The organism is Clostridium sp. JS66 (genome assembly GCF_033561535.1).
Classification (GTDB): domain Bacteria; phylum Bacillota; class Clostridia; order Clostridiales; family Clostridiaceae; genus Clostridium_AM; species Clostridium_AM carboxidivorans.
Genome location: NZ_CP131467.1, coordinates 5824823 through 5940165, shown reverse-complemented (window position 1 = coordinate 5940165; position 115343 = coordinate 5824823). Strand labels below are relative to the sequence as shown.

The 115343-nt window shown below is 31.0% G+C and carries 92 protein-coding genes and 1 tRNA gene (2 of these 93 running past the window's edge); 77 read left to right on the top strand and 16 right to left on the bottom strand.

Going from position 1 to position 115343, the window contains the following annotated elements; genetic code table 11:
• The 6 genes from Q6H37_RS27535 to eutM form a co-directional block, all read left to right on the top strand.
• Positions 1-51 carry the end of a BMC domain-containing protein gene (locus Q6H37_RS27535; RefSeq protein WP_318738108.1) on the top strand. It extends 498 nt beyond the left edge of the window, so the window shows 51 of its 549 coding nt (coding positions 499-549); the start codon falls outside the window, past its left edge; its stop codon occupies positions 49-51.
• Positions 52-109: 58 nt separating this feature from the next.
• Positions 110-802 (top strand): cupin domain-containing protein, encoded by a 693-nt coding sequence (locus Q6H37_RS27530; protein ID WP_318738107.1) that lies wholly within the window; start codon positions 110-112, stop codon positions 800-802.
• A 69-nt stretch (positions 803-871) separates the two neighbouring features.
• The gene (locus Q6H37_RS27525) at positions 872-1564 is read left to right on the top strand and encodes a BMC domain-containing protein (RefSeq protein WP_318738105.1); all 693 of its coding nucleotides are present in this window, start codon (positions 872-874) and stop codon (positions 1562-1564) included.
• A 34-nt stretch (positions 1565-1598) separates the two neighbouring features.
• Positions 1599-3203 carry an acetaldehyde dehydrogenase (acetylating) gene (locus Q6H37_RS27520; protein ID WP_318738103.1) on the top strand — a complete coding sequence of 535 codons (1605 nt, stop codon included), beginning with the start codon at positions 1599-1601 and terminating at the stop codon, positions 3201-3203.
• Positions 3203-3853: a phosphate propanoyltransferase gene (locus Q6H37_RS27515; protein WP_318738101.1), complete on the top strand. Its 651-nt coding sequence runs from the start codon at positions 3203-3205 to the stop codon at positions 3851-3853. Before Q6H37_RS27520 ends, Q6H37_RS27515 begins: the two co-directional genes overlap by 1 nt.
• Before the next feature lie 76 nt (positions 3854-3929).
• The gene (gene eutM / locus Q6H37_RS27510; protein ID WP_007059313.1) at positions 3930-4223 is read left to right on the top strand and encodes an ethanolamine utilization microcompartment protein EutM; all 294 of its coding nucleotides are present in this window, start codon (positions 3930-3932) and stop codon (positions 4221-4223) included.
• Positions 4224-4323: 100 nt separating this feature from the next.
• On the opposite strand, the gene Q6H37_RS27505 is transcribed toward eutM, so the two are convergent.
• Positions 4324-4743 carry a transposase gene (locus Q6H37_RS27505; RefSeq protein ID WP_412523952.1) on the bottom strand — a complete coding sequence of 140 codons (420 nt, stop codon included), beginning with the start codon at positions 4741-4743 and terminating at the stop codon, positions 4324-4326.
• A 247-nt stretch (positions 4744-4990) separates the two neighbouring features.
• Entirely contained in the window at positions 4991-5299 is a 309-nt protein-coding gene (locus Q6H37_RS27500) for a helix-turn-helix domain-containing protein (protein ID WP_318738095.1), read from the bottom strand.
• Positions 5300-5890: 591 nt separating this feature from the next.
• Between Q6H37_RS27500 and Q6H37_RS27495 the strand changes: the two genes are divergently transcribed.
• The 8 genes from Q6H37_RS27495 (at position 5891) to Q6H37_RS27460 (ending at position 17268) form a co-directional block, all read left to right on the top strand.
• Positions 5891-6931, top strand: coding sequence for a LacI family DNA-binding transcriptional regulator (locus tag Q6H37_RS27495; RefSeq protein WP_318738094.1), 1041 nt, complete (start codon positions 5891-5893; stop codon positions 6929-6931).
• On the top strand, positions 6924-8024 hold the full coding sequence (locus Q6H37_RS27490) for a sn-glycerol-3-phosphate ABC transporter ATP-binding protein UgpC (protein WP_318738092.1): 1101 nt from the start codon (positions 6924-6926) through the stop codon (positions 8022-8024). Before Q6H37_RS27495 ends, Q6H37_RS27490 begins: the two co-directional genes overlap by 8 nt.
• 74 nt (positions 8025-8098) lie before the next feature.
• Positions 8099-9439, top strand: a complete 1341-nt coding sequence (locus Q6H37_RS27485) for an ABC transporter substrate-binding protein (RefSeq protein ID WP_318738090.1) — start codon at positions 8099-8101, stop codon at positions 9437-9439.
• Positions 9440-9502: 63 nt separating this feature from the next.
• Positions 9503-10369 carry a sugar ABC transporter permease gene (locus Q6H37_RS27480; protein WP_318738089.1) on the top strand — a complete coding sequence of 289 codons (867 nt, stop codon included), beginning with the start codon at positions 9503-9505 and terminating at the stop codon, positions 10367-10369.
• Positions 10369-11196: a carbohydrate ABC transporter permease gene (locus Q6H37_RS27475; protein ID WP_318738087.1), complete on the top strand. Its 828-nt coding sequence runs from the start codon at positions 10369-10371 to the stop codon at positions 11194-11196. The genes Q6H37_RS27480 and Q6H37_RS27475 overlap by 1 nt, the downstream gene beginning before the upstream one ends.
• 38 nt (positions 11197-11234) lie before the next feature.
• The gene (locus Q6H37_RS27470; protein ID WP_318738085.1) at positions 11235-13391 is read left to right on the top strand and encodes a TIM-barrel domain-containing protein; all 2157 of its coding nucleotides are present in this window, start codon (positions 11235-11237) and stop codon (positions 13389-13391) included.
• A gap of 12 nt (positions 13392-13403) precedes the next feature.
• Positions 13404-14882 carry a 4-alpha-glucanotransferase gene (malQ, locus tag Q6H37_RS27465; RefSeq protein ID WP_318738083.1) on the top strand — a complete coding sequence of 493 codons (1479 nt, stop codon included), beginning with the start codon at positions 13404-13406 and terminating at the stop codon, positions 14880-14882.
• A 7-nt stretch (positions 14883-14889) separates the two neighbouring features.
• Positions 14890-17268, top strand: coding sequence for a glycogen/starch/alpha-glucan phosphorylase (locus Q6H37_RS27460; protein WP_318738081.1), 2379 nt, complete (start codon positions 14890-14892; stop codon positions 17266-17268).
• 46 nt (positions 17269-17314) lie between these two features.
• Here Q6H37_RS27460 and Q6H37_RS27455 read toward each other — a convergent pair whose 3' ends face one another.
• A complete protein-coding gene (locus Q6H37_RS27455) occupies positions 17315-18388 on the bottom strand; it encodes a PRK06851 family protein (RefSeq protein ID WP_318738080.1) in 1074 nt (357 codons plus the stop codon).
• Positions 18389-18597: 209 nt separating this feature from the next.
• Between Q6H37_RS27455 and Q6H37_RS27450 the strand changes: the two genes are divergently transcribed.
• The 6 genes from Q6H37_RS27450 to clcA all read left to right on the top strand — a co-directional run bounded on the left by Q6H37_RS27450 (position 18598) and on the right by clcA (position 33792).
• Positions 18598-19899 (top strand): M18 family aminopeptidase, encoded by a 1302-nt coding sequence (locus Q6H37_RS27450; protein WP_318738078.1) that lies wholly within the window; start codon positions 18598-18600, stop codon positions 19897-19899.
• A 109-nt stretch (positions 19900-20008) separates the two neighbouring features.
• A complete protein-coding gene (lysA, locus tag Q6H37_RS27445; RefSeq protein WP_318738076.1) occupies positions 20009-21307 on the top strand; it encodes a diaminopimelate decarboxylase in 1299 nt (432 codons plus the stop codon).
• A 126-nt stretch (positions 21308-21433) separates the two neighbouring features.
• Positions 21434-30079 (top strand): GH36-type glycosyl hydrolase domain-containing protein, encoded by an 8646-nt coding sequence (locus Q6H37_RS27440; protein WP_318738074.1) that lies wholly within the window; start codon positions 21434-21436, stop codon positions 30077-30079.
• Between the two features lie 326 nt (positions 30080-30405).
• Positions 30406-30780, top strand: coding sequence for a desulfoferrodoxin (locus Q6H37_RS27435; RefSeq protein ID WP_318738072.1), 375 nt, complete (start codon positions 30406-30408; stop codon positions 30778-30780).
• 356 nt (positions 30781-31136) lie between these two features.
• Positions 31137-32144: a tryptophan--tRNA ligase gene (trpS, locus tag Q6H37_RS27430; RefSeq protein WP_318738069.1), complete on the top strand. Its 1008-nt coding sequence runs from the start codon at positions 31137-31139 to the stop codon at positions 32142-32144.
• A gap of 85 nt (positions 32145-32229) precedes the next feature.
• Positions 32230-33792 carry a H(+)/Cl(-) exchange transporter ClcA gene (gene clcA, locus Q6H37_RS27425; protein ID WP_318738068.1) on the top strand — a complete coding sequence of 521 codons (1563 nt, stop codon included), beginning with the start codon at positions 32230-32232 and terminating at the stop codon, positions 33790-33792.
• Positions 33793-33862: 70 nt separating this feature from the next.
• Here clcA and yidA read toward each other — a convergent pair whose 3' ends face one another.
• On the bottom strand, positions 33863-34678 hold the full coding sequence (yidA, locus tag Q6H37_RS27420) for a sugar-phosphatase (RefSeq protein WP_318738066.1): 816 nt from the start codon (positions 34676-34678) through the stop codon (positions 33863-33865).
• A 269-nt stretch (positions 34679-34947) separates the two neighbouring features.
• On the opposite strand from yidA, the gene Q6H37_RS27415 reads away from it, so the two are divergent.
• The gene (locus tag Q6H37_RS27415) at positions 34948-36540 is read left to right on the top strand and encodes a peptide chain release factor 3 (protein ID WP_318738064.1); all 1593 of its coding nucleotides are present in this window, start codon (positions 34948-34950) and stop codon (positions 36538-36540) included.
• A 72-nt stretch (positions 36541-36612) separates the two neighbouring features.
• Here the strand turns inward: Q6H37_RS27415 and Q6H37_RS27410 are convergent, their stop codons facing one another.
• Together Q6H37_RS27410 and Q6H37_RS27405 are read right to left on the bottom strand one after the other, a co-directional pair.
• Positions 36613-37593 (bottom strand): phosphatase PAP2 family protein, encoded by a 981-nt coding sequence (locus Q6H37_RS27410; RefSeq protein ID WP_318738063.1) that lies wholly within the window; start codon positions 37591-37593, stop codon positions 36613-36615.
• A gap of 126 nt (positions 37594-37719) precedes the next feature.
• Positions 37720-37875, bottom strand: coding sequence for a DUF5670 family protein (locus tag Q6H37_RS27405; protein ID WP_007061815.1), 156 nt, complete (start codon positions 37873-37875; stop codon positions 37720-37722).
• Between the two features lie 236 nt (positions 37876-38111).
• Between Q6H37_RS27405 and Q6H37_RS27400 the strand changes: the two genes are divergently transcribed.
• Positions 38112-38675, top strand: a complete 564-nt coding sequence (locus Q6H37_RS27400) for an ECF transporter S component (RefSeq protein ID WP_318738061.1) — start codon at positions 38112-38114, stop codon at positions 38673-38675.
• 44 nt (positions 38676-38719) lie between these two features.
• Here the strand turns inward: Q6H37_RS27400 and Q6H37_RS27395 are convergent, their stop codons facing one another.
• On the bottom strand, positions 38720-38884 hold the full coding sequence (locus Q6H37_RS27395) for a zinc-ribbon domain-containing protein (protein ID WP_318738059.1): 165 nt from the start codon (positions 38882-38884) through the stop codon (positions 38720-38722).
• Between the two features lie 432 nt (positions 38885-39316).
• Between Q6H37_RS27395 and Q6H37_RS27390 the strand changes: the two genes are divergently transcribed.
• The 3 genes from Q6H37_RS27390 (at position 39317) to tyrS (ending at position 42489) form a co-directional block, all read left to right on the top strand.
• A complete protein-coding gene (locus tag Q6H37_RS27390; RefSeq protein WP_318738057.1) occupies positions 39317-40462 on the top strand; it encodes a helix-turn-helix domain-containing protein in 1146 nt (381 codons plus the stop codon).
• Positions 40463-40617: 155 nt separating this feature from the next.
• Positions 40618-41025, top strand: a complete 408-nt coding sequence (locus Q6H37_RS27385) for a hypothetical protein (RefSeq protein ID WP_007061819.1) — start codon at positions 40618-40620, stop codon at positions 41023-41025.
• 243 nt (positions 41026-41268) lie between these two features.
• Positions 41269-42489 carry a tyrosine--tRNA ligase gene (gene tyrS / locus Q6H37_RS27380; protein ID WP_318738054.1) on the top strand — a complete coding sequence of 407 codons (1221 nt, stop codon included), beginning with the start codon at positions 41269-41271 and terminating at the stop codon, positions 42487-42489.
• Positions 42490-42568: 79 nt separating this feature from the next.
• Here the strand turns inward: tyrS and Q6H37_RS27375 are convergent, their stop codons facing one another.
• From Q6H37_RS27375 to Q6H37_RS27355, 5 genes are read right to left on the bottom strand one after another with little or no spacing between them, the layout of a single operon-like run.
• Positions 42569-42835 carry a metal-sensing transcriptional repressor gene (locus Q6H37_RS27375; RefSeq protein ID WP_007061821.1) on the bottom strand — a complete coding sequence of 89 codons (267 nt, stop codon included), beginning with the start codon at positions 42833-42835 and terminating at the stop codon, positions 42569-42571.
• Between the two features lie 40 nt (positions 42836-42875).
• Complete coding sequence (gene rimI, locus Q6H37_RS27370; protein WP_318738052.1) at positions 42876-43325, bottom strand: ribosomal protein S18-alanine N-acetyltransferase; 450 nt, start codon at positions 43323-43325, stop codon at positions 42876-42878.
• Complete coding sequence (tsaB, locus tag Q6H37_RS27365; RefSeq protein WP_007061823.1) at positions 43318-44031, bottom strand: tRNA (adenosine(37)-N6)-threonylcarbamoyltransferase complex dimerization subunit type 1 TsaB; 714 nt, start codon at positions 44029-44031, stop codon at positions 43318-43320. The genes rimI and tsaB overlap by 8 nt, the downstream gene beginning before the upstream one ends.
• Positions 44032-44034: 3 nt before the next feature.
• Complete coding sequence (tsaE, locus tag Q6H37_RS27360; protein WP_007061824.1) at positions 44035-44490, bottom strand: tRNA (adenosine(37)-N6)-threonylcarbamoyltransferase complex ATPase subunit type 1 TsaE; 456 nt, start codon at positions 44488-44490, stop codon at positions 44035-44037.
• Positions 44491-44549: 59 nt separating this feature from the next.
• Positions 44550-45800 carry an HD-GYP domain-containing protein gene (locus tag Q6H37_RS27355; protein ID WP_318738048.1) on the bottom strand — a complete coding sequence of 417 codons (1251 nt, stop codon included), beginning with the start codon at positions 45798-45800 and terminating at the stop codon, positions 44550-44552.
• Between the two features lie 181 nt (positions 45801-45981).
• On the opposite strand from Q6H37_RS27355, the gene Q6H37_RS27350 reads away from it, so the two are divergent.
• From Q6H37_RS27350 to Q6H37_RS27200, 31 genes are all read left to right on the top strand, one after another.
• The gene (locus Q6H37_RS27350) at positions 45982-46803 is read left to right on the top strand and encodes a class I SAM-dependent methyltransferase (RefSeq protein ID WP_318738046.1); all 822 of its coding nucleotides are present in this window, start codon (positions 45982-45984) and stop codon (positions 46801-46803) included.
• 126 nt (positions 46804-46929) lie between these two features.
• Positions 46930-48327, top strand: coding sequence for a sigma 54-interacting transcriptional regulator (locus tag Q6H37_RS27345; RefSeq protein WP_318738044.1), 1398 nt, complete (start codon positions 46930-46932; stop codon positions 48325-48327).
• Positions 48328-48446: 119 nt separating this feature from the next.
• A complete protein-coding gene (locus Q6H37_RS27340) occupies positions 48447-49379 on the top strand; it encodes a metal ABC transporter substrate-binding protein (protein ID WP_318738042.1) in 933 nt (310 codons plus the stop codon).
• 108 nt (positions 49380-49487) lie between these two features.
• Positions 49488-49562: transfer RNA gene (locus Q6H37_RS27335), tRNA-Trp, on the top strand.
• Positions 49563-50192: 630 nt separating this feature from the next.
• Positions 50193-51488, top strand: a complete 1296-nt coding sequence (gene prdC / locus Q6H37_RS27330) for a proline reductase-associated electron transfer protein PrdC (protein WP_318738040.1) — start codon at positions 50193-50195, stop codon at positions 51486-51488.
• Positions 51489-51610: 122 nt separating this feature from the next.
• Entirely contained in the window at positions 51611-53377 is a 1767-nt protein-coding gene (gene prdA, locus Q6H37_RS27325) for a D-proline reductase (dithiol) proprotein PrdA (RefSeq protein WP_318738038.1), read from the top strand.
• Positions 53377-53817, top strand: coding sequence for a CBO2463/CBO2479 domain-containing protein (locus Q6H37_RS27320; protein ID WP_318738037.1), 441 nt, complete (start codon positions 53377-53379; stop codon positions 53815-53817). Before prdA ends, Q6H37_RS27320 begins: the two co-directional genes overlap by 1 nt.
• Positions 53818-53829: 12 nt before the next feature.
• Complete coding sequence (gene prdB / locus Q6H37_RS27315; protein ID WP_318738035.1) at positions 53830-54555, top strand: D-proline reductase (dithiol) protein PrdB; 726 nt, start codon at positions 53830-53832, stop codon at positions 54553-54555.
• Between the two features lie 107 nt (positions 54556-54662).
• A complete protein-coding gene (locus tag Q6H37_RS27310; RefSeq protein WP_318738033.1) occupies positions 54663-55910 on the top strand; it encodes a glycine/sarcosine/betaine reductase component B subunit in 1248 nt (415 codons plus the stop codon).
• A gap of 1384 nt (positions 55911-57294) precedes the next feature.
• Positions 57295-59187 (top strand): anaerobic carbon-monoxide dehydrogenase catalytic subunit, encoded by a 1893-nt coding sequence (gene cooS / locus Q6H37_RS27305; RefSeq protein WP_318738032.1) that lies wholly within the window; start codon positions 57295-57297, stop codon positions 59185-59187.
• 246 nt (positions 59188-59433) lie between these two features.
• Positions 59434-60210 (top strand): AAA family ATPase, encoded by a 777-nt coding sequence (locus Q6H37_RS27300; RefSeq protein WP_318743182.1) that lies wholly within the window; start codon positions 59434-59436, stop codon positions 60208-60210.
• A 106-nt stretch (positions 60211-60316) separates the two neighbouring features.
• Positions 60317-61993, top strand: a complete 1677-nt coding sequence (locus Q6H37_RS27295; RefSeq protein ID WP_318738030.1) for a formate--tetrahydrofolate ligase — start codon at positions 60317-60319, stop codon at positions 61991-61993.
• Between the two features lie 20 nt (positions 61994-62013).
• A complete protein-coding gene (locus tag Q6H37_RS27290) occupies positions 62014-62646 on the top strand; it encodes a cyclodeaminase/cyclohydrolase family protein (RefSeq protein WP_318738028.1) in 633 nt (210 codons plus the stop codon).
• A 119-nt stretch (positions 62647-62765) separates the two neighbouring features.
• A complete protein-coding gene (locus tag Q6H37_RS27285; RefSeq protein WP_318738026.1) occupies positions 62766-63623 on the top strand; it encodes a bifunctional 5,10-methylenetetrahydrofolate dehydrogenase/5,10-methenyltetrahydrofolate cyclohydrolase in 858 nt (285 codons plus the stop codon).
• Between the two features lie 26 nt (positions 63624-63649).
• Positions 63650-64303, top strand: coding sequence for a methylenetetrahydrofolate reductase C-terminal domain-containing protein (locus Q6H37_RS27280; protein WP_318738025.1), 654 nt, complete (start codon positions 63650-63652; stop codon positions 64301-64303).
• A gap of 18 nt (positions 64304-64321) precedes the next feature.
• Positions 64322-65197 (top strand): methylenetetrahydrofolate reductase, encoded by an 876-nt coding sequence (locus Q6H37_RS27275; RefSeq protein WP_318738023.1) that lies wholly within the window; start codon positions 64322-64324, stop codon positions 65195-65197.
• Between the two features lie 20 nt (positions 65198-65217).
• A complete protein-coding gene (gene lpdA / locus Q6H37_RS27270) occupies positions 65218-66597 on the top strand; it encodes a dihydrolipoyl dehydrogenase (protein WP_318738021.1) in 1380 nt (459 codons plus the stop codon).
• Positions 66598-66646: 49 nt separating this feature from the next.
• Complete coding sequence (locus Q6H37_RS27265) at positions 66647-67420, top strand: AAA family ATPase (RefSeq protein ID WP_318738019.1); 774 nt, start codon at positions 66647-66649, stop codon at positions 67418-67420.
• Between the two features lie 19 nt (positions 67421-67439).
• Positions 67440-68369 (top strand): acetyl-CoA decarbonylase/synthase complex subunit delta, encoded by a 930-nt coding sequence (acsD, locus tag Q6H37_RS27260; protein WP_007061838.1) that lies wholly within the window; start codon positions 67440-67442, stop codon positions 68367-68369.
• Positions 68370-68415: 46 nt separating this feature from the next.
• Positions 68416-69768 carry an acetyl-CoA decarbonylase/synthase complex subunit gamma gene (acsC, locus tag Q6H37_RS27255; protein WP_318738016.1) on the top strand — a complete coding sequence of 451 codons (1353 nt, stop codon included), beginning with the start codon at positions 68416-68418 and terminating at the stop codon, positions 69766-69768.
• Positions 69769-69884: 116 nt separating this feature from the next.
• Entirely contained in the window at positions 69885-70670 is a 786-nt protein-coding gene (gene acsE / locus Q6H37_RS27250) for a carbon monoxide dehydrogenase/acetyl-CoA synthase methytransferase subunit (protein WP_318738015.1), read from the top strand.
• A gap of 37 nt (positions 70671-70707) precedes the next feature.
• Complete coding sequence (acsB, locus tag Q6H37_RS27245; protein WP_318738013.1) at positions 70708-72834, top strand: acetyl-CoA decarbonylase/synthase complex subunit alpha/beta; 2127 nt, start codon at positions 70708-70710, stop codon at positions 72832-72834.
• A 112-nt stretch (positions 72835-72946) separates the two neighbouring features.
• Positions 72947-73321: a glycine cleavage system protein GcvH gene (gene gcvH / locus Q6H37_RS27240; protein WP_318738011.1), complete on the top strand. Its 375-nt coding sequence runs from the start codon at positions 72947-72949 to the stop codon at positions 73319-73321.
• Between the two features lie 58 nt (positions 73322-73379).
• A complete protein-coding gene (acsV, locus tag Q6H37_RS27235) occupies positions 73380-75311 on the top strand; it encodes a corrinoid activation/regeneration protein AcsV (RefSeq protein ID WP_318738008.1) in 1932 nt (643 codons plus the stop codon).
• A gap of 58 nt (positions 75312-75369) precedes the next feature.
• Positions 75370-75564, top strand: a complete 195-nt coding sequence (locus tag Q6H37_RS27230; protein ID WP_007061844.1) for a CooT family nickel-binding protein — start codon at positions 75370-75372, stop codon at positions 75562-75564.
• 32 nt (positions 75565-75596) lie between these two features.
• On the top strand, positions 75597-75980 hold the full coding sequence (locus Q6H37_RS27225; protein ID WP_318738007.1) for a zinc transporter: 384 nt from the start codon (positions 75597-75599) through the stop codon (positions 75978-75980).
• Positions 75981-76052: 72 nt separating this feature from the next.
• Positions 76053-76688, top strand: coding sequence for a DUF3786 domain-containing protein (locus Q6H37_RS27220; RefSeq protein ID WP_318738005.1), 636 nt, complete (start codon positions 76053-76055; stop codon positions 76686-76688).
• Between the two features lie 217 nt (positions 76689-76905).
• Entirely contained in the window at positions 76906-78342 is a 1437-nt protein-coding gene (locus Q6H37_RS27215; protein WP_318738004.1) for an NAD(P)/FAD-dependent oxidoreductase, read from the top strand.
• A gap of 55 nt (positions 78343-78397) precedes the next feature.
• Positions 78398-79657, top strand: coding sequence for an NAD(P)/FAD-dependent oxidoreductase (locus Q6H37_RS27210; RefSeq protein ID WP_318738003.1), 1260 nt, complete (start codon positions 78398-78400; stop codon positions 79655-79657).
• Between the two features lie 4 nt (positions 79658-79661).
• Positions 79662-80030 carry a DUF1667 domain-containing protein gene (locus tag Q6H37_RS27205; RefSeq protein ID WP_318738001.1) on the top strand — a complete coding sequence of 123 codons (369 nt, stop codon included), beginning with the start codon at positions 79662-79664 and terminating at the stop codon, positions 80028-80030.
• 175 nt (positions 80031-80205) lie between these two features.
• A complete protein-coding gene (locus tag Q6H37_RS27200; RefSeq protein WP_318743179.1) occupies positions 80206-80790 on the top strand; it encodes a DUF1836 domain-containing protein in 585 nt (194 codons plus the stop codon).
• A gap of 16 nt (positions 80791-80806) precedes the next feature.
• On the opposite strand, the gene Q6H37_RS27195 is transcribed toward Q6H37_RS27200, so the two are convergent.
• On the bottom strand, positions 80807-81439 hold the full coding sequence (locus tag Q6H37_RS27195) for a RusA family crossover junction endodeoxyribonuclease (RefSeq protein WP_318737999.1): 633 nt from the start codon (positions 81437-81439) through the stop codon (positions 80807-80809).
• 551 nt (positions 81440-81990) lie between these two features.
• Here Q6H37_RS27195 and Q6H37_RS29625 point away from each other — a divergent pair.
• Entirely contained in the window at positions 81991-82221 is a 231-nt protein-coding gene (locus Q6H37_RS29625; protein WP_412523892.1) for an integrase core domain-containing protein, read from the top strand.
• A gap of 346 nt (positions 82222-82567) precedes the next feature.
• Here Q6H37_RS29625 and Q6H37_RS27190 read toward each other — a convergent pair whose 3' ends face one another.
• Entirely contained in the window at positions 82568-83908 is a 1341-nt protein-coding gene (locus Q6H37_RS27190; protein WP_318737997.1) for a DNRLRE domain-containing protein, read from the bottom strand.
• A 764-nt stretch (positions 83909-84672) separates the two neighbouring features.
• Here Q6H37_RS27190 and tsaD point away from each other — a divergent pair.
• The 10 genes from tsaD to Q6H37_RS27140 all read left to right on the top strand — a co-directional run bounded on the left by tsaD (position 84673) and on the right by Q6H37_RS27140 (position 100871).
• The gene (gene tsaD / locus Q6H37_RS27185; protein WP_318737995.1) at positions 84673-85698 is read left to right on the top strand and encodes a tRNA (adenosine(37)-N6)-threonylcarbamoyltransferase complex transferase subunit TsaD; all 1026 of its coding nucleotides are present in this window, start codon (positions 84673-84675) and stop codon (positions 85696-85698) included.
• 625 nt (positions 85699-86323) lie between these two features.
• The gene (locus Q6H37_RS27180; protein WP_318737994.1) at positions 86324-89764 is read left to right on the top strand and encodes a pyruvate carboxylase; all 3441 of its coding nucleotides are present in this window, start codon (positions 86324-86326) and stop codon (positions 89762-89764) included.
• Between the two features lie 61 nt (positions 89765-89825).
• Complete coding sequence (locus tag Q6H37_RS27175) at positions 89826-90935, top strand: M20 metallopeptidase family protein (protein WP_007061505.1); 1110 nt, start codon at positions 89826-89828, stop codon at positions 90933-90935.
• Between the two features lie 150 nt (positions 90936-91085).
• On the top strand, positions 91086-91940 hold the full coding sequence (locus tag Q6H37_RS27170) for a patatin family protein (RefSeq protein WP_007061506.1): 855 nt from the start codon (positions 91086-91088) through the stop codon (positions 91938-91940).
• A gap of 22 nt (positions 91941-91962) precedes the next feature.
• Positions 91963-94890 (top strand): insulinase family protein, encoded by a 2928-nt coding sequence (locus tag Q6H37_RS27165; RefSeq protein WP_318737992.1) that lies wholly within the window; start codon positions 91963-91965, stop codon positions 94888-94890.
• A 309-nt stretch (positions 94891-95199) separates the two neighbouring features.
• Positions 95200-96222, top strand: coding sequence for a LacI family DNA-binding transcriptional regulator (locus Q6H37_RS27160; protein ID WP_318737990.1), 1023 nt, complete (start codon positions 95200-95202; stop codon positions 96220-96222).
• A gap of 189 nt (positions 96223-96411) precedes the next feature.
• Positions 96412-97230, top strand: coding sequence for a purine-nucleoside phosphorylase (locus tag Q6H37_RS27155; RefSeq protein WP_318737989.1), 819 nt, complete (start codon positions 96412-96414; stop codon positions 97228-97230).
• Positions 97231-97320: 90 nt separating this feature from the next.
• Entirely contained in the window at positions 97321-98859 is a 1539-nt protein-coding gene (locus Q6H37_RS27150; protein WP_318737988.1) for an ABC transporter ATP-binding protein, read from the top strand.
• Positions 98849-99946, top strand: a complete 1098-nt coding sequence (locus tag Q6H37_RS27145) for an ABC transporter permease (RefSeq protein ID WP_318743178.1) — start codon at positions 98849-98851, stop codon at positions 99944-99946. Before Q6H37_RS27150 ends, Q6H37_RS27145 begins: the two co-directional genes overlap by 11 nt.
• On the top strand, positions 99939-100871 hold the full coding sequence (locus tag Q6H37_RS27140; protein WP_007061513.1) for an ABC transporter permease: 933 nt from the start codon (positions 99939-99941) through the stop codon (positions 100869-100871). The genes Q6H37_RS27145 and Q6H37_RS27140 overlap by 8 nt, the downstream gene beginning before the upstream one ends.
• Positions 100872-100934: 63 nt before the next feature.
• On the opposite strand, the gene Q6H37_RS27135 is transcribed toward Q6H37_RS27140, so the two are convergent.
• Complete coding sequence (locus Q6H37_RS27135) at positions 100935-102716, bottom strand: carbon starvation protein A (RefSeq protein ID WP_318737986.1); 1782 nt, start codon at positions 102714-102716, stop codon at positions 100935-100937.
• Positions 102717-103003: 287 nt separating this feature from the next.
• Here Q6H37_RS27135 and Q6H37_RS27130 point away from each other — a divergent pair, with 287 nt between their 5' ends.
• The 7 genes from Q6H37_RS27130 (at position 103004) to Q6H37_RS27100 (ending at position 110915) form a co-directional block, all read left to right on the top strand.
• Positions 103004-104650: a LytS/YhcK type 5TM receptor domain-containing protein gene (locus Q6H37_RS27130; RefSeq protein WP_318737984.1), complete on the top strand. Its 1647-nt coding sequence runs from the start codon at positions 103004-103006 to the stop codon at positions 104648-104650.
• Positions 104643-105413: a LytTR family DNA-binding domain-containing protein gene (locus Q6H37_RS27125; protein WP_318737982.1), complete on the top strand. Its 771-nt coding sequence runs from the start codon at positions 104643-104645 to the stop codon at positions 105411-105413. The genes Q6H37_RS27130 and Q6H37_RS27125 overlap by 8 nt, the downstream gene beginning before the upstream one ends.
• Positions 105414-105446: 33 nt before the next feature.
• Positions 105447-107087 (top strand): ATP-binding protein, encoded by a 1641-nt coding sequence (locus Q6H37_RS27120; protein ID WP_318737981.1) that lies wholly within the window; start codon positions 105447-105449, stop codon positions 107085-107087.
• 23 nt (positions 107088-107110) lie between these two features.
• Positions 107111-108439, top strand: a complete 1329-nt coding sequence (locus Q6H37_RS27115; protein ID WP_318737979.1) for a sigma-54 dependent transcriptional regulator — start codon at positions 107111-107113, stop codon at positions 108437-108439.
• 218 nt (positions 108440-108657) lie between these two features.
• Positions 108658-109887 carry an ammonium transporter gene (locus Q6H37_RS27110; RefSeq protein WP_318737978.1) on the top strand — a complete coding sequence of 410 codons (1230 nt, stop codon included), beginning with the start codon at positions 108658-108660 and terminating at the stop codon, positions 109885-109887.
• Between the two features lie 106 nt (positions 109888-109993).
• Entirely contained in the window at positions 109994-110284 is a 291-nt protein-coding gene (locus Q6H37_RS27105) for a thiamine-binding protein (protein ID WP_318737977.1), read from the top strand.
• A gap of 151 nt (positions 110285-110435) precedes the next feature.
• A complete protein-coding gene (locus tag Q6H37_RS27100; RefSeq protein ID WP_318737976.1) occupies positions 110436-110915 on the top strand; it encodes a response regulator in 480 nt (159 codons plus the stop codon).
• A gap of 24 nt (positions 110916-110939) precedes the next feature.
• Here Q6H37_RS27100 and abc-f read toward each other — a convergent pair whose 3' ends face one another.
• Complete coding sequence (gene abc-f, locus Q6H37_RS27095) at positions 110940-112853, bottom strand: ribosomal protection-like ABC-F family protein (RefSeq protein ID WP_318737974.1); 1914 nt, start codon at positions 112851-112853, stop codon at positions 110940-110942.
• A 327-nt stretch (positions 112854-113180) separates the two neighbouring features.
• Between abc-f and Q6H37_RS27090 the strand changes: the two genes are divergently transcribed.
• The 3 genes from Q6H37_RS27090 to gltA form a co-directional block, all read left to right on the top strand.
• Complete coding sequence (locus Q6H37_RS27090; RefSeq protein WP_318737973.1) at positions 113181-113825, top strand: redox-sensing transcriptional repressor Rex; 645 nt, start codon at positions 113181-113183, stop codon at positions 113823-113825.
• 387 nt (positions 113826-114212) lie between these two features.
• On the top strand, positions 114213-115103 hold the full coding sequence (locus Q6H37_RS27085) for a sulfide/dihydroorotate dehydrogenase-like FAD/NAD-binding protein (RefSeq protein ID WP_318737971.1): 891 nt from the start codon (positions 114213-114215) through the stop codon (positions 115101-115103).
• Positions 115103-115343, top strand: the start of a protein-coding gene (gltA, locus tag Q6H37_RS27080; protein ID WP_318737969.1) for an NADPH-dependent glutamate synthase. The gene runs 1148 nt beyond the window's last position; only the first 241 of its 1389 coding nucleotides appear in the window; the start codon lies at positions 115103-115105; its stop codon lies beyond the right edge, outside the window. Before Q6H37_RS27085 ends, gltA begins: the two co-directional genes overlap by 1 nt.

Sequence of the window (115343 nt, the reverse complement as noted above, 5' to 3'; positions counted from 1 at the left end):
GCTGAAGTTATACCTTCAGTTTCTAACAGATTAGTGGAATCTTTATTCTAATAGGTTAAGAACTAGGTATATTATAATGACTTCGTAATAAATAAAAGGATGTGATAAAGTGAAAAAATTAATATCTGTAAAAGATATTGAAGCATTAATACTAAAGGGAGAAAAGGTATTTTGTATAGATGGCAGTGAAATAATCACACCATCAGCTCAAGATCTTGCAAAAAATAATGGAATAATATTTTCAACAGAAGCTCCTGAAGTTAAAAAGCAGCAGCCAGAAGTTAAAATACAACAACAAGAAGTTAAAAAGCCACTAAATGTAGAGGATATGGACTGCGAACAAATGCTTAACTTCTTTAGAGCAATGATGGACAAAGGTCTCCTTCAACAAATGCTTGAATGCTTAAAGGGCAAAAGCCTTCCATTTGAAGCTGATACTGACGCTAGTGGACTTAAGGTGGTTAGAGGAAGTTCAGTAAAAATGGATGTATTTGATACTGGAAATCCAGATAACAAAGTTTATTTCCAGGAGTTAGTAAGCAAAGATGAATCAAAGATGAGTGCTGGATTCTTAATCATTGAAAACTCAAAATTTGATTGGGAATTGACTTATGAAGAAATTGACTATGTTATTGAAGGAACTTTAACAGTAGAAATCAATGGAAAGACATATACAGCTCACGCTGGTGATGTATTATTTGTACCATCAAATACCAAAGTAGTTTGGGGTTCACCAGATAAAGCTAGGGTATTCTATACAACATACCCAGCAAATTGGGCGGATCTTTTATCCGATGGCTAAGAATTAGATGAGGTTGAAACCCCACCTGATTCAAGTCTTAACTTCATAGAAGACTAGGAGGATAAACTTATGCAATCGCTTGGTTTAATAGAAACAAAAGGATTACTTGCAGCTATTGAGGCAGCTGATACTATGGTGAAATCAGCAGATGTAAGTATTATTGAAAAAACTTATGTAGGTGGCGGTCTTGTTACGATTTCAATTACAGGTGATGTAGGTGCAGTAAAAGCAGCTATAGAAGCTGGAGCAGCAGCTGTTAAAAAACTCCATGAACAAGCTTTAGTTTCAGAGCATGTAATTCCACGTCCTCATGAGGAATTGAAAAATATAATTGGGCCTAATGATTCTGAAAAGGACTTAACTAATGTAGAGGGTACACACAAAGCAGAAGTTATAGAAGCAGAATTTATAGAGAAATTAAAAGTTGCAGAAGAAGTAGAATCTACAGAAGAAGTAAAAATTGTGGAAGAAACAAATGGTCTAGAAAAAGCTGAAGAGAATGCTGAGAAAAATGAAGATGCTTTAGACTTAGGTAAAATGCATAAGGTAAACCTAGAGAACTTGCACAAAGATGATATAGATAAGTCAGTAAGCCAAAATGGTATAGAAAAAGCCATTTCTATACTATCTAAATTAACGGTTGTTAAACTCAGGAATCTAGCTCGTGAATACAAAGATTTTGTAATCGCAGGAAGAGCAATTTCAAAGGCTAATAAAAATCTATTAATTAGCAAATTTAAGCTATATTATGAGAAAAAATAGCTATTGTTAAAGCTAAGAGAGGAAGTATGAAATAATGGAAAACTTTGATAAAGATTTACGCTCAATTCAAGAAGCTAGAAATCTTGCTAGACTTGGAAAAGTAGCAGCTGATAAAATTGCTGACTATACTGAAGAGCAAATCGATAAAATTTTACTCAATATGGTTAAAGTTGCAGAAGAACATGCTGTTTGTTTAGCACAGATGGCGGTTGAAGAAACTGGTTTTGGTAAAGCTGAAGATAAAACTTTCAAAAATCATTTAGCATCTACTATACTATACAATTCAATAAAAGATATGAAGACTATAGGTATAGTTAAAGAAGATACGATAAGCAAGCTTATAGAGATTGCTGAGCCAGTTGGTTTAGTTATGGGTATAGTACCTTCAACAAATCCAACATCTACAGCTATTTTCAAAGCTATGATCTCAATTAAATCTCGTAATGCTATAGTATTTTCACCACATCCATCTGCTGCAAAATGTACAACTAAAGCAGTTCAATTAATGCATGATGCAGCTGTTGCAGCTGGTGCTCCAGAAAATATTATAAGCGCAGTAAGTATTCCAACAATTGGAGCCACAAATGAATTAATGAAGTGTAAAGAAGTTTCTATAATAATAGCTACAGGTGGTCCAGGAATGGTTAAAGCTGCTTATAGCTCAGGAAAGCCAGCTCTTGGTGTTGGTGCAGGAAACTCTCCAGCATACATTGAAAGAACTGCTGATGTAGAAAAAGCTGTTAAAAACATTATGGCAAGTAAAACTTTTGATAATGGTACAATTTGTGCTTCAGAACAATCAATAATCTGTGAAGAATGTAATCACGACAGAGTTGTTGAAGAGTTCAAGAAACAAGGTGGATACTTCATGACAAAAGATGAAACTGATAAAGTTTGTCAATTGTTATTCAAAAATGGACATGCTATGAATGCTAAGTTCGTTGGAAGAAGTCCACAAGTTATTGCTGATGCTGCAGGAATTGTAATTCCAGAAGGAACAAGAGTACTTATAGGAAGACAAAATGGAGTAGGAGAAGGTAACCCATTATCCTTCGAAAAACTTACAACAGTTCTTGGCTTCTATACAGTAAAAGATTGGCATGAAGCATGTGAATTAAGTATTGAATTACTTCAAAATGGAATTGGTCATACAATGAGTATTCATACTGAAGATAGAGATATAGTTATGAAGTTTGCTAAAAAGCCAGCTTCCCGTATTCTTGTTAATACCGGTGGAACCCAAGGTGGAACTGGTGCAAGCACAGGTCTTAAACCTTCCTTCACTTTAGGCTGTGGTACTTGGGGTGGAAGCTCAGTATCTGAGAACGTTACTCCAGAGCACCTTGTAAACATTAAGAGAGTTGCTTATGGTATAAAGGATTGTACAACATTAGCAGTTGACGATAAAACTTCCAGCTATTGTGCAAAAACTACTGAAAGCTGTAATGAAATTGAAAACGCATTTATGAACATGAGTCCAGCTCAAATTGCAGCGGCTGCAGCAGCTTTAAATAAAGTTAATGAATGTGCTGAAACTGCTAGCACTAATAACACTTGCACTAACGATGAAAGTACAAAAAATGAAGGACTTTTAGATTTAGTTAACCAAATAGTTGCTGCTATTAAGGAGGCAAACTAATGGATGATTTTGAATCAGTATTAAAGCTTTTATTAGAAGCAGTTAAAGCTAATGAAAAAAAAGCTGTGGTTCAAGGAAATTTATCTGAAATTCCAGTAGGTATTTCCAATAGACATTTACATCTTTCACAAAAAGATTTAGAGTGTTTATTTGGCAAAGACTATCAACTTGTGAAGCTTAAAGATCTATCTCAACCTGGACAATATGCTTGCAAGGAAGTTGTAACGCTTTGCGGAGCAAAAGGTGCTATTGAGAAAGTTAGAATCCTTGGACCTGTAAGAAGCAAGACACAAGTTGAAGTATTAGCTGGAGACTGTGTTAAGCTTGGAGCAGTGCCACATGTAAGATTATCCGGAGATTTAAGCAGAACACCAGGAGTCACACTAGTTGGACCAAAAGGTTCTGTTCAAATTGAAGAGGGATTAGTAGTTGCACAAAGACACATTCACATGACACCTAAAGATGCTAAAAATTTAGGAGTTTGCGATGGAGATGTAGTATCAATAAAATTTGATGATTTAAGAGGTGGAGTATATAGCAATGTAGCTATTAGAGCTAATGATGCTTCAAGTCTTGAATGTCATCTTGATATCGAAGAGGCCAATGCAATGGGCATTAACTCAAACTCAAAAATAACAATAGTAAAATAAGAAAATTAATAAAAATAAAAAGTTATAATTAAAAATTAAAATATAAAAATAAAAGATATTTTAGGAGGATTTTAAAATGGTAAAATATGATGCATTAGGAATGATAGAAACTAAAGGATTAGTAGGAGCAGTAGAAGCAGCTGACGCTATGGTTAAGGCAGCAAACGTATATTTAATAGGTAAAGAATATGTTGGAGGCGGACTTGTAACTGTTATGGTTAGAGGAGATGTTGGAGCTGTTAAAGCTGCTACAGATGCTGGTGCTGCTGCTGCACAACGTGTTGGAGAATTAATATCAGTTCACGTTATTCCACGTCCACATTCAGAAGTTGAAGTGATTCTTCCATCAAATAAAGAAATTACAAAATAAGATTTTAATTAAAGAATGAAGTGCCCCCTGTCAAGTAGACAGATAAAAAAATAAAAAAACTTTTATATCTCCAACTACGATTATTGGGTTGGAGATATTTTTATGCTGCTTTATTTTGTAAATATTCTCTATACTCTAGTGGTGTCATAAATTTGAGTCGCTTTTGATATCGACCATTATTATAGTATTCTATGTAATCAATGACTGCTTGTTTCAATTCTTCGTAGGAATTAAATTTGTTTAAGTAGTACATTCCTGATTTAAGCATACCCCAAAAGGCTTCCATAGGTCCATTATCTATACACCTTGATACTCTTGACATACTTTGTGTCATTCCTGCATCATCAATTTTCTTCTTAAAAATCTTTGAAGTATATTGAAAACCTCGGTCGCTGTGAAAAATAGGTTTTGCATCTGGATACTGTTCGTGTGCCAAATCAAATGTTTCAAATACAAGCGTATTATTGTTCGAATGACTAATGACAAATGAAACAATGCTCTTATCACCTAAATCTAAGATGGCACTTATAGTAGGATGAACGTGCTATGTTTGCATATCTGCATAATTCTGAAACTGAACATCCTTTTTCATCATGTATATCTTGGATCGCTAGATAGATTGTTTTATTCTGTACCTGGCTTAGAACCGCCTCCTTTCGATTTCGTCGAGTTTTTTTAAGAATTCCATCTCCATTTCATTTCGTTTGTTTTCTGCTTTTAACAAACGATTTTCAGCACGAAGCTTTTCTAGTTCTGACAGTTCGTTTTCAGGTTTTGTACGTCCTCTTTGATCTATTTTTCTCATATTTCCTCAACCAGAGATAGACCTGCTGTGATACCTTATATTTTTTAGCAGTTTCATTATAGTTATTCTCATGTTCAATGCAATATTTAACTATTTCAATTCTTTCATCATAAGTGGTTTTACGTCCTTTAGTCATGATTAATGTTCCTCCAGTTCTAGAGATTTTAAATTCTTCATGACTATTATACTGCTTAATCCATTCTTGTAACTTACCTTTTGAACGAATTTTGTATTTTGCACAAATATCATCTTGTGAACCTATTCCTGCCAAGTAATCATGTACTGCTGAAAGTTTTAACTCTGCTGAGTATTTTTTGTTTCCTATTATAGAAAATGCTCCCTTCTAAGTGACAAGTTTTTATTATTTCGCTTGTCTACCTAGAAGGGAGCATATCAGTAAGGGACAGCTTCTTTCTATATAAAAAGTAAACTTTAAATGTTTTCTATTTTGCTAAATGAAGATTTTAGTATTAACAAATGAGATGTACATTAGGATAGAGAAATTATATTTTAAGAAAAAAATATAAAAGTATCAATTGACATATTTATAATTAATTTTTTAAGGTGGTAAATTATAAAATGCAATAATTTTAATAAGAGCTAATAATTTTTGCAAGCACTATTACATAAAATACGATAAAATAAAAAACTTAACATAAATGTTAAAATATGTTATTATATAAATGTAGCTGGTACCGATACCGGAAACGGTGTCATTATAATATAAGGCAATAAATTCAGTTTTATTAAAGTAGAATTTATTTATAATCAGTGAATGGTAAAAAATGTGAATTAGGGTATTTCTAAGACACTTATAAAAACGTTATGGAACATAACAATTTTTAGAGAAGAGGTCTTGTCAATGAAAGATTTTACTATAAAAGATATATCACGAATTTCAGGAGTTGGAGTAAGTACAGTATCAAGAGTTTTAAACAATCACCCTGATGTTAAGGAAGAAACAAGAAAAAGAGTATTAAAGATAATACAGAATGTTAATTATATACCAAATAATAGTGCAAGAAACCTTAAAAGAAATACTTCAAAAAACATTGGGGTCTTAATTAAAGGTATTGATAATCCGTTTTTTTCAAAAATGATGAAATCTATAGAAAAAAAAATAGCAGATAAAGAATACGCTATGATACTACATTACAATGAAACTAATGATAATGATTTTGAAGTTGCTGTAGAGCTTATTAAAGAAAAAAAATTAAAAGGATTGATATGTCTTGGAGGTAATTTTGATAATTTAAATAGACGCAAACTAGAAAATTTAAAAATTCCTTTAGTGCTTACATCAACAAATATTATAGAAAATACAGATAAAAACTTTTTTTCAAGTGTAATTATAGAAAATAAAAAGTCAGCTTTTAAGGCAGTAGATTATATATGCAAGTTAGGTCATAAAAATATTGCAATTATAACCACAGGCGAAGAGGATATAAGTGTAGGAAAGCTTAGATTTGAAGGGTATAAAAGGGCACTTTTGGAAAATGGTATTAAATTTAATCCCGAACTTGTGGAAATAGGAAAATATACTTTCAAATCTGGATTTGACTCTATGAAGAGGTTACTAAATAAAAATTTGAATATAACAGCGGTATTTGCTACTACAGATATTATGGCTATTGGTGCATCAAAGGCAATGTTAAATGAAGGATTAAGGATACCTGAAGATATCTCTGTAATAGGTTTTGATGGAATAGAGTATTCTCAGTATTTCCATCCTTCTTTAACTACTATAAAGCAACCTGTGGAAGAAATGGGACAAAAGAGCGTAGAGATTATATTTGATTTAATTAAAAACAAGAAAAAAAATTGTCATGTTATTTTTGAAACAGAGTTAGTAGAAAAGGAATCTTGCAAAAAATATTATATGGGAGATGATAATAATGGCTAAAGTGATTTTAAAAAAGGTACAAAAGATTTATGACAATGAATTTAAAGCTGTAAATGACATTAATTTGGAAATAAATGATGGAGAATTTATGGTGTTTGTAGGGCCGTCAGGTTGTGGAAAATCTACAACTTTAAGAATGATAGCTGGACTTGAAGAAATTTCAGATGGACAAATTTACATAGGAGATAAGTTAGTAAATAATATTCATCCTAAGGATAGAGGAATTGCAATGGTTTTTCAAAATTATGCACTGTATCCTCATATGACAGTTTATGAAAATATGGCTTTTTCTTTAAAAATAAAAAAAACACCTAAAAATGTAATTACTGAAAAAGTTCATGAAGCTGCAAAAATTTTAGGTTTGGAAGGTGAACTAAATAGAAAACCTAAGGAACTGTCGGGAGGACAAAGACAAAGAGTTGCAGTTGGACGAGCAATTGTTCGTAATCCAGAAGTATTTTTATTTGATGAACCATTGTCTAATTTAGATGCTAAATTAAGAGTACATATGAGGGTAGAGATTTCTAAATTACATAAGAAACTTAAAGCTACTATGATATATGTTACTCATGATCAAGTAGAAGCAATGACTATGGGAGATAGAATATGTGTTATGAATTTTGGAAGGATAATGCAAGTAGACAACCCTAGTAATTTATACAGCTATCCCGCAAATAAGTTTGTAGCAAGCTTTATTGGTTCACCTTCTATGAACTTTATTCAAGGAAAACTAATTAATAATAATGGTTGTGTAGTAATAAAAATAGAAGAAACGGAATTAGTGATTTCTAAAAATAAAGCTTGTAAAGTTAAAGATCATTTAGATGAAAAAGTTTGGCTGGGAATTAGACCGGAGCATATTAATTTAACTGAAGAAGATAATACAGATTCTATAGAAGGAATAATTGATGTTATTGAATATATGGGAAGTGAATCTTATGTATACTTTAGCTTTGCAGGGGGAATTTTTACTGCAAAAATTCATATGAAAAATTCAAAAATATTGAAGGTTGGAAGTAAAGAAAAGTTTATGTTAAATATGGACCAGTGCCATATTTTTGATTTGGAAAAAGAGCAAAATATATCTCTGTAATCCAAAAAAATTAAAGAGCTAGTAATAGTGCCCATTTTATAGGGTAATTTATTTAAAATCAGGGGGGAAATTGTATGAAGAGTATTAAAAAAATGTTAGCTTTGGTTACTTCTACTATGATGCTAACGTCATCATTGACATTAGCTGGATGTTCATCAAAATCTCAACAAACATCATCAGAGGGTTCTAACAAGGATTCAGTAACTTTAAATATATTTCAATTTAAAGTTGAAATGAATAAGGAATTTAAAGAAGCGGCTGAAGAATATTCAAAAGAACATTCAAATGTTAAAATCAACATTCAAACTGTTGGGGGAGGGAACGATTACGGTGCTGCACTTAAGGCAAAAGTTCAATCTGGAGAAGAACCAGCTATATTTAATGTAGGGGGACCACAAGATGTAAAAGACTGGCAATCTAGACTTGTAGATTTATCAGGAGAACCATGGGTAAAGCAAGCTATCGATGGAGCATTAACAGATGTAACTGTTGACAACAAAATTTATGGTTTACCATTTGATGTTGAAGGATATGGATTTATATATAATAAAGCTATATTTAAAGATGCAGGGATAGATAGCAGCACTATCAAAGATTATGCAAGTTTGGAATCAGCAGTAAAAACTCTTGATTCAAAGATAAAATCAGGGGAGTTAAAGAGCAAATATCCAAAACTTGAAGCAGTATTTGAAATGCCAGCTAAGGAAACTTGGGTAACAGGATTACACACATCAAATGCAGTATTAAATACGGAATTTAAAAATTGCGAGGAAAGTTTCAAAGCAAAAAAGGTTGAATTTAAAAATAGTGAAGCATTAAAGGCTTTAATAGATTTACAAGCTAATTATTCTCCAAATTCAAAGGAGAAAGGAAAGTTAAATGCAGTTGATTATGCAACTCAAGTTGGTTCAGGTATTGCTGTTGAGCGAGTTGCTATAATTCAACAGGGAAATTGGATTTTTAATGATGTTAAAAAGACAGATGAAAAAGTTGCAAATAATTTAGATATATTACCTATGCCAATTAAAGGAGGAAAGGAAGATTCAATTCCTGTAGGTGAGCCAATGTACTGGGCAGTTAACAATAAAGTTTCACAGGAACAACAAAAGGCTGCTAAGGATTTTCTGAATTGGTTATATACTTCTGATAAGGGAAAAGATTTTGTTGTTAATAAATTTAGTTTTGTACCAGCATTAAAAGGATATGAAAAGTTTCCACAAAAAACTAGTCTTAATGCAGCTGTTAATAGATATGTAGAAGCTAAAAAGACAACACCATGGGTATTTATGGGATATCCAACTGGGTGGGGACAGAAGTGTCTTGGAGAAGAAATTCAAAAATACCTAGGTGGACAGGAAAAATGGGAAGATGTTATAAAGAATAGTCAAGCTAAATGGGAAGATTCAAGAAAATAGAAATTAGGAAAAGGGAGGGATTTTTTCTCTCCCAAAGCTCTATTTAGAATAAGGGAGGTTAATATGAAAAAATCAAAATTAAGTTTTTGTTTCTTTGTAGGACCTATATTAATTGCATTTTTGTTAGTTGTGATCATACCTGCTTTATTAGGAATATATTATTCATTTACTGATTGGAATGGTATAGAAAATAAATGTAGATTTATAGGAATTGCAAATTATCTACAAGTATTTAAAAAGCAAAGCGATTTTGGCACATCATTTTTATTTACTCTAAAATTTTCTATAGTATCAGTTATTTTGATTAACTTCATTGGTTTTGCATTAGCATTATTAGTTACAAGAGGAATGAGGGCAAGCAGCATATTAAGAAGTATATTTTTTATGCCTAATATGATTGGAGGACTTGTACTCGGATTTATATGGCAGTTTATTTTTACAAAGGCTTTTGATGCAGTTGGTATGAAATTAGGAATTGAATTTCTAAGAGGTTGGCTCTCAACTACAGCAACAGGTTTTTGGGGACTAGTTATATTAATGTCGTGGCAAATGTCAGGGTACATGATGGTTATTTACATAGCTGCACTTCAAGGAATTCCTGAAAATTTAAAAGAAGCTGCAAAAATAGATGGAGCAAATGCATTTCAAACACTTATACATGTAGTAATTCCACTGGTAGCACCAGCATTTACAGTAGGAATTTTTTTAACTTTATCTAATTCTTTTAAATTATATGATCAAAATCTTGCTCTTACAGCAGGAGGACCGTTCAATTCAACTCAAATGCTAGCACTTAATATTTATGATACGGCATTTGTTTTAAATAATTTTGGAGTAGCTCAGGCTAAAGCTGTAATATTTTTAATTACGGTAGCAGTAATAACATTAACTCAATTAAACTTTAATAAGAAAAGGGAGGTAGAGATGTAGTGAGAGAAAATACTATTAAAAAAGTAATATGGAATGTATTTGCTTGTTTTATAGCAATTGTATTTTTGATACCATTGTATATTGCATTTATAAATTCCTTTAAAACTCAAAAGGGGATTTATGTAGATGTTTTAGGAATTCCATCAAAAGCAATGTGTACATTAGAAAATTACGTCCAAGCTTTTAATGATTTAAATTTTCCGCATGCTTTAATGAATTCTTTTTTAATAACTGTATTAAGTACTTTGGTTATAGTAATTTTTGCTTCAATGGCAGCTTGGACGCTGGTTAGATCAAAGACAAAATCAAGTAAGTTTCTATTTTTTTTGTTTGCAGCAGCTATGCTAATTCCATTCCAATCTGTAATGCTTCCTCTTGTCAATTTAATGGGCAAATTACATCTTCTAAATCCAGTAGGGCTAGTATTTATTTATTTGGGTTTTGGTTCAAGTTTATCAATAATTATGTACCATGGATTTATTAAAAATATACCAGTTGAGCTAGAAGAAGCAGCAACAATTGATGGATGTAATAAATTTCAAATATTTTGGTTTATTGTTTTCCCTTTATTAAAGCCAATCACTGCTACTGTAAGTATTCTAAATGTTATGTGGATATGGAATGATTTTTTACTTCCACAGCTTGTTATAAATAAACCTGAGTGGCAAACTATTCCACTTAAAATGTTCTACTTCTTTGGAGAGTATTCTAAAAAGTGGAATTTAGCATTGGCAGGTCTTGTACTAGCTATGATTCCAATTATTATATTTTATATAATTGCTCAAAAGTATATTGTTAAAGGAGTTACTCAAGGGGCCATTAAATAGGAATCTTAGTTGAATTTTTTTAATACGGGGGAAATTAAATGAAAACTTATAAGGTTAATGATAGTGTAATTAAATATACTTTTGGAAATCCAATAAAAACAGATGCTATAACTATAAATAATGAACAATTATGCAATGATCCTTTTGAATTCTTTCAAGTAACTAATGATAAAGAATTAAAGTTTACTTATATAATGAATAACAATGATGTTGTATGGGGACTCGGTGAAAATCAAAGAGGAATGAATAAAAGAGGAGGGATATACGAAAGTTTTTGCAGTGATGATCCTATTCATACTCCAAATAAAAAGTCTTTATATGGTGCTCACAATTTTATAATTGTAGATGGTAAAAATAAGTTTGGAATTTTTGTGGATTTTCCAGGCAAGGTTATATTTGATATAGGATTTACTATTAGAGATGAACTAAAAATTATAATAGAAGATAAAAGTGTAGATGTGTATATGATACATGGGAAATCATCAAAGAATATTGTAAATAAGTTTTTAGAAGTTATTGGAGAATCTTATGTACCTCCTAAATGGGCTTTTGGATATCAACAATCAAGATGGGGATATAAAAATGAAAAAAGTATTTATGAGATTATAGATAAATTTATAGAAAATAATATTCCTTGTGATGCAATTGATCTCGATATTGATTATATGGAAGGCTTCAAAGATTTTACTATAGATAAAAAAGCATTCCCAGATTTTAAGGATTTCGTAAAAAAAGTTAAAGATAAAGGATTTAGGCTTATACCTATAATTGATGCAGGAATTAAAATAGAAAGTGGTTATGATGTCTATGAAGAAGGGGTAACAAATAATTATTTTTGTACTGATGAAGCAGGGAAAAATTTTATTGCTGCAGTTTGGCCAGGAAAATGTCATTTCCCAGATTTTCTAAATAGCAAAGTAAGAAAGTGGTTTGGATACAAATATAAGATTTTAACTGATATGGGGATAGAAGGTTTTTGGAATGATATGAATGAACCTGCAATATTTTATACCAGTAGAGGATTAGATAAAATTATTCAAGTAGTAAAAGATCTAAAAGGAAAAAATCTAGATAGTTATTCTTTTTTTGAATTGGAAAGTAAGTTTCTTAAAATGTCAAATAGCATAGAAGATTATAAAAGCTTTTATCACAATATTGATGGAAAGATTATAAATCATTATAAAGTTCATAACCTTTTTGGATTTAATATGACCAGAAGTGCTAAAGATGGGTTAAGTGAGATTCAGCCTAATAAACGATTTTTGTTATTTTCTAGAGCATCTTATATAGGAATGCATAGATATGGAGGTATATGGACTGGTGACAATAGTTCATGGTGGGAACATATTTTACTAAATATAAAGATGATGCCTTCTTTAAATATGTGTGGGTTTTTATATACTGGTGCAGATACTGGAGGATTTTCAGGGGATGCCAATGGAGAATTAGCTATAAGGTGGACACAGTTTAGTGTGTTTACACCATTATTTAGGAATCATTCTGCTCAAGATACAAGATATCAAGAACCTTTTTCTTTTGAGGAAAAAGTTACTTTCATAATTAAAAAGGCTATAGAAATTAGATATGCTCTGATACCATATATTTATTCTGAATATATGAAAGCAATTATAAATAAGGATATGTACTTTTTTCCACTTGCCTTTATATATAAAGATGAAATGTCAAGAAGAATAGAAAATCAATTATTAGTTGGAGATTCTCTGATGATTACCCCAATATATGAGGAAAATTCATTAGGAAGGTACATATATCTTCCACAGGATATGCTTTTATGGAAGGCAAAGGATTATAGAAATAGAAAGTACAATGTAATTAAAAAAGGTCACAGATATATAAATGTAGATATTGATGAAATTCCTATTTTTATAAGAAAAGATAAAATGTTAGTCTTAGGAAACTGTTTTCAAAGCGTAGAAAAATTATATAATACAGAACTAAATATAATAGCTTTTGTTGAAAATAGAGCCACTTATATTTATCATGATGATGATGGAAAAACTTATGATTACAAAATGGGTGTGTATTCCAATTTGATTATTGAAATTGAAAAAATAGATAAAGATTATTTAATAAAAGTTCAAAATAAAGGAAATACGTCAATAAAAAGATTGAATTTTGAAGTAATAAATATTAATGGAGAAATGTATAGAAAAATAATTTACTTAAAGGAATAAAGGAGAAAGGCGATGAGTATAAGAAGCAGTGGAATTTTAATGCATATTACATCTTTAGCAAGTCCATATGGAATAGGAACTTTTGGTAAAGAAGCTTATGAGTTTGTAGATTTTTTAGTAAAATCGGGACAAAAGTATTGGCAAGTATTGCCGTTAAATCCTACAGGATTAGGAGATTCACCCTACCAACCTTTTTCAGCATTTGCAGGCAATCCATATTTTATAGATTTTGATATTTTAGCTGAAGAAGGATTATTAGAAAAGGGACAGTACCAAAATATGGATTTTGGTTCTAATAATACAAAAGTAGATTATGAAAAAATATTTAATAATAAAATGCCAATTTTAAGAATTGCTTTTAAGAATTGTAAAGAAAAGCATAAAGAAAAAATAAAAAGTTTTAGAGATGAAAATAGAGAATGGTTAGAGGATTATGCTTTATATATGTCTATAAAGTCAAAGTTCTACTTAAGTTCATGGCAGCAGTGGGATAAAAATATTAAGTTAAGAAAAATAAAGGCATTAAATTATTGTAGAAAAGAATTAAAAGAAGAAATAGACTATTGGGTATTTTTACAATATATGTTTTTTAGTCAGTGGACAAAATTGAAGGATTATGCCAATAATAATGGAATTAAAATTATTGGAGATATTCCAATTTATGTAGCTGAAGATAGTGCAGATACATGGGCAAACAGCGAAATGTTTCTACTGGATAAGAATAAGAAACCTATTGTAGTTTCAGGATGCCCTCCAGACGCTTTTTCTGCTACAGGTCAACTATGGGGAAACCCTATATATGATTGGAACTATTTGGAGAAAAATAACTATAAATGGTGGATACAAAGAATTAAAAGGAATATTATTTTATATGATGTAATAAGAATAGATCATTTTCGAGGTTTTGAATCTTTTTGGCAAGTACCTTATGGGGAAGAAACAGCAGTAAATGGCAAGTGGGAAAAGGGTCCAGGTATAAAATTATTTGATGAAGTGGAAAAATCATTAGGAAAAGTGAATATTATAGCAGAAGATTTAGGATACTTAACAAAAGAAGTTACAGAATTTAGAATTATTACAGGATTTCCGGGAATGAAAGTACTTGAGTTTGCTTTTGATACTAGAGAGGAAAGTGATTATTTACCTCATAATTATGATAAACATTGTATAGTTTATACTGGAACACATGATAATGAAACTGTAATTGGATGGATGGAAAATGCTAATATAAAAGATATAAATTTTGCTAAAAGGTATTTAAAATTAAATAAAAGAGAAGGGTATAATTGGGGATTTATAAGAGGTGCTTTAAGTTCTGTAGCAAATTTGGCCATAGCTCAGCTTCAAGATTATTTAGGTCTTGGCAGCGAAGCTAGAATGAATATTCCATCAACTGTAGGTGGAAATTGGCAGTGGAGGGTGGATAAAAAATATTTAAATGATAAATTAGCTAAAAAAATCAGAGGAATTACTAAATTGTATGGAAGGTAGGGTTGAAATGTTAAACGCTAAGGAACTTAAAACAAATATAGAAAAATTTTTAAATTTGGACTATGGGAAAACTTTAAATACTGCACAAAACTACGAAAAATATAATGCAATTTCTAAAGTAATTATGTCATTGATAATAGAAAATTGGAATAAAACTGAAGAAATTTATTCAAATGATAAACAAGCATATTACTTGTCAGCAGAATTTTTAATGGGAAGATCTTTAGGAAATAACTTGATGAATCTAGGAATTTATGATGAAATTAAGAGCACTTTAAAAGAATTAAATATTAATATTAATGATATTGAAGAAATAGAAGAGGATGCAGCACTTGGTAATGGAGGGCTTGGAAGACTAGCTGCATGTTTAATGGATTCAGCAGCCACAAAGAATTTACCAGTTACAGGATACGGAATAAGATATAATTATGGATTGTTTAAGCAAAGTTTTGAGGAGGGTTTTCAGGTTGAAAAAATAGATAATTGGTTAAAGTATGGTTATCCTTGGTCTATTCGTAAAGATGCTGATACAGTAATTGTGGAATTTGCTAATGAAAAAGTAAAAGCTGTTCCATATGATACGCCAATTATAGGATATGGAACCAATAATATTAATAAGCTTAGACTATTTCAAGCCGAGCCTTTAATAGAATTTGATCTTGATTTATTTAATGCTCAAAAGTATGAAGAAGCTGTAAAGAATAAAAACAGAGCTGAAGATATTTCTAGAGTATTATATCCAAATGATTCTACAGAAGAAGGTAAAATATTAAGATTAAAACAACAGTATTTCTTTGTTTCAGCATCAATAAAGGATTTAATTAGAAAGTTTAAAAAACAGCATGGAAATAATTTTGAATTATTTAAGGAGTATAATGCAATTCAACTTAATGATACTCATCCAGTAGTAGCTATACCGGAGTTTATGAGAATATTAGTAGATGAAGAAAAGGTAGGATGGCAAAACGCTTGGGACATTGTTGTAAATACTTTTTCATATACAAATCATACTATATTAAGGGAAGCTCTTGAAGAATGGGATATTAAACTTTATAAAAAAGTGATACCTAAGGTCTATAAGATAATCACTCAGATAAGTAATAGATTTAATAGAGAACTTAAAAAAGATAATAATAATTATGAGAAAATTAATCTTATGAAAATAATTTACAATAAAAAAATTCGTATGGCTTGGCTTGCAATTTATGGAACTCATGCTACAAATGGTGTAGCTGAAATTCATACAAATATATTAAAATATCGGGAATTGAAAGATTGGTATGATCTTTACCCACATAGATTTTTAAATAAAACTAATGGTATTACTCCAAGAAGATGGTTATTGTTGTGCAATAGAGAACTATCGGAATTTATAACAGAATTGCTTCAAGGGAATAAGTGGATTACAGATTTACAAGCCTTAAAAGGTTTAAAAAAATATGTAGATAATAAAAATGTATTAAATAAGATTTTAAATATTAAACAGATAAAAAAGGAACAATTATCCGCATATATTAAGAAACATGAAGGAATAAGTATAAACCCTCATTCTTTATTTGATATGCAAATAAAGAGATTGCATGAATACAAAAGACAACTTTTAAATGCATTTTGTATTTTAGATTTATATTACAGATTAAAAGAAAATCCTAAAATGGATATTGTTCCAAGAACTTTTATTTTTGGAGCAAAAGCAGCATCAGGATATGTTAGAGCAAAAGCTATAATAAAATATATTAATGAGGTAGGCAAACTTATAAATAATGATCCATTAATTAATGATAAAATTAAAGTAGTATTTATTCAAAATTACGGAGTTTCTTATGGAGAAAAGTTATTTCCAGCAGCAGATATTTCCGAGCAAATTTCTACAGCAGGAAAAGAAGCTTCAGGTACAGGTAATATGAAATTTATGTTAAATGGAACGCCTACTATTGGTACTTATGATGGAGCAAATGTAGAAATAGTGGAGGAAGCAGGAGAAGAAAATAACTTTATATTTGGTACAAGAGTAGAAGAAATAGAAAAAATTAAAGATACCTATAATCCTAAAGAATATTATGAAACGGTACCAGGGTTAAAGAGAGTTGTAAATACATTAATTGATGGAACATTTGATGATGCTGACACAGGAGTATTTAAAGAATTATATAATTCATTACTTGAAGGTACTAAAGAGCATAGACCAGACAATTATTTTATATTTAAAGATTTTGATGCTTATAGGAAAGCCCAAAATGAGGTCGACTCATCATATAAGAATAGGATGGATTGGGCAAGAAAGATGCTAATGAACATTGCAGGTGCAGGTAAGTTTAGTAGTGATAGAACAATTATGGAATATTCAAATGAAATTTGGAATATAAAAAGTAAAAAACTTAATTAGAATAATCTTAAACTGCTTGTATGGCAGTTTAAGATTATTTTTATATTTAGTATTTTAAGAGTCTATCTAGCAATAGTTTATAAGTTTCATCAATTTCCTTAAAATTCATATTGCAAACATAGTATTTTTCGAGTTGGTCATGAAGATTTTTGGATGAGGATATAACCGACAGGCCTTTATTTAGAAGATTGTAGAAGGTTTCTTTAGATTTTACTAGTTCATCTTTATTGATTTTACTGTAATCTATTAAGTTTTCCATAAATATTTGAGTTCCTGTGAATTTTTGATTATTTATTTCATTAGAGGTTATAATAGCAGTTTTTAATTCAGGTATTATTATGTGTTCTATTCTATCAGGAATTAGGGGGTCATGGTAAACCTCAATAAAAAAGCCTCTACGTAAAGCTTCCTTATATAAAAATGTAAGAACTTGAGTTTTACCTGTTCCTGGACCTCCATTTAATACGTAAATTTTATTACAGCTTTCAGTTAGATTTTCTATAAAAGTTACAATGCCATTAGGAGTAAAAGCTGTAGCAAAGATATGTCTATCACTACCTAGAGTTTTGCATAGTGAATTTGAAAAAACTTTGTCCTTTAAGTCTTCTTCTAATAATAATAGTTTAGAAGAACTAAGAGCATTTCTATGGAAATTACTCCAATCGTCATGTATAAGCTTTGAAGCTTTTAAAAAGCTATAGGCTCTTTCAAAAGTATTTTTAATTTCTTTGTTGGTTTCAATTATTAATTTTTTATACTGTTTAAAACCTTCTTCATTCCAATGCTGACCCATATTTAGTATTTCATCTACTGCACCAGGATTTGCTGGATCAACTATATGAGGTGAGGTACCGTCAATTAAGGCTACTTCTAACCCTTTAATAACTACTCCGTCTAGAGAGTTATTATCGGATGAACAATGATGATATTCAATATTATATCCTTTGTTTACAAAGAAATTTCCAATATTCTTCATGAGAGAGGATTTACCAGTACCGGGGCCTCCTTTGATACATATTTTCCTTTTAGCAATATTTTCGTCTATAATGTATTGGTAAAAGGAATAGAAACCGTAAGAAGTATTACCGCCAGGGAAGAAATTTCTTATACTACCTTTCATAAACACACACTCCCGTTTACTTCAATCATTATATAATATGCAAAAGCGTATCTTTGTGTATATATTTGCTAAAAATTATATTTGATTATATATTAAAAAAATAAAAATTGGTTATATATTAAATTTTTGATATATAAGTACTAAATTCAGTTATACTTATAAATGAATACAAAAACTTTAGTATGCAGATATAAATTGGAGGAATAAACATGAATGAAGAATTAAAAAAATCACAGGAGCTTATAGATTTTATATATGAAAGTCCAACGGCTTTTCATGTAGTTCATAATCTAAAAAAATTGCTTTCAAATTATGGATTTATTGAACTAAAAGAAGAAGACAGCTGGAGCTTAAAAAAGGGTGGAAAGTATTTTGTACAGAAAAATAACTCTGCATTAACTGCATTTGTAGTAGGTAAAGGTGAATTAGAGAAGGATGGATTTAAAATAATAGGTGCCCATACAGATTCGCCTGGATTTAAGATAAAACCTAATGCTGATATAGAGGTAGAGGGTGAATATGTAAAATTAAATACAGAGGTTTATGGAGGACCTATTATTAATACTTGGCTTGATAGACCTTTATCTTTAGCTGGAAGAGTAGCCATTAAAAGCAAAAATCCATTTTATCCTGAAGAAAGACTTTTAAATATAAAAAAGCCTATATTGATAATACCAAACCTTGCCATACATATGAACAGAAATATAAATTCAGGTATAGAATTAAATAGGCAGAAGGATATACTTCCATTACTTTCTATGGTAAATGAAAAATTTGAAAAAGAAAAATATCTCATAAAAGTCATATCTCAAGAACTTGGAGTTAAAGAAGAAGATATATTGGATTTTGATTTATTTTTATATGATACTGCAAAAGGCTGTATAATGGGTCTTAATGATGAATTTATATCTAGTGCAAGATTAGATGATTTAATTATGGTACATTCGGGAATAAAAGCTTTAGTAAATACAGAGGTTGGAGATAGCACTAATATTATGATATGTTTTGACAATGAAGAAGTTGGCAGCACTACAAAGCAGGGAGCAGATTCACCTATGCTTTCCATTATATTGGAGAGAATAGCTTTAAGCCTTCTAAAAAGTAGAGAGGACTATTATAGGGCTTTGGCAAAATCCTTTATAATATCTTGTGACTTAGGGCATGCACTACATCCAAATTATGCTGAGAAAAGTGACCCTGCAAATAGGCCTATAATTAATAAGGGACCAATAATAAAATCAAGTGCTAGTCAAAGCTATACATCTGATGCTGTATCTTCTGCTGTATATAAAAATATATGTTCAAGAGCAGAAGTACCAGTTCAAATTTTTGTAAATCGTTCGGATGAAAAGGGTGGTTCCACTATTGGACCTATATCCTCAAGTCATGTAAATATAAATTCTGTAGATATGGGGCTTGCTATTCTTTCTATGCATTCAGTAAGAGAATTAGCTGGCGTGAAGGATTATATGTATGCAACTAAATCCTTTGAGGAATTTTATACACTTTAAAGTGTGAAAATAGCTTAAAAACATGAATATTTATGTTGTTCATATGGGAACTTTAAAAATGATTAACGCAACTTTTGCAGCTTAAAAATATTTTATGGAGGAAATGCTTATGAAACTATTTGGGAGCATGGAAATTAAAAATAATACTCTTTATATAGGAAAAATTAGTACAATAGATTTAGCAAGAAAATTTGGAACTCCTCTTTATGTTATTGATGAAGCCTTAGTGACAGAACAATGTAAAAGATATTATAAAGCTTTTAATGTGGAACAGGGTGGAAATAGAGTAGCTTATGCAGGAAAAGCTTTTTTGACTTTAGCAATGTGTCAGATTATAAATAGTGAAGGTTTGTATCTTGATGTAGTTTCTGGAGGAGAACTTTATACTGCGCTTAAAAGCGGCTTCCCTATGGAAAAAGTATATTTTCATGGAAATAATAAAACTTTAGAAGAAATAGAAATGGGAATAAATTTAGGTGTTGAAAGGTTTGTAGTTGATAATTTTGATGAAATAGATAAAATAAATGCAGTAGCTAAAGAAAAGAACAAGGTTCAATCGATACTTTTAAGAATAACTCCGGGTATAGAGGCACATACTCATGATTATATAAAAACAGGACAAATAGATTCAAAATTTGGTTTTACAATGTTGGAACATAATACTATGAATGCAGTAAAAAAATCAATAGAACTTTCTAATATAGAATTAAAGGGATTGCATTGTCATATAGGATCTCAAATATTTGATATCAAACCTTATGAAGATGAAGTTGAAATAATGCTTTCCATTGTAAAAAATATTAAAGATGAAATGGGCTATGAGCTAACGGAGTTGGATTTAGGAGGAGGGTTTGGCATTTATTATAAGGAAGGTGATACTCCTCAAAAGATAGAAGATTTTTGTGAAATTATATTAAGCAAAGCGGAAAGTGTGGGAAAGGAACTTGGAATAAAGCTTCCAAAGCTTGTTATAGAACCAGGAAGATCTATTATAGGTAATGCAGGTAGTACTCTTTATACAGTAGGTTCAATAAAGGAAATACCAGGCATAAGAAAGTATATATCAGTGGACGGAGGAATGACAGATAATATAAGGCCAGCACTTTATAATGCGGAGTATGAATGTGTGGTAGCTGATAAAGTAAAAAGTGAATTTACAGAAAGAGTAAGTGTAGCAGGTAAATGTTGTGAATCTGGGGATATTTTATTAAATGGTATAGAGATTCCTGAAGCTAAAGTTGGAGATATTATGGTGGTATTAAATACAGGAGCCTATGGATATTCTATGTCTAATAATTATAATAAGATACCAAAACCAGCAGTGGTTTTGGTCAAAGATGAAGAAGCAAAGGTAATATGTAGAAGGCAAAACTTTGATCAAATATTAGAAAATGAAGTATTGTTATAAAAATAAAAACATGCTGTGAAAAATTTAATTTTTCACAGCATGTTTTTTTACTGAAATTCATAATTTATGACTTCATGGGGATAATAAGCATTGCACCAATTCTTTTTAGACGAAAGGATGATTTTTATGCTTTATTACACAATAGCTGCTTTAGCAGCCATTTTATTAATTATTGGTACTTATGCATTATTTAATAAAAATAGAAAAGATGAAAATAACATAATGGATGATGTTCCTACCATAAATGCCAATAAAGAAGAACTACAAAAGCATGCGATAGAAATATCAAACTATTCATCAGTTATAAAAAAAAATAATTATAGAAAGAGGCTTATAAAAAGTTTAGATATTAGTTATAAGAAAATATTAAAGGGGTATGACTACATAGATAAGGAAGTTAAAAATAATAGAGAAGTAATACAGGCGGCAGAATGGCTTTTGGATAATCTTTATTTAATACAAAGAGAATATGCTGACATAAAAACTAATATGCCTGAAGAATACTATAAGAACCTGCCAGTCATGACTAAAGGAATAATGAAGGATTATCCTAGAATTTACTATGTAGCTATAGAATTAGTTTCTCATACTGATGGATCAGTTGATGAAGAAACTATAGAAACTTTTATTAATTCATATCAAAAAAATTCTATACTCACCAGTGGAGAACTTTGGGCATTACCTATAATGATTAGGATAGCTCTTATTCAAAACATAAGTAAAATAATTGAAAGAATTGTTTTTGCACAGAAGGAAAGAAGAAAAGGAGAGTTAATAGCAGAAAGACTTATAGATGCAGTTAATAATGATAGATTAGAAGAAGAAATTAAAAAGCTTTATTTAGAAGATATATCATTTACATCACACATAGTAGAAAGAATTTTGAAGATATTAAGAGATAATGAAATAGAAAACAGAATTATATATAAGTGGATTGATGAAAAATTAGACAATGAAGAAACTGACATGGAAAAAGTAGTAAATGTGGAACATCAAAAACAATCTGGTTATCAAATTTCTATAGGAAATTCTATAACAGGTATAAGAGAAGTAGGAGCCTTAAATTGGAAAGAAAGCTTTGAAAAATTAAGTTATGTTGAAAATATCTTAAGAAAAGATCCTTCTAAAATTTATGAGAATATGGATTTTGAGTCTAGAGATTATTATAGGCATAGTGTGGAAAAGCTAGCAAAACATATGAATGTACCTGAGTCCCTTATAGCTAAAAGAGCAATAGAATGTTCTTTAGCTGCAAATGATAATAATGATTCAAAAGAATATGAAAAACATGTAGGGTATTACATAATTGATAATGGAATTAAAACTTTAAAAAATAAGATGTCATTTAATGAAAGAGGTTTACATAGTGTAAAAGGCAAATTTATAAGAAACAACGTTATTTCATATATAGGAAGTATAGTAATCGGTACAGTTATAGTTATGAGTTTAATATTGATTTTAGGTTATTACAATGACACTAATCCTGTTTTATGGCAATACGTTTTGGCATCGGTTTTAATTTTAATTCCTTGCAGCGAAATTGTTGTATCAACACTTAATTGGAGTATATGTAAGTTAGTACAGCCTAGATTTATTCCTAAAATTGAGTTCAGAAAAGGTGTACCTGTAGAAGCCAGTACAATAGTAGTTATTCCTACGTTGCTAAATAGTGAAAAAAGAGTAAAGGAACTAATAGATGATATGGAAGTATATTATTTAGCAAACAAGGAACAAAATGTGTACTTTGGATTGCTGGGTGATTTTAAAGATGGCCTACAGAAAGAAGAAAATGCAGATAAAGATATAATTAATACTGCTTTAAATTTAATAAAAGATTTAAACAGGAAGTATAGCAAAGATGAAAAAGATATATTTTATTTTTTTAACAGGTATAGACAGCACAATGAAAAGGAAGGAACTTGGCTAGGTTGGGAAAGAAAACGTGGTAAATTAGTAGAATTTAATAAATTAATAAGAGGAGATAAAAATACAAGTTATGATGTTATAAGTGGAAATATAGAGAATTTATATAATATTAAATATGTAATAACATTAGATGCCGATACTCAATTGCCTAGAGATAGTGCAAAAAGGCTAATAGGAGCTATGTACCATATTTTAAATAGACCCTATATAGATTTAAAAAACAAAGTAGTATTAAGAGGTCATGGACTTATGCAGCCTAGAGTAGGAGTTGGTACTGAAAGCGCAAATAAAACTATATTTTCAAAAATATTTTCAGGAGAAGCAGGTATAGATATGTATACTACTGCTGTTTCTGATGTATATGAAGATTTATTTGATGAAGGAATATTTACGGGAAAAGGTATATATGATGTTGATACTTTTAATAGTGTACTTAGCAATGAAATTCCTGAAAATTTAGTATTAAGTCATGATTTGTTAGAAGGATCATATATAAGAGCAGCATTAGTTACAGACATAGAACTTATAGATGGATATCCTGCATATTATAATGCCAGTTGTAAAAGGGTACATAGGTGGACGAGAGGAGATTGGCAGCTTATACCCTGGTTATTTAAGAAAAGTCCCTTAAATACATTATCTAGATGGAAGATATTTGATAATTTAAGAAGAAGTCTTTTGGCGCCATCTATAATGACACTTGTTATTGCAGCACTTTTAATGTTTAGAAATCCAGATAAGTGGCTTGCTGTAGCATTTATTTCTCTTTTATGTCCGATATTTTTTGATGTATCTGAAACTGTAATTTCACCTATTAAAGGAATAGGACTTTCTGGAAAGCTTGCTAATGGAAAAAATATTTTAGAACAAGTATTTCTTATATTCTGTTTTTTGCCATATCAAGCATATTTAATGCTAGATGCTATAATTAGAACTTTATATAGGCTTGCTATAAGCAAGAAACACCTTCTTCAATGGCAGACTGCTGAGGATGCAGAAGTAAATTCAGGCAGGAAACTTACAGATTTTATAAAGTTTATGTGGATAGGAAGTGCTATAAGTGCTATTACATTATTTATAGCTTTTCAAAATTCTTTGGATTCAGGAATGCTAATAATGCCTTCAGCTGTTATTTGGTTTACTAGTCCATGGATAGCTTACAGTGTAAGCAAGGAAATAAGAAAAGAAAAAAGACAATTAACAGATGAACAGGAGGAAGTGTTAAGAAGACTTACTAGGGAAACTTGGTCATATTTTGAGGACTTTGTTAATGATGAAAACAACTGGTTAGCACCAGATAATTATCAAGAGGACCCTAGTAATGGTGTAGCTTATAGGACTTCACCTACTAATATAGGAATGGGACTGACATCAAATATAGTAGCATATGATTTAGGTTACATTGGCATACTTGAATTTCAACAGAGGATGGATAAGATAGTATCTAACATGGAATCCTTGGAAAAGTTTAAAGGACATTTTTATAATTGGTATAATACTAAAACTAAAAATCCTCTTCATCCTAAGTATATATCAACTGTAGATAGTGGTAATTTAATAGGATATATATGGCTTGCTGATGAATCTATAAATGAATATATGTCAAATTTTGCAATAAGAAAGCATGTACTATCAGCATTTAATGATAATTTAAAACTTGCTAATCAGGAGATAAAGCATTCTATAAATGCAGAAAACTTTTATATGGATTTAATACATGAATTCAATAATAAAGATTTTAATATAGTATCATGGAAAAATACATTATGTAAAATTAGAGATAAGTCTATAGAAATAGAAAAAGTTAATGGTTGTGCTAATTTATATTGGAATAATAAATTAAAGCACAGTATAAGTAAAAGTTTAAAAGAAATAGAAACTTTTTTTCCTTGGGTTGATATGTTAGTAAAAATGCCAGAAAAAGTGGAGTTTTTAGAACAGAGATTAATAGATTTGGTTGAAAAAACTCCAATTCAAAATTTACCTAAAGAAATAGAGTTTATTCAATATAAACTTAATAAACTTTTACCAAAATTACAAAATGATCAGCAGTGGATAAAACAAATGAATTCTATGTTGGAAGCTGGCAGTAATGAAATAAAGAATGTTATAAAAAAGCTAAAAGGTTTAAAGGAAAGATTGAATAGTATTTCCGAGAATACAGATTTTAGAATGTTATATGATGAAAAAAGACAGCTTTTTTCTATAGGTTATGATATTGAAAAAGATAATATAAGTAATTGCTATTATGACTTATTAGCATCAGAGGCAAGGCAGGCTAGTTTTATATCTATAGCTAAAGGAGATATAGAACAAGGACATTGGTTCAAGTTAGGAAGAGCTTTGACTATAATTGGCAAAGACAAAGGACTTGTATCATGGACAGGAACTATGTTTGAATACTTGATGCCGCTTATAATTATGAAGCCTTATCCTGATACTTTATTATATGAAACTTATAGAGCTGTAGTGGAAGGTCAGGAGAGGTATGGTAAGGAGAGAAGAGTGCCTTGGGGAATATCTGAATCTGCCTTTTACAATTTTGATGTAGCTTTAAATTATCAATATAAAGCTTTCGGAGTACCTGGCATAGGACTTAAAAGAGGACTTATGAGTGATTTGGTAATATCACCATATTCTACAATCATGGCATTGCAGATTAATTTAAAGGATGCTTTTAATAATATAAAGAAACTTATTGATATAGGCATGGAAGGTTTATATGGCTTTTATGAAGCTATAGATTATACTAGAGAAAGACTGCCTAAAGGAAAGAGAGAAGCTATAGTTAAATGTTTTATGGTACATCATGAAGGTATGAGTTTAATGTCACTAGACAATGTATTAAACAATAATGTACTTCAAGAGAGGTTCCATAAAATACCAAGGGTAAAGGCTACAGAGTTACTTCTTCAAGAGAAAAAATCTAAAACTGTTGTATATGATAGAGAACAGCAGTATGAGAGTGCAGATGCAATAACAGAAAAACAAAATTTAGTTACTAGAAGATATACTACAGCAAAAACTGAAATGCCAGAAACACATATTATGTCTAATGGAAGTTATTCTTTAATGATAACTAACAGTGGTTCTGGATATGCTAAAAAAGATGATATGACTGTTTATAGGTGGAGAGAAGATGTAACAACAGATAACACAGGGATGTTTTTCTATATAAAAAATCTAAATTCCAATGAATATTGGAGTGCTGCATATGAGCCTTGTAAACTTGAAGGAGAAGAATATAATGTTACATTTTCTCTGGATAAGGCTGAATTTGAAAGAAAGGATGGAAATATAAAAACACATACCGATATTACCGTTTCCAATGAGGATAATGCTGAGGTAAGAAAAATTTTTATAACTAATCAAAGCGAACATAGTAGAGAAGTTGAAATTACTAGTTATTGTGAAGTAACATTAGCTCCATACAATGCAGATTTGGTTCATCCATCCTTTGGAAACTTATTTATAAAAACAGAATATGTCGATGAGGCTGGATGTATAATTGCCAATAGGAGGCCTAGAGCTCAAGGCTCAAAACAACCTTGGATTATGCAAACTATTGCATTGGAAGGTCAATCAATAGGTTCCATTCAATATGAAACTAGTAGAGCTAACTTTATAGGAAGAGGAAGAGATTTATCAAATCCTGAAGCCATGGGAAATGATGTACAGCTAAAGATGACTTGTGGTGCAGTATTAGATCCTATAATAAGTATGAGAATAAGAGTAAGAATAGAAAAAGGTGAAACTTGTAAGGTAGCATTTACCACAGCAACTACGGAATCTAGAGAAGAAGCTGTTGAACTTTCTAAAAAGTATAAAGATATGCATAATGTAAATAGAATATTTGAACTATCCTGGACTGGAATACAGGTTGAAATGAAGTATCTAGGAATAAAATCTTCTCAAGCAAATATTTATCAGCTTATGGCATCCAAAATTTTATTTTTAAATACACTTTTTAAGGATAGAGAAGGGTATATAAAGAATATAAGTAAAGGTCAGTCAGCTTTATGGCCTTATGGAATATCAGGTGATTTGCCTATAGTATTGTTGATAGTGAGAGATGATAAGAATATAGATATGGTTAGAAGATTATTAAACGCTCATGAGTACTGGAGTATAAAGGGATTAAAAGTAGATTTGGTTATATTGAACTTGCAGAATAGTTCCTATACACAACCATTACAGGATTCCATAAGAGACTTAATATGTTCCAGCCATGCAAGGGATAAGCAAAATAAAGCAGGTGGAGTTTTCTTGCATAGTAAAGCTACTATAAATGAAGAAGATATAAATTTACTTATGGCTATATCTAGGTTAGTTATAGATGGAGATAAAGGATCTTTAATATCTCAGGTAATTGATGAGGAGGAGACTATAGAAGATGAAGAAATGCTTTTAACTAAGCCTAAAGAATATGTATTTACCCATTACGAGTATGATATACCTAAATTATATTACTTTAACGGCATAGGAGGATTTCATCACGAAAATAATTCTTATATTATAGTACTTAAGAATTGGGAAACCACTCCTGCTCCATGGATAAATGTAATTTCAAATGGAAAATTTGGTTTTCATGTTTCTGAAAGTGGAATATCTTATACCTGGAACAAAAATAGCAGAGAAAATAAGTTAACTACTTGGTCAAATGATCCAGTAATAGATGGAGAAGCTGAGCAAATATATGTAAGAGATGAAAATACAGGTGGCTTTTGGAGCATATCACCTAAGCCTATAAGAGATAATGGCGAGTATATTATAGAGCATGGCTTTGGTTATTCAAATTTTAAACATGAAGCTCATGGTATTATAGGGGAAATGGCTATGTTTGTAGATATGGATGAAAGTGTTAAGTTGTGCAGTATAAAGCTTAAAAATAACACAAATGAAAAGAGACATTTATCTATAAGCTACTATGCAAAATTAGTTTTAGGTGTAACTCATGAACAAAGTTCCCAATATATTTTTACGGAATTTAATAATGAAAAGGAATATGTTTATAGTTTAAATCCATATAGTGAACACTTTGGAACACTTATTTGCTATCTAAAAACTTTTGGAGGAAAAAAAATTTCTTTTACAGGGAACAGAAAGGAATTTATTGGAAGAGGCGGAAGTATAAGTGAACCTAGAGCCATGAAATTAAAAAAATTATCAGATACTGTCGGTGCAGGCTTTGATCCTTGTTTAGCTGAAAATGTAAAAATAGATTTAAAAAGCCAAGAAGAAAAAAGTGTTCTAATTTTATTGGGCCAAGGAGAAAATTTTGAGGAAGTAGAAAAGGTTATAGATAAATATAGCAATAAATTTAAAGCAGAAGAGGAATTAAATAAGGCTAAAGAATATTGGAATAAGTTACTTAATACTATACAGGTTAGAACTCCAGATAAGTCTATGGATATAATGTTAAATGGATGGCTTATGTATCAGATTATATCTTGTAGATTTTGGGCAAGAACCGCTTTTTATCAATCAGGAGGAGCTTATGGATTTAGAGATCAGCTACAGGATGTAATGGCTGTAAATTATGTGGATAATAGTATACCTAGAGAACATATAATTTATAGTGCTTCTAAACAATACTTAGAAGGTGATGTACAGCATTGGTGGCACCCTGTAGTGGATAGTGGAATAAGAACTAGATTCTCAGATGATCTGCTGTGGCTCCCTTATGTAACTACAGATTATATCCAGAATACTGGAGATTACAGCATTTTGGATGAAGAAGCTGGTTACTTAGAGGATGAACCATTAAAGGAGGGTGAGGATGAAAGATATAATATAGCTAAAATATCTCATAAAAAAGGTAGTATTTATGAGCATTGCATAAAAGCTATAGAAAAAGGATTAAACTTTGGACCTCACAATATACCTCTAATGGGATCTGGAGATTGGAATGATGGTATGAGTACTGTAGGTAATAAGGGAAAAGGAGAAAGTGTATGGCTTGGATGGTTCTTATATAGCATATTGGATAAGTTTATTCCTTTATGTGAATATAAATCTGATTTTGAAAAAGTGAGCAGATATAATGAATTAAAGGAATTTATAAGAGAAAATCTTGAAAAAAATGCTTGGGATGGAAGCTGGTACAGGAGAGCATATTTTGATGATGGAACTCCTTTGGGATCTATAAAAAATGATGAATGTCAAATAGACTCATTATCACAATCATGGGCAGTTATATCTGGTGCTGGAAAAGAATCTAGAATAAAAGAGGCCATGAATGCTTTAGAGAAAAATCTAATAAAAGAGGATAAAGGCATAGCTTTATTGCTTACACCGGCTTTCGATAGGTCTTCTTTAGAGCCTGGATACATTAAAGGATATGTGCCAGGAGTAAGGGAAAATGGAGGCCAATATACTCATGGATCTATATGGATAATATTAGCCTTAACCAAAATGGGGTATAACAATAAGGCATGGAAACTATTTAATATGATAAATCCAATAAATCATTCAGAATCATATTTAGAATGTCAAACTTATAAGGTAGAACCTTATGTTATGACAGCAGATGTTTATGCTGTGGCTCCTCATGTAGGAAGAGGTGGATGGAGTTGGTATACTGGTGCTGCTGGATGGATGTATAGGACAGGAATAGAAGGAATACTTGGATTAAAGTTTAGAAAAGGTGATGGATTTACTGTAGAACCATGTATACCTGATGAATGGGATAACTATGATATTTATTATAACTTAGAAAATTGTAAGTACTCTATAGAAGTAAAAAGAGGTCAGGAAAAAGGAGTATGGGTAGATGAGAATAAAATAGATAATAAAATAATTCCATTTTTCAAAGATGGAAATCATAAGGTAAGGGTTGTAATTTAAAAATATTGCGACACAAGGGTGCAGTTGAAGCTTGGATTTTAACTTTTACTCCGTGACACACTTATCATATATCACTGCATAAAAGTTAAAATCCAAACTAGTAAGTTGTGTCGCAATGTACTTATATTAACTCAAAATTGTATGTGTGAAAGTTGAGTATTTAAAAATCCTTGTTTTTCAAACTATAAACACTCAGCGAAATCTAGTATATGTTATATTAATGAAAAGTTAGAATGAAAAGTAAGAAAATTTAAAAAATAAGAAGGAATTTAATAAATTATGTTGAATTATTATTAGTAAATATAGAATGTTAAGGAGGAATAACAATGACAGATGTTAGACAAGTTTATAAGTGTGAAATTTGTGGTAATATGGTAGAGGTTGTCCATAAAGCAGGAGGAACTTTAGTGTGTTGTGGAAAGCCTATGACTCTTCTTTCAGAAAATACTATGGATGCAGCAGTTGAAAAACATGTACCTGTCATAGAAAAATTACAAGATGGCATAGTTGCAAAGGTTGGGGAAGTTGAACATCCTATGTTGGAAAATCATTATATTGAATGGATAGAGGTTCATACTGCAAATAAAGTATATAGAAAATATTTAAAACCAGGAGAAAAGCCAGAAGCTATATTTAAAGTAGATGAAGAAATTTTATTTGCTAGAGAATACTGTAATGTTCACGGTTTGTGGAAAAAATAAAATTTAAATAATATATTGACAATTTAATGTTTAAGGAATAATATAAGTTAAAAGAATTATATATGTAAAAATCCTTTGATAAGAGGCAAGTATGTTTAAAAACAGATTTGAAGAGAGCTGTAGGTGGCTGGGATTACAGTAATTATGCTTAAACAGAATGGATCTTTGAGGATCGGGATGAATTTAAAGTACTCTTTTGACGTAAGCCATACGTTATAATGGCAGGATATGTATGTATCTTAAACAAGGAAAAGATTTATTATCTTTTTGAATTTAGGTGGCACAGTGTTAACACGCCCTATGATTAATGAAAATCATAGGGCTTTTTTATATAAACATACTAGGAGGTAATCAAAATGGAAGAAAATAAAAAAGTAATATTTAGTGGAATTCAACCATCAGGAAATTTAACTATAGGAAATTATTTAGGAGCTTTAAAAAATTGGGTTAAACTCCAAGATGAATATGATTGCTACTTTTGTGTAGTTGATCTTCATGCTATAACTGTAAGACAGGAACCAAAAGATTTGAGAAGAAGAACACTAGAAGTGTTAGCAATATATTTAGCAGCAGGTATTGATCCTGAAAAAAATACTATATTTATACAGTCACATGTACCTACACACAGTGAAGCAAGCTGGTTATTGACTTGTTGTGCCACATACGTTGGCGAATTAGGAAGAATGACTCAATATAAAGACAAATCAAAGAAATATGGAGATTCAATAGGTGCAGGACTTTTAAACTATCCAGTATTAATGGCAGCAGATATATTATTATATAATGCAGATTTAGTTCCTGTTGGTAAGGATCAAACTCAGCACATTGAGCTTACAAGAGATATTGCACAAAGGTTTAATAATTTATATAGCCCAACCTTTAAATTACCAGAGGGATATATACCAAAGCTAGGTGCAAAAATAATGGATTTACAGGAACCTACTAAGAAGATGTCAAAATCCTCAGATAACCCTAATGGCTATATATTAATTATGGATCCGCCAGAAGTTATAAGAAAAAAGATAAACAGATGTGTTACAGACAGTATAGGAGTAGTTAAATATACAGATGATCAACCAGGTATCAAAAATTTAATTACAATATTAAATGCTATTACAGGTATGAGTATTGAAGACATAGAAAAGAAATATGAAGGTCAGGGTTATGCTCAATTTAAAAATGATGTAGCAGAAGCTATAGTAAATGAATTAGAACCTATACAGAAAAAGGTGAAAGAATTTACAGAGGATAAGGAATATCTTCAAAGCATATATAAAAAAGGTGCAGAAAAAGCTTATTATGTTTCTAATAAAATGCTTAGAAAGATGCAGAAAAAAATTGGCTTTATTCCTGTATCTAAGTAGATAATAAGTGGTAAAATAATTTTATAACCTAAAAAAGATGCGTTTTAATATGCATCTTTTTAATTTCATGGTTGGGAGGTTGAAATTGACTAATATAAATAATACTAAAAATATTTTATATAAGTGGAATAATTTTAAATTAAAAATTATTTTAGAAGGAATAATAGTAGGATTTTTTTCAGGATTATTAATTGTAAGCTATAGATATGCATTGGAGAAAGCACTTAGTTTCGCCAAGTATGTTTATGCATTACAATTAAAAAACATTTTCTTAATTCCAATTTGGGTAATAATTCTTGTTATAGGTGGATGGATTGTAGGAATAATTATGAAAAAGGAACCTATGGCTTCAGGAAGTGGTATACCACAAGTTGAAGGAATAGTGGCCGGGAAGCTTGCTATGAATTGGTGGAAAGTAATACTAGCTAAATTTTTAGGAGGTGTTATTTGTATAGGTGCTGGACTATCTTTAGGAAGAGAAGGTCCTTCTGTTCAAATGGGAGCAGCTGTTGGACAAGGCGTTGGAAGGATTTTTAAAAGAATTAAAGTAGAAGAAAAATTTCTTATAACCAGTGGGGCTAGTGCAGGTCTTGCTGCAGCATTTAATGCACCTTTAGCAGGTGTAATTTTTGCTTTAGAGGAAGTACATAAAAATTTTTCGCCTATAGTTATGACAACAGCATTAGCAGCATCTATAACTTCAGATTTTGTTTGTAAAAACTTTTTTGGATTAAAACCGGTATTTGATTTTAAAAACTTAAAACCCATACCACTAAATAATTATTTCTATATAATCATATTAGGTATGGTTTTAGGTATATTTGGTGTAGCTTTTAATAAGTGTATATTTAAAAGTCAGGAACTATATGCTAAACAGAAATGGTTATCTCCAGAAGCAAGACCTATAATAGCATTTATCATATCAGGAGTAGTTGGATTGACTTTACCGGAAGTTTTAGGAGGAGGACATGAGATAATAGGTTCTCTTGTAAATTATTCTTTTCCATTAAAGGTATTATTAATATTGTTAATAGTGAAATTTTTCTTTACTATGGTAAGTTTTGGATGTGGAGCACCAGGTGGAATATTCCTTCCCCTTTTAGTTATTGGTGGGTTAATAGGAATAAGCTATGGTGATTTGATAAAGGTTTTATTTGGATTTAACCAAATCTATATAAATAATCTAATAATACTAGGTATGGCAGGCTACTTTGCTGCAACTGTTAAATCACCTATAACAGGATGCGTTTTAATTACTGAAATGACAGGGTCATTTTCCCATTTGCTTTCACTTAGTTTAGTATGTTTAACAGCATATGTTACTGCAGATATAATGAAATCAAAGCCAATATATGAGGTATTGCTTAAAAAATTTTTAAATAAAAATATTAGTGAATTTCAAGGTGAAGAGGGAAACAAAGAAATTATAGAAATAGCTGTTTGTATGGGATCAACGCTGGATGGTAAAAAGATAAAGGAAGTTAAATGGCCGGATCAATGTTTATTAGTATCAGTTAAAAGAGGTGCAGAAGAAACTATACCAAAAGGAAATACATCGATCTGTGTAGGAGATTATTTAGTCGTATTAGCAAACGAAAAAGACATTGATTATGTAAAAGAGCATTTGTGCCTATTAGCAGAGAAATGAAATAATTCATAAAAAAATATGATTGATATGGATATATTTTCCTATCAATCATATTTTTGTTTTATTATATTTAGCACACTTTATCCTCTAATATAAACTTGTTTATTACATGAGCTACTCCATTTTCTTCATTAGTTTTTGTCACATAGTCTGCAATTTCCTTAATTTCAGGAAAAGCATTACCCATAGCTACTCCAAGACCAGCATATTTTATCATATGGATATCATTGCCAGCATCACCCATACATATTACTTCTTCTCTTTTTATGCCTAGATTTTTGGCTAATATGTCAACGCCAATACCTTTATTGGCAGAGTTATTTATAAACTCAAGGAAAAAAGGAGCACTTCTTACTACAGTATATTTGCTATAAACTTCATCAGGAAGCTGTTTAATAGCATTGTCCAATAAAGTTTCATCATCTATAAACATTACTTTTATTACAGTTGTATTTGGATTTACATCGTCAAAGTTTAATAATTCAATATCAAGTCCATTTATAGCAGCTTCATGCTCAGTATATTTATTGAGTTTAGGTGTTATGCAAGACGTAGGAGTAGATATATGAATATTAACATTTAACTTTTTGCTTAAACTGTATAGACATTTAACATCATCCATTGTCATTAAAGTTTTTGATAAAATTTTACCAGTTTTAGTATTTTGAATTACAGCACCATTAAAAGCAACAGCATAGTCATTTTCAGTGATTAAATTCAATTGATTTAAATATTTTTCTATACCCTTTAAAGGTCTTCCAGTGGCTAAGACTACTTTAACTCCTCTTTTTTTAGCATTTTGAATAGCTTGAAAGTTTTCTTTAGATATAGTTTTATTTTCATTTAATAAAGTACCATCCATATCAAGAGCTAATAACTTGTACATTTCTAACCTCCAAAATTATAGTTTTATTAACATGATTATTATAACATTTGTATAGTTAAAAGAAATCCAGAGTAAATAGAATATTTAGCTGTGAAGAAAGGTTTATACAAAAATTAAACGTTTACCATATATAACAACTTCTTTTAGTAATTTTTAAATATTTTATATTGTATGCAGTTAATTAAATCTATAATAAGTTAAGTTGACATTGGTTCATAATAAAGTTAAAATCATTGTTGAAAGCAAAAAAATAAAGAGGAGAGAGAAGTGTGGCAGATTTAACTAAAGAGATTGAAAGAAGAAGAACCTTTGCCATAATATCCCACCCGGATGCCGGAAAAACAACACTTACTGAAAAATTATTGTTGTATGGAGGAGCAATCAGATTAGCAGGTTCGGTTAAAGCAAGAAAAGCTTCAAAACATGCAGTATCTGACTGGATGGAAATAGAAAAGCAAAGAGGTATTTCAGTTACATCTTCGGTTATGCAATTTAACTATGATGATTACTGTATAAATATATTGGATACACCAGGACATCAAGACTTCAGTGAAGATACATATAGAACATTAATGGCAGCAGACAGCGCGGTAATGGTAATTGACTCTGCAAAAGGAGTTGAGGAACAAACTAAAAAGTTATTTCATGTATGCAGCCTTAGGGGAATACCTATATTTACATTTGTAAATAAAATGGATAGGGAAAGCAAAGATCCTTTTGAACTAATGGAGGACATAGAACAAGTATTAGGAATCAAGTCTTATCCTATGAATTGGCCAATTGGATCAGGTGCAGATTTTAGGGGAGTTTATGACAGAAATAAAAAACTTATAGAGGTTTTTGGTGGAGGAAATCATGGTCAGACCCAAGTAGAGGCAATGGAAGGTAATGTAGATGACAATGTGTTTAAAGACTTACTTGGAGAGGCTCTTCATGAAAAGCTAAAAGAAGATATAGAACTATTGGACATTGCTGGTGATGAATTTGATTTAAACAAGGTTAGAGAAGGAAATCTAACACCTGTGTTTTTTGGAAGTGCTCTCACAAACTTTGGAGTAGAGCCATTTTTAAAAGAATTTTTACAGCTTACAACTGCACCATTATCCAGAGAATCTGATCAAGGGGAAGTGGATGTATTTGAGGAAAATTTTTCATCCTTTATATTTAAAATACAAGCCAATATGAACCCTGCTCATAGAGATAGAATTGCCTTTATGAGAATATGTTCAGGAAAATTTAAAAAGGGAATGGAAGTTTTCCATGTCCAAGGAAAAAATAAGATAAAGCTAGCGCAACCACAGCAATTTTTAGCGCAAGATAGAGAAATAGTAGAAGAAGCTTATGCTGGAGATATAATTGGAGTATTTGATCCAGGTATTTTTAGAATAGGAGATACTCTATGTTCAAGTCCTAAAAAGTTTAAATTTGAAGGAATACCAATATTTGCTCCAGAACATTTTGCAAGAGTAAAAACTATAGATACTATGAAGAGAAAGCAATTTATAAAGGGAATAACAGAAATTTCCCAAGAAGGTGCTATTCAAGTTTTTAAAGAATTGCATATAGGTATAGAGGAAATTATAGTAGGAGTAGTTGGTGTATTACAGTTTGAAGTTCTAGAATATAGAATGAAAAACGAATATAATGTAGATATTAAAATGGATATGCTTGCTTATAGAAATATAAGATGGATAGAAAGTTCAGAAGTAAACCCTGAAAAGCTTGTTCTAACTAGTGATACAAAGTTAGTAAAAGATTTGAAGGATAGAAACATACTTATATTCCAAAGTGAATGGGCTATAAATTGGGCTCTAGAACATAATAAGGGACTCACTTTGTCTGATATAGGAAAATCTGAATAATTGTTATAAATAAAAAAGACTTAAACTTTAATTGTTAAAATGCAATTAAAGTTTAAGTCTTTAATTTTTGGACTATAATGAACGAAAATTGTAGTCAGTTAAGTATGTTGAATGAATAGTTTTATAATATATAGAGGTAAGAGGTGTTGATATTATTGCTTTACCTTTGTCCAATATAAAATCTACTAATTTGATATTGAAATATGCAAGAAGTAATCCACCTAAAACATCGATAACCCAATGTATTTCAAGGTACATTGTAGAGAATATTACGCTTAAACAAAAGAATCCCCACAAATACTTGAATAGTTTATTCTTTTCCCTTATAACTAGTAAAAACATAGCAAAGGCTATAGATGTATGCATGGATGGAAAACAATTAAGAGCAACACCTGCAGCTGCTTGAGGACTTAAATGTCTATTTAGTCCATCAGGATGTCCAAGTACATACCAAACTTCTTGAAGATGGAAGGTTAAATAAAATGGAGTAATTAAAAATACTTGTAAAACATGTCCACCTAAAGCATATCTAATCATTTTCTTAAAATCTTTAGATATGGCAGCTCTGTAAAGAGGAAGTAAAACAGGTAGAACAAAGCCATTATTATAAACCATTCTTAAAATCCAAGTAAGAGTTTCAGGCATGTACACTCTTGCAAAACCAGCATCATTAAAAGGTATTTTACTGAATATAGGGTTTAAATCAACAACGATATTTCTACTTATTTGCCAACTTAACATTTTTCCCCAGAATTCATATCCGTGAACATTTATGTAGGATATAAACATCAGAAAAGGTATGCATAGTACTAGGAATGGAATCCATTTAACATCTTTTCTCATATCAGAATATGCTGTAAAGCTGGCAAAAGCTAGTAGAAAAAGATACGTTTTATAATCTACGCCAGAATTAGAATGTAGTGCAACACCTACAGCTCTTTTTAAAAGGTACAAACCTATAAGTATAAAGTAATATCTATTTAACAAGTCAAGTGCTTTAGAAATCAGATTGCGTGCTGTTCCTGAAGTACTTTTAATATTGAAGTTTAACATAACTTTTTTTTACCCCCTTCTCACACAAAATAAATTATAACATGACTGTATTATTAAGTACATATCAAAATAAACAAAAAAGCTCTGATTCCAACAGTCTAATTTGGAACCAGAGTAAAAAAAATATCATATTCCCTTCTTTTTACCTAATAGAGCATCAATAACAAAGACTAAAGCAGTAAATAGTAAAAGAAGATTTATAAATCCTCCACCTATTTTAAAGATTAAGCCTATTATCCAGAATAATATAATAAAACCACCTAACCAGCGTAAAAATATCATATATGTTACCTCCTGTAAAAAACAATTTAGTATTATAGAAAATAAAAAAAATTTCAAATAAACTTAGATTAATATACACAATAATATTAGTGTTAGCATTATCATAAAAAATTATTATGGTAATTTTAGTTTGAATTTTCTGTAATTTTCAATGAGTGTACCCATACATTTTGCAATTAGGAAAAATGTTAATATAATGATTATAAATAATTTTTGAGTAAGGAGTGTAGTTAGAAATGGAAAATAAAAATCTGGCTGGTAGTCAACTAAAAATCAATGATATAGTTCAAATATCATTAATGGCAGCTATCACATATATTGCTACAGCTGTAATTAATATACCTAGTGGTGTAATTATTAAAGGAGTAGTTCATCTTGGTGATAGCATGGTATTTTTAGCTGCTATACTTTTAGGAAAGAAAAAAGGCTTTCTATCAGCAGCAATAGGAATGTGTATATTTGACTTATTTTCACCTTATGCTATATGGGCTCCTTTCACTTTTGTAATAAAAGGGGTTATGGCATATATAGCGGCTACAATAGCTTATAGAAAAGATTACGATGGTAATAACATTTTTAATAATGTATTTGCATTTATTTTAGGTGGAATATGGATGATAGGTGCATATTATTTAGCTGGAGCTATGATAATGCATTTTGTAACTAAAATAGCATTTGCACAAGCTTTTGTTTTATCAGCAGCTGAAATTCCTGGAAATATAGCTCAAGTTGTAGCGGGGATGGCTTTAGCACTACCTTTAGGAAAAGTATTAAAAAAGGCTAATGTTGTAAAGAAATAATAAAAAAGAGGTTTTAAAACCTCTTTTTTTTAAATAGTTTTTAACTAGCTATTTCTCATTCTATTTTTTTCTGCTTTTCTTTTTCTTCTACAATCAGGACATCTTACAGGATCATTTTCAAATCCTTTTTCTTTGTAAAATTCTTGTTCTCCTTCAGTAAATACAAAATCTTTTCCGCAGTCTTTACATACGATAGTCTTATCTGCCATTAAAAAAACCTCCTTAAAATCATAGGACTAATTTTCTTGGATAACTTACCTCCTATGAAGAAAAGGAGAATAGAATACCTGGAAAAATTAACCTATTTATAAAAATGATAGAATTTACACTCTATACATATATTATAGCATATTGTAAAAAAAAAACAATATTTGAATTTTATTTTTACCATTACTCTGCATTATCTTTGCCAAGCTATGTATAACTTGGTTTTTCGCTGCCAGATGATATTTTGATTTTGAGGTAAAAATTCGCTATAAAAACTGATTTATGCGGCAAATAGATTATGTAGTAAAATGTGTTGTAAATTTTTATTAATATGGCTAAACAATCTTTATATAAGTGATGTATAATAAATCTATTAAAATATTTACTGAATTTTTGAATATAAATATTTATATAATGAATTTGAGGGTTTTAATATGGATAGAAAGAAATTTTTAAACTTGCTTAAAAAATCAGAAGGTACTAAATTAGACTTTAAACAGTCTATAGAGATAGAAACTGATAGTGGTAGAAAAGAGTTAGCAAAGGATATATGTGCTATAGCTAATTCCAGAGGTGGAAGAGGTTATTTAATAATAGGAATAGAAGATAAGACTAAAAAAGTGTTAGGAATTGATGATGTTAATTTTAGTGAAGAAAAAATACAGCAAATTGTGAGTTCAAGAATTGAACCACCTATACCTGTATCATTGGAATTTATAGAGTACGAAGGTAAGAAAGTAGCCATTATAAATATATATGATGGACCTCAAAAACCTTATCAAATTAAGGATAATGGAGCCTTTTATATAAGAAGGGGTTCTACCAATGATACTATGAGAAAACAAGAAATAATTTCATCACTTCAGGAAAACTTAAGTTTGAATATTGAATTATTTCCAATACCCCATAGTGATTTAAAGTGTATAGATACTGAAATAGTGGATAGATATTTTTTTTCTCAAGGAATAAAAGTAAATGATGAAAATAGGGTAGAACTTATGGAGAATGCGTCTATTATACATATGGATAAGGATTCAGGAAAGCACATGGCCACCATAGGAGGAATTCTAATTTTTTCTAAAAAAAATAATGTATATATATCACATAATATGATAAAAATAATTAATAGAACCAGCAAAAATTTAGGTAAAACTATAATAATTCAAGGGGATCTCCTTTCTATGTTGGATGAAAGTGAAGAATTTTTACAGAAAATATTGCCTAAAACATATCCTATAGAGTCAATATATGAAGGAATAAGAAATGCTGTTTTGTATAGGGATTATACAATGTATTATAAAGAAATAGAAGTAATAGTGGATTTTAATAGTATTGTTATAACTAGTCCTGGAATATTAGTGAAGGAAACAAATAAAAATTCTATTAATTACATGAGAAGAAATATGTGGATATATGAAAAAATAATTGCATTAGACAAAAAAGGAAGGTTTATAAAAAATGGAACAGGTTTTAATAGAATGCAGAAAGCTTTTAAAAATAAGGGTAGAGTAAGTTTTATCAATGTTATTAAAGATGGTGAATTTAAAGTTATATATCCCGGTATAAAAAAGTTTAAATGATTATTTCACAAAATACATTTAATATAAGCTATAAGCAGGTTAAGTATTTCAGAATTTTTTCAAAGTTATTCCAAATAACGTTGAAAAAATATTCTGAATATTATATAATTTACTTATAAGAGTGGCATAAAATATTAAAGTAAGGGGTGGTAAACATGATTCATGTATTTTGCAACAAGAGAGGTTCAGGCAAAACAAAGGCATTAATCAATCTTGCCAATGAAAAGGTTTTAACAAATAAGGGACACATTGTGTATATCGATGATGATAGAAGACCACTACTAGAGTTGGATAGAAGAATAAGATTTATTGCTACTAACGAATTTTACTTAAAAAATCAGGAAAGTTTTTACGGTTTTTTGTGCGGCATACTTTCAGAAGATTATGATATTGATACAATTTTTATTGATGGATTGTTTAATATTGTAGAAGGAAATCTTCATGATGCAGCACATTTATTTTGTTTATTAGAGAAATTAATGGAGAATAGTAATGTTGACATTTATATTAATATAAATGGGGATAAGGAGATGCCAGATTTTATAAAAAAATATGTGGCTTAACTGGAATTTAAAATAGAAAATAAATTAATATTAAAATAAGAGACTGGATATGAAATCCAGTCTTAAATTTTGCGCTCAAAAGAGTAACATGTAAAATCAAATAGTGATATTGTTCATTAATTGGATTAATTTTGTGAAAATATACAATATGTATTAAAATGTTGATAAAAAAATATTTTAAATATATACTAGGAACTATAGAAAAAGGCAAATATAAGAATATGTAGAAAGGTAGTGATTGAAGTGGCTAATGTTTATGATACCTTAATGGAACGTGGATACATAAAACAAGTTACTCATGAAGAAGAAGTAAGAGATTTATTAGGTAAGGAGAAAGTTACATTTTACATAGGATTTGATCCAACTGCAGATAGTCTTCATGTTGGCCATTTTTTACAAATGATGGTTATGGCTCACATGCAGAGAGCAGGACATAGACCTATAGCATTGCTTGGAGGGGGTACCGCTATGGTTGGTGATCCTTCAGGTAAGACAGATATGAGAAAAATGTTAACAAAGGAACAAATACAGCATAATGCTGAGTGTTTTAAGAATCAATTTTCAGTTCTTGTAGATTTTGATAATGATAAGGCTATAATGGCCAATAATGCTGATTGGTTATTAAATCTTAATTATGTGGATTTTTTGAGAGAAGTAGGAGTGCATTTTTCTGTAAATAGAATGCTTACAGCAGAATGTTTTAAACAAAGATTAGAGAAAGGATTGTCTTTCCTTGAATTTAACTATATGTTAATGCAAGGATATGACTTCCTTGAACTTAATAGAAGATATGGTTGTGTATTACAATTAGGTGGAGATGATCAATGGTCAAATATAATAGCAGGAGCAGATTTAATAAGAAGAAAAGAAAGTAAGCCTGCGTATGGAATGACTTTTGCACTTTTAACTAATAGTGAAGGCAAAAAAATGGGTAAAACAGAGAAGGGTGCATTATGGTTAAATAAAGAAAAAACTTCACCATATGAGTTTTATCAGTACTGGAGAAATGTAGCAGATTCAGATGTAGAAAAATGCTTAGCACTTTTAACTTTCCTACCTATGGATGAAGTTAGAAGATTAGGTTCACTTCAAGATGCTGAAATAAATGAAGCTAAGAAAGTTCTTGCTTATGAAGTTACCAAGATTGTTCACGGTAAGGAAGAAGCAGAAAAAGCAAAAGCTGCAGCAGAAGCATTATTTGCTGGTGGAGCTAGTATGGAAAATGTTCCAACAGTAGAAATAACAGAAGATGAACTTGGATGTACTGTAATAGACTTAATTGTAAATACAAAAATACTTTCATCCAAAAGTGAAGCAAGAAGACTTGTACAGCAAGGTGGGCTCACAATAAATGATGAAAAGGTAACAGATGCCAATATGGTAATAACAAAAGCCAACTTTAATGATAAGTCTATGCTTATTAGAAGAGGAAAGAAAAATTATAATAGAATAGTAATTAAATAAAAATAAAATACTGTTTTTAAAGTCTAGTAAAGTAAATGGCTTTAAAAACAGTGTTTTTTTATTTATGGAAAATAGTATGTTAGTCTTTTAATAATTTGGAAAGTAAGTCTATTATTTCATCTACTTTTTTATCTCCAGTATTATTTAGAAAAGCATCTTTCACGCAATGATTAAGATGTTGTTTTAGGATTAATAAATTGGATTTCTTTAGAAGTGATTGAGCAGCAACTATTTGGTTAGATACATCAATGCAATATCTTCCTTCCTCAATCATTTTAATTATTCCTTCTATTTGTCCCTTTGAGGTTTTTAAACATTGTAGAGCTTTTTTCTTTTCTTCATTCACTTACTTTATAACTCCTCTCTATTTTGAGTTACATCACACATTATACATTATGGTTCCACATTATTAAGGCATCTTCTTTATTGTCAGCATAATATCCTTTTCTTAAACCTTCTTCTGCAAAGCCATATTTTTTATAAAGGTTTTGAGCTACTATGTTGGATTTTCTTACTTCTAAAGTCATGTTATGTGCAAATTCAATTTTACATATTTCCATTAGTGCCTCTAGTAAAAGGTTTCCTGCACCTATACCTCTATATTCAGGATGAACTGCTATATTAGTTATATGTCCTTCATCAAGAATTAACCACATACCAGCATATCCTATTATAACATTCTCTTTTTTAGCAACTACATATCTTGCAAATTTATTATTTGAGATTTCATTTTCAAAAGAAGTTCTGCTCCAAGGTGTTGGAAAACTCAAAGCATCTATTGCAAGTACACTATCAATATGTTCCTGCTTTAAAGACAGTATTTCAATATTATTCACTTGCCAAGGACTCCATTTTTTTCTCATATTCTCTTTCAGCCTGAGACTTTCTAATATACAAAGGTGAAAATGTATATAAGTCATCTTTTATGCCTGAATTTAAAAGGTTTAAACCTATTTCACCTAATGAAGAGGCTTTTACTACATTAAGGTGTGCAGGAGCAAAATTAATATTTTTTATATTGTTTGTTAGCTTTTCCTTAAATTTATAAATAGCATCTCCTATAAAACAAACTTTAAGGTTCTGTTCATTTATAGTACTAATTAAATCATCAATGGAAATAATCATGTAATCACTAACTCGTTGTAGTTTGCTATCAACAAAGTTGTATAATGCAGTGTAAACATTATTGCGCAATGCATCTATAATAGGACATATAGTTCCATCTGTATAAGCTAAATTATAAGCAAGTGCATCTAATGAAGAAACACTTACAAAAGGTTTGCCAGTACCTTGACTTAATCCTTTTATTGTTGAAGCACCTATTCTAAGACCTGTAAAGGAACCAGGACCTTTTGAAACTACAAATCCGTCTAAAGAATTTATATCAATTTTTAAATTTTTTAATAGTTTATCTATCATAGGCATCATTAAAATGGAATGCTGTTTTTTATAATTAAAGGTTATTTCACCAAGTAATCTGTTATCTTCTATTACTGCACAAGTAGCAGCTTCTGTAGCTGAATCTAAACTTAAAATTTTCATATTCTATTTTAACTCCTTTATATAATCGTATCTTTCTCCGTAATATTCTATTGAAATTTTTCTAAAATCTATACCTTTTTCAGGTATTTTTTCAATTTTTACAGATATATGTTCTGTGGGGATTAATTCTTCTATGTAATTTGACCATTCTACAATACTAACAGCATCACTAAAGATATATTCATCGAAGCCAATAGCTTCAATTTCGTCAGGGTCATTAACTCTATAAACATCAAAATGATATAATTTTAAACGCCCTTCATATTCGTTAACAATGGTAAAGGTTGGGCTAGTTATAGGGTCAGTTATTCCAAGGGCTTTTGCTATGCCTTTAGTAAAATGGGTTTTACCAGTTCCCATTTCGCCATTAAGACATATTATATCTCCAGGTTTTAACATATTTCCTAATTTATTTCCTAGATTTATAGTTGACTCTACATTATCTACAATAAAATTCATTAAAATTCACCTCATAAAATATTTTAACCAAAACAGTGCGAAAAGAAAAGTGACGCTGCTTATTTAGGAACATTAGCACAAGTTAATGCTTCCTTAAGATATTGTAGTGCTTTTCCACAAATAAAGTTTTCATTAACCATATTATTCATTATGGAAAAAGCCTTTTCTTTATCAAAGCCTTTTCTGTAAGGTCTATCTTCTGTCAGAGCTTGATAAATATCACAAACACCTATAATACGACATTCTTCTGATAATTGTTCGCCAACTAGTGATCTAGGGTAACCATTTCCATTAAGTTTTTCGTGATGGTTAGAAGCCCAATCACTTATATCACTTATATCAACAATTCTATCCAATATTACCTTTGTATAATACACGTGTGATTTAATAATAGCAAATTCTTCTGCAGATAATGAAGCATTTTTATCAAGTATACTTGATGGAATGGCAAGCTTCCCTATATCGTGAAGTAAACCTGAAATTTTCATCTTTATACACTTATCTTCAGGGTATCCGATGAATTTTGAAACTGTATAAGCAAGTTCTGAAATTCCTCTGGAATGAGTCGCAGTAAATTTACTTTTATTATCTATTATATTTGAAAATATGTATGCGATATCTTGGAATTGTTCTAAATTTAAACATTCATCTATATTTGGAGATACAGTATTTAATATAAATTCCATAAATGATATGTTTTCTATATTGAACCAAAAAAAGTCCTTAGATGAAACTTGTAAGAAGGCATCTACTAAATTCTTAGAAAAAATTACATTCTCATTTTTTTTGATCCATGATATAATACTATTTCTTTGTTTAAAAGCTGGTATAGTTTCATTATATAAAATCTCTATTAAATCACAGATTCTTATAATTTGACTTTCTATTTGAATACTATTTCCACTTAACCCCATAGCACCACTGCCATCAAAGTTTTCATGATGATTTAATATTATACTAGAAATATTGTTAAAAATAGGAAAAGATTTAGTTATTTCTGCACCAATTTCGCAATGCTTTTTTATAAAGGAATTTGATGAATGACTTTTTGTTAAATAGTTAGCAGCACCAATATCATGTAAAAGAGAAGCAATATATAATTGCTTTTTTTGCTCTTCATTTAGTTTTATAAAATTTGCTATTTCTAAAGCCAAATATGTAGTTCTAATAGAATGGTGCTTAAATTTATGACTTGTATAATCAACGTTTGAAACATTTTCTATAACTGGTGAATCATATTCTGAACTAATTTGAGATAAATCTAGAGCTATGGACATAGCTCTTATTACCCTATCCATGCTTATTTTCATATAGAACCTCACTAAATAATAATAATAATAATAATCTTATTTAATTTTAACATAGATATTTTATATAAAACATATTAAATATGTTTTATATAAAGGAAAATTTGTTACAAATATAGAATCATTCAATAACAGTAACAAATATTTTAGGTTATCATAAAAAAATGTATGGAGTTGGTTTAACATGGATAGTTTAGTATTTGAGAAAATGTGGAATGAATGTGAACGAAAAAACCTATCAATATCGAAAAAATTTTGGGATCTAAGAGCTGAGGAGTTTAATAAGATTATAAATAATAATGATAAAGAAGAAAACATGGAGTTAGTAAAATTTCTTACTTCAAAATGTATTCTTAATAAGGAGTGTTCTATATTAGATGTTGGCTGTGGTGTTGGTAAGCATTCTCTACAATTTTCTAAGTATGCAAAGAATATTATTGGCATTGACATATCCTCTAAAATGATTGAATATGCCATACAAAATATGAAGGATATGAGTATTGATAATATTGAATATAAGGTTGAAACGTGGCAAAGTTTGAACTTGGATGACTATAATTGGAGAAAAAAGTTTGATCTTGTATTTGCATCTATGACTCCAGCAATAAATAGTAAAGATACTTTATTAAAAATGATTGAAGCATCAAAAAGATATTGTTTTATGAGTGGATTTGTATATAGAAATGATAATATTAAAAATCAACTTAGAGAAAAAATATTAGGAAAAGATAAAAGTTATAATAAGAAATTTGAAAATAATATCTATTATGCTTTTAACATTCTGTGGAACATGGGGATACATCCGGAAATTCAATATAAAAGTGTTCAGTGGAATAAAGAATGGGATTTAAGTAAGGCAATAGAGGTTTATACATTACAGTTTGAAGATTTAGGAATTGAAAATTCTAAAGATATTATAAAGAGTTATTTAGAGAGCATAAGTGATAATGGAAAGATCAAGGATAGTGTTAAGGCAAAGGTTGCATGGATGCTTTGGAGCATATAAAGTCATTGATGAATTTGACAGGAGCTTAATTAATGCTCTAATTGAAATTTTTCTGAATTTACTGTAAAATAGATATTTGTAAATATTTATTTTTTTAACAATATTTATAAAATACGGAGGGAAAGTATGGGGGATGAACAAAAAAAGTCATATATTAAAGAAAAATTTAAAAACATAGATTATATGATGTTAAAATCTATTACAGATTGTATTTATGAAGCAGTTTGCGTTATAGATGAGAAGGGAATTGTAGTAGTTTGGAATAAAAGCGCAGAAAAATTATATAATATAGATTATGAGGAAATTATAGGGCAAAATATAGAAAAATTTTTTCCTGATGCAATAGTAAATAAGGTTAGAAAAACAGGTGTATCCATTGAGAATAAATATCATTGTCCCTTGAAAAATTATCCTGTTTTGGCTAATTCAATGCCTTTATACATAGAGAATGTTTTTAGGGGGGCAGTTTCTACAGATAGAGATTTTGAAGAACTAAGTAGGCTCTATAGTGAGTTGGAAAATGCAAATTCAAAACTAATTTTTCTGGAAAATCAAGTGAAGAAAAATTTAGGTGTCTTTGGGAATATAATTGGAAAAAGTTCTAGTATTGTAAAGAAGATTGATATGGCAAGGCAGATAGCACCAACAAATGCTAGTGTTATGATCACTGGAGAAAGTGGAACAGGAAAAGAAGTTTTTGCAAAAGGAATTCATGAATTAAGTGGAAGAAAAGGACTTTTTGTTCCAGTAAATTGTAGTGCAATTCCTTCAGAACTTTTTGAAAGTGAATTTTTCGGATATTGTTCAGGAGCTTTTACTGGTGCTAATAGGAAAGGAAAAGTTGGGATATTTGAATTAGCAAATGAAGGAACTATATTTCTTGATGAAATAGGAGACATGCCTTTAAGCATGCAAGCAAAGCTGCTTAGAGTTTTACAGGAGAGAGAAATTGTAAGGGTAGGTGGCGAAAAAAGTATTAAGTTAAATTTGAGAGTAATATCAGCAACAAATAGATGCTTGCAAGAAATGGTTAAAACAAATAAATTTAGAGAAGATTTATATTATAGACTAAATGTAGTTGAAATTAACCTGCCACCATTAAGAGATAGAAAAGAAGATATTCCATTATTTATAGAGCATTTTACCAAACAATTTTCATCAAAGAATTCAAAAAATATAATAAAAATACATGGACAAGTACTGAATATTTTAAATGAATATAGATGGCCTGGTAATATTAGAGAATTAATGAATGTAATAGAACATATCGTTGTTACAAATAAAAATGGAATAATACAAAAGAATTCTATTCCTGAGTATATACTTTTACACATGAAAAAAAACGAATTTTTTAAAGAATATCCATTGGACTTAACTAGAGCTATTAGAGAATTAGAAATGGAGAATATAAAAAAAGCTTTAAAAATCACTAAAAACAATAAATCAAAAGCAGCTAAGTTGCTGAATATACCTAGGGGAACTTTATACCATAAAATTGATGAATATAAAATAAAAAAATTATAATTATTTGCATTGTTAAAAAGCATTATGTAAAATAGAAATGTATTTCTAAATTTATAGAGTTATTTTAAGATTCATATGGAGTGTATTTAAGGAGTATGTCTTCATGTGCTTAATACGGGGTGAATAGTTTGAGAAACGCAATATTATTGTTTTTATGTATGATATTATTAAGCGGTTGTAGCTATAAGATGCAAAATGAATCAGTAAAATCAGATAACAATGAAGTTAAGATGGAAACAAGAAAAGATATAGAATTAAATATTGTTACTACAGATAAATTATTGTGCAATATGGTTAAAAGTATATCTAAAAGTATGCATTCTGTAGACTATATTTTTAAAAGTAGAGTAGATGAAGAAAATTTTCAATTTACTTCAGATAGTTTAAACAATATAGCTAAAAATGATTTATTTATTTATATGGGAGCAGGATTTGAACCTTGGATTGATGATTTTATAGATAAGCTAAATAAAAGTAAGGTTGGAGTAATAAATGTTTCTAGAGGTGTAAAACTTTTATCATATAACAAAGAAGTAAAATATAAAAATACTACCTTAAAAGATAATGGCTACTACTTAATGAATATTGATAATTATAAGATAGCTTTGCTAAACATCAAAAATTCAATACAAGATAAAGATCCTAAAAATAGGGATTTATACCAGAAAAATTTTTCGGAAACAGTAAAAAATATTGAAACACATGAAAAAGATTTAAAAACTGTTGTAGGTAAACTAACAGATTGTAATTTTGTATTTGCAGAAGATGAAATGAATTATTTTATAAAATATAATGGTTTTAAGTCAATATATACAGTAAAAGATTCTAATGGAAAATGGGATCTAGAAGCCAAAGTTAAGGATTTAAAAAAACTTGTATTTTTGTATAATGACCCAGCTGTTTTACAAGAAAATGCAGATATAATAAAAAAGTATAATATTAAAACTGTAAATATAAAAATATATAATGGTGAAATTAATTATGAGGATATTCTAAAGTATAATATAGAAACTTTGAAAAAGTTCTATGAAAGTGAAAGTATAAAAAAGTAATATTAATCATTAAATTTAGTTACAATTTACTTTCATGGTATGTAATAAACTAATAATTAAAAAAAGCTTGCAATTTAAAATAATATGCTGTATAATAGACAATGTCTTAGGGGTATGGCTCAACGGTAGAGTAGTGGTCTCCAAAACCATTGGTTGTGGGTTCAAATCCTACTGCCCCTGCCACTTAAAAGGTTTTTCGAGTTTCGAAAAACCTTTTTTTATTTTATATATAAATTTTCTGCTTTTTTTATTTTTAAAAAATTCCAGTTATAGTGTGGGAAAAATTATATGTGGCTCTAGTTAAAAATATTAACAGTAATATATTTACGATAAAATAGAAGAGTACAAAATAAAGTGTTCAGATTAATACATGTGTATTAATCTGAACACTTTATTTTTATTTTATTGAAACCAGAAGAATCAATATAATCAAGAGAATAATTGGGATATTGTAGGAAAATATTGTATAGATTTGGACAATTTTTTAACTAATAAAAATTTTCTCAATATATTAACAAGGTGAAAAAATGGTGATTTTACAATGGTTTACACGTAAAAATGTCTTTTTAGATGAATTCTTATGTGATTTGGCATTGGAATTGCTATTAATTAAAGTATGAAAAGTAAAGTAATTTAATTTGAAGTTAATTTTTTATCAAATATCTTGTATTTAGGAGGAGCAAATTTAAGAAATAAATATAAGATTTTACTAAAACAAAATATAATGCAAGTGTAAAGAAACCAGAAAAAAACAGAGAAATGTATGACAATTTATGCAATTGTCTGCCTTTCTCAGAAAGTGGGTGTATAGTTATGGATTTTGTTTTTCCACTCAGGCAGCATGTTGGAGCTCCATCCGAGGCACTGGTTCAGGAAAATGATTTTGTAAAAAGAGGGCAGATTATAGCAGGAAAGCCGCAAGGGGCATTGGGAACCAATATTTTTTCCAGTGTAGACGGCAGAGTGAAAACTGTTGATACAAATCAGATTGTGATTGAAGAATCGCAGACAGATTTTACAAAATACATATCTTTGCAAGGTGCAACACCAAAAGAGCTGATTGAAGAATCCGGAATTGTAGGATTGGGCGGTGCTGGATTTCCCACTTCTGTGAAACTGAATCTTCGTTTTGAAGGAAAAGGAACTGTCATCATTAATGCAGCTGAATGTGAACCAATTCTGTCGCACAATATAGCACGAATTGAAAAGGAACCGGAAAAACTTTTGGATGGACTGGCAATTATCATGAAGCTTGTCAATGCTGAAAAAGGGATTGTGGCTGTGAAAGGAATTCATAAAAAAGCGATTGAAAAACTGGAGAAGGCAAATGCAGACAGCCGGGTTTCTGTTCATGAACTGGATAATATTTATCCTATGGGTGAGGAGCGTGCCATCGTAAGAGAGACACTTGGAATACTTTTGGAACCAGAGCAACTTCCCATGGCAGCAGATGCAGTAGTTATTAATTCAGAAACTGCATTTCGTATCCGGGAAGCGGTAGAAGACAAAAAGCCGCTCATGGATAAGGATATGACTGTAGCTGGAAAATTAAAGGAAAATGCATCTATTCATGTATTATTGGATGTTCCGCTTGGGATGAGTGTAGCAAGGGTCTTGGAAATGTCAGGAGGACTTGGCAAAGAATATGGTGAACTGATTATGGGAGGTCCATTTACTGGCAAGAGAACTTCTTTGGAGGCACCAATTATTAAGACAACTGGAGCAATTATTGCAGCTGAGAGTTTTATGCCAGGACCGCCAAAGATCGGACTTTTGGTTTGCGCATGCGGTGCAAACAAAGAACGTCTGGAAGAACAGGCATCAAGTATGGGCTCTGAGGTAGTAGGAGTTGAGTATTGTAAACAGGCAAAGCAAGTTAAAAATACCCGAAAATGTGAGAACCCAGGAAAATGTCCAGGACAGGTGCAGAAGGTGATGGAATTAAAGAAAGCAGGAGCACAGGCTGTGCTGATAAGTAACTGTACAGACTGTAGCAATACTGTAATGTCATGTGCACCACAGTTAAAATTACCGGTTTATCATTGTACTGACGGGGCGATGCGTGCCGTTAATTATAAGATGATAAGAAGATTTAGAAGAGAAGAATAAGGAGAAATTAAAAATGTCTATAGTTAAAATTATCAGCTTATCATTGTACTGACGGTGCGGTGTGTACTGTTAATTATAAGATGATAAGAAGATTTAGAAAAGAAGAATAAGGAGGAATCAAAATGTCTATCACAAAGGAAACATTGCAGAAGCACTTAAAAGATCCTGCAATCTTTTGCTGCAGAAGAGAAAAAGGATTAGTTATAAGTGCAGCAGACCTGGAAGATCCGGGATTATTTGAAGATATGCAGGAAGCAGGTCTCTTAACATTAAGTTCCAATGGTTTGCGTATTGAGCAGGTAATCGGAAGCACACTGCTTAAGGATGTTGAGGCACTTACACCGATTACAAGAGATGTACTTGATAAGGTCAACGAAGTACAAGAAGAAGATGTATCCGAAGCACCACAGGAAGTTGAAGAGGCTCCGGAAGTTCAATCAAGAGTAGGAGGTAATGGAATGATTCATATTGAAATTGGAAAAGCAGAAAAATTTGAGGGCTTAAAGCTGGATGTACCAGTATTTGCCGGAGCAGCATCTGCAGCACCTGTTGAAGTGGCAGAGAAAAGTGGAGAGAAAAAGGTCATTCACAATCTTGTTAAAAAGCACATTAAAATTTCAGATGTAAAGCTTGGAGATAAGACTTCTATTAAAGATGGCGTTATTACCATTGATAAAGACATTGTTAAGAGTGCGGTAACAAAAGATGTACTGTGTAAGAGCCTTGAGTTAGATGTTATTTATCCAAATAAAAGACATATCCGTACAGAAACAATTATGGATGTTTGCCCAATCGCTACAAAAGTTGAAGGCGAGCTTGGCGAAGGTATCACAAAGGTTGCTGATGGTGTTGTATTCATGCTTACTGGTGTAGATGAAGATGGCGTACAGGTTCATGAGTTTGGTTCTTCCGAAGGATATTTGGATGAGAAGATGTATTTCGGACATCCAGGATGTGCAGATGAAAATGATATTATTATCCGTTGTCATGCAGTTATTCAAAGATTGTCAGGAATGACAAGACCAGGTCCATTTGCTGCACATAAATGTCAGGATTACGTTATTCAGGCAATTCGTGATGAACTAAAAGAGTATGAAGGTGAAGTTGTTCGTGAAGAAATTTGCGAAGATGTACGAAGAGAAGGAAATCCTCGTGTAGTATTAATAAAAGAAATTATGGGACAGGGAGCTATGCATGATAATGTTATCTGCCCAGTAGAACCTTGTGGAGTCCTTGGTGGACAGAAGAATGTAGACTGCGGTAATGTTCCAATTATATTAACACCAAATCAGGTAAGAGATGGATCCATCCATGCATTAACTTGTATTGGACCTGCAACAAAAGAAATGACACGTCATTATATTAGAGAACCTCTCGTAGAAGGCTTGGCAGTAGATGATGAGCTGGATCTAGTAGGCGTTATTTGTGTCGGTTCTCCACAGGTTAACGATGAAAAACTTTGGGTATCTGAAAGACTTGGTTCTTTGCTTGAAGCACTAGATCTTGATGGTGCTATCATTACAACAGAAGGCTTTGGAAATAACCATATCGACTTCATTCAACATATTGGTCAGGCTGGAAAGAGAGGCATTCCAGTAGTTGGTGTATCCTTCTGTGCATATCAGGGTCAATTGGTAGTTGGTAATGAATATGCTACAGCAATGGTTGAAGAAAACATGGACAAGGGCGGATTTGAAAACGATATTGCGGGATGCTCATGTGTAACTAAGGAAGTAGCTGCACGTGCAATCCAGATGCTTAAGAATAAAATGGCAGGTGTGGAAATCAAACCTGCTGAAAAGAAATGGAACAATGATGTTATCAATACAAACAACAGGATTTTAGGACTTCCTGAAACAAAGCTTGTTGAAAGTGGAACATTACACTAATGGATTATATAATTAACCCCGTAAAAATGGGAGGACTCGTGAAAGAGGTGTTTGAAGACAGAGTTAAGGTTCATCTTCATGGACGTTTGGGAGTTATTACGGTTCCAAAATATCTGATTATGAGTGATGAGCCTCTGGCCATCGGTCATGAGATGGAATTTTATTTCAGTTATATTCAGGTTGTAGAAGACCCATTTGATTATGACTGCTCGGATATGAAAACGGATCACGAGATAACTCCATGCTTACTGGGAGGAAAAATAACACAAGTAAATGATACTGCCATAAAAGTGGCAATAATGAATGATTTGGGAACCATAGGAGTGCCGCGACGTTGGGCATTCACGCCAGTCACCATGGAAGAAGGACAGGATGTGGAGTTCTATTTAAGTTGTATGAAAGTGATTGGCAAACGGGATATCCCAGCAGAATCAATTTAAGGAGGAAGAACAATGAAATTAACAACAAAAAAAGGGATGCAATCTGAAATATTTGTACCTATTACACCAAAACCAGTATTTACAGAATTGAAAAAACCACTGAGTGAGTGCAAGGTTGCTTTTATTACAGCAGGTGGAATTCATAAAAAAGACCAAACACCATATAATACATCTGGTGATTTCTCTTATCGTGTAATTCCATTTGACACACCATCTGATCAGTTGATGGTAACACATGGTGGATTCGATAACTCCGATATTAATAAAGACGTTAACGCTATGTTCCCAATTGATCGTCTTCATGAGCTGGTAGACGAAGGATTCATCGGTTCTTTGCCTAAAGAGACATATACATTCATGGGCGGCGGCGGAAACGTTGAGAAATTCAGGGATGAGACTGGTCCAGAAATTGCCCGTAAATTAAAGGAGCAGGGTGTAGATATTGTTCTTTGTACAGGTGGATGCGGAACCTGCCATCGTTCAGCAACAATTGTTACTAGATGCTGTGAAGAAGCAGGCATGAGTTGCTGCGTAATTGCTGCACTCCCTCCAATTGCAAGACAGCAGGGAGCACCTAGAATTACAGCTCCTCATGTACCAATCGGATCAAATGCTGGAGAACCACACAACATTCCACAGCAGACAGCAATTGTAAAAGAATCTTTAGAATGGGTTCGTGATTGCCCAAGCTTTAATGCAACAAAGATATTACCTTACGAATACCGTCATAACGTATAAATTTGTTTTAGTAAAGACGACAAAGAGGCTGTCATATTATGGCAGCCTCCTTGTATGATTTTCTTTATAAATAGAAAATAATGAATCATGCAGAATGGAGGTATAATATGGGCCTGGGACCAAGTATTAAAATGACAACGCTGCATCATTTTCGGTGTCCGGTAACAGAAGCACTTTCAAAGGAAAAAGATATTGAGTTTACGGGTATTATTGTAGATGGGGTATCCGAGGTTTGCGATGATAAAGTTTATACGGCAAAACGTGTCGGTGATATCGCACAGATTATGCGTGCAGATGCGGCAATTGTTGCAATTGACGCATGGGGAAACCATCATGTAGATTTTGTTAATGTAATTGAGCAGCTTGGTATCCGGGGAATCCCAAGTGTTGGACTCAGCTATATCGCCCAACAGGGACGGCTTGTCTGCACTAACAGCTATGTGGACTGTGTGATAGATTTCAATAAAAGCGCAGCTGGATATGAATCTTGTGTTGTAGGAGAGAACAATCTGACGGATTATGATGCAATGAAGGCTGTTGCACTGGTGAAAAATAAGCTCCGGAAGGCTGGAAAATCGGTAGATACAGGATTAGATGAACCAGAACAGAGTCTTCGAAGGCTGACCCGTAAGGTATTTTGTATTCATGAAGTCTGTTTAGGTGAGAAGACGGAGATTGACAATGGTGTGCTGACTATACGAAAGGGAATTGAAAAGAGCCTAGTTCAATCGGAACCGAGAGTCAAGGATATCAAGGTTAGTATCATTGAGCCGGGAAATTATGATATGTTTGTTAATTCCAATATAGACTACTCTCCCATTGCCTGTAAGGTGAGGGGAGAACTGGGAGAGGGTATTACACATCTGCTTTCTGGAGTAACTGTCATGATAACTGGTGTTGAGGATAAGAGTGGATTTCAGCCGTCTAATATAGGTTCTTCAGAAGGAGTGTTGAAAAATCAGGTTGTACTGGATCGTGCTGGCACACCAAAATCAACTGATTATATCCTTCATGTTGATGTGCTGTTTGAAGAGGGTGAAGGAAGAACGGCAGAAGGTATTATGGCAGGACATCGGGCGGCAGACTGGATTGTTCAGGAAATCCGGAAGGTGCTTGTGAATCTGAATAATATGCCGTATACAAGAGAGGAATTCAGTGATGTTGCGCGGCCGGGCAAACGTAAAGTTATCCTTGTAAAGATCGTATCAGGCCTGGGGAATATGTATGATACTGCCATGTTTCCATATGAGCCAGGGGGATTACTTGGAGCTCACAATATGAGGGTTTCTCAAAATTTACCATATGTGATTACCCCAAATCAATGCAGGGATGGAGTTATTCATTCACTACTGTAATCAGATATTGTAATACAAGGTGCTGCTTAAGGGAGTTGTTAGGATTTATGTCCTCAACATTAAAAAAGTTTATGAATTGTTGATTGATCCTGCTAAAGTTTTAAAACAAGTAGAATTGTAAAAATGCAAATTTACTTGTTTTTTTATTTTACCAATTTGTCTATTAAGAGATGATAAAGTATTTTTTTATGTATAAGTTTATGAAGAAATACAATTTAAACTGAAAGGAACTGAATACTTTGAAGTTTGAAAATTATTTCATTAATTATACACTGTGTGAAAATTATGAAAAAAAAATAATCAGCATGTAAGATGATTTTAAAAAAAATATATGGTATCCTATTTTTACAAAATAATTTATAATTTTTAATTTTGCTGTATCTAGAAATTTACAAAAAATAATTTATATATAGTAGCAATTAAGGTAAAACATTATTAACGCCCATCTCTAAAAGGATAAAATTATAGCTCTTGTGCAAATTTTATCCTTTTTATAAAAATTTGTTTTAGAGTAATAAAAAAATTTTTTTTATTATAATTCCCATGGAAATAGTGGAAATATCGTATAAAATTTGTATGAAAAATATTATTTTTTTATGTTATCAGCATTTTAAAAATATGTTTTTTTGTAGAAATGAAATATAAATGTCGAAATAAATCGAATATATAATGATGGTAAAAGGCTTGGAATAAGTTGAAAAGTATAATCCACATAAACTATTTTTTAGAAATTTTCAAAATGTTTAAGTTTAAATAAATGATAATTAAAAAATTAACAATCTAGTATGTGAAAAATGGAATTTTATAATGGCAAACCAAATAATATGATCTTGTAACATAATAATGGATATATTCAAAAATAAATAATTAAAGTTAATATATGTAAACTCAAATTTTGGAAATTTTAATGGAAAAATAATAAAAAAAATTTTGCAATTTATATATGGGTTGTGATATTATAATGATTAGAAAGACATTTACGAAGTCGTTCAAATATTTTCTTAAAAATCTTTAAAAAAGTGTATGTATTTTCCACTTTGAATTCTATTAAGTATTTTTACAAATGCTAAAAATCATGTTTAATCTCATTCAATAATTTACCAAATTGGATTCTAAAAAATTTAAAAAATATAGAAATGAAGGTTAAATTTGCTTAGCAATTATTGCAATATTAAGATTTTTATGAAAATAGATGTTTAATTTTTAACGTTTTTAGGGTACATAAGTATAATTTCTTTATTAAATTAAATGAAAAAGATTATAATTGTAATTTTTATATACAATTATTTTCTAAATAAAAAAACAATAGGGTTTTAGGTAATTAAGAGGAATTAACTCCGATATTATTTAAAGGGGTAATTCAGCAAGGAGGGAATTTATTAAAATGGATGAAAAAGTACTTTCAATTGACAAGACTACACTTGAAATGTTGGACAAGGCTAAAAAAGATGGTGTGGAAACAGCTTGGGACAGAAGAGATGCTTTAAAAACACCTTGTGGATTTGGTTCAGCAGGTGTATGCTGTAGAAACTGTAATTTAGGACCTTGTAGAGTAAGCCCAGTTCCAGGAAAAGGTGTACAAAGAGGTATTTGTGGTGCTGACGCAGGTGTTATCGTTTCCAGAAATTTTGCTAGAATGGTTGCAGGTGGAGCAGCTGCTCACTCAGATCATGTTAGAAGTATAGCTCTTGAACTATATCATACATCTCCTGATGGTGATATAAAGGTTAAAGATGAAAAGAAATTGATGAAAGTAGCAGAAAGATTTAATGTTCCAACAGAAGGTAGAGATATATACGATATAGCTCATGATGTTGCACAAGCAGGATTAAATGATTTCGGTAGACAAATGGGAGAAGTTAATTTCCCACCAACCCTTCCTAAAAAGAGAAAAGAAATTTGGGATAATTTAGGAATAACTCCTAGAGGATTTGATAGAGAAGTAGTTTCAATCATGCATTCAACACATATAGGCTGTATGGCAGATGCTGAACCTATGATCAAAATGGCTTTAAGATGTGGACTTGCAGATGGTTGGATGGGATCATATATGGCTACAGAGTTTAGTGATATAATGTTTGGAACACCTCATTCAATAGGTACTGAAGCAAACTTAGGAGTTTTAGGAGGCAATTCAGTAAATATTGTTTTACATGGCCACGAACCAGTACTTTCAGAAATGATTGTACAAGCAGCTGAAGAACCAGAAATGATAGCTTTAGCTAAAGAGCAAGGAGCAGATGGAATAAATCTTTGTGGTATGTGCTGTACTGCAAATGAAGCTACTATGAGACATGGTATTAAATTGGCAGGAAACTTTATGCAACAAGAATTAGCAGTAGTAACGGGTGCTGTTGAAGCTTTAGTAGTTGATGTACAATGTATATTCCCTGCACTAGCAAAATTATCTGAATCATATCATACTAAATTCATAACAACTTCACCAAAAGCTCATATTAAGGGATCAGTTCGTATGGAAATGGATGAAGAACATCCGCTTCAAACAGCTAGAGAAATTGTAAAATCAGCAATAATGAACTTTAAAAATAGAGATAAGAGCAAGGTTATGATACCAGAACTTAAATCAGAAGCAGTAGTTGGATATAGTACAGAAGAAATATTAAATAAATTAGATGGAGTTGTAAATTCTCAAATAGGACCAATGCAGACTACAAAACCTTTAGGAGATGTTATAGTTGCAGGCGTTTTAAGAGGAGCAGCAGCTGTAGTTGGATGTAATAATCCAAAGGTTCAACATGATTTTGGCCACATAGAAACTATAAAAGGCTTAATCAAAAATGATGTTATTGTCGTTGTTACAGGTTGTGCAGCTCAAGCAGCAGCTAAAGCAGGATTACTTAAGAAGGAAGCAAGAGAACTTGCAGGCCCAGGACTTAAAAAGGTATGCGAATTAGTAGATATACCACCAGTACTTCATATGGGTTCTTGTGTTGATATAAGTCGTATTTTAGAGTTAGTAGGCTCTGTAGCTAATCGTTTAGGTGTAGATTTTAGTGACTTACCAGTAGCTGGTGTAGCTCCAGAATGGATGTCAGAGAAAGCAGTTTCTATAGGATGTTATGTAGTAGCTTCTGGTATTGATACTTGGCTTGGAGTTGCTCCTCCAGTAACAGGTAGCCCAGAAGTTGTAGATATCTTAACTAATAAAATGGAAGATTGGGTAGGAGCTAAATTCTTTATCCAACCAGATCCACATAAGGCAGTAGATGAAATAGTAGCCAGAATTAATGAAAAACGTAAAAAATTAGGAATATAAAGTAGTATAATTAAAATAGTATAAAAATAGTGTAATAGTAATTGCTCTGTTAAATGAGCAAATATTATGCCAATCTACCAATGCAAGGTACTATCTTAACTAATAATTTCTAAAATCAAAATGATACAAAAACTTTCTCGAAATGATAAAAAGTGTATGCCGATTATCATTTCGAGAAAGAATTTACTTGAAACTCATTATAAGGACTTTAAATAACTAGTGAGAAGGGGGAACTATAATATGAAAATGAAAATGGCTATAACGGGAAAAGGTGGTGTAGGCAAAAGCACTTTTTCTGCCATAATAAGTAGGATATATGCAGAGGAAGGGTATAAGGTATTGGCTGTAGATGCAGATCCAGATCCTAATTTAGCTTTAGCATTAGGGTTCCCACAAGAAATAATTAATGAAATAGTACCAATATCAGAAATGAAAAAGCTAGTGGCAGAGAGAACCAATTCCACACCAGGTGCTTTTGGAAAAATGTTTAAAATAAATCCAAAGGTTGATGATATACCTGAAAGATATTGCAAAGAATATAATGGTGTCAGAGTGTTAACGATGGGAACTGTTGATACTGGTGGAACTGGTTGTATCTGTCCAGAAAATGTACTTCTAAAGAAGCTAACTTCACATTTAATACTTCAAAATAAAGATATAGTAATTATGGATATGGAAGCAGGTATTGAACATTTAGGAAGAGGAACAGCTCAAGGTGTAGATGTGTTTGTTGTAGTAGTAGAACCAGGAATTAGAAGTATTCAAACATACCATCATGTAAAAAAATTAGCAAAAGATATAGGCATAGACAAGGTTTTTGTAGTTGCAAATAAAATTAAAAATGAAGAAGATGAAAGATATGTACTTGAAAATGTAGGTGAAGATGCTTGTCTTGGATTTATGCACTATCGTGAAAATGTAGGAACTTCTGACAGGGTTAACCAGTCTCCATACGATTCCAGTAAGGAAACCGTAGAAGAGGTAAAAAAAATAAAAGAAAAGTTAGAAGGGCAGGTAATTTAAAACATATAATTTTTTAATAAGTTTGACCAGTCTCCATATAATTCCATAGGGGGAATTATAGAAGAGGTTAAAAATAAAAGAAAAATTAGAGATGGGGGTATTTTAAATGGATTTTAAATCAGACATCGAAATAGCACAAGAGTGTAAAATGGAGGACATTAGAAAAATAGCTGAAAAAGCAGGTATACCTGAAGATGACATCGAGCTTTATGGAAAGTACAAAGCAAAAGTAAATTATAATCTTTTGAAAACAACTCCTAGTAAAAACGGCAAGTTAATATTATGTACAGCAATCAATCCAACACCAGCAGGAGAAGGAAAAACTACTACATCAATAGGTGTAGCTGACGCTTTATCAAAATTAGGCAAAAATACAATAGTTGCGTTAAGAGAACCATCATTAGGACCAGTATTTGGAGTTAAAGGTGGAGCAGCAGGTGGTGGATATGCACAAGTTGTTCCAATGGAAGACATCAACTTACACTTCACTGGAGATTTCCATGCAATAGGAGCAGCTAACAATTTACTAGCTGCAATGGTAGACAACCATATATATCAAGGAAATGCTCTAGACATTGATCCAAGAAGAATTGTTTGGAGAAGATGTGTTGACATGAATGACAGACAATTAAGATTTATAACAGATGGTTTAGGCGGAAAAGCTAATGGAATGCCAAGAGAAGATGGTTTTGATATAACTGTTGCTTCAGAAATAATGGCTATATTCTGCTTAGCTAGTAACATAACTGATTTAAAAGAAAGACTTGCTAGAATAGTTGTAGCATATACAAGAAGTGGAGATCCTGTAACAGCTGGACAAATAAAAGCACAAGGACCAATGGCTGCATTACTTAAAGATGCATTAAAACCAAATCTAGTTCAAACTCTTGAAGGAACACCAGCATTTGTTCATGGTGGACCATTTGCTAACATAGCTCATGGATGTAATTCAGTAATAGCTACAAGAATGGCTACTCATTTTGCTGATTACGTAGTTACAGAGGCAGGTTTCGGTGCTGACCTTGGAGCAGAAAAATTCTTAGATATTAAATGTAGAATGGCTGGATTAAAACCAGATGCAGTTGTAATAGTTGCTACAGTAAGAGCATTAAAATACAACGGCGGAGTTCCAAAGGCTGATTTAAATAATGAAAACTTAGAAGCTCTTGAAAAAGGACTTCCAAACTTATTAAAGCATGTTGAAAATATAACTAAGGTATATAAATTACCAGCAGTAGTTGCAATAAATGAATTCCCAACTGATACACAAGCTGAGTTAAAGCTAGTTGAAAATAAATGTAAGGAGCTTGGCGTAAATGTTAAGTTATCACAAGTTTGGGCAAAAGGCGGAGAAGGCGGCATAGAAGTTGCTAAAGAAGTAATGAGATTGATAGATGAAGGAAAGAATGATTTCCAATTTGCATATGATGAAAAATTATCAATTAAAGAAAAAATAGCAGCTATATCTAAGAAGATTTATGGTGCTGATGATGCAGTATTTACACCACAAGCTGAAAAGGAAATAGCAGAATTAGAAAAGAATGGTTTTGGACAAACACCAGTATGTATAGCAAAAACTCAGTATTCTTTAACTGATGATCAGACTAAACTTGGTAGACCAACAGGATTTAATATTACAGTAAGACAAGTAACAATTTCAGCAGGTGCAGGTTTTGTTGTTGCTGTAACTGGATCAATAATGAAAATGCCAGGACTTCCTAAGGTTCCAGCAGCTGAAAGAATTGATGTTGATGAAAATGGAGTAATAAGCGGATTATTCTAATTTCAGAGGAGGAAATTACGATGAAACTAGCAGACAAAACTTGTACAGATTTTATAGAAGTTCTTGCATCAAAGGCAGCGGTACCTGGTGGAGGTGGAGCTGCAGCTTTAGTAGGAGCTATAGGAATGGCATTAGGAAGTATGGTTTGTAACCTTACTATAGGAAAGAAAAAATATGCTCAGTATGAAGAAAAAGTTCAAGGTATACTTGATAAAGCAGGACAGCTTCAGGAAGAACTACTAAAACTTATAGATGCTGATGCAGAATGCTTCCTTCCTCTTTCAAAAGCATATGGTATGCCTAAGGAAACTGAAGAGGAGAAAAAGTTAAAAGAAGAAACTTTGCAGAAATGTTTAAAGTCTGCTTGCGAAGTTCCAGTAGCTATAGTTAAACAGTGTTATGAATCTATAAAACTTCATGAAGCACTAGTAGATAACTGCTCTATGCTTGCCATAAGCGATGTTGGAGTTGGGGTACAGGCTTTAAGAGCTGCTATAATTGGTGCTCAATTAAATGTAATAATCAACATAAATTCAATTAAAGATGAAGCTTATGTTGAAAAAGTAAAGAAGGAAACGGAACCTTTAATACAAGATGGAATAAAAATATCGGATGAAGTTTATGAAAAAGTAGTGAAAGCACTTAGTAAATAACAGCTTTAATTAATTAGATAAAATAATATCCAGGGGGAGAAGTTCAACTTCTTCCCAGGGGTGTTAAAACAATTAAATCCTATTAATTAATAATTTTGTTTATGAAGGAGATTGTAAGTATGGGTCAAATAATTAAGGGAAAACCAGTTGCAGATGCGATAAGTACGGTTTTAACTAAGGAAGTAGAAGAATTAAAGGCTAAGGGTATTACTCCAAAACTTACTATAGTAAGAGTTGGAGCAAACGGAAGTGACCTTGCTTATGAGAGAGGAGCTCTTAAAAGATGTGCTTCTATAGGAATAGAAACAGAAGTAAAAGAGCTTCCAGAAAACATAGAACAAGACGATTTCATAGCAGAACTTAAGAAAGTAAATGAAGATAAAGCTACTAATGGTATATTAATCTTTAGACCATTCCCAAAACAACTAGATGAAAGTGTTATTAAATATATAATCGCACCAGAAAAGGATGTTGATTGTTTTAGTCCTGTAAATGTTGCTAAATTAATGGAAAAGGATGAAACTGGTTTTGCACCTTGTACTCCATCAGCAGTAATTGAAATATTAAAACATTATAATGTGCCTATGAAAGGAAAAAATGCTGTAGTAATAGGAAGATCTATGGTAGTAGGAAAACCAGTATCAATGTTGCTCTTAAATGAAAATGCAACAGTTACTATATGCCACTCAAGAACTCAAGACATGCCTTCAGTAACTTCCAAAGCTGATATAGTAATAGTTGGAATTGGTAAAGCTAAAATGATAGATTCTAAATATATTGGGGATGAAGCTGTAGTTATAGATGTTGGTATCAATGTTGATGAAAAAGGAAATCTATGCGGAGATGCAGATACTGACAGTTGTATAGAAAAGGCTTCAATGATAACACCAGTTCCAGCAGGAGTAGGTTCAGTTACAACTTCAATACTTGCTAAGCATGTGGTAAAAGCATGTAAATTGCAAAATAATCTAGTATAAGCATTTATTAAGATGGGGGAATAAGAATGATTATTTCAGAAAAAAAGCCTTTTGAAGAGGTACTCGGATATCTTAAAGATAGTAAAAAAGTAATATTAACAGGTTGTTCTTTATGTGCTTCCACTTGTAAAGTAGGCGGAGAAGAAGAAGTATTGGAAATGAAAACTAAATTAGAGGAAAATGGTAAAGTAGTTTTAGGATATAAAATACTAGATCCTTCCTGTAATTTATTGAAAACTAGAAAGGATTTAAAAGCCTTAAAGGAAGAATTAAAAGAGGCCGATGCAGTTTTATCCATGGCTTGCGGCGACGGAACTCAAACAGTTGCAAAACTTTTGAAGATTCCTGTTTATCCAGCTAACAATACATCATTTATAGGAGAAATAGAAAGAGTTGGACAATATAAGGAAGCTTGCAAAGCTTGTGGAAATTGCCAACTTGGATGGAGTGGAGGAATCTGTCCAATAACAATGTGCGCTAAAGGTCTTTTAAATGGACCTTGTGGTGGTGCAAGAGATGGAAAATGTGAAGTGGATCCAGAAAATGACTGTGCATGGATTTTGATATATAACAAGTTAAAAGAACTAAACAAGCTTGATAATTTATTAGAAATTAAAGAGCCAAGAGATTATCAAGTTAATGCTCATCCAAGAAAAGTAGATTTAAGAGATAAGGAATAATTCTAAGGGGGATTAAAAATGAGCCTATTGAAAGAAGCGTTCGAAAGAGGAGAATTTGGAATAACAGCAGAAATGGCTCCTCCAAAAGGTATAGATCTTTCTCATTTGATAGAATGTGCTAAAGCAATAAAGGGGAGAGCTCATGGAGTTAATGTTACAGATTTTCAATCTGCAACTTTAAAGGCCACTTCTTTAGCAACATGTAAAGTGTTAAAGGATGCAGGATTAGAGCCTGTTCTTCAAATAACAGGGAGAGATAGAAATAGAATAGCAATTCAAGGGGAACTTTTATCTGCAGGGGTATTTGGAATCGAAAATGTACTAGCTCTTACAGGAGATTATACAATGACAGGAGATCACCCAGGAGCTAAACCAGTTTATGATTTGGATAGTGTAGGAATACTTAGTGTTGCAAGCACTATAGCACAAGGAAAAGATATGTCAGGTAACGATTTAACTGGTACACCTAAATTTTATTTAGGAGCTTGTGTAACTCCAAGATATGATCCTTTAGAATTACAAATTTTAAAAATGGAAAAGAAAATAAAAGCTGGTGCTAAATTTTTTCAAACACAAGCTGTATATGATATAGATACTTTAAAAATGTTTAGAGAAAAAACTAAGCATTTAGATGCAAAACTTATGGTGGGTATAATTCCATTAAAGTCAGCAGGTATGGCCAAATATATGAATAAAAATGTTCCAGGAATATTTGTTCCAGATGAATTAATTGAAAGAATGAAAGGTGCGGAAAATAAAGTTCAAGAAGGAATAAAAATATCTGGAGAGTTTATAAAGAAGGTAAAAGAAGAAGGTCTTTGTGATGGAGTTCACATAATGGCAATTGGTGCGGAAGAAAATGTGCCATTAATATTAGATCAAGCAGGATTATAAAATCGAAGGGGCGATTATAAATGAAAATAGTTGTTATTGGTGGGGGACCAGGCGGATATGTAGCGGCACTTAAAGCTGCAATGTTAGGCGCAGATGTTACTGTAGTTGAAAAAGGCAAAGTAGGGGGAACTTGCTTAAATGTAGGATGCATACCTACAAAAGCTCTACTTGCTTGTTCAGACGTATTAAATACAGTAAAAGAAGCTAAGAAATTTGGTATTAATTTTGAAGCTGATGTAAAAGCTGATTTTGCAGCGATAATGGAAAGAAAAGAAAAAGTTGTTACTAACCTTGTAAAGGGGATCGAGTATTTGTTTGAAGGCAAGGGAGTAAAACTTGTAAGGGGAGCAGGAAGATTAGTAAGCAATAAAGAAGTTGAAGTTACAAAGGAAGATGGAACAAAGGAAAGTATATCAGCCGACAAGATAATTCTTTCTACAGGTTCTATACCAGTAGTTCCAAGATTTCTTCCTTATGACGGAAAAAATGTAATGACTTCTGATGAAGTTTTGAACCTTAAGGAGCAACCAAAATCAATGATTATTGTTGGTGGAGGTGTAATAGGTTGTGAAATAGGACAGTTCTTAAGTAGACTTGGAACTGAAGTTAAAATAGTAGAAATGCTGCCACAATTATTACCTCTTGAAGATGAAGATACAGCAAAAATACTGCAAAGAAGCTTTAAACAGGGAAAGATAAAGTTCTTTGTAGGTGATGGTATTTCAACTGTAGAAGTTGGAGAGGGTAATGTAGTTGCAACTCTACAAAGTGGTAAAAAAGTAGAAGCAGAAAAGATGCTTGTAGCTATTGGTAGAAGACCATATACTGATGGCCTTGGATTAGAAGAATTAGGAATACAAGCTGATAGAGGTAAAGTAATAGTTAATGAGTATTTAGAAACTAATATAGAAGGAATTTATGCTATAGGTGATTTAACTATAAGTCCTGATTTAGCTCATGTAGCTTCAAGACAAGGTATTGTAGCCGTAGAAAATGCTATATTAGATAAAAAGAAGAAGATGAGCTATAAAGCTGTACCAGGCTGTGTGTTCACAGAACCAGAAGTTGCTTCTGTTGGTATGAAAGAAAAGCAAGCTAAAGAAGCTGGAATAAATTATAAAGTAGGAAAATTTGATTTCAGAGGATTAGGAAAAGCTCAAGCTATGGGTAAATTACAAGGTTTTGTAAAGGTAATTACAGATGAAAAAGATGTAATTATTGGAGCTGCTATAATTGGAGAACGTGCAGCAGATATGCTTGGCGAATTAACAGTAGCTTGTGAGCTTGGCTTAACAGCAGAACAAGTAGGAGAAGTAATTCATCCACATCCAACTTTATGTGAAGGAATTATGGAAGCACTTCATGATGTTCATAAACAATGTGTTCATTCAGTAGAGTAAAGAGTAGGATTTAAATACCCTATGCATGACAATAGGAGGAGGTTATACAATGGCATATAAAATAGCTGTAGCAGGAAAAGGTGGAACTGGTAAAACTACATTAACAGGATTATTAATAGATTATCTTGTAAAAAAAGGAGAAAGACCAATACTCGCTGTAGATGCTGATGCAAATGCTAATTTAAATGAAGTTTTAGGTGAAGAAGTAGAAGAAACTATAGGTGACATAAAAGAAGATGTAAACCAAAAATCACTTGAGGGTAATAAATTTCCGGGAGGCATGTTAAAAGCTGATTATTTAAAATACAAATTAAATACATCCATAACGGAAGGCGATGGCTATGACATGATTGTAATGGGAAGATCCCAAGGGCCTGGATGCTATTGTTATGTAAATGGGGTGTTAAAGGCTCAGATAGATTCTTTAGCTGCAAATTATGAATATATAATTATAGATAATGAAGCTGGAATGGAGCATTTAAGCAGGAAGCTAGTTGAGAATATTGATACATTATTTTTAATCAGCGACTGCTCTAGAAGAGGTATTCAAGCTGTAGGAAGAATAAGAAGACTAGTTGATGAATTGAAATTAAAAGTAGGCCAAATTTTTCTTATAGTTAATAGAGCTCCAGAAGGCAAAATAAATGATGGAACTATGGAAGAAATAAAAAAACAAGATCTAGATTTATTAGGTGTTGTACCTATGGATTCCACTATTTATGAGTATGATACAAGTGGGAAACCTCTAGTAGATATGCCAGAGGATTCCCCTTCTAAAAAAACATTATATGATATTTTATCAAAAATCCAATTTAATAAATAATTTAAGGAGGCATTAAGTTATGTTCAAAAAGTCAGTACAGAAATTTTCAGGAAAGATTTGTGAAGTAGAAATTGGAACAGGTGAAAAAGCTATAAAATTAGGTGGAGAAAGTGTTCTTCCTTTTTATTCCTTTGATGGAAATACAGGAAACGCTCCTAAATTAGGTATGGATATTACAGACGATTTAGAAGGTTGGCCAAAGGCAATATTAGAACTTTATAAAGATGTATGTAATGATCCAGTTGCTTGGGCAAAGTGTATTGAAGAAAAATATGCTCCTGATTTTATCTGTTTAAAATTAGATTCAGCAGATCCAAATGGAAAAGATAATTCAGTTGAAGAGTGTGCTAAAACAGCAAAAGCTGTAGTAGAAGCTATAAAAACTCCTCTTGTTGTAGCTGGAACAGGAAATCATGATAAGGATGCTAAGTTATTTGAAAAAATTGCTCAAGAATTAGATGGACACAATGTTCTTCTTTTATCAGCAGTAGAAGATAACTATAAAACTATAGCAGCAGCAGGTGCTATGGCTTATAATCATAAGATTGGTGCAGAATCATCCGTTGACATAAACCTTGCAAAACAAATAAACATATTAGTAAATCAATTAGGTGTTGGTAATGAAAAGATAGTTGATAATGTAGGATGTTCAGCAGCAGGGTATGGATATGAATATGTTATTTCAACTTTAGACAGAGTTAGACTTGCAGCATTAGGACAAGATGATAAAACTTTGCAGGTACCTATAATTACACCAGTTGCATTTGAAACTTGGAAGGTAAAAGAATCAGTTGATGAAGAAACATGGGACAACCTAGAAGAAAGAGGAATTTCTATGGAAGTTTCAACAGCAGCAGGTGTTCTAGCATCAGGATCAAATGCAGTAATTTTACGTCATCCAAAATCATTAGAAACTATTAAAAAATTTGTAAGCGAATTATTAGCTTAATGTAAATTTAAATTTATACTGGGATTTAAATAAGGGAGGATTCAAAATGGCTTTAAAAGGATTAGATATATTTAAATTAACACCAAAAAAGAATTGTAAAGATTGCGGATTTCCAACTTGTTTGGCATTTTCAATGAAGGTTGCAGCAGGAGCTGTAGAAATAGGAAAATGTCCACATATGAGCTCTGAAGCTTTAGAAAAATTATCAGAAGCTACAGCACCAATAATGAAAACTATAACAATAGGTAAAGGTGATACTGAATATAAATTAGGCGGAGAGACTGTTATGTTCCGTCATGAAAAAACATTAGTAAATAGAAATAGATTTGCAGTTTTATTAAGTGATTCTATGGATGATGCTGAAGTAGATGCTAAAATTGCACATATGAAAGAAGTTGAATATGTAAGAATCGGCGAAGATATGAAAGTTGAATTTGCAGCATTAAAATATGCTGGAAATAAAGATAAATATATTGCTTTAATTAATAAAGTAAAAGCAAGTGGCTTAAAGGTTGCTTATGCATTAATTTGTGAAGATGCTGGAGTTGCTAAAGAAGCTTTAGATTTAGTTAAAGATGAAAATCCGTTAGTATACGGTGCTAATAAAGACAATTATGCTGCTTTTGTTGAATTAGTAAAAGCGGACAATCTAGCATTAGGAGTAAAAGCTGAAAGCTTAGAAGCATTATATGCTTTAGTTGAAGAAATACACAAATTAGGATATAAGAATTTAGTTCTTGATCCAGGTTCAGCTTCAATAAAAGAAGCTTTTGAAAATACAGTTCAAATAAGAAGAATAAATATTCAAGATCAAGACAGAGTATTTGGTTATCCTTCAATACTATTTGTAGATGAACTTTCAAAAGGCGATAAGTTCATGGAAGTTGCATTATCTACATTATTTACAATGAAATATGGTTCATTAATAGTTTTAAGTGATATGGATTATGTTAGAGCATTACCTCTATATGGAGTAAGACAAAACATATTCACAGATCCTCAGAAACCAATGAGAGTTGAACCAGGTATATATGGATTTAATGGTGCAGATGAAAATTCACCAGTAATATGTACTGTTGACTTTGCATTAACTTACTTTATAGTAACTGGAGAAGTTGAAAGATCTAAGATGCCAGTTTGGATGTTAATTCCAGATGCAGGTGGATACTCAGTTCTTACTTCTTGGGCTGCTGGTAAGTTTACATCAACTGTTATTTCAGAATTTGTAAAAGAATCAGGAATAGAAAGCAAAACTAAGTGTAGAAAACTTATACTTCCAGGAAAAGTTGCTGTTTTGAAAGGCGATTTGGAAGAGAAATTACCAGGTTGGGATATTACAGTTGGAACAACAGAAGCTATGTTTATTCCTAAATTCTTAAAAGAGTTAAATATTAAATAATAAAAGTATTCAAGTTTGCAATTGAGAATCAGGTTTTGTCTTGATTCTCAATTATAAATAATATAAAATTTTATTTTTAAAAAATTAATGATATAAAACAGGGGGGTCATTTGAAAATGGATAAATTTATTGTTATTGGTGAAAGAATACACTGCATATCTCCAGCTATCAGAAAGGCTATAGAAGAAAGAAACCCAGAACAAATTTTAAAAAGAGCAAAAGAACAATTAGACGCAGGCGCTAATTATTTAGATTTCAACATAGGACCAGCTGAAAAAGATGGAGAAGAAATAATGAAATGGGGAGTTCAATTACTTCAAAAAGAATTTGACAATGTTCCTCTTGCATTGGATACAACAAATAAAAAAGCAATAGAAGCTGGACTTAAAGTTTATAATAGAGAAAAAGGAAAACCAATTGTAAATTCAGCTGATGCTGGTGGTAGAATTGAAAATATAGATTTAGCTGCAGAATATGAAGCTATGTGTATTGCATTATGTGCAAAAGAAGGTATAACTAAAGACAATGATGAAAGAATGGCTTATTGTACAGAAATGCTTGAAAGAGGAATGGGTCTTGGAATGGAACCAACAGATTTATTATTTGATCCATTGTTCCTAGTAATAAAAGGAATGCAAGATAAACAAAAAGAAGTTCTAGAAGCTATTAGACTTATAAGTGAAATGGGACTTAGAACTTGCTGTGGATTAAGTAATGTTTCTAATGGTGCACCAAAGACTATAAGACCAATAATGGATGCTACTTTTGCAGCAATGGCTATACAATGTGGATTGACTTCAGCCATAATGAATCCATGTGATTTAAGATTAATGGAAACAATTAAAACATGCGATGTTGTAAATGGAGCTGTTTTATATGCTGATTCTTATTTAGAACTATAATTTTATATAAATTTTAATTTTAGGGAGGGGCAAAAAAATGAATTTATATCAAACTGTATTCACTGGCTCAAAGCAAGCATTAAAAGCTGCTGAGGATTTAGTTAAAAAGGTCGTAGATGAAAAAGGTAAGGATTGTAAGGTTGCATTCCCTGATACTGCATATTCATTGTCAGTATTATATTCTGCTACAGGCAAAAAAGTTACAAATGTAGGAGAATTGGAAGCTTCTCTAGACGTAGTTAGAAGTTTAATAGTCGAAGAGGAAATGTTAGATAAGTTATTAAATTCTGGTCTTGCTACAGCAGTTGCAGCAGAAATAATTGAAGCTTGTAAATATGTTCTTTCAGATACTCCATATTCTGCACCTTGTGTAGGATTTGTATCAGATCCAATAATTCGTTCATTAGGAGTACCACTAGTTACTGGTGATATCCCTGGTGTAGCAGTTGTACTTGGAGAATGTCCAGATGCTGAAACTGCAGCAAAAGTAATAAAAGATTATCAATCAAAAGGATTACTTACTTTCTTAGTTGGAAAAGTAATAGACCAAGCTGTAGAAGCTAAGGTTAAAATGGGTCTTGATTTAAGAGTTATACCTCTTGGATATGATGTTACTTCAGTAATTCATGTTGTAACAGTTGCTATAAGAGCAGCATTGATATTCGGAGGAGTTAAGCCAGGTAATTTACCAGAATTCTTGAAATATACAGCTGAAAGAGTTCCAGCATTTGTAAATGCTTTTGGACCATTAAGTGAACTTGTAGTATCAGCAGGCGCAGGTGCTATTGCATTAGGATTCCCTGTAATAACTGATCAGGTTGTACCAGAAGTTCCTACATTATTATTAACTCAAAAGGATTATGATAAAGTAGTTAAGACTTCTCTTGAAGCAAGAAAGATAAAGATAAAGATCACTGAAATTCCAATTCCAGTTGCATTTGCAGCAGCATTCGAAGGTGAGAGAATAAGAAAAGGCGATATGCATATTGAATTTGGTGCTGGAAAGACTGAAGCTTGGGAATTAGTAATGAGTGGAGATTCAAGTGAAGTCGAAGATCATAAAATAGAAATAATAGGACCAGACATTGACTCTTTAAAAGATATTCCAGGAAGATTGCCTATGGGAATGTTAGTTAAAGTATCTGGTGCTAACATGCAAAAAGATTTTGAACCAGTTCTAGAAAGAAGACTTCATTACTTCTTGAACTATATTGAAGGTGTAATGCATGTTGGACAAAGAAATATGACTCAATTAAGAATAAGTAAAGAAGCTTTTGATAAAGGCTTTAGATTAAAAGACTTTGGTGAAGTAATATATGCTAAAATGTTAGATGAATTTGGTTCAGTTGTTGATAAATGTGAAGTTACATTAATTACAGAGCTAGATAAAGTTCATGAATTAAAAGATAAGCTTGCTATGCCAAGATTTGCAGAGAGAGATGAAAGACTTGAATCATTAATAGATGAAAATGTTGATACTTTCTATTCATGTAACCTTTGTCAATCTTTTGCTCCAGCACATGTATGTATAGTAACTCCAGAAAGATTAGGACTTTGCGGTGCAGTTTCATGGCTTGACGCAAAAGCAACACTTGAATTAAATCCAACAGGACCATGTCAAGCAGTACCAAAAGAAGGTTTAGTAGATGAAAATGCAGGTATTTGGGAAAAGGTAAATGATACTGTTTCAAAAATATCTCAAGGTGCTGTAAATAATGTTACATTATATAGTATATTACAAGATCCTATGACATCTTGTGGATGCTTTGAATGTATAACAGGTATAATGCCAGAAGCTAATGGTGTTGTAATAGTAAACAGAGAACATGGAGCAACAACTCCTCTTGGAATGACATTTGGTGAACTTGCATCAATGACAGGTGGTGGAGTACAGACTCCAGGATTTATGGGACACGGTAGATCATTTATTCCATCAAAGAAATTTATGAAAGCTGAAGGTGGAATAGGCAGAATAGTATGGATGCCAAAGGAATTAAAAGATTTCGTAGCAGAAAAATTAAATAAGACTGCTAAAGAACTATATGGAGTAGATAATTTTGCAGATATGATATGTGATGAAAGTATAGCTGTAGAATCAGATGCAGTAGTAGCATTCTTGGAGGAAAAAGGACATCCAGCATTAACTATGGATCCAATAATGTAGTAAAATTTATGATATGACATTAATTAGGATGTCAGAATACCAAAATCCTGGCACTCTGGCATCCTAATTTCTAATTATAACCTAAATAAAATTATAAAAGAGGTGTGGTAAAATGGATTTTCCAGAAAATTTATATTATAGTAAAGAACACACATGGGTTAAAGTAGATGGAGATACGGCTTTAATAGGAATAAGTGATTTTGCACAAGATCAACTTGGTGAAATACTATTTGTTGAAATGCCAGAAGTAGAAGATGAAATAACTCAGGATAAAGCATTTGGAGTAGTTGAATCTTCAAAGAAAGCATCTGATTTAATAGCACCTTTATCTGGCGAAGTATTAGAAGTGAATGAAAAATTGGACGATGAGCCAGAATATATAAATGAAAATGCTTATGATGCATGGATAGCAAAAATTAAGATAAGCGATAAAGGTGAACTTGATAATTTATTAAGTGCTTCAAAATACGAGGCAAGCTTAAAGTAGAAAGAACTTCTCGGTTTTTTAGCCGAGAAAGTTTTTTTTAAGGAGGTATTTACAAGATATGGCAAAGGTTAAATTTGTTCCATATAATAAAGAAATAGAAGTACGGCAAGGGGAAAATTTATTAGAAGTAGCTAGAAAAGCAGAAATATTTATAGATGCACCTTGTAATGGAAATAGTGTTTGTGGGAAATGTAAAGTTAAAATAGTTGAAGGAAAAGTAAGTGCAGAAAAAGATAGGCATATAAGTGATGATGAGTGGAATGAAGGCTATGTTTTAGCGTGTTCTTCAAGTGTTATTGGAGATATTACAGTAGAAATACCATTAAATGCTTCATCTTCTATGCATAATATGAAAATAGAAGCTTTATCAGGAGAAAGAGAAAACAAAATATTTGAAAAGGCAAAGAGACAAATTTTAGCTAAGGGTATGGAATTTAAAACTTATGTAAAGAAAGATTATGTAGAGTTAGATCTTCCAACTTTAAATGATAATATATCAGATTTTGAGAGAATAAAGAGGCATTTAAGAAACAAATTAGGTTATAATCAAGTGTTTTGCAGACTTCCTATGCTTAGAAAAATACCTCCGATTTTAAGAGAAGCTAATTTTAATATAACTATAACTCATATACCAAGAGGTCAAGGAAAAACTACAATAATCAATATAGAAAAAGGAGATACAACAAATAAACTATACGGTGTGGCTTTAGACATTGGAACCACATCTGTAGCTGCATGTTTGGTAGATTTGTATGGTGGAAAACTTGTAGCAAAAGCATCCTCAGGAAATGCGCAAATAAAGTATGGTGCAGATGTTATTAATAGAATAATGTATTCTACTAAAAAGAATGGACTTCATGAATTAAATCATGCAGTAATACAAGAAACCATAAATCCAATTTTAAACAAAATGTGTGGAGATTCAGGCATAGATAGAGATGAAATAGTATCTCTTATAATAGCAGGAAATACAACCATGTCTCATCTATTTTTGGGAATTTATCCAGATTTTTTGAGAATGGAGCCATATATACCTGCTTTTGTTAAACCACCTTTTATAAAAGCCTCAGAATTAGGGGTAGAGGTTAACCCTGAAACCTTTGTATATTTAGCACCTTGTGTAGCAAGTTATGTTGGAGGAGATATAACAGCAGGAGTATTATCATCAGGAATGTGGGATGTTGATGAAAATGTACTTTTTATTGATTTAGGTACAAATGGAGAAATTGTTTTTGGAAACAAGGAATTTTTAATGACTTGTGCTTGTTCTGCAGGACCTGCTTTTGAAGGTGGGGAAATTAGCTGTGGAATGAGAGCTGCAAGTGGTGCTATAGAAAAAGTTACTATAGACAAAAAAAGTTATGAGCCTAAAGTTATCGTAATAGGTAATGATAAGCCTTCAGGAATTTGCGGATCTGGAATCATCGATTTAATATGTGAAATGATGCTTTCTGGAATAATAGATAGAAAAGGTAAAATAGTGAAAAATTTAAATACAAATAGAACTAAATTTGACGAGCATGGAATTGGCGAATATATACTTGTATTTAAAGAAGAATATAATTTAGAGAAGAATATAACAATCACAGAGGTTGATATAGATAATTTTATAAGAGCTAAAGCTGCTATTTATTCAGGTATTACCATGCTTTTAAATAATCTTGGAATGGATTTTTCAATGATAGATAAGATTTATATAGCAGGTGGTATAGGAAATAGCTTAGACGTTGAAAATTCAGTAAAGATAGGTATGTTACCTGATGTAGAGAGGTCTAAGATTGAATATATAGGAAATAGTTCTTTAATGGGATGTTATTTAACTTTAATGAGTGAAGATGCTAGACATAAGTTAGAGGAAATATCAAATAGTATGACTTATGTAGAATTAAGTGTAGAACCTGGGTATATGGATGAGTTTGTATCAGCATGCTTCTTGCCTCATACTGATATAGAAAAGTTCCCAACAGTGAAAGCGTTACTTTCTAAATAAATGAACTTGATATATTTTACAAAAAGAGTATATTTAAATTAAGAGGGAGGTAATTAAAATGTGTGAATCAACAGCTTACTTAATTACACCAGAAGGTGAAAGAAAAATAATGGACTATGTAGTAGAGATAATCCCACAAGCAGATGGTAAATTATTTTTATCAGATATACTAGGAGAAGAAAAAATAATAGAAGGAATGTTAAAAGAGGTTAAATTATTAGATCACAAAATCATGATAGAAAAAATAAACTAAAAAATTTTATATACAAGGGGAGAGGGATAAATATGGATAACCATAAACATGAGCACACACATGAACATTCTCATACACATGCGCACGATCATGAGCATTGCCATATTCATAATGAAGTAGAGGGTTATGAACATGCTCACGAGGGTCATGAACATGATCATCATGAGCATAATCATAATCATCCTTATGAAATATCAATGGATAGCGAACTAGATTTAAGTAAAGAAGAAAAAACTTTGAAAATTTTGTTGGATCATTGGGTAGAGCATAATAAATCTCATGAAGATGGATTTAAAGATTGGATTGAAAAATCAAAGCTAATGGGAAAAGAAAAGACCGCAGAGTTTATACAAAAGGCTGTAGAAGCTATGGAAAATGCCAATGAAATGCTTATAAAAGCTAAGGAAAATATGTAATTTAATAATAACTCACAAAGTGTCTATTTTGTGAGTTATTATAGTATAAGAACTGAAAGGATGAAAGTATTTATGGATAATGTTGCTATAGAAGAAAAAAGAAAAGATAAAATACCATATGATTATAATAAAAGTATATTAAAAAACTTTGATCCTAGAGAAATGGCTCAAAATAGTGGATGCATTTACGATGAAGAAAAATGTGAATTTATAGTAAAGCTTATGGGAGAAAATATAATAGTAAAATATCCTAGTGGAGATATTTTAAAAGAAGATGGGTCAGAAATAGATAAATATCCACCCAAAACTCTAGTGTTAAGATATCTTATGAATTCAAAAGGTATTGCACCAATCAATAAAAATATAACCTATAGAGATGTAGATGGTGGGAATGTTTATTATAATAATTTTTATGGAAGATGTCTTTTAAGACTATCTAAAACTTTTGGTAATAAACTTGATAAATTTAAAGAGGTTTTTGAAAAAATTGGAGCAGAAAAGGTAAGTATGGGTGACATAGCTTATAAGTTTCAATTTTTAAACAACATATATGTAACTTTTGCCCTATGGGAAGGTGATGAAGAGTTTAGTGCATCATCACAAATATTGTTTGATGCCAATGTACCTTTTTATTTTACGGCAGAAGATTTAGCTGTAGTTGGAGATGTTTCTATAGGGACAATTACTAAGCTAGCTTATTCTAAATAGATTGAGGACTAGCTCGATTAAGCATAATAATGGCATTTATCTAAAATTAAAACGTTTAGATGGTTGCATATTGCATGTAAATATGCTAGAATATAAAAAAGATGAACTTTAAAAGTTAATTATTAAGGCGGAGTTTAAGAGAGCCAAATTTTAAGATATATAAAAATATCTTAATTTTGAGCTCTCTTTTTTTATATTTTGGAGGAGGTAAATTATAATGTTTGATGTAACAATTATAGGAACTGGTGTAATTGGGTGTGCAGTGGCTAGAGAATTATCAAGATATAAATTGAATACTTGTGTGGTTGAAAAAAATGTGGATTTAGCAAATGGAACTACTAAAGCTAATAGTGCTATAGTTCATGCTGGTTTCGATGCAAAACCTGAAACTTTAAAGGGAAAACTAAATGCAAAAGGAAACACAATGTTTGACAAACTATCAGAGGAATTAGATTTTCCATTTAAAAGAAATGGATCTTTTGTATTATGCTTTGACGAAAATGATATGGATGGACTTCGTGAATTAAAGAAAAAAGGAGAAGAAAATGGAGTTCCAGATCTTCAGATACTTGATGGAAATGAAGCTAGAAAAATGGAGCCTAATTTATCAGATGAAGTGGTAGCAGCTTTATATGCACCAACTGGTGGAATTGTTTGTCCTTATGAAATGACTATAGCTTTAGCTGAAAATGCTTCAACTAATGGAGTAGAATTTAGATTTGAAACAGAAGTAAAAAGTATAGAGAAGAGTGGAGAAAAATACATTTTAAAAACAAACAAAGGTGATATAGAAACAAAATTAGTTATAAATGCAGCTGGATTGTTCTCAGATGAAATAAACAATATGGTTAGTGAAAGAAAGATTCATATAGTACCAAGAAAAGGTGAATATTGCTTATTTGATAAAGTTGTAGGAGATATGGTTTCAAAGACTATATTCCAGCTTCCAACTAAATTAGGTAAAGGTGTTTTAGTTACACCAACAGTTGATGGAAATTTACTTGTTGGACCTAATGCAGTTGATTTAGAAGATAAGACAGATTTAACTACAACAGGAGAAGGTATTGATGATATAGTATCTAGGGCTTCACTAAGTGTTAAACAAATACCAATGAGACAAGTAATTACATCTTTTTCAGGACTTAGAGCACATTGTACAGAAAATGACTTTATAATTGGTGAACCAGAGGATGCTAAAAACTTTATAAATGCTGCTGGAATAGAATCACCAGGTCTTTCAAGTGCTCCAGCTGTGGCTGAAATGATAAGAGATATGGTAGTTGCAAAATTAAATCCAGATAAAAATGCAGATTTTAATCCAATAAGAAAAGGAATACCTAAATTCAGAGAAATGAACAATGAGGAAAGAAAACAGCTTATAGCTAAAGATGCTAGATACGGAAAAATGGTTTGTAGATGTGAAACAGTTACTGAAGGTGAAATCGTAAATGCTATAAAGAGACCACTTGGAGCAACTACACTTGATGGTGTTAAAAAGAGAACTAGAGCAGGAATGGGAAGATGTCAATCTGGTTTTTGTTCAACAAAAATAGTTGAAATTTTATCAAGAGAACTTGGAATAGCACGTACTGATGTAACTAAATTTGGTGGAGAATCAAATTTATTAGTGGGTAAAGATAAAGAAAGCATATAATAATTAGGCAATAACGTAAAATATATATATTTTATAATATTTGGAGGGTTAAAAAATGCAAGAATATGATATAGTTATAATCGGCGGTGGCCCAGCAGGACTTGCAGCTGCAGTTTCAGCTAAAGAGCAAGGAATAGATAACATTATAATATTAGAAAGAGATAATCAATTAGGTGGAATATTAAATCAGTGTATTCATAATGGATTTGGACTTCATACTTTTAAAGAAGAATTAACAGGTCCTGAATATGCTCAAAGATTTATAGATAAAGTATTAGATATGAAAATACCATATAAATTGAATACAATGGTACTTGATTTAAGCGATGATAAGGTTATTACAGCAGTTAATGAAGATGATGGAATAATTGAGATAAAAGCTAAGTCTGTAATCCTAGCTATGGGATGTAGAGAAAGACCAAGAGGAGCTATAAATATACCTGGAAGCAGATGTGCTGGTATATATACTGCAGGTACAGCTCAAAAATTTGTTAATGTAGAAGGATATATGCCTGGAAAAGAAGTTGTTATATTGGGTTCAGGAGATATTGGACTTATAATGGCAAGAAGAATGACTCTTGAAGGAGCAAAAGTTAAGGCAGTAGTTGAGCTTATGCCATATTCAGGTGGATTAAAGAGAAACATAGTACAATGTCTTGATGATTTTGGAATACCTTTAAAATTAAGTTACACAGTAACTAATATAAAGGGTAAAGATAGAGTTGAAGGTGTTACTATAGCAGAAGTAGGTAAGGATAGAAAGCCAGTAAAGGGAACAGAAGAATATATTCCTTGTGATACATTACTTCTTTCTGTTGGATTACTTCCAGAAAATGAACTTTCAAGAAAAGCTAATGTTAAGCTTTCAAATATAACTGGGGGACCAGAAGTAGATGAAAGACTTGAAACAAATCAAGAAGGAATATTCGCTTGCGGAAATGTACTTCATGTTCATGACTTAGTTGACAATGTTACTCTTGAAAGTGTTAATGCAGGTAAAAATGCAGTTGAATATATAAAGGGCAAGAAATCAGATGGCAAAAAGGTAGAAATTGTTGCTACAGAAGGGGTTAGATATACAGTTCCTAAGTATGTAAATCCTGAAAATGTAGAAGATCATATAGATGTTAGATTTAGAGTAGGCGATGTATTTAAGAATAGTTTCATATCTGTGTATTTCGATGACCAAAGAGAAATGCATATAAAGAAAAGAATTCTTACTCCAGGAGAAATGGAAACAGTGAAACTTACTAAAGCAATGTTTGAAAAGTATTCAAATTGCGAAAAAATCACTATTAAGGTAGAGAGGGAGTAGTAAAATGAGTATAAGAGATTTAGTATGTATTGGATGTCCTATGGGATGCCAGCTTCAAGTTAAATTAGAAGGTGACAAAGTCTTAGAAGTTACTGGTAATACTTGCAAAAAAGGTGCAGAATATGGAGAAAAGGAATGCACAAATCCAACTAGAATAGTAACTTCTTCTGTGTATGTAGAAGATGGAACTATTGATGTAGTTCCAGTTAAAACTGAAAGCGATGTACCTAAGGGTAAAATATTTGATTGTGTAAAAGAATTAAAAGGAATAGTAGTAAAAGCACCTATCAATATTGGAGATGTAGTAGTGAAAAATATAGCAGGTACAGGTGTTAACATCATAGCTACTAAAAAAATAGATAAAGCTGTTTAGTAACTAATAAAATAAAAATCCCACCATTATGAAGATAACCAATTTAGTATAAGCTAGTTGGTTATCTTTATTTATTGAAAGTAATAATTGTTACTATTATAATGAGAATATGTGTTAGTGTAATTTCATAAAACAAACAAATTGTTATGAAATTAGGAGGGTAATGATATTGAATATGGACGAAGAATCCTTAAAAAAGTTATTAGAAGAAGTTTGTTCTTTTGAACAATTAGAATTTTCAGGTATACCTGATATAGATTTATATATGGATCAAGTAACTACTTTTATTGATGACAAGTTTTCTCATTTAAAAAGAAACGAGGAAGACACAGCGATAACTAAAACAATGATAAATAACTACACCAAGGCTGGAATTTTAATGCCTCCCAAAAAGAAAAAGTATTCTAGGCAGCATATGGTGTTAATCATACTTACATATTACTTGAAGCAGATTCTATCTATAAATGATATACAAGAACTATTTGCTCCTATAGTTGAAGATATAAATAAATCAGAAAATAGTAAATTAGATTTAAAAGATATTTATAATAATTTTTTAGATATAGAAAAAAAAGAGACAGAGGATTTTAAGCTGGATTTTGAAAAAAGCTTAGATTGCCAGAATAATGATGAAAATAAAGAGGATACAAGTAAGTTAATTATAATTGTAATTAAGCTTATACTTAAATCTAGCATTGAGAAAAGAATGGCTGAGAAAATAATTGATGGATTTTTTAAAGATGAAAAGCTAAAGGATTAGTTAATATTCCTTTAGCTTAAAATAGCTTTGTCAAGCATTCTTTACAAATGATTGTTTTTCCCTTGTTTGCAGAAATTGAATTTTCTTTTTTTATTTTTTTGCCGCATATTTCACAGTGTAATTTATCATTTTGGGGTAAGTTTATACAAGACTCAGAATTATGTACTTTGGGTGACTTTGATTTGTTTGGAGGAGGAGAATACTGTATTGGTTCCTCAACAATTTCTTTTTTCAAAATTTTATAATCCATAAAATAAGTGCTTTCGCCAAAAAGCTCCAATTCAAATCTAGGATTTGTTTCATCATAGAATTCTTCTATTATAAGTCTCCTTACTTGAGCATCATTAATTATGAGTCCGCTCTTTTCGATACCATCAAATATGCTTTTAGTAATATTATTGGTATCTGGATGCCTTTTTTTACTTTTATAGTATACTTTAAGTACAGCTATTAAAGCTTCACTTAGTACTATTCCAGGATTTTGACACCTGGCCTCATAAGCTATTTCTTCTTCGTAAAGAGCGTACCTATCGTGATACTTTCCTGAATTATAAGGTAGAATAGCTCTACCATTGACATTAAATAATTTAAAATTGGATTTAGATAAAGGCGAACCCTTTACTATGACCTTGGCATAAGTTTTTATCATGAGTTTTTGCTCCTTTTAATTTATATTATAGGCACAATGCGACGTAAGGGTGCAGTGGAAGTTTGGATTTTAACTTTTATTCCATGATATATGATAAGTGTTTCATCACGGCTAAATGTTTTAATTATTCTAAAGCTTGAAGATTTGGAAAACCTAAGAACTTTGTCAAACTCGGTTCCCTCAGACAGGACTAAAGTTCTAAGGCTTTCCAAATCTTCAAGCTAAGAATAATATTAAAACAATTTAGCTTATGTGATGAAACGCTTATCATATATCACTTCATAAAAGTTAAAATTCAAACTATCAAGTTCAAGTGTACGCACCTAATTGCATAGTTATAGTAAGGAAAATTATATTTATAACTATAAGTTATAATGTTTAAAATTTAATACGGAGTATGCTGATATACTAATAAAACCAATTGCTTTCTAATTTATGGTAACACTTTAAAAAAGATCAAGCAGTTATTAATCAACCAGCTTATTACGTCACAATATTTTTAAATTGTTACAAAGTTTTTATTATATTATATCACAGTAAATAAATGTGGAGTGAGTCGAAAAGATTATATTAAATATGAGAGGATAACAATATACCTAAGAACAAATGGATATAAGGCAAATGAATTTCAAACTTATATTGAAGCTTATAAAATAGTAAATGAACTTATGATTTTCTACAATGAAAGAAGATTGCATTCAAGCTTAAAATATATGCCACCCAGAGAATTTTATGCCCTTTATCTTGAAGAGCATCTAGAAAAATTTTTTATAAAAATATAAATTTAAGAAAAACTTAGAATTTAATAGATTTTGTCCAATATAAAGGGGTTAATTCGGCCTTAAATAGCCCTTCATTACATATTCTGTCACTAACTATTCCTTTTACTTAACCCTTTCTGGATATTCACCATTAAATAATATATTAATTTTAACATCTGCAGTTTTATCTTCAATATGAAGAGAGGCGTATAGGCTGAACTCATACACTTCAAGGTTTTTTGTGCTAGAAACGTGGTTAATCTGCAATAGGCGTGCCCTTCACAATGATTTCTCATGGACGAACTGACAAAACGGACTGCGGTAGGCCGATGCATTGATATTTATTCGAGCATAACATTCTTTTTCTCTATGCAAATTGGGTGATAACAAGGTGTGCTGAAACAGGCTCTGTTCCTCCAGCTAGAGGAGTGATGGTTAGCGCTGTGGATTCGCTAGCAGGATTTCGTACAGTCAGTATTGAATTGATGACTGTCGTTTGCACAAGAGCCATTCCTACTATCTGAGAAGTACCAGTTGCTCGTCCGACCACCGTATAGGGTTGTTCAACGGCTCCTGATCCCGAATCGAGAGTTAAAACCAGTTGACCTGCTTGGGTAACACTTACCTGAAACAAGACCTGATAAATGCCAATTGCAGACAAGTTAAATGTGCTGGGACCAGTACGGACAATAGCAGCTCCAATAGTAGGTCCATTTTGTGGAAAGCTTACGTCTGTACCAGGAGCAACCGTTGCTGCATTATTAGGAGGCATCAATGCGAAAAAATCTGCAGAGCTTAATACTCCTCCAGCTGGACCGGTTGGACCAATTGCACCAGTAGGTCCTGTAACTCCAGCTTGACCAGTTGGACCAATTGCACCAGTAGGCCCTGTAACTCCAGCTTGACCAGTTGGACCAATTGCACCAGTAGGTCCTGTAACTCCAGCTTGACCAGTTGGACCAATTGCACCAGTAGGTCCTGTAACTCCAGCTTGACCAGTTGGACCAATTGCACCAGTAGGTCCTGTAACTCCAGCTTGACCAGTTGGACCAATTGCACCAGTAGGCCCTGTAACTCCAGCTTGACCAGTTGGACCAATTGCACCAGTAGGTCCTGTAGCTCCAGCTGGACCGGTTGCACCAGTTGGCCCTATAGCTCCTGCACATGAGCTATATTTTACGAGCAAATATGGTGGATTGAGATTATTCATACCTTCGTACCCAATGATTATATCTGACTTACATTCATTTCCTATAAGTGTAACACCAAAATTTTCATTACACATATTGCTCCAGCCCTGAACTAAACCTGTTATATCAATAGGTATATAACTTCCCACATCGCTATCAATTACATTAAAGAAATAAGGGGTAATGCTAGTACTTGGTGCCGTATTCCAGGTAACAGTTGCTTGGTTAAAGTCATCTTCATTTTCAAATATTGTTACTTTTTGGGGTGAAAACTCATTATCAGGTTTATCTTTTCTGTTAATAAAAAGGTAGAGAATAGCACTACATATTGTACTTGAGCAAGGTAGATTGATAGAAAATTTTAGTAGCGTTCTATAAGCGTCTAGCTTACAGTGATTCTTAACAGTTACAAGATATTGTCCTGTAAACAATTGATTGCTAGCCCCGAAGTTTGTATTTTGATAAAATTGTGAAATATAAACACTATCAGTCGGAAAAATTATGATAGATGTCGCCATAAAAACACTTCCTTCCTTACATGCTTCAATTTCTGTAAAATATTAAACGATTCTCATACTGTCAATTGTTAAAATAAATCAGGAACTTTTTTCAACTTAAAACATGTGATTTTTCTTAAATTTAATGTATTATTATCAAATTATACTGGCATTAATACTTGGTATATCTCCTTGAGAAGTATGGCTAACAAAGATAATTATGTCAATATTAAAGGCTACTCCCTTGTTAACACAAGGCACTGACATAACTGCTTTATATAGCGGTTTGGGTTAATAGCAGATATAAGCAATATTATGTTTAATTTAAATCTAATATAATTTGAAATACTAATTCAAATAAAGTTCATTGCGATTCAAGTTATAGGAATTTAAAATGAGAGTTAGCACTAATACCAATATATTCTGTGCACATAAAATTGTTACGCTGTTGAACTATGGGACTCTGTGTTTTCTTTTGAGCCCATGTGCCAATTGCGAGTATTTTTGGTTTCTAAAAAGGTAAATTTATAATTTTGAATTACACATAGCATAATGAAATAAGTTATTATGTGCAATTTATACAACTATTTTATACACGATGAACAAAACAGTTTCATATTAAAGAATAAATACTATAGTCTTAAAGATTTCCTTATACATTATTCAGCTGAATCCTATTAGAAATTTGTTAATATTGATTATAAATTCTCAATAAAGTATAATTATTGTTGACGTTTGTTAAGGTAGCTTAAAAGAAACTATGGAAAAATGAGTGAGGTAAGGTTATGGATAAAGATATAAAGATACTTGCTATAGAAAGTAGTTGTGATGAAACTTCGGCAGCGGTAGTGGTTAATGGTAGAAAAGTTTTATCAAACATTATAGCATCTCAAATAGATATACATACTAAGTTTGGTGGAGTTGTGCCAGAAGTAGCTTCAAGAAAACATGTGGAGGCAATAGCTGTAGTAGTTCAGGAGGCGTTAGATAAGGCTGGTGTTACTTTACAGGATATAGATGCTGTAGGGGTTACCTATGGACCGGGATTAGTAGGAGCATTGCTGGTAGGACTACAGTATGCGAAAGGATTAGCATATGCTATAGGAAAACCATTAATAGGTGTAAATCACATTGAAGGACATATAAGTGCTAATTTTATACAATATGAGGATTTAAAACCTCCATTTGTATGCTTAGTTGTATCAGGAGGGCATACATTTATAGTGCATATGAAGGATTATGGAGATTTTGAAGTTATGGGACAGACAAGGGATGATGCAGCAGGTGAAGCATATGATAAGGTTGCTAGAGCTATAGGACTTGGATATCCAGGAGGACCTAAAATAGATAAAATATCAAAGGAAGGAAATCCAGATGCTATAAAATTCCCAAGAGCTAGATTTCAAGATGGTGAATCTTTAGACTTTTCATTTAGTGGGCTTAAGTCAGCAGTACTTAATTACTTAAATCAAATGGAAATGAAAAAACAAGAAATAAACAGAGCAGATGTAGCGGCGTCTTTTCAAAAGGCAGTGGTAAGTTTTTTGGTGGACAATGCAATGAAGGCTTGTAAGTTGAAAGATGTAAATAAAATTGCGGTGGCAGGAGGAGTTGCAGCTAATACCTGTCTTAGAGACACTTTAATAAAGGAAGGTAATAGTAAAAGTGTAAAAGTTTTATTTCCTGAATTTATATTGTGTACTGATAATGCAGCTATGATAGGAAGTGCTGCTTATTTTGAATATATTAAAGGAAATGTAGCTCCATTAAATTTAAATGCCATACCTAATTTAAAACTTGGCGAGAGATAGTGTTAAATTATAAGAATAATGGATGAAAACAGGAGGATTTACTCAAGTTAATTAAACTTCAGTAAATCTTTTTTATATACTTAAAAATGTAAATTTAAGAATCATACTGTATATTTATGCATTAAGTAGCTGTAGTTAAGACATATTTATTATTTTTTTTGTGTAGGATGGAACCTAATATGCACCAAGTAGTGTATCAGGTATTAGCGTGTAATCGTTTAAATATTTACACGAATTTTCTATATTGAATAGCATTAATGACAGAAATGTAATATATATACTATACTTTATTAAATATATGTGATATACTACATATAAAATAAAGTATATATTGTATGATTATATAATAAATTACAATACTTTTATATAAATAAAAAATTATAATAATTATTCTTATAAAAGAATGATAAAATAATTTGAAATTTGAATGTGAAAATAAGCACTTTATTCATATATAGTTTCATACTAAAAGTTTTTACTAGAAAATGCAAGTAATTTTTTTTTGCAATGCAATTGAAATAATTTTAATACTTATATATAATAATATTATGTTGTTAAAATTTATAAGAAATTATTAATAAATATTCAAGTAAGTACGATTTTTATTAAAAAGGGGCTGAATAATTTGGTTAAGAAATTTAAAAGAGTTCTTGTAGCAAATAGAGGTGAAATTGCAATAAGAATCTTTAGAGCGTGTCAAGAACTTGGTATAAGAACAGTAGCAATATATTCTGATGAAGACAAGCGTTCTTTATTTAGAACAAAAGCAGATGAAGCTTACTTAATCGGAAAAAATAAGGGACCTGTAGAAGCATACTTAAATATTGATGAAATAATAAATCTTGCACTTAAAAAGGGTGTTGATGCTATACATCCGGGATATGGTTTCTTATCTGAAAATGCTGAATTTGCAAGAAAATGTGAAGAAGCTGGAATGGAATTTATAGGACCAACAGCAGAAATGATGGATAGTCTTGGAGATAAGATTAAATCCAAAATAGCAGCTAAAAATGCAGGAGTAGCAACTATTCCTGGAGTTCAAAAACCTATTGAATCTGAAGAAGATGCTGTAGAATTTGCAAGAGTATGTGGATATCCAGTTATGTTAAAAGCAGCTGCTGGCGGCGGCGGAAGAGGTATGAGAATAGTACTGGATGAAAAAGATCTTATAGAATCTTATAAGAGTTGTAAAAATGAAGCTAAAAAAGCCTTTGGTATAGATGATATATTTATTGAAAAGTATGTTCAAAATCCAAAACATATAGAAGTACAGGTACTTGGAGATAAACATGGTAATATAGTACATTTATATGAAAGAGATTGTTCCATACAAAGAAGACATCAAAAAGTTATAGAATTTACTCCAGCAATAGCACTTTCAGAAGAAAAAAGAAATGTTATATGTCAAGATGCATTGAAAATTGCTAAGTCTGTAGGATATAGAAGTGCAGGAACATTAGAATTCTTAGTAGACAAGAATGGAAATCATTATTTTATAGAAATGAATCCTAGAATACAAGTTGAGCATACTGTAACTGAAATGGTTACAGGAATAGATATTGTACAGAGTCAAATATTAATAGCAGAAGGTTATGAATTAGGAAGTAAAGAAGTAGGAATTGCTTCTCAAGATGATATAAAACCAAGAGGATGTGCTATTCAATGTAGAATAACAACAGAAGATCCTTCTAACAATTTTGCGCCAGATACAGGAAAAATTGATGTATACAGAACAGGGTCTGGTTTTGGAATAAGACTTGATGGTGGTAATGGATTCACTGGTGCTGTTATCAGTCCTTATTACGACAGTCTTTTAGTTAAAAATACATCATGGTCAAGAACTTTTAAAGATGCAATAAGAAAATCCATACGTGCAGTAAAAGAAACTACTATTTCAGGAGTAAAAACTAATGTAGATTTCTTAATAAATGTTCTTAATCATGAACAATTTGCAGAAGGAAAATGTGATACTAACTTTATAGCTAATCATCCAGAATTATTTGATATATCAGCATCAAGTCCAGATGAGGAATTGAGAATATTGAAATTTATTGGAGATAAGGTTGTCAATGAAACTCGTGGTCAGAAAACAGAGTTTGACGTTCCTGTAGTTCCAAAAGTTAAAATAGAAGAGCCTTTAGTAGGTACAAAGCAAATATTAGATGAAAAAGGAGCAGAAGGATTAGTTGACTGGATTAAAAATCAAAATAAATTGCTTTTAACAGATACTACAATGAGAGATGCTCATCAATCACTTATGGCTACAAGAATGAGAACAAAAGATATGGTGAAGATAGCAAAAGCTGAATCTGTAATTGGAAAAGATCTGTTTTCAGTAGAAATGTGGGGAGGGGCCACATTTGATGTTGCCTACAGATTCTTAAAAGAATCACCATGGGATAGACTAGAGCAGTTAAGAAAAAAAATGCCTAATGTATTATTCCAAATGCTTATTAGAGGTGCTAATGCTGTAGGATATAAAAATTACCCAGACAATGTTATAAGAGAATTTATAAAACAATCAGCACAATCAGGTATAGATGTGTTTAGAATATTTGATTCTCTTAACTGGCTAAAGGGAATGGAAGTAGCTATAGATGAAACATTAAAGCAAGGAAAAGTTGCAGAAGCTTGTATGTGCTATACAGGAGATATTTTAGATACAGATAGAGATAAATATACTTTACAATACTATATTAACTTAGCAAAAGAAATAGAGAAAACAGGAGCTCATATTCTTGGAATAAAGGATATGTCAGCGCTTTTAAAACCATATGCAGCACTTAAACTTATAAGAGCGTTAAAAGATGAGATATCTATACCTATACATCTTCATACTCATGACACTACAGGTAACGGTGTAGCAACGGTTCTTATGGCAGCACATGCAGGAGTTGATATTGTAGATACTGCACTTAACAGTATGTCAGGACTTACAAGTCAGCCAGCATTAAACTCAGTAGTAGCAGCACTTAAGAATACTGAAAGAGATACGGGTATAGATTTGGATGGCTTACAAAAGTTATCAGATTATTGGGCTGCGGTAAGACCTGTATATCAACAATTTGAATCAGGCTTAAAGACTGGAACAGCAGAAATATACAAATATGAAATACCAGGAGGTCAATATTCTAACTTAAAACCACAAGTTGAAAGTTTTGGACTTGGTCATAGATTTGAGGAAGTAAAAGAAATGTACAGACAAGTAAACCATATGGTAGGAGATATAGTAAAGGTTACTCCATCATCTAAAATGGTTGGTGATTTAGCTATATTTATGGTTAGAAATGATATAACACCTGAAACTATATTAGATAAGGCAAAAAATATGACATTCCCTGACTCTTCAGTGGCATTCTTTAAAGGAATGATGGGTCAGCCTATGGGAGGGTTCCCTAAAGATCTACAAAAGGTAGTATTAAAAGGAGAAGAACCTATAGTATGCAGACCAGGAGAAATGTTGCCTCCAGAAGATTTTGCAAAAATAAAAGTTCATTTAAAAGAAAAGTTCAAGATGGAACCAACAGACAGAGATACAATAAGTTATGCAATGTATCCTGATGTATTTGAAAGCTATTTAAAATATGTAAAAGAACATGGTGATTTAAGCCGTATGGGAAGTGACATATTCTTCCACGGGCTAAGAGAAGGAGAGACTTGTGAAGTTGAAATAGCTGAAGGAAAAGTATTAATTGTTCAACTTCTTGAAATAGGAAAAATTGATTCACGTGGAAATAGAATAGTAGTATTTGAAATAAACGGAAATAGAAGAGAAGTAAAAATTAAAGATAAGGTTAGCAGCAGCAGAATTGAAAGTACTGGTGAATCAATAGCTATGGCAGATCCTGATAATGAAAAAGAAATAGGAGCAAGTATTCCAGGAAATATAGTAAAAGTACTTGTAAAAGAAGGAGATGCAGTAAAAGAAGGTGAAAGTTTAGTTGTAATTGAAGCTATGAAGATGGAAACTAATATTGTAGCTGCAACTTCAGGAACAGTTGAAACTATATTTGTTAGCCAAGGCAAACAGGTTGAATCAGGACAATTGTTAATTAAGCTTAAATAGTGTAAAAATAACTCTGCCTTAAAAGAGCAGAGTTATTTTTTATATGAAGGAGATGAATATTATGGATTTGAAAAAATTAGTAGAAGAGAATATGAAGGAAATAATAGACATAAGAAAACAACTTAATGCAAATGCTGAATTATCCTTTGAGGAATATAAAACTAGTAACATAGTAAAGAATTTTTTGGAGAAGCTAGATATAGATACAAAAGTTTTATTTAATACAGGAATAGTGGGAAACTTAAATGAAGGTGAAGAAGCTATTGCTATAAGAGCTGATATGGATGCTCTTCCTGTAAATGGGGTATCACATGCATGTGGTCATGATTACCATATGGCTGTAGTTTTAGGATGTGCTTTAGTTCTAAAGAAATTAGGTTATGATAAATGTGTGAAATTCATATTTCAACCTGGTGAAGAAGGAACAGGAGGAGCAGCGCCTATGATTGAAGAAGGCGTACTTGAAAATCCAAAGGTTAAATACATAATAGGACTTCATGTATGGCCTAATTTGGAGGTTGGAAAAATAGAGGTTATATCAGGACCTTCCATGGCTTCAGTAGATGACTTTTTCATAACCTTTCATGGAAAAGGAGGTCATGCTGCAATGCCTCATTTATGCAATAATCCAATATATCCAGCATTAGACCTTATACAAACTATGAATACTAAAACGCGCTTAGAAAATAACCCATTAGATCCATTTGTAATTACATTTGCTTCAATTAATGCAGGTGATGCACCTAATGTAATTGCTGATAATGCGGAAATATCAGGTACAGCAAGAACCTTTAACAAAAATATTAGAGAAAGTATTAAGAAGGATATACAGGATTTATCTAAGCTTTGCGGAGAAAAATATAATTGCAATGTATCTATAAAATATCAAGATGGATATCCTCCTTTAATAAACGATAAAGATTTTACAGATAAATTCATAGAAAGTGCCAAGATTACTTTAGGGGAAGATAATGTGCTTCCACTTGAGAAAAGTTTTGCAGCAGAAGATTTTTCATATTTTGCAGAGAAAGTTCCTTCCATACACTTTAGGTTAGGTATATGTAATGGAAAACAAGGAGATAAAGCATTACATTCTAGTAATTTTGATGCAGATGATAAGGCTTTATATTATGGAGTATATTCAATAGTGAAATTTATATTATCCTTGTAAAAAATATTAACCATGTTTTATTAAAAAAGCTGATTGCTTAATGTAATCAGCTTTTTGGATATAATTGTGAACTACGTATAAATTATATGATATAATAAATTACATTAAGTAGTATAAATTTTAATTGTGAAATTAAGGATGTGAAATGCCGTGGAAAACCTAGGTTTAGTTCTTGAAGGTGGTGGAATGAGGGGAGTTTACACCTCTGGTATATTAGATTTTTTTATGGATAAAAATCTATATTTTCCATATGTTATAGGGGTTTCAATGGGAGCTTGCAATGCAGCCTCATATATTTCTAAACAAAAGGGAAGAAATAAAATAATAAACATAAACTATGTTAATGATAAAAGGTACTTAAGTTATAGAAGATTATTATTAAAGAAGGAATTATTTGGTATGGACTTTATCTTTAAAGACATTCCTAATAATTTAGAAATCTTTGATTTTGATACTTTTTATAATGCTAAAGAAAAATTTGTTATAGGTGTTACAGATTGTAATTCAGGCAAACCTTTGTATTTTGAAAAAAACCAGTGTAAAGATCAGGTGCTAGAAGTAATAAGAGCATCCAGCAGCTTACCTTTGCTAAATTCTATAGTTAATTATGAGGATTTGCAATTACTGGATGGAGGCATATCAGATCCAATACCGATAAAAAAGTCTATGCAGGATGGCAATTCTAAAAATGTAATAATTTTAACTAGAAACAAAGGATATGAAAAAAAACCTTTTAAATTTAAGCACTTATTAAAAATTGCATATCCAAAGTACACAGGATTGATAAAAGCCTTGATAAATCGTTATAAAATATATAATGAAACGATAAAATATATAGAGAAGCTTGAAAAGGAAGGAAAGGTTTTTATAATTAGACCAACTGAAAAATTAGAAGTAAGAAGAGTAGAGAGAGATAAGAATAAATTGAATTACTTATATGAGCAAGGATATGAGGAAGGAAAAAGGAGCTATGACAAATTAAAAAAATGGATTGAAATAAAGTAAACTTGAAAGGAGAACAGAAAATATGGAATTAGAAATAGGTAAAGTTTATGAAGGGTTTAAATTAGTAGAGAAGAAAGATATTAATGAAATTAACTCTACAGGAATTTTATTTGAGCATGAAAAAAGTGGAGCTAGATTATTTTACTTGAAAAATGAGGATGATAACAAAGTTTTTTCTATAAGTTTTAGAACTCCTCCAAAGGATAGCACAGGAGTTCCGCATATACTAGAGCATTCTGTATTGTGTGGTTCAAGAAAGTTTCCTTTAAAGGAGCCTTTTGTAGAATTAATAAAAGGTTCTATGAATACCTTTTTAAATGCATTTACATTTCCAGATAAAACTATGTATCCCGTAGCTAGTAGAAACAATAAAGATTTTTTGAATTTAATGAATGTTTATTTAGATGCAGTTTTTTATCCTAACATATATAAATATAAGGAAATTATGATGCAAGAAGGATGGCATTATGAACTAGAGAACAAGGATTCAGAAATTTCATATAAGGGTGTTGTATATAATGAAATGAAAGGTGCATTTTCATCACCTGAATCTATATTATTTAGAAAAATTTCTGAGTACCTATTTCCTGACACACAATACGGAGTAGAATCAGGAGGAGATCCAGATTTTATACCTAACTTAACACAGGAACAATTTTTAGCTTTTCATAAGAAGTATTATCATCCATCCAATAGTTATATTTATTTATATGGTGATATGGATATTATTGAAAAGTTAAAGTTTTTAAATGAAGAATATCTTAAGGATTTTACAAAGGAAAATGTAGATTCAGAGTTATTATTTCAAAAGCCTTTTGAAAAGATTCATGAAAATACTATAAAATATCCTATATCCAGCACTGAAAAAGAAGAAGATAAGACATTTTTGAGTATGAATTTTTCTGTTGGAAATGCTACAAATACTGAAATATATCTTGCTTTTGATATACTAGAACATTTACTTTTAGAAACACCTTCTGCACCATTAAAGAAGGCATTGATTGATGCTAAAATAGGAAAAGATGTTTTTGGTTCTTTTGAAGGTGGCATTCTTCAACCTATGTTTAGTATAATTGTTAAAAATTCTAATGAAGATCAAAAAGAAAAGTTTATAAATATAGTTAGAGATACTCTATCTAAGCTTGTAAAGGATGGAATAGATAAAAAGCTTATAGAAGCATCTATAAATATAAAAGAATTTCAACTAAGAGAGGCTGACTATCAAGGATATCCTAAAGGACTTATATACAGTATGAAAGCTATGGATAGCTGGCTATATGATGAAAAACCATGGATTCACTTGGCATACGAAGATACTTTGAGTAAAATAAAAACATCCTTACAAACAAGATATTTTGAAGATATTATAGAAAAGTATATATTGAAAAATAATCATGGTTCTGTTTTAATTGTAAAACCAGCTAAAGGATTAGAAGAAGAGAAGGAAGTAGCAATTAAAAAAAGGTTAAAGGAGTATAAGGAAAGCCTTTCAGATAAAGAAATAGAAGAACTTATTAATAATACTAATGAATTAAAGAAAAGACAGGTAACTCAAGATTCTCCAGAAAATTTAAAGAAAATACCACTTCTTTCAATAAAAGATATTGATTTGAAAGCTAAAAAAATTAGCTTAATTGAAAAAGAAGAAAATGGAGTTAAAGTACTTTATCATCCTGAGTTTACTAATGGCATAATATATATGAATATGTATTTTGACACAGAAGGTGTTAAAGAAGAAATGCTGCCTTATATATCAATACTAAGTACTGTAATAGGAAAATTAAACACTGAAAAATATCAGTATGAAGATTTAGTAAAAGAAATTAATATTTATACTGGTGGTATAAGATATGCAGCAGAAACTTATTCTGAAAAAGGAGACTCGGAGAAATTTTATCCTAAGTTTGTTGTAAAATCTAAGGTGCTTACAGGAAATATATCTAAGCTAACAACTTTGCTTGGAGAAATAATAGGCCATACTAAGTATGATGACTATAAACGTGTCAAAGAGATAATCCAAGAAACTAAATCACGTTTAGAGATGATAATGTTTGAAAAAGGTCATATTGTATCAGCAAGTCATTTATTTTCCTATTTTTCACCTATGGGTAAATATGATGATATAATAAGTGGTCTATCATTTTATAAATTTATAGCTGACTTGGAGAAAAATTTTGATGAAAAAGCTGAAGAAATCAGTAATAGCTTAAAAGAAGTTGCTGAAACTATTTTTAATAAAAATAATTTAATAGTTAATGTTACTTCAGATGAAAAAGACTATGAAACTTTCGCAAAGGAACTTCCTTTAGTTTGTCAGGAAATTGGAGACAATAGAATAACAAAAGTTGAATACAAATTTGAATTTGGACCTGAAAATGAAGGGTTGATGACTTCTGGAAAAGTTCAGTACGTGGCTAAGGCTTATAATTTTATAAAGCTTGGATATTCATATACAGGAGGCTTACTGGTATTAAAAACTATAGCAAATTATGATTATTTATGGAATAAAGTACGTGTTCAAGGTGGTGCTTATGGAAGCTTTGCATCATTCCAGAAAAATGGTAATATGTTCTTTACATCTTATAGAGATCCGAACCTAGAAGAGACTATTAATGTTTATGATAATGCAGGAGAGTTTTTTAAGAATTTCAATGCAGATGATAGGCAGATGACAAAATATATTATAGGAACAATATCAGATTTAGATTTTCCATTGACTCCTTCTATGAAGGGAGAACGTGCAGCCGAACACTATATTAAACATATTAAATATGAAGATATACAAAAGGAAAGAGAAGAAGTACTAAATGTTAAAATAGATGATATAAAGGGATTTGGAGAAATGATATCCAGTGCAATGAAAAAGAATTATGTATGTGTTATAGGTAATGAAGAAAAAATAAAACAGAATAAATCACTATTTAATAATTTAATAAATTTGTTTGAATAAATATTTTATACTGTTAATTTAGAAGGAGCTGTTACATTAGGAAATTTACATACAATATGTTATGAGATTTATTCTTAGTGTGACAGTTCCTTTGTTTTATAAAAAATGAAATGAAGTTGTTTTGCGAAAATTAATATGCAGAATAGTAAGACAATATTAAAAATTTTATTGAGGTATATTGGAAAATGTAGTATATTATATATGAAACCGGTAACATATTTTATTTGTGTATTTAATTTAAGTTTACTAATTACTTCATAGTAATTGTAAAAGTTTATAATTATCCTATAGAAATGAGGAGAAATTAAAGTGCCAGCAACAATAAAAGATATTGCGCAAAAGTCAGGAGTTTCGCTAACAACAGTATCAAGGGTTTTAAACAGCTCAGGATATGTTAAGGAAGAAACTAAGAGAAAAGTTTTAAGTGCAATAAAGGAATTAAATTATACTCCTAGTGCAATAGCTAGGAGTCTATCTAAGAATAAGACTAATACCATAGGGGTAGTGATACCTGAAATAAATAACCAGTTTTATGGTGAAGTTATAAAGGGTATTAGCGAAGTTGCAGTTGAGTATAATCAAAATATAATACTCTGCAATACTGATAATGATATAGAAAAAGAAGTAAAGGCGTTAAAAGTACTTAAAGAACAAAGAATACAAGGTATAATAATTGCACCAACTTCTGTTGAGGATGATTTTAATAGTGAATATTTAATCACTATTGAGCAGCTAGGTATCCCTATAGTATTAGCAGATGGACATGTAAAATATGCTGATTTTAGTGGAGCATTTGTGGATAATATTAAAGGTGCATATGAATCTACGGAAGCTTTAATAAAGGCGGGACATAAAAAAATTGGGATAATTACAGGAAGAATGAATTCTGATGCAGCACAAAATAGGCTAACAGGATATAAAAAAGCTTTAGCTCTAAATAATATACCTTTTAATGAAAGGTATGTATTTAAAGGTGATTATGGGGAAAGATTAGCTTATGAACTTACAAAAAAAATGTTATTAATGGAAGATAGACCAACAGCAGTGTTTACTAGCAGCAACAAGATGACTATTGGATGCATAAAAGCACTTACTGAAGAAGGACTAAAAATACCGAAGGATATGGCTTTAATTGGATTTGACAGAATTGATATTTTGAATTCTCTAGGGATGGATATCAGTTTTGTTGATGGTCCTACAACGGAGTTAGGTAATATAGCAATGAAAATTCTTATGGAGAATATAAAAAATGTAGAGAATTTTAAAGTGAAAAAGATTACAATTGCACCTAAGTTAGTCTTAAAAGGTTCAGAAAGGTTTGTAAAAAAGTAAATTATTAAAAAGTATTTTACAAGTAATTAAAAAAATTTGTTATAATAAATTTTGGAGAATTTTTATGTGGAAGCGGTTACTTTTTATTGTGTAAATTTTAAAATTTATATTTTTAATATATATAGATAAAGATATAATTTTTTAAAAATAATTTTTAAATCAAATAGAGTTTAGGAGGTATAGTACAATATGACTTTGGAAGAAAACATAAAAGAAGCATCAAAGTATATACTGGAAAAAACAACACATAAACCAGAAATAGCGCTTATTTTAGGTTCAGGTCTTGGTGCTTTAGCAGATGAAATAGAAAATGCAGAATATTATCCTTACAGTGAAATTCCTAATTTTCCTATTTCAACTGTACAAGGACATGCTGGTCGATTAGTTGTAGGAAATTTAAAAGGAAAGACAGTTATAGCAATGCAAGGAAGATTCCATTACTATGAAGGATATGCAATGCAAGAAGTTACATTTCCTATCCGTGTTATGAAGCTTTTAGGAATTAAAACATTAATAGTTACTAATGCTGCAGGAGCTGTAAATGTGAATTATAAGCCTGGAGACTTAATGCTTATAAAGGATCATATTAATCTATCAGGGAATAATCCTTTAATTGGAAAGAACTTAGATAGCTTTGGAACTAGATTTCCTGATATGTCAGAAGCATATAATAAAGAATTAAGAGAAAAAGTAAAGAAGATATCTGAAAAACTTAATGTACCAATTCAAGAAGGTGTATATGCTTGTATGAGTGGACCAACTTATGAAACACCAGCTGAAATTAATATGATACGAGTTTTAGGGGGAGATGCTGTAGGAATGTCTACGGTACCTGAAGTAATAATAGCTAATCATAGTGGAATAAAAGTCATAGGAGTTTCTTGTATTACCAATATGGCTGCAGGAATACTAAAACAGCCATTGAATCATAAAGAAGTAATGGAAACCTCAGAAATTGCAAGAGAAAAGTTTGTAAAACTTATGAAAGGTATTGTAGAATCAATTTAAAAAGTGTAATTTGTGAAAAGTAAAAATATCTTTTAATTGAAGGGAGGGCACTGGTTACAATGTTATTAGGGTTGGTAACCAGAAAAATTAATGGAAAAAGTAATTGAAATGGTTGGGATAACCAAAGTTTTTCCAGGAACTATTGCAAATGATAATGTAAATTTTGAATTGCTGCAGGGAGAAACACATGTATTATTAGGAGAAAATGGAGCAGGAAAAACCACACTTATGAACATACTTTATGGTTTATATCAACCAGAAAAGGGTGAAATACGTGTAAATGGCAAAGAAGCAAAAATTACAAACCCAAATGATGCTATAAAGCTTGGTATAGGTATGGTGCATCAACATTTTATGTTGGTTAGTAATTTTACAGTAGCCGAAAATATTGTTTTAGGGATAGAACCTAAAAAAGGCTTAAAAATAGATATAGCTAAAGCTTGTAAAGATGTAAAAGAAATTGCTGATAAATATGGCTTCAATATAAATCCAAAGGATGTTATAGAAGACATCTCTGTAGGTCAACAGCAAAAAGTGGAAATATTAAAAGCTTTATATAGAGGAGCCGATGTCTTAATATTGGATGAACCTACTGCAGTACTTACTCCACAAGAAATAGAAGAATTGGGCGTTATTATAAATAATCTTAAAGCAGAAGGAAAATCGGTAATACTTATAACTCACAAATTAAAAGAAGTTATGAAAATGAGTGATAGAGTAACTATAATAAGAAGAGGAAAAGTTACAGGAACAGTTAATACTAAAGAAACTAATATAGATCAATTGGCAGAACTTATGGTAGGCAGAAAAGTAACCTTGGTAGTTAATAAGAAGGAAGCAAAAGTAGGAAAAGAAATTCTAAATATAGAAAACATAGAAGCAAAAGACCATAGAGGCATAATGGCAGTAAAGGGCGTAAGCTTAACGGTCAGAGCAGGAGAAATAGTTGGTATAGCAGGAGTAGATGGAAATGGTCAAACGGAACTTGTGGAAGTTTTAACTGGACTTAGAAAACCAGAGTCGGGAAAGATAACATTGAATGAAATAGATATATCTGGTAAACCTCCAAGAAAAATTGCAGATTTTGGTGTAGGCCATATTCCAGAAGATAGACAAAAAAGAGGACTTATATTACAATACTCTTTATTTGAAAATGCTGTACTTGGTACTTATCATAAAAAACCTTTTAGTAAAGGTATAGTGATGAATTACAATGAAATACGTAAGTATTGTAAAGATATTATAGAAGAATTTGATGTAAGAACTCCAAATGAAGAAGTTACAGCAGCATCACTTTCAGGAGGAAATCAACAAAAGCTTATAGCAGCAAGAGAAATAGCAAAAGATCCAGAACTTTTAATTGCGTCTCAACCAACAAGGGGTATAGATGTAGGAGCTATAGAATATATACACAAAAGATTGGTACAGGAAAGGGATAAGGGAAAAGCTGTACTTTTGATATCACTTGAATTAGATGAAATATTAGCTTTATCAGATAGAATAGCTGTTATGTATGATGGAAATATAGTTGATATACTAGACAGAAAGGATGCAGATGAGAAGAAGCTAGGAATTCTTATGGCTGGAGGAACCTTAGATAAGGAAAAGGAGGTAGAAACTGTTGAATAATAATAAAATAAAACAGTCAGTGATAAATGCTATAAAAAGTTTAGCATTCCCTTTATTTTCAATAATTGTTTCGTTTTTTGTAGCAGTATTTTTTGTAATGTGGTCAAAAGGATATGGAATAGGAGATTACTTTACTGCGCTAACAGATTTAATTGGTACTATAATAAGTGGAAGTTTTGGAGATACTGCTAAAAGCTTAGAAACAATGGTGTTTGTAACACCTTTAATATTTACAGGAGTAGCAAATGCCATTGCTTTTAAATGTGGACTATTTAACATAGGAGTTGAAGGACAGTTTACAATGGGACTTATAGCTGCTGCTATAGTAGGTTTAATACCTGGATTAAGTCCATGGATACATGTTCCTTTAATATTACTATCAGGTATTATAGGAGGAGGAATCTGGGGAGCAATACCGGGTTACCTAAGAGCTAAGTATGGAACTAGTGAAGTTATAAATACAATAATGATGAATTATATAGCTTTAAATGTAGTTAATATTATAGTACTTAGAACTCCTATCGGTATTGCATCAAAAGCATCTACACCAACTATACAAGCAAGTGCTCAACTCTTAAAATTTACTGGCAGCAGTAGAGCAAATATAGGACTTATATTTGCACTTATATGTGCTATTTTTATATATTGGTTACTTTGGAAAACAACCATAGGATACGAAATAAGAGCAGTAGGTTTAAACCCATTAGGAGCGGAATATGGCGGAATAAATGTAGCAAAGAATGCAGTATTAGCAATGGTTTTATCAGGAGCTATTGCAGGTATTGGTGGAGCATGTCATTTGGCAGGAGTTATGTATAATGCAACAGATTTAATGGCTAACATTGGATATGGATTTGATGGTATGGCAGTTGCTCTCTTAGCAAAAAGTAATCCTATAGGATGTATACCAGCAGCTGTATTATTTGGAGCATTAAATAGCAGTTCAAGAATACTTCAATTGAACTCAATACCAAAGGAAATAGTTTATTTAATTCAATCAATTGTAATCATATTTGTAGCCACAGACTACATAGTTAAATACTTGGAGAATAGAAAGAGAAGAAAGGGGGTAATTGCAAATGGATAAGGTAACACTTATTATAATAATACTAGCATCTACCCTAAGAATGGCAACACCTTTAATATTTGCAGGCCTTGGAGGTGTATTTTCAGAAAAATCAGGAGTTGTAAATATAGGACTTGACGGTATGATGACAATAGGTGCTTTCTTCGCAGTTTTTGGTTCTTATGCTACAGGAAGTCCTTTAATGGGAATTTTATTTGCAGCAATAGCAGGTGGACTTTTAGCCTTGATACATGCTTTTTTAAGTATAACCTTAAAAGCAGATCAAATAATATCAGGTACTGCTATAAATTTATTTTCAACAGCCTTTGCTAGTTTTCTTATATTTAAAATATTTAAAAAGGGTGGTCAAACAGATATAGTAACAGGACTTCCTTATGCAATACCAGCAGCTGTAAAGGGCATTCCCGTAATAGGACCATTTTTGGCAGGATTAAACTGGTTTGTGGTACTAGCAATAGTACTTGTATTTGTAGCAAACTTTGTATTGTTTAAGACTCCTATAGGACTTAGAATAAGAGCAGTAGGAGAACATCCAAGTGCAGCAGATACACTAGGTATAAATGTTTATAAAGTTAGATATTCTTGTGTAATACTTTCAGGAATACTTGCAGGTATAGGAGGAGCTGCTTTGTCAATAGGTATGACTCCAGTTTACAAAGAAGGAATGGTAGCAGGACGTGGATTTATAGCGCTAGCAGCTATGATATTTGGTAACTGGAAGCCAAAGGGAACTATGTGGGCATGTTTACTATTTGCTTTTGGTAATGCTTTAGAAATAAATGCTCAAAGCCTTTCACTAAATATACCAACAGAAATTTACTCAATGATACCTTATATATTAACAATGCTTGCACTTGCAGGCTTCGTAGGAAAAACTACAGCACCAGCTGCGGATGGTGTACCATACGAAAAGGGACAAAGATAAAAAATAATCCACATTGTGAATAATTAATTACTCACAATGTGGATTTAATTTTATTAAGTTTTATTAAGCTGTAGTGCTTTCAGATGATTTCATTTTCTTCAAATCTCTGATCCATACTTTAGCACTTTCAAATAGTATAATTAATACAAGTACTATAAGTACAAGAGACATACAAACTAATAATGTTTTACCTTGAGGTAGATAATTAATTAATACATTTTCTATACAAGCAGTTATTGTTATTATAGTTATACATACCATTGGTATGAATGTAATTAAGGCATATATTGGTTTGCCTTTCTTTATAATTATTGTAGTACCTATAGCGAAAGCTATAGCAGATAACAATTGATTAGCAATACCGAACAAAGGCCATATTGTATTTACATTACCTGTGAATAATAGATATCCCCAGCTAAACGAGATTAAAGCACTAAAGAATATAAGGTTAAACCAAGACTCTTTGTTTCCAAAAGGTTTATAGAACTTAGCACATAAGTCTTGAAGTAGATATCTTCCTATTCTTGTACCAGAATCTATAGTAGTTAATATAAACAATGCTTCGAACATTATACAGAAATGATACCAGTAAGACATTAAGCTCTCAAGTCCTGGAAGTTTATAGAATACGTAAGACATACCAACTGCTAAAGATACAGATCCACCTGTTCTTCCAGCTAAGTTTTCACCAACCATTTGTGAAAGCATTGGAAGTTCTTTAGGGATCATATGAAGTTTAGCAAATGCTGCTGGTGCTGAGTTTATAGCAAAATAATCAGCTGTTGGCAGGCAAGTTGCTGCAATTAATGCCATTAAAGCTATAAAGGATTCAAAAAGCATAGCACCAAAACCTATAGGAAGAATGTCTCTTTCATTAGCTATAAGCTTAGGCGTTGTACCTGTACTTATTAATGCATGGAATCCAGATAGAGCACCACAGGCTATTGTAATAAACAAGAATGGGAACACTTTACCTGGAACTACAGGACCACCGCCACTTACAAAGTTAGTAACAGCTGGCATTTGGATAGTTGGTCTAACAAATATTATACCTATTACCAAGAATCCAATAACACCGATTTTCATGTATGTGCTTAGATAATCTCTTGGAAGTAATAGCAACCATACAGGAAGTGCTGCTGCAAGGAAACCATATATTGCAAGAATTAAAGACATTTGCTTAGCATTAAAAGTTAAATATGGTGCTAAAGCAGTATGTTGGATATATGGACCTGCAATAACTCCAACCATTATAAGAACCATACCAATAATTGTAGCTTCAAGAATTTTACCAGGTCTTAAAAATTTCAAATATAAACCAACTAAGAAAGCAACTGGAATAGTAAAACCAACGGTAAAAGTACCCCATGGACTGTTGTAAAGTGAGTTAACAACTGGTAATCCAAGACCAGCCATGGCAATTATCAATATAAATAATACAGCGATAGAAGTAACAAACCCCATTCGATTTCCAAGATTTGTTCTAGCGATTTCAGCAATGGATTCTCCATCATGTCTAACTGATGCAAATAATAGTACCATATCATGTACTGCACCAGCAAGTGCGCCCCCAATTAGAATCCACAATGTTCCGGGAAGATAACCAAACTGTGCGGCCAAAACAGGTCCAATAAGTGGTCCAGCTCCAGCAATTGCTGCAAAGTGGTGACCAAAAAGAACTAGCTTATTGGTAGGAACATAATCACGTCCATCTTCATGTGCTTTAGATGGGACTTCTCTAGTTTCATCTAAAACTAATACTTTAGCAGCTATCCATGATCCATAAAATCTGTAAGCTAAAATTAATACAAGTGCACCGATAATAACAAGTACAATCGAGTTCATAGTATAAGACCCCCCTTAATTAATAATATTATTCCTTGTAAACCTTTACTAATGAATAAAAGTTTACACTAAAATGATATAATATTCTGAAGGAAAAAAAAAATGTATACGGTTGAAAGATAAAAAAAAGGGGGTGTATGGTAAAATATAATGGGTGTTTGACATAATAAAAAAAGAATAATCTGAAAATTAAAATATATTTTCATTGGATTAATTTTAGACATTGCATTTATACCTTCCTTTAAAGTAGTATAATAATATACTTAAATAAAAGGAGGTAAAGAAAATTGATATATGTGCAATTATTAGAACGTATGGCATTGATTGCCCTAGCAGCATATATATATAATCAATCGCATATATTTAAGAATTTGATTAAAGATGAACTGAAAATTGTAGATAAAATAATTATGGTCATATTTTTCTGTTCATTATCAATAATAGGGACATATACAGGAGTAAGTCTGGAACCTTATGCTATAGCAAATACTAGACCTATAGGAGCAATAGTAGCAGGATATATTGGAGGACCAGCTATTGGAATAATAGTAGGTATAATAGCTGGTACACACAGATATTTTATGGGTGGATATACTGCTTTAGCTTGCGCAATTGCAACAGTAATAGAGGGAATTACAGGAGCCTTAGCAAGAAAATATTCTAAAAATGGTGGTATTAGTGTAAAAAGTGGATTTATAGGTGCAGTTATAGCTGAAATACTGCAAATGGTTACACTTTTAATTTTTGCAAGACCTCTACCAGATGCGGCAAGTCTAGTAAAGTTTATAGCTTTGCCTATGATAACCATAAATTCTATAGGAGTAATTATTTTCTTGAATATAATACAGAATGCAAGGGAGCAATATAATAGAATTGGAGCCATTCAAACTCAAAAAGTGCTAAAGATTGTAAAAAAGACTACAGATTATATGCGGCAGGGATTAAACGAAAATACTGCAGAAAGTATATCAAAAATTATATATGAAACAACAAATGCTAAAGGAGTATTCATAGGAGATAAGAAAGGGTTTCTTACCTATTGTGGTAGAGGTATTGATGAAGAAAAGTTAAAAATGAAATTGAAGGTATATTATGAAACTCCAGATTATAGTTTAATTAAATTTATAAGTAACAATAAACCTATATTTTTTGTATGTGCCCCATTTTTAATATCTAATACTAGCTTTGAAGGGGTTTTAGGGCTAGAAGTTGATTTGGGAAAGGAAAATGATAAATATGTTTGGGAATTTGTTAAGGAATTAAGTGAATTACTTTCTACTCAAATAGAGTTATATAAAGTAAATAAGTTAGCAGAAGAAGCCTCTACTGCTGAATTTAGAGCTTTAAGATCACAGATACAGCCACATTTCTTATTTAATGCTTTAAATACAATATCCTCTTTTTGCAGAACTAATCCTTTAAAGGCTAAAGAACTGATTATAGATTTGTCTAATTATTTTAGACAAACCCTTAAAAGAGAAGAAGACTTTGTTTCTTTAAAAGATGAGATTGAATTTATACAATCTTATTTATCTATAGAAAAAGCCAGGTTTGGAGAAAGGCTTAAAATCATTATAGATATACCAGAAAATTTAATGAATATTAAAATGCCCGTATTTATGCTTCAGCCTATAATAGAAAATTCTATTAAACATGGAATATTGCCTAAGCCTTTAGGAGGATCTGTTTTTGTTAAAGCTAATTGCTCCGATGAAGAAGTTCTATTTTTAATTGAAGATACAGGAGTTGGCATGGATGGAGATACATTAAATCAGGTTGTAAATAAATCGCCAGGAATAGGACTTAAAAATGTAAATGAAAGATTAAAATTACTATATGGGGAAGACTATGGCTTAAAAATAGATACAAACATAGATAAGGGTACTAAAGTACAATTTTTAATACCAAAGGAGGTAAAGTCTATAGATGGATAAAATAAAATGTGTTATTTTAGAAGATGAAATTCCAGCCGCGGAAGAACTTAAATATATATTATCCCAACATGAATTAATAGATATAGTAGGAATTGGTTATGATGGCATGAGTGGACTAGAACTCATTAAAAATAAAAAGCCTGAAGCTGCTTTTATGGATATAAACATGCCACTTGAAAATGGAATGGAACTTGCAAAAAAGGTTAGAGAGTTCGATGAAAACATAGATATAATTTTTGTTACAGCTTATGAGGAACATGCTGTACAAGCTTTTGAGGTAAATGCACTTGATTATATTCTAAAACCATTTGATGAGAAAAGAATAGAGATTACTATAAAAAGATTAGCAAGTAAATTTAAAAATAAAACTATAGATGAAGAAAAACTTCCTGATATCATAAACGATATAATAAATAAAATTGATAAAGAAGAAAGAATTGTAAAAAAAATACCTTGTGAAAAAAACGGAAAAATTGTATTAGTAAACATAAAAGACATATACTATTGTTACATAAAAGATGAAAAAACCTATGTTAAAGCTAAAGATGGTAGCTATTTAGTTGGCTTTACACTTCAGCAAATAGAAGGAAAAACTGATTTTTTTAGAGCTCATAGAAGTTATTTGGTGAATATGGACAATATTAAAGAATTATACTCTTGGTTTAATGGTACTTATAAGTTAGTAATGGATGATAATAATAGATCAGAAATACCTATAAGTCGTAATAATGTGAAGAAGTTAAAAGAGATAATTGGAATTTAGAACAAATGAAAATTTAGATTAATTGGTGATTATATGAAATTTGAAAGATTATCTATGAAAATAAAATTAACTATATTTTTTGCTTTACTCTCAGTTATTTTATTTGTATCAGTAGGCTTACTATTTTTTGAAAGCAATAAAAAAATTGTAATAGATACTAAACAAAAAGAATTTAAAACCCTTTCTAAGGAAACAGCAAATAAAATAGAAAGATTTTTCTTTGAAAGGTACGGGGATATAGAAGTAATGTGTAATTCATCCATATTGAATAGAAATGATATAGATGAAAACGTTAAGCTAGGATATATAAAAAGTGTTAGAAATGCATATAAAACATATGAATATATTTTAACTACAGATAATTATGGGAATATAAAAACTATTTCAGGTGATTTAAAAGGAGATTATAACTATAAAAAATGGATAGATAGCGTTAGAAGTAATGAATTTTTTGTATCAGATTTTACTTATATCCCAGAGGAAAAAGCATATTTTGTTTATTTTATAGCACCTATAAAAGATGATATGGGTTCAGTTATTGGTAAGATAGTAGAAAAAGTTGAGCTTGGTTCTATAACTGATATAGTGAAAAATGTTGGATTAGATAAATCTGGGGATGCTTATCTTGTTTCAAATAATGGAAGCTATATATTGTATAATAAGAAAAACAATCCTCGCATAAATTTAAATGCAGAACAAGGAAAGGTATACTATAATGAATATGATGGACATAAATTTGTATATACTTTTTATCCAATAAAAAAATATAAAACCCAAAAAAATACTTGGTATCTTGTGATAGAACAGCCTGAAAAGGATGCTTTTGAAGTTAGCTATAATTTAAGAAATTTTACTTTAGTTGTAATTATAATCTCTATATTTATAATATTTGTTGTAGCACTTATAGCATCTGAGAAGATAACAAAACCATTTAAAATAATGAATTTAAACTTAAAAACTATGGAACAAAGAGTTATAAAAATATCTGATGAATTAGAGAGAAGCGTGATGAGGGCTAAAAGTTTAGAAGCTTTAGCAACTATGTCTGCAGGTATGGCCCATGAAATAAGAAATCCGCTAACATCTATAAGTGGATATGCTCAGTATATTCAATTAGAATTACCAGAAAGTAATAAACTTCAAGAAGATATATCCATAATAATTAATGAAGTGGATAGACTGAATAGAATTGTGGATAGATTTTTAAGTTTTGCTAGACCTAAGAAATTAAGTTTAAAATCAGAAAGCATAAATGATATAGTAGAAGATGTAAAAAGAATATTAAGTAATGATATATGTTGCAATAATATAAAGCTGAATATTAATTTAAATAAAGTACCTAATATATTAATGGATAGAGATCAAATATATCAGGTAATACTTAACATAGCAATTAATGGTGTTCAATCCATGCCATATGGAGGAAGTTTAACTATAAATACAGGGTATATAAAAATGTCAAAAATAATTTTTGTGGATATAGAAGATACAGGAGTTGGAATATCAACGGAAGATTATGATAAAATATTTCAACCATTTTTTACTACCAAAGATAAAGGAGTTGGCTTAGGCCTTCCTATTTGTTTAAGAATAGTTGAAAATCATAATGGATTTATTGAAGTTGCTAAGAATGGAAAAAAGGGTACAAAGTTTACTATAAAAATTCCAATGTGATGTATATTAAGGTAGGAGATTTTATGTTAGAAATTAGTATTTTAATTGCAGATGATGAAATAAATGTTACTAAATTATTGGAAAAGGTTCTTGTGAAAGAAGGATATAATACATATATAGCTTCTTGTGGCAGTGAGGCTTTAAGTATAATAGATAAACACCATATAGATATTGTAATTACTGACATTAAGATGCCTGGAATGAGTGGCATAGAGCTTTTAAGTGAAATAAAACTAATAGATCCAAGTATAGAGGTGATATTAATCACAGCTTTTGCTACTATGAACACTGCCATAGAAGCTTTAAAAATGGGTGCTAGAGATTATATAACAAAGCCTTTTAATTTAAAAGATGTGATTGAGTCTATAAAAAGAATATCTGGAGGTAGCAAAGCATTACAGCAGTTAGAACCTATAGATAATTATTTTTTAAGTAAAAGTAAGGGTATGGAAGAAGTTCTTCGCATTATAAAGCAAATAGCTGATACTAAAACTACTATAATGATATATGGAGAAACTGGCACAGGTAAAGGTTTGGCAGCACAAGCTTTGCATAATCTAAGTTGTAGAAGAAACAAACCTTTCATAAAGGTAAATTGTGCTGCTATACCAGAAACTTTATTAGAAAGTGAGCTATTTGGGTATGAAAAAGGTGCATTTACAGGGGCAGCCACAAATAAGCCGGGAAGATTTGAGCTAGCAAATGGAGGATCCATATTTTTAGATGAAATAGGAGATATTACACCTCTTATGCAGGTAAAATTACTGAAGGTAATGCAGGAAAAAGAATTTGAAAGATTAGGTGGAATAAAAACCATAAAAACTGATGTTAGAATTATAGCTGCTACCAATAAAAATTTAGAAGATATGGTTAATAAAGGTGTTTTTAGACAGGATTTATATTATAGATTGAATGTAGTACCAATAAAGATGCCGCCACTTAGAGAAAGAAAAGAGGATATACCTTCTTTAGTGGAATATTTTTTGACAAAATGTTCTTATGCATCTGAAAAAGGAAAGAAAGATATCTCAAAAGATGCGATAATGCAGCTTATAAATTATAATTGGCCAGGAAATATAAGGGAATTGGAAAATGTAATTGAGAGATGTGTAGTAATAAGTAATTCCAAAGTTATAGACGTAAATGATATTCCAAAGTATATATGGGAATCAGATAAATGTGAAGATGGTAACCAAGGAAAATTAAATGATGTAGTAGATGTAGCTGAAAAAAATATTATAATTAAAGCTTTAGAAGAATGTGATGGAAATAAGACTAAGGCGTCTGAAGTGTTAGGTATAAGTAGAAGGTCTTTGCATAGAAAAATAAGTAAATATAATATAGAAGATTAGCAAAATGGGACATTTGTGTCACTGTGTGACATGAATGTCCCATTTTTAATTCGTAAAAATGTATTAATATGCAATGTAAAATGCAAAAAAAAATTCAATATAAGCTGAAGTCGCATGAATATGCACGGTAAACATTTTCATAAAGTATGGCATACAATTTGCTATAAATAGTTAGGTATGAATAATTAAATTATATTATCTAAGGAGGAATTTAAAAAATGACAAACATTAATGCAGGAGATACAGCATTAGTACTTATAAGTGCAGCATTAGTATGCTTAATGACTCCAGGATTAGCATTTTTTTATGGAGGGTTGGTAAGAAAGAAGAATGTTCTAACCATTATGATGCAAAATTTTATATCTATGGGCATAGTGACATTTATATGGGTATTCGGAGGCTTTAGCTTAGCATTTTCAGGAGATATTGGAGGAATTATAGGAAATTTTAAGTATTTTGTATTAAATGGAGTTGGAATGGCTCCTAATTCTAGTTATGGTCCAACTATACCGTTTCTTGCCTTTTTTGTTTATCAAGAAATGTTTGCAGTAATAACACCTGCTCTTATTACAGGAGCTTTTGCAGATAGGGTTAACTTTAAAAGTTATTTAAAAATCCTAGCTCTATGGAGCATATTTGTATACGTACCAGTGACTCATTGGATATGGGGAGGAGGATTCCTTGCTAAATTAGGTGTAGTAGATTTTGCTGGAGGAATTGTTGTTCATGTAACAGCAGGTATAGCAGCATTGGTTTCAGTTATATATGTAGGGAAAAGAAAAATACTTTCAGAGGAAAGTACAGCTCCTCATAATATAGCCTATGTAGCTTTAGGTACAGGATTATTATGGTTTGGATGGTTTGGATTTAATGGAGGAAGTGCTTTAGCAGCTAATGGAATTGCAGCAATAGCATTTGCAAATACAGATATAGCTGGTTCAGTAGCTATGATAATGTGGCTTTTAATATCTTGGGCACATGAAAAGAAGCCAAGTATGATTGGAGCCTTAACTGGTGCAGTGGCTGGTCTTGCAACAGTAACACCTTGTGCTGGATATATAGAGCCATGGGCAGCAGTAATAGTAGGATTGCTTTCAGCAATTGTGTGTTATGCAGCAGTACAATTAAGAGAAAAATTGGATTTAGATGATGCACTAGACGTTTGGGGAGTACATGGAGTAGGTGGAATTCTTGGTTCAATACTTGTAGGAGTATTTGCAAGTAAATCAGTAAATGGAATCAATGGTTTAGTGTATGGTAATGCACATCAATTTTATGTACAGTTAGCAGGTGTTGGAATAGTAGCTATTTACACTTGTGTGGTAACTTTTGCAATATTTAAGATTGTAGACGTATTTGACCCTGTAAGAGTTAATGAAAAAATAGAAATAGAGGGTCTTGATGAAGGAATACTTGGTGAAGTAGCATATGATTTTGACCTAAAATAACTTGATAAAAGCTTCTTGAGTCTTTTGGACTTAAGAAGCTTTTATTGACATCAAATGGAAGAATGTATAGTATAAAGGTATATTAAATTATTAAGGGGGATATAATATGTCAAGTGTTAATGTTAGCTTACAAGTGCTTCCAGTTGTAAAGGAAAAAGATTTGTATGGAGTAGTGGATAAAGTTATAGAATATATAGATTATTGCGGTGTAAAGTATGAAGTTGGTCCTATGGAGACTACTATGGAAGGTGAAATGAATGAGCTTTTAGAAATAGTGAAAAAAGCGCAGGAAATATGTGTGGAGAATGGTGCTGAAAGAGTTATGTCTGTAGTAAAGATAGATTATAAAAGTGAAGGCGTTACTATAGATGAAAAAGTGAATAAATATAGAAAATAAGTATATAATTTTAGGTGACTTTCTTAATTATTTATGGAAGTCATTGTTTTTTTTATACATACATTTAATAAATATGAATAAAATGCATTGAAAAACAGAGAATTATAAGTTAAAATCATAGTAAATATATTTATTGTATGGTGGTGAGACCATGAAGAAGGTAACTCTTATTAATGATTGCAAGTTCCAAAGCATTATTATGAAAGATATGCTAAATGACCTTGGTTATGAAGTTAATCTTACAAATGAATATGGAGCTTTGGCTAAAATAAAAAAAATCAATCCAGATATAGTTATATGTAATTTAATTATGAAAAACATAACTGGAGAAAAGCTTATAAAAAATATAAAAGATATAAATAAGAATGTAATATGTATACTGTCTTCAGCTAATGAAATAAAGCTAGAAGATTATTCTAAAGAGTATATTAATGAAGTTATTCACGTGCCTATAGAAAAAGAAAAATTAGAAATTATTTTAGAAAAATTTTCAAATAAACCTGATGACTCTAATAATTTACAGTTTTCCAATAATGTTGGGTTTTCTTTTTGCCCATATTGTGGACAAAAATTAGAAGGTTCAAAGAAAGATTTTTCGTTCTGTCCTTTTTGTGGACAAAAATTAAAATGACGGAATAAAGATCCGTCATTTTTACTATGATAAGTTTCCCCATTCTTCATATAAATTGTCTAGTTGCTTTTGGGAATCTACTAATTGTTTGTTTATAGATTCACTTTTATCAAAGTCCGAATAAACCTCTTCTAAACAAAGCTGTTGTTGGAGCTGTTCTATTAAATCTTCCATATTAGCAATTTCATTTTCAATATTTTTTATTTTTAAGTTTTTTTCTTTTTGTATTTTTTCAAGATCTCTTTTTTTCTTCTTTTCATGTTGTACTTGAGTTTTTGTTTTGCCTGAATTTTCTTCTTCTTCTTGAAATCTCAATGGATTTTTTTTCTTTTCAATATAATAAGTATAATTACCTAAATATTCTTTTGCACCATCTTCTACTAACTCATATATTTTATTTATAACTTTATTTAAGAAATATCTATCATGGGATATAACAAGAACAGTACCATCATAGCTTAATATAGCCTTTTCTAAAGCTTCACGAGACATTATATCTAAGTGGTTTGTAGGTTCATCTAATAATAAAAAGTTGGATTTAGAAAGCATTAATTTTAATAAATTAATTCTACATTTCTCACCACCACTTAAAGAACCTATTTTTTTAAATACATCATCTCCTGTAAAAAGAAAAGCAGCTAATGAATTTCTAACTTGGGTTGTGGTCAGTTCGGGAAAATCGTCCCACACTTCATCTATTACGGTCTTATCATCATCAAGATTAGATTGTTCTTGATCATAATAACCAATAAAAACATTTTTGCCCAATACTGAAAATCCTGAATCAGCTTTAATGGTATTCATTATTATTTTAAATAATGTAGTTTTTCCTCTTCCATTCTCTCCTATAAGAGCTGTCTTCTCACCTTTTTTAATATCTAAGAAAAGATTGTTGAATAAAGATTTTTCGCCAAAACTTTTGCTTAAATTTTCTATGTGAAGAACGTCATTACCACTTTTTATGCTAGTTTCAAACTCAACATGACCAAGTTGTTCTTCTTTATCTGGCGCTTTTACTCTTTCTATTTTATCTAATGATTTTTGTCTACTTTCAGCAGCTTTTATGCTCTTTTCCCTATTAAAGGATCTATATTTTTCTATTATGGCTTCTTGTCTTTTAATTTCAGCTTGCTGTAAGTTATATGCTTTTAATTGTATCTCATAATTTTTTTCTTTTAGATCTAAAAAAGTAGTATAATTTCCATTGTAACAATTTATATGACCATTTATAAGTTCTATAGTTTTTGAAGTTATAGCATCTAAAAAATATCTGTCATGGGAAATAACTATTACTGTACCTTTATAACTTTTCAAGTATTCCTCAAGCCATTCTATAGCATCCAAATCCAGATGGTTTGTAGGTTCATCTAGAAGCAAAATTTCAGGATTAATTAATAACAGTTTACAAAGAGCAACTCTAGTCTTTTGACCACCACTTAAAATATTTATTGGTTTACTAAAATCATCTTCTAAAAAGCCTAGTCCTTTTAAGACCCTAGACACTTCTCCCTTATAAGTATATCCACCTCTATTGGTGTATAATTCAGAACACATAGTGTAATCTTTAATTATTTTATTATGATATTCTTCTTTTTCGGGATCATAGGGGTCATTCATTAAATTTTCTAATTTTTGTAATTTGTTTTCTAGAGCTAATAGATCTTTAAAAACTGTAAACATTTCTTCTTGAATAGTGTTATTTGAATCTAAAGATAAATGCTGTGCTAAATAGCCTATAGTTTTATTTTTATCTATAAATAGTTCTCCAGAATCCTGTTCTAGTTGATTTGTTATAATTTTAAAAAGTGTGGATTTTCCAGCACCATTTGGTCCTATGAGTCCAACTTTCTCGCTTTCATTTATATTAAAAGTTACATTTTCAAGTATAACATCTATTCCATAACTTTTATGAATATCTTTACAACTTAAAACAACCATAATCTCACCTTCCTTAATCATTAATATTTTACTATGTTAAATGAATTTTTTGTAGTCTAATTTCATAAATTATTATATAACTAGTGTTTTGTTAAACAACTAATAAAAAGTAATAAAATTATAAAAAATCATAAATTAGAAAAATAAACTATTGACATACTGCATACTTAAATAATACTATAAAGAGTAGGAGAAGAAAAAGAATTAGTATGTTAATTGTATAACAAAATATTCATGGAAAGTTGTTTTCACGTTGTATTATAAATTTTTAAATGCAATTATAGAAACAAATGTAATAGAAAATATATATATAATAAGAGGTGCTGTATGGATAAGAAAAAAAATATATCAATGGCTGTAATAAAAAGGTTGCCTAAATACTATAGATATTTAGGAGAGTTAATGAAGAATGATGTTGATAGAATATCATCAAAAGAGTTAAGTGAGAAGATAGGGTTTACCGCTTCACAAATAAGACAAGATTTAAATTGTTTTGGAGATTTTGGTCAACAAGGATATGGATATAATGTAACAGAACTGCATGGCCAAATAGGTAATATACTTGGACTTACTAAGCCGTACAAAACTGTAGTAGTAGGTGCAGGAAACATAGGGCAGGCTATATCAAATTATACTAGGTTTGAAAAAACTGGGTTTAACTTAGATGCTATATTTGATATAAATCCTAAATTAATTGGTATAAGAATACGTGATATAGAAATAAAGGATATAGATTATTTACCAAGTTATTTGAAAGAGAATCCTACAGAAATTGGAATAATATGTGTTCCAGCTAATAGTGCTCAAAAAGTATGTGATACTTTAGTAAAGAATGGTGTTAAAGGAATATGGAATTTTGCACCTGTAGATTTAGTTATACCAGATGACGTGAAAGTAGAAAATGTACATTTAAGTGATAGCCTATTGACATTAACTTGTCTTTTAAATGATGGCGATATCGATAATGAATAAGCAGGGTTTAGATTTAAAAAAAGATAATAATTGAAATTTTTATTTCAATTATTATCTTTTTTTAAGTTTAATAATTAACAAAGTTATAGTTGATTTATGTCACATATAGTCGTTATTAAATTTAAATGTTTAAATTTTATATAGTAAATATTATTTAGAACTAGTTAACCTCCCTATTACATCTACTTATATTTTCAAAATAAAACCAAAAAATGTATAAATAAATAAAAGCAGGTTGTATTTTTATGAATCCTATAGAATATAAGGTATAAATTAATATAATATGCATTATTTGTTATTTAGTTATGCAATTTGTATAATGAATGTGATATAATAATATGTATAAATTCGTATAATTAAAAAACATTTACCAATGGGGGGAATAAAATGTATAAAATTGTTGACAAAAGGGAATTAGCTCCTAATATATTTCTAATGGACATAGAAGCACCAAGAGTTGCAAAGTCCGCTAAACCAGGACAATTTGTAATAGTTAAAATGGACGAAAAAGGTGAAAGAATACCTCTTACTATTTGTGACTATGATGCTCAAAAGGGTACTGTAACTATAGTATTCCAGACACTTGGTGGATCAACACAAAAAATGGCTGATTATGAAATTGGACAAACATTTAGAGATTTTGTAGGACCTTTAGGACAACCTACGGATTTAGTAAACGAAAGCATAGAAGAATTAAAAAAGAAAAATATAATATTTGTAGCTGGAGGAGTAGGAGCAGCACCAGTATATCCTCAAGTTAAATGGCTTCATGAGCATGGAATTAATGCAGATGTAATAGTTGGATGTAAGTCAAAAGAATATTTGCTGTTGGAAGAAGAAATGAAATCGGTATCAGGAAGCTTATATATAGCAACTGATAACGGAACTTATGGATATAAAGGCTTTGTTACAGATTTATTAACCGAGCTTATTGAAAAAGAAGGAAAAAAATATGATCATGTAGTGGCAATAGGTCCTATGATCATGATGAAATTTATATGTAAGGTTACAAAAGGTTTTGGTATTAAAACTATAGTAAGCTTAAATCCAATAATGGTAGATGGTACAGGTATGTGTGGAGCTTGTAGAGTTACTGTTGGAGGAGAAACTAAATTTGCTTGTGTAGATGGACCAGAATTTGATGGTCATCTAGTTGATTTTGAAGAAGCTATGAGAAGACAGAGATTGTATAAAACAGAAGAAGGAAAGTCATTAATGGAAGAGCAGGAAAGAAAAGAAGGACATGTATGTCATGTAGGATTGGATGGTGACAAATAATGGACAACGAAAAAATGAAAAGAGTACCAGTAAGAGAGCAAGATCCAAAGGTTAGAGCTCATAATTTTCAGGAAGTTTGTTTAGGATATGATAAAGAAGAAGCTGTAAAAGAAGCTTCAAGATGTTTGCATTGTAAAAAACCTATGTGTGTATCTAAATGTCCAGTATCTATAAATATACCAGAGTTTATAGAACATGTTAAAAGTGGAGAATTTGAAGAAGCTGCTAAGACTATAGCTA

Excerpts from the sequence above, each read along its gene's own strand:
- Q6H37_RS27525 (WP_318738105.1), top strand. The coding sequence starts at position 872 with ATGCAATCGCTTGGTTTAATAGAAACAAAAGGATTACTTGCAGCTATT.
- Q6H37_RS27520 (WP_318738103.1), top strand. The coding sequence starts at position 1,599 with ATGGAAAACTTTGATAAAGATTTACGCTCAATTCAAGAAGCTAGAAAT.
- Q6H37_RS27515 (WP_318738101.1), top strand. The coding sequence starts at position 3,203 with ATGGATGATTTTGAATCAGTATTAAAGCTTTTATTAGAAGCAGTTAAA.
- eutM (WP_007059313.1), top strand. The coding sequence starts at position 3,930 with ATGGTAAAATATGATGCATTAGGAATGATAGAAACTAAAGGATTAGTA.
- Q6H37_RS27495 (WP_318738094.1), top strand. The coding sequence starts at position 5,891 with ATGAAAGATTTTACTATAAAAGATATATCACGAATTTCAGGAGTTGGA.
- Q6H37_RS27490 (WP_318738092.1), top strand. The coding sequence starts at position 6,924 with ATGGCTAAAGTGATTTTAAAAAAGGTACAAAAGATTTATGACAATGAA.
- Q6H37_RS27485 (WP_318738090.1), top strand. The coding sequence starts at position 8,099 with ATGAAGAGTATTAAAAAAATGTTAGCTTTGGTTACTTCTACTATGATG.
- Q6H37_RS27480 (WP_318738089.1), top strand. The coding sequence starts at position 9,503 with ATGAAAAAATCAAAATTAAGTTTTTGTTTCTTTGTAGGACCTATATTA.
- Q6H37_RS27470 (WP_318738085.1), top strand. The coding sequence starts at position 11,235 with ATGAAAACTTATAAGGTTAATGATAGTGTAATTAAATATACTTTTGGA.
- malQ (WP_318738083.1), top strand. The coding sequence starts at position 13,404 with ATGAGTATAAGAAGCAGTGGAATTTTAATGCATATTACATCTTTAGCA.
- Q6H37_RS27460 (WP_318738081.1), top strand. The coding sequence starts at position 14,890 with ATGTTAAACGCTAAGGAACTTAAAACAAATATAGAAAAATTTTTAAAT.
- Q6H37_RS27455 (WP_318738080.1), bottom strand. The coding sequence starts at position 18,388 with ATGAAAGGTAGTATAAGAAATTTCTTCCCTGGCGGTAATACTTCTTAC.
- Q6H37_RS27450 (WP_318738078.1), top strand. The coding sequence starts at position 18,598 with ATGAATGAAGAATTAAAAAAATCACAGGAGCTTATAGATTTTATATAT.
- lysA (WP_318738076.1), top strand. The coding sequence starts at position 20,009 with ATGAAACTATTTGGGAGCATGGAAATTAAAAATAATACTCTTTATATA.
- Q6H37_RS27440 (WP_318738074.1), top strand. The coding sequence starts at position 21,434 with ATGCTTTATTACACAATAGCTGCTTTAGCAGCCATTTTATTAATTATT.
- Q6H37_RS27435 (WP_318738072.1), top strand. The coding sequence starts at position 30,406 with ATGACAGATGTTAGACAAGTTTATAAGTGTGAAATTTGTGGTAATATG.
- trpS (WP_318738069.1), top strand. The coding sequence starts at position 31,137 with ATGGAAGAAAATAAAAAAGTAATATTTAGTGGAATTCAACCATCAGGA.
- yidA (WP_318738066.1), bottom strand. The coding sequence starts at position 34,678 with ATGTACAAGTTATTAGCTCTTGATATGGATGGTACTTTATTAAATGAA.
- Q6H37_RS27410 (WP_318738063.1), bottom strand. The coding sequence starts at position 37,593 with ATGTTAAACTTCAATATTAAAAGTACTTCAGGAACAGCACGCAATCTG.
- Q6H37_RS27405 (WP_007061815.1), bottom strand. The coding sequence starts at position 37,875 with ATGATATTTTTACGCTGGTTAGGTGGTTTTATTATATTATTCTGGATA.
- Q6H37_RS27400 (WP_318738061.1), top strand. The coding sequence starts at position 38,112 with ATGGAAAATAAAAATCTGGCTGGTAGTCAACTAAAAATCAATGATATA.
- Q6H37_RS27395 (WP_318738059.1), bottom strand. The coding sequence starts at position 38,884 with ATGGCAGATAAGACTATCGTATGTAAAGACTGCGGAAAAGATTTTGTA.
- Q6H37_RS27390 (WP_318738057.1), top strand. The coding sequence starts at position 39,317 with ATGGATAGAAAGAAATTTTTAAACTTGCTTAAAAAATCAGAAGGTACT.
- Q6H37_RS27385 (WP_007061819.1), top strand. The coding sequence starts at position 40,618 with ATGATTCATGTATTTTGCAACAAGAGAGGTTCAGGCAAAACAAAGGCA.
- tsaB (WP_007061823.1), bottom strand. The coding sequence starts at position 44,031 with ATGAAAATTTTAAGTTTAGATTCAGCTACAGAAGCTGCTACTTGTGCA.
- tsaE (WP_007061824.1), bottom strand. The coding sequence starts at position 44,490 with ATGAATTTTATTGTAGATAATGTAGAGTCAACTATAAATCTAGGAAAT.
- Q6H37_RS27355 (WP_318738048.1), bottom strand. The coding sequence starts at position 45,800 with ATGAAAATAAGCATGGATAGGGTAATAAGAGCTATGTCCATAGCTCTA.
- Q6H37_RS27350 (WP_318738046.1), top strand. The coding sequence starts at position 45,982 with ATGGATAGTTTAGTATTTGAGAAAATGTGGAATGAATGTGAACGAAAA.
- Q6H37_RS27345 (WP_318738044.1), top strand. The coding sequence starts at position 46,930 with ATGGGGGATGAACAAAAAAAGTCATATATTAAAGAAAAATTTAAAAAC.
- prdC (WP_318738040.1), top strand. The coding sequence starts at position 50,193 with ATGGATTTTGTTTTTCCACTCAGGCAGCATGTTGGAGCTCCATCCGAG.
- prdA (WP_318738038.1), top strand. The coding sequence starts at position 51,611 with ATGTCTATCACAAAGGAAACATTGCAGAAGCACTTAAAAGATCCTGCA.
- Q6H37_RS27320 (WP_318738037.1), top strand. The coding sequence starts at position 53,377 with ATGGATTATATAATTAACCCCGTAAAAATGGGAGGACTCGTGAAAGAG.
- prdB (WP_318738035.1), top strand. The coding sequence starts at position 53,830 with ATGAAATTAACAACAAAAAAAGGGATGCAATCTGAAATATTTGTACCT.
- Q6H37_RS27310 (WP_318738033.1), top strand. The coding sequence starts at position 54,663 with ATGGGCCTGGGACCAAGTATTAAAATGACAACGCTGCATCATTTTCGG.
- cooS (WP_318738032.1), top strand. The coding sequence starts at position 57,295 with ATGGATGAAAAAGTACTTTCAATTGACAAGACTACACTTGAAATGTTG.
- Q6H37_RS27300 (WP_318743182.1), top strand. The coding sequence starts at position 59,434 with ATGAAAATGGCTATAACGGGAAAAGGTGGTGTAGGCAAAAGCACTTTT.
- Q6H37_RS27295 (WP_318738030.1), top strand. The coding sequence starts at position 60,317 with ATGGATTTTAAATCAGACATCGAAATAGCACAAGAGTGTAAAATGGAG.
- Q6H37_RS27290 (WP_318738028.1), top strand. The coding sequence starts at position 62,014 with ATGAAACTAGCAGACAAAACTTGTACAGATTTTATAGAAGTTCTTGCA.
- Q6H37_RS27285 (WP_318738026.1), top strand. The coding sequence starts at position 62,766 with ATGGGTCAAATAATTAAGGGAAAACCAGTTGCAGATGCGATAAGTACG.
- Q6H37_RS27280 (WP_318738025.1), top strand. The coding sequence starts at position 63,650 with ATGATTATTTCAGAAAAAAAGCCTTTTGAAGAGGTACTCGGATATCTT.
- Q6H37_RS27275 (WP_318738023.1), top strand. The coding sequence starts at position 64,322 with ATGAGCCTATTGAAAGAAGCGTTCGAAAGAGGAGAATTTGGAATAACA.
- lpdA (WP_318738021.1), top strand. The coding sequence starts at position 65,218 with ATGAAAATAGTTGTTATTGGTGGGGGACCAGGCGGATATGTAGCGGCA.
- Q6H37_RS27265 (WP_318738019.1), top strand. The coding sequence starts at position 66,647 with ATGGCATATAAAATAGCTGTAGCAGGAAAAGGTGGAACTGGTAAAACT.
- acsD (WP_007061838.1), top strand. The coding sequence starts at position 67,440 with ATGTTCAAAAAGTCAGTACAGAAATTTTCAGGAAAGATTTGTGAAGTA.
- acsC (WP_318738016.1), top strand. The coding sequence starts at position 68,416 with ATGGCTTTAAAAGGATTAGATATATTTAAATTAACACCAAAAAAGAAT.
- acsE (WP_318738015.1), top strand. The coding sequence starts at position 69,885 with ATGGATAAATTTATTGTTATTGGTGAAAGAATACACTGCATATCTCCA.
- acsB (WP_318738013.1), top strand. The coding sequence starts at position 70,708 with ATGAATTTATATCAAACTGTATTCACTGGCTCAAAGCAAGCATTAAAA.
- gcvH (WP_318738011.1), top strand. The coding sequence starts at position 72,947 with ATGGATTTTCCAGAAAATTTATATTATAGTAAAGAACACACATGGGTT.
- acsV (WP_318738008.1), top strand. The coding sequence starts at position 73,380 with ATGGCAAAGGTTAAATTTGTTCCATATAATAAAGAAATAGAAGTACGG.
- Q6H37_RS27230 (WP_007061844.1), top strand. The coding sequence starts at position 75,370 with ATGTGTGAATCAACAGCTTACTTAATTACACCAGAAGGTGAAAGAAAA.
- Q6H37_RS27225 (WP_318738007.1), top strand. The coding sequence starts at position 75,597 with ATGGATAACCATAAACATGAGCACACACATGAACATTCTCATACACAT.
- Q6H37_RS27220 (WP_318738005.1), top strand. The coding sequence starts at position 76,053 with ATGGATAATGTTGCTATAGAAGAAAAAAGAAAAGATAAAATACCATAT.
- Q6H37_RS27215 (WP_318738004.1), top strand. The coding sequence starts at position 76,906 with ATGTTTGATGTAACAATTATAGGAACTGGTGTAATTGGGTGTGCAGTG.
- Q6H37_RS27210 (WP_318738003.1), top strand. The coding sequence starts at position 78,398 with ATGCAAGAATATGATATAGTTATAATCGGCGGTGGCCCAGCAGGACTT.
- Q6H37_RS27205 (WP_318738001.1), top strand. The coding sequence starts at position 79,662 with ATGAGTATAAGAGATTTAGTATGTATTGGATGTCCTATGGGATGCCAG.
- Q6H37_RS27200 (WP_318743179.1), top strand. The coding sequence starts at position 80,206 with ATGGACGAAGAATCCTTAAAAAAGTTATTAGAAGAAGTTTGTTCTTTT.
- Q6H37_RS27195 (WP_318737999.1), bottom strand. The coding sequence starts at position 81,439 with ATGATAAAAACTTATGCCAAGGTCATAGTAAAGGGTTCGCCTTTATCT.
- Q6H37_RS27190 (WP_318737997.1), bottom strand. The coding sequence starts at position 83,908 with ATGGCGACATCTATCATAATTTTTCCGACTGATAGTGTTTATATTTCA.
- tsaD (WP_318737995.1), top strand. The coding sequence starts at position 84,673 with ATGGATAAAGATATAAAGATACTTGCTATAGAAAGTAGTTGTGATGAA.
- Q6H37_RS27175 (WP_007061505.1), top strand. The coding sequence starts at position 89,826 with ATGGATTTGAAAAAATTAGTAGAAGAGAATATGAAGGAAATAATAGAC.
- Q6H37_RS27165 (WP_318737992.1), top strand. The coding sequence starts at position 91,963 with ATGGAATTAGAAATAGGTAAAGTTTATGAAGGGTTTAAATTAGTAGAG.
- Q6H37_RS27155 (WP_318737989.1), top strand. The coding sequence starts at position 96,412 with ATGACTTTGGAAGAAAACATAAAAGAAGCATCAAAGTATATACTGGAA.
- Q6H37_RS27150 (WP_318737988.1), top strand. The coding sequence starts at position 97,321 with ATGGAAAAAGTAATTGAAATGGTTGGGATAACCAAAGTTTTTCCAGGA.
- Q6H37_RS27140 (WP_007061513.1), top strand. The coding sequence starts at position 99,939 with ATGGATAAGGTAACACTTATTATAATAATACTAGCATCTACCCTAAGA.
- Q6H37_RS27135 (WP_318737986.1), bottom strand. The coding sequence starts at position 102,716 with ATGAACTCGATTGTACTTGTTATTATCGGTGCACTTGTATTAATTTTA.
- Q6H37_RS27125 (WP_318737982.1), top strand. The coding sequence starts at position 104,643 with ATGGATAAAATAAAATGTGTTATTTTAGAAGATGAAATTCCAGCCGCG.
- Q6H37_RS27120 (WP_318737981.1), top strand. The coding sequence starts at position 105,447 with ATGAAATTTGAAAGATTATCTATGAAAATAAAATTAACTATATTTTTT.
- Q6H37_RS27115 (WP_318737979.1), top strand. The coding sequence starts at position 107,111 with ATGTTAGAAATTAGTATTTTAATTGCAGATGATGAAATAAATGTTACT.
- Q6H37_RS27110 (WP_318737978.1), top strand. The coding sequence starts at position 108,658 with ATGACAAACATTAATGCAGGAGATACAGCATTAGTACTTATAAGTGCA.
- Q6H37_RS27105 (WP_318737977.1), top strand. The coding sequence starts at position 109,994 with ATGTCAAGTGTTAATGTTAGCTTACAAGTGCTTCCAGTTGTAAAGGAA.
- Q6H37_RS27100 (WP_318737976.1), top strand. The coding sequence starts at position 110,436 with ATGAAGAAGGTAACTCTTATTAATGATTGCAAGTTCCAAAGCATTATT.
- abc-f (WP_318737974.1), bottom strand. The coding sequence starts at position 112,853 with ATGGTTGTTTTAAGTTGTAAAGATATTCATAAAAGTTATGGAATAGAT.
- Q6H37_RS27090 (WP_318737973.1), top strand. The coding sequence starts at position 113,181 with ATGGATAAGAAAAAAAATATATCAATGGCTGTAATAAAAAGGTTGCCT.
- Q6H37_RS27085 (WP_318737971.1), top strand. The coding sequence starts at position 114,213 with ATGTATAAAATTGTTGACAAAAGGGAATTAGCTCCTAATATATTTCTA.